This window comes from Blastomonas sp. RAC04 (genome assembly GCF_001713435.1).
In the GTDB taxonomy this organism is placed as follows: Bacteria; Pseudomonadota; Alphaproteobacteria; order Sphingomonadales; family Sphingomonadaceae; genus Blastomonas; species Blastomonas fulva.
This window is the reverse complement of the sequence record NZ_CP016460.1, coordinates 1,805,504-1,920,846: the sequence shown is the minus strand read 5'-3', so window position 1 is coordinate 1,920,846 and position 115,343 is coordinate 1,805,504. Positions and strand designations below refer to the sequence as shown.

The 115,343-nt window shown below is 63.8% G+C and carries 99 protein-coding genes and 1 tRNA gene (2 of these 100 running past the window's edge); 53 read left to right on the top strand and 47 right to left on the bottom strand.

The window, feature by feature from the left end; genetic code table 11:
* The 4 genes from BSY18_RS09935 to BSY18_RS09915 all read left to right on the top strand — a co-directional run.
* Positions 1–251, top strand: partial view of a DUF11 domain-containing protein gene (locus tag BSY18_RS09935; RefSeq protein WP_069050496.1) — the 3' portion only. Its footprint begins 7,435 nt before the window's first position; the window shows 251 of its 7,686 coding nt (coding positions 7,436–7,686); its start codon lies off the left edge, out of view; the stop codon is at positions 249–251.
* Positions 252–829: 578 nt separating this feature from the next.
* On the top strand, positions 830–3,328 hold the full coding sequence (locus BSY18_RS09925) for a DUF7933 domain-containing protein (protein ID WP_442856576.1): 2,499 nt from the start codon (positions 830–832) through the stop codon (positions 3,326–3,328).
* A 25-nt stretch (positions 3,329–3,353) separates the two neighbouring features.
* Complete coding sequence (locus BSY18_RS09920) at positions 3,354–3,836, top strand: hypothetical protein (RefSeq protein WP_069050493.1); 483 nt, start codon at positions 3,354–3,356, stop codon at positions 3,834–3,836.
* Positions 3,837–3,871: 35 nt separating this feature from the next.
* Positions 3,872–4,720, top strand: a complete 849-nt coding sequence (locus BSY18_RS09915) for a DsbA family protein (protein WP_083231410.1) — start codon at positions 3,872–3,874, stop codon at positions 4,718–4,720.
* Between the two features lie 429 nt (positions 4,721–5,149).
* On the opposite strand, the gene BSY18_RS20635 is transcribed toward BSY18_RS09915, so the two are convergent.
* A complete protein-coding gene (locus tag BSY18_RS20635) occupies positions 5,150–5,764 on the bottom strand; it encodes a tyrosine-type recombinase/integrase (protein WP_083231635.1) in 615 nt (204 codons plus the stop codon).
* 139 nt (positions 5,765–5,903) lie between these two features.
* Between BSY18_RS20635 and BSY18_RS09910 the strand changes: the two genes are divergently transcribed.
* The 4 genes from BSY18_RS09910 to BSY18_RS09895 all read left to right on the top strand — a co-directional run bounded on the left by BSY18_RS09910 (position 5,904) and on the right by BSY18_RS09895 (position 8,521).
* Positions 5,904–7,271 (top strand): EAL domain-containing protein, encoded by a 1,368-nt coding sequence (locus BSY18_RS09910; protein WP_083231409.1) that lies wholly within the window; start codon positions 5,904–5,906, stop codon positions 7,269–7,271.
* A gap of 110 nt (positions 7,272–7,381) precedes the next feature.
* Positions 7,382–7,561 carry a hypothetical protein gene (locus tag BSY18_RS09905; protein ID WP_069050490.1) on the top strand — a complete coding sequence of 60 codons (180 nt, stop codon included), beginning with the start codon at positions 7,382–7,384 and terminating at the stop codon, positions 7,559–7,561.
* A gap of 295 nt (positions 7,562–7,856) precedes the next feature.
* A complete protein-coding gene (locus tag BSY18_RS09900; protein WP_150126254.1) occupies positions 7,857–8,285 on the top strand; it encodes a hypothetical protein in 429 nt (142 codons plus the stop codon).
* Between the two features lie 35 nt (positions 8,286–8,320).
* A complete protein-coding gene (locus BSY18_RS09895) occupies positions 8,321–8,521 on the top strand; it encodes a hypothetical protein (RefSeq protein ID WP_069050488.1) in 201 nt (66 codons plus the stop codon).
* A 73-nt stretch (positions 8,522–8,594) separates the two neighbouring features.
* On the opposite strand, the gene BSY18_RS09890 is transcribed toward BSY18_RS09895, so the two are convergent.
* From BSY18_RS09890 to ppc, 3 genes are all read right to left on the bottom strand, one after another.
* Complete coding sequence (locus tag BSY18_RS09890; RefSeq protein WP_069050487.1) at positions 8,595–10,373, bottom strand: IlvD/Edd family dehydratase; 1,779 nt, start codon at positions 10,371–10,373, stop codon at positions 8,595–8,597.
* 104 nt (positions 10,374–10,477) lie between these two features.
* The gene (locus BSY18_RS09885) at positions 10,478–11,950 is read right to left on the bottom strand and encodes a UxaA family hydrolase (RefSeq protein ID WP_069050486.1); all 1,473 of its coding nucleotides are present in this window, start codon (positions 11,948–11,950) and stop codon (positions 10,478–10,480) included.
* Between the two features lie 129 nt (positions 11,951–12,079).
* Positions 12,080–14,782, bottom strand: coding sequence for a phosphoenolpyruvate carboxylase (gene ppc, locus BSY18_RS09880; protein ID WP_069050485.1), 2,703 nt, complete (start codon positions 14,780–14,782; stop codon positions 12,080–12,082).
* A gap of 154 nt (positions 14,783–14,936) precedes the next feature.
* On the opposite strand from ppc, the gene BSY18_RS09875 reads away from it, so the two are divergent.
* Positions 14,937–16,448 (top strand): alkaline phosphatase, encoded by a 1,512-nt coding sequence (locus BSY18_RS09875; RefSeq protein ID WP_069050484.1) that lies wholly within the window; start codon positions 14,937–14,939, stop codon positions 16,446–16,448.
* Here BSY18_RS09875 and BSY18_RS09870 read toward each other — a convergent pair.
* The gene (locus tag BSY18_RS09870) at positions 16,445–17,086 is read right to left on the bottom strand and encodes an AAA family ATPase (protein ID WP_069050483.1); all 642 of its coding nucleotides are present in this window, start codon (positions 17,084–17,086) and stop codon (positions 16,445–16,447) included. The two genes, BSY18_RS09875 and BSY18_RS09870, sit on opposite strands and share 4 nt — an antisense overlap.
* The gene (locus tag BSY18_RS09865) at positions 17,083–18,708 is read right to left on the bottom strand and encodes an amidase (protein WP_069050482.1); all 1,626 of its coding nucleotides are present in this window, start codon (positions 18,706–18,708) and stop codon (positions 17,083–17,085) included. Before BSY18_RS09865 ends, BSY18_RS09870 begins: the two co-directional genes overlap by 4 nt.
* Positions 18,709–18,809: 101 nt before the next feature.
* Between BSY18_RS09865 and BSY18_RS09860 the strand changes: the two genes are divergently transcribed.
* Complete coding sequence (locus BSY18_RS09860; protein WP_069051847.1) at positions 18,810–18,974, top strand: DUF2256 domain-containing protein; 165 nt, start codon at positions 18,810–18,812, stop codon at positions 18,972–18,974.
* Between the two features lie 3 nt (positions 18,975–18,977).
* Here the strand turns inward: BSY18_RS09860 and BSY18_RS09855 are convergent, their stop codons facing one another.
* From BSY18_RS09855 to BSY18_RS09840, 4 genes are read right to left on the bottom strand one after another with little or no spacing between them, the layout of a single operon-like run.
* Positions 18,978–19,850, bottom strand: a complete 873-nt coding sequence (locus BSY18_RS09855) for an HpcH/HpaI aldolase/citrate lyase family protein (RefSeq protein ID WP_069050481.1) — start codon at positions 19,848–19,850, stop codon at positions 18,978–18,980.
* Between the two features lie 21 nt (positions 19,851–19,871).
* On the bottom strand, positions 19,872–21,932 hold the full coding sequence (locus BSY18_RS09850; RefSeq protein ID WP_171900209.1) for a CHASE2 domain-containing protein: 2,061 nt from the start codon (positions 21,930–21,932) through the stop codon (positions 19,872–19,874).
* Complete coding sequence (locus BSY18_RS09845) at positions 21,916–22,890, bottom strand: MBL fold metallo-hydrolase (RefSeq protein ID WP_069050479.1); 975 nt, start codon at positions 22,888–22,890, stop codon at positions 21,916–21,918. Before BSY18_RS09845 ends, BSY18_RS09850 begins: the two co-directional genes overlap by 17 nt.
* A 57-nt stretch (positions 22,891–22,947) precedes the next feature.
* Entirely contained in the window at positions 22,948–23,283 is a 336-nt protein-coding gene (locus BSY18_RS09840) for an STAS domain-containing protein (RefSeq protein ID WP_069051846.1), read from the bottom strand.
* Positions 23,284–23,420: 137 nt separating this feature from the next.
* Between BSY18_RS09840 and BSY18_RS09835 the strand changes: the two genes are divergently transcribed.
* Positions 23,421–24,665, top strand: coding sequence for a Coenzyme F420 hydrogenase/dehydrogenase, beta subunit C-terminal domain (locus BSY18_RS09835; protein ID WP_069050478.1), 1,245 nt, complete (start codon positions 23,421–23,423; stop codon positions 24,663–24,665).
* A gap of 110 nt (positions 24,666–24,775) precedes the next feature.
* Here BSY18_RS09835 and BSY18_RS09830 read toward each other — a convergent pair whose 3' ends face one another.
* Entirely contained in the window at positions 24,776–25,453 is a 678-nt protein-coding gene (locus BSY18_RS09830) for a spermidine synthase (RefSeq protein WP_069050477.1), read from the bottom strand.
* 15 nt (positions 25,454–25,468) lie between these two features.
* Positions 25,469–25,801, bottom strand: coding sequence for a DUF6481 family protein (locus BSY18_RS09825; RefSeq protein ID WP_054136215.1), 333 nt, complete (start codon positions 25,799–25,801; stop codon positions 25,469–25,471).
* Positions 25,802–26,083: 282 nt separating this feature from the next.
* On the opposite strand from BSY18_RS09825, the gene BSY18_RS09820 reads away from it, so the two are divergent.
* The 4 genes from BSY18_RS09820 (at position 26,084) to BSY18_RS09805 (ending at position 32,549) form a co-directional block, all read left to right on the top strand.
* Positions 26,084–26,353 carry a GlsB/YeaQ/YmgE family stress response membrane protein gene (locus BSY18_RS09820; RefSeq protein WP_054136216.1) on the top strand — a complete coding sequence of 90 codons (270 nt, stop codon included), beginning with the start codon at positions 26,084–26,086 and terminating at the stop codon, positions 26,351–26,353.
* A 328-nt stretch (positions 26,354–26,681) separates the two neighbouring features.
* Positions 26,682–27,905: an efflux RND transporter periplasmic adaptor subunit gene (locus tag BSY18_RS09815; RefSeq protein WP_069050476.1), complete on the top strand. Its 1,224-nt coding sequence runs from the start codon at positions 26,682–26,684 to the stop codon at positions 27,903–27,905.
* A 188-nt stretch (positions 27,906–28,093) separates the two neighbouring features.
* On the top strand, positions 28,094–31,276 hold the full coding sequence (locus tag BSY18_RS09810) for an efflux RND transporter permease subunit (protein ID WP_069050475.1): 3,183 nt from the start codon (positions 28,094–28,096) through the stop codon (positions 31,274–31,276).
* Between the two features lie 16 nt (positions 31,277–31,292).
* A complete protein-coding gene (locus BSY18_RS09805) occupies positions 31,293–32,549 on the top strand; it encodes a DUF445 domain-containing protein (RefSeq protein ID WP_069050474.1) in 1,257 nt (418 codons plus the stop codon).
* A gap of 161 nt (positions 32,550–32,710) precedes the next feature.
* Here BSY18_RS09805 and BSY18_RS09800 read toward each other — a convergent pair whose 3' ends face one another.
* The gene (locus tag BSY18_RS09800; protein WP_069051845.1) at positions 32,711–34,111 is read right to left on the bottom strand and encodes a protein adenylyltransferase SelO family protein; all 1,401 of its coding nucleotides are present in this window, start codon (positions 34,109–34,111) and stop codon (positions 32,711–32,713) included.
* Between the two features lie 37 nt (positions 34,112–34,148).
* On the opposite strand from BSY18_RS09800, the gene BSY18_RS09795 reads away from it, so the two are divergent.
* Together BSY18_RS09795 and BSY18_RS09790 are read left to right on the top strand one after the other, a co-directional pair.
* On the top strand, positions 34,149–35,051 hold the full coding sequence (locus BSY18_RS09795) for an alpha/beta fold hydrolase (RefSeq protein WP_069050473.1): 903 nt from the start codon (positions 34,149–34,151) through the stop codon (positions 35,049–35,051).
* Between the two features lie 20 nt (positions 35,052–35,071).
* Complete coding sequence (locus tag BSY18_RS09790; protein ID WP_069050472.1) at positions 35,072–36,235, top strand: glycosyltransferase family 4 protein; 1,164 nt, start codon at positions 35,072–35,074, stop codon at positions 36,233–36,235.
* A gap of 651 nt (positions 36,236–36,886) precedes the next feature.
* On the opposite strand, the gene BSY18_RS21340 is transcribed toward BSY18_RS09790, so the two are convergent.
* Positions 36,887–37,489 carry a hypothetical protein gene (locus BSY18_RS21340; protein ID WP_216094723.1) on the bottom strand — a complete coding sequence of 201 codons (603 nt, stop codon included), beginning with the start codon at positions 37,487–37,489 and terminating at the stop codon, positions 36,887–36,889.
* 26 nt (positions 37,490–37,515) lie between these two features.
* Positions 37,516–37,740, bottom strand: a complete 225-nt coding sequence (locus BSY18_RS20625; RefSeq protein WP_083231407.1) for a DUF2188 domain-containing protein — start codon at positions 37,738–37,740, stop codon at positions 37,516–37,518.
* A gap of 232 nt (positions 37,741–37,972) precedes the next feature.
* On the opposite strand from BSY18_RS20625, the gene BSY18_RS20950 reads away from it, so the two are divergent.
* Positions 37,973–39,340 carry a hypothetical protein gene (locus tag BSY18_RS20950; RefSeq protein WP_150126253.1) on the top strand — a complete coding sequence of 456 codons (1,368 nt, stop codon included), beginning with the start codon at positions 37,973–37,975 and terminating at the stop codon, positions 39,338–39,340.
* Between the two features lie 6 nt (positions 39,341–39,346).
* Here BSY18_RS20950 and BSY18_RS09780 read toward each other — a convergent pair whose 3' ends face one another.
* The gene (locus tag BSY18_RS09780) at positions 39,347–40,444 is read right to left on the bottom strand and encodes a succinylglutamate desuccinylase/aspartoacylase family protein (RefSeq protein WP_069050470.1); all 1,098 of its coding nucleotides are present in this window, start codon (positions 40,442–40,444) and stop codon (positions 39,347–39,349) included.
* Positions 40,445–40,742: 298 nt separating this feature from the next.
* Here BSY18_RS09780 and rpsM point away from each other — a divergent pair, with 298 nt between their 5' ends.
* The 7 genes from rpsM to BSY18_RS09745 all read left to right on the top strand — a co-directional run bounded on the left by rpsM (position 40,743) and on the right by BSY18_RS09745 (position 47,061).
* Positions 40,743–41,111, top strand: coding sequence for a 30S ribosomal protein S13 (gene rpsM, locus BSY18_RS09775; protein ID WP_054136223.1), 369 nt, complete (start codon positions 40,743–40,745; stop codon positions 41,109–41,111).
* Between the two features lie 91 nt (positions 41,112–41,202).
* Positions 41,203–41,592, top strand: a complete 390-nt coding sequence (gene rpsK / locus BSY18_RS09770; protein ID WP_017671843.1) for a 30S ribosomal protein S11 — start codon at positions 41,203–41,205, stop codon at positions 41,590–41,592.
* A 109-nt stretch (positions 41,593–41,701) separates the two neighbouring features.
* Entirely contained in the window at positions 41,702–42,754 is a 1,053-nt protein-coding gene (locus tag BSY18_RS09765) for a DNA-directed RNA polymerase subunit alpha (RefSeq protein ID WP_054136224.1), read from the top strand.
* A gap of 120 nt (positions 42,755–42,874) precedes the next feature.
* A complete protein-coding gene (gene rplQ, locus BSY18_RS09760) occupies positions 42,875–43,297 on the top strand; it encodes a 50S ribosomal protein L17 (protein ID WP_054136225.1) in 423 nt (140 codons plus the stop codon).
* Positions 43,298–43,437: 140 nt separating this feature from the next.
* Positions 43,438–45,534 (top strand): prolyl oligopeptidase family serine peptidase, encoded by a 2,097-nt coding sequence (locus tag BSY18_RS09755; RefSeq protein WP_236823501.1) that lies wholly within the window; start codon positions 43,438–43,440, stop codon positions 45,532–45,534.
* A 335-nt stretch (positions 45,535–45,869) separates the two neighbouring features.
* The gene (locus BSY18_RS09750) at positions 45,870–46,244 is read left to right on the top strand and encodes a hypothetical protein (RefSeq protein WP_150126252.1); all 375 of its coding nucleotides are present in this window, start codon (positions 45,870–45,872) and stop codon (positions 46,242–46,244) included.
* 124 nt (positions 46,245–46,368) lie between these two features.
* Entirely contained in the window at positions 46,369–47,061 is a 693-nt protein-coding gene (locus BSY18_RS09745) for a hypothetical protein (protein ID WP_069050468.1), read from the top strand.
* A 146-nt stretch (positions 47,062–47,207) separates the two neighbouring features.
* On the opposite strand, the gene BSY18_RS09740 is transcribed toward BSY18_RS09745, so the two are convergent.
* Together BSY18_RS09740 and BSY18_RS09735 are read right to left on the bottom strand one after the other, a co-directional pair.
* The gene (locus BSY18_RS09740) at positions 47,208–47,846 is read right to left on the bottom strand and encodes a trimeric intracellular cation channel family protein (RefSeq protein ID WP_069050467.1); all 639 of its coding nucleotides are present in this window, start codon (positions 47,844–47,846) and stop codon (positions 47,208–47,210) included.
* Positions 47,847–47,918: 72 nt separating this feature from the next.
* A complete protein-coding gene (locus tag BSY18_RS09735) occupies positions 47,919–48,380 on the bottom strand; it encodes an Lrp/AsnC family transcriptional regulator (protein WP_069050466.1) in 462 nt (153 codons plus the stop codon).
* A 133-nt stretch (positions 48,381–48,513) separates the two neighbouring features.
* Between BSY18_RS09735 and phhA the strand changes: the two genes are divergently transcribed.
* Positions 48,514–49,458, top strand: a complete 945-nt coding sequence (gene phhA, locus BSY18_RS09730; protein WP_171900207.1) for a phenylalanine 4-monooxygenase — start codon at positions 48,514–48,516, stop codon at positions 49,456–49,458.
* 52 nt (positions 49,459–49,510) lie between these two features.
* Here phhA and BSY18_RS09725 read toward each other — a convergent pair whose 3' ends face one another.
* Positions 49,511–50,152: a fasciclin domain-containing protein gene (locus BSY18_RS09725; protein ID WP_171900206.1), complete on the bottom strand. Its 642-nt coding sequence runs from the start codon at positions 50,150–50,152 to the stop codon at positions 49,511–49,513.
* A 212-nt stretch (positions 50,153–50,364) separates the two neighbouring features.
* Between BSY18_RS09725 and BSY18_RS09720 the strand changes: the two genes are divergently transcribed.
* Complete coding sequence (locus tag BSY18_RS09720; RefSeq protein ID WP_069050465.1) at positions 50,365–51,489, top strand: epoxide hydrolase family protein; 1,125 nt, start codon at positions 50,365–50,367, stop codon at positions 51,487–51,489.
* A gap of 54 nt (positions 51,490–51,543) precedes the next feature.
* Here the strand turns inward: BSY18_RS09720 and BSY18_RS09715 are convergent, their stop codons facing one another.
* The 4 genes from BSY18_RS09715 to BSY18_RS09700 are packed head-to-tail and all read right to left on the bottom strand — an operon-like array spanning position 51,544 to position 53,423.
* Positions 51,544–52,509 (bottom strand): TraB/GumN family protein, encoded by a 966-nt coding sequence (locus BSY18_RS09715; protein ID WP_069050464.1) that lies wholly within the window; start codon positions 52,507–52,509, stop codon positions 51,544–51,546.
* A 54-nt stretch (positions 52,510–52,563) separates the two neighbouring features.
* Positions 52,564–52,983 carry a hypothetical protein gene (locus BSY18_RS09710; RefSeq protein ID WP_069050463.1) on the bottom strand — a complete coding sequence of 140 codons (420 nt, stop codon included), beginning with the start codon at positions 52,981–52,983 and terminating at the stop codon, positions 52,564–52,566.
* Entirely contained in the window at positions 52,976–53,188 is a 213-nt protein-coding gene (locus BSY18_RS09705; protein ID WP_069051842.1) for a helix-turn-helix transcriptional regulator, read from the bottom strand. Before BSY18_RS09705 ends, BSY18_RS09710 begins: the two co-directional genes overlap by 8 nt.
* A gap of 43 nt (positions 53,189–53,231) precedes the next feature.
* A complete protein-coding gene (locus BSY18_RS09700) occupies positions 53,232–53,423 on the bottom strand; it encodes a hypothetical protein (protein ID WP_069050462.1) in 192 nt (63 codons plus the stop codon).
* A gap of 199 nt (positions 53,424–53,622) precedes the next feature.
* On the opposite strand from BSY18_RS09700, the gene BSY18_RS09695 reads away from it, so the two are divergent.
* From BSY18_RS09695 to BSY18_RS09650, 10 genes are all read left to right on the top strand, one after another.
* On the top strand, positions 53,623–55,731 hold the full coding sequence (locus BSY18_RS09695; RefSeq protein WP_069050461.1) for a molybdopterin oxidoreductase family protein: 2,109 nt from the start codon (positions 53,623–53,625) through the stop codon (positions 55,729–55,731).
* A 274-nt stretch (positions 55,732–56,005) separates the two neighbouring features.
* Positions 56,006–56,845 (top strand): glycine--tRNA ligase subunit alpha, encoded by an 840-nt coding sequence (locus tag BSY18_RS09690; protein WP_069050460.1) that lies wholly within the window; start codon positions 56,006–56,008, stop codon positions 56,843–56,845.
* A complete protein-coding gene (gene glyS, locus BSY18_RS09685) occupies positions 56,842–59,163 on the top strand; it encodes a glycine--tRNA ligase subunit beta (RefSeq protein ID WP_069051841.1) in 2,322 nt (773 codons plus the stop codon). The genes BSY18_RS09690 and glyS overlap by 4 nt, the downstream gene beginning before the upstream one ends.
* 46 nt (positions 59,164–59,209) lie before the next feature.
* Positions 59,210–61,873: a pyruvate, phosphate dikinase gene (gene ppdK / locus BSY18_RS09680; RefSeq protein ID WP_069050459.1), complete on the top strand. Its 2,664-nt coding sequence runs from the start codon at positions 59,210–59,212 to the stop codon at positions 61,871–61,873.
* A gap of 118 nt (positions 61,874–61,991) precedes the next feature.
* Positions 61,992–62,570 (top strand): DUF1214 domain-containing protein, encoded by a 579-nt coding sequence (locus BSY18_RS09675; protein WP_069050458.1) that lies wholly within the window; start codon positions 61,992–61,994, stop codon positions 62,568–62,570.
* Complete coding sequence (locus tag BSY18_RS09670) at positions 62,567–63,094, top strand: DUF1254 domain-containing protein (protein WP_069050457.1); 528 nt, start codon at positions 62,567–62,569, stop codon at positions 63,092–63,094. Before BSY18_RS09675 ends, BSY18_RS09670 begins: the two co-directional genes overlap by 4 nt.
* A gap of 207 nt (positions 63,095–63,301) precedes the next feature.
* Complete coding sequence (locus BSY18_RS09665; protein WP_054136239.1) at positions 63,302–64,516, top strand: acyl-CoA dehydrogenase family protein; 1,215 nt, start codon at positions 63,302–63,304, stop codon at positions 64,514–64,516.
* 3 nt (positions 64,517–64,519) lie between these two features.
* Positions 64,520–65,665, top strand: coding sequence for an acyl-CoA dehydrogenase family protein (locus BSY18_RS09660; protein WP_069050456.1), 1,146 nt, complete (start codon positions 64,520–64,522; stop codon positions 65,663–65,665).
* A 20-nt stretch (positions 65,666–65,685) separates the two neighbouring features.
* The gene (locus BSY18_RS09655) at positions 65,686–66,444 is read left to right on the top strand and encodes a crotonase/enoyl-CoA hydratase family protein (RefSeq protein ID WP_069050455.1); all 759 of its coding nucleotides are present in this window, start codon (positions 65,686–65,688) and stop codon (positions 66,442–66,444) included.
* An 84-nt stretch (positions 66,445–66,528) separates the two neighbouring features.
* Positions 66,529–67,944 (top strand): hypothetical protein, encoded by a 1,416-nt coding sequence (locus tag BSY18_RS09650; RefSeq protein ID WP_069050454.1) that lies wholly within the window; start codon positions 66,529–66,531, stop codon positions 67,942–67,944.
* A gap of 639 nt (positions 67,945–68,583) precedes the next feature.
* On the opposite strand, the gene BSY18_RS09645 is transcribed toward BSY18_RS09650, so the two are convergent.
* Genes BSY18_RS09645 through BSY18_RS21260 form a run of 3 tightly spaced genes read right to left on the bottom strand, consistent with a single transcriptional unit; the run spans position 68,584 to position 69,529 of the window.
* Entirely contained in the window at positions 68,584–68,829 is a 246-nt protein-coding gene (locus BSY18_RS09645) for a helix-turn-helix domain-containing protein (protein ID WP_069050453.1), read from the bottom strand.
* Positions 68,829–69,365 carry a DUF2975 domain-containing protein gene (locus tag BSY18_RS09640; RefSeq protein WP_069050452.1) on the bottom strand — a complete coding sequence of 179 codons (537 nt, stop codon included), beginning with the start codon at positions 69,363–69,365 and terminating at the stop codon, positions 68,829–68,831. The genes BSY18_RS09645 and BSY18_RS09640 overlap by 1 nt, the downstream gene beginning before the upstream one ends.
* 26 nt (positions 69,366–69,391) lie before the next feature.
* Positions 69,392–69,529 carry a hypothetical protein gene (locus tag BSY18_RS21260; RefSeq protein WP_171900205.1) on the bottom strand — a complete coding sequence of 46 codons (138 nt, stop codon included), beginning with the start codon at positions 69,527–69,529 and terminating at the stop codon, positions 69,392–69,394.
* A 436-nt stretch (positions 69,530–69,965) separates the two neighbouring features.
* Between BSY18_RS21260 and typA the strand changes: the two genes are divergently transcribed.
* Complete coding sequence (gene typA / locus BSY18_RS09635) at positions 69,966–71,801, top strand: translational GTPase TypA (protein ID WP_054134519.1); 1,836 nt, start codon at positions 69,966–69,968, stop codon at positions 71,799–71,801.
* Positions 71,802–71,884: 83 nt separating this feature from the next.
* Here typA and BSY18_RS09630 read toward each other — a convergent pair whose 3' ends face one another.
* Positions 71,885–76,603 carry an NAD-glutamate dehydrogenase gene (locus tag BSY18_RS09630; RefSeq protein WP_083231405.1) on the bottom strand — a complete coding sequence of 1,573 codons (4,719 nt, stop codon included), beginning with the start codon at positions 76,601–76,603 and terminating at the stop codon, positions 71,885–71,887.
* A gap of 182 nt (positions 76,604–76,785) precedes the next feature.
* The gene (locus BSY18_RS09625) at positions 76,786–78,213 is read right to left on the bottom strand and encodes a PAS domain-containing protein (RefSeq protein ID WP_069050451.1); all 1,428 of its coding nucleotides are present in this window, start codon (positions 78,211–78,213) and stop codon (positions 76,786–76,788) included.
* A gap of 244 nt (positions 78,214–78,457) precedes the next feature.
* Here BSY18_RS09625 and BSY18_RS09620 point away from each other — a divergent pair.
* The 4 genes from BSY18_RS09620 to BSY18_RS09605 all read left to right on the top strand — a co-directional run bounded on the left by BSY18_RS09620 (position 78,458) and on the right by BSY18_RS09605 (position 82,504).
* A tRNA-Thr gene (locus tag BSY18_RS09620) sits at positions 78,458–78,533 on the top strand.
* Positions 78,534–78,866: 333 nt separating this feature from the next.
* Positions 78,867–79,370: a tyrosine-type recombinase/integrase gene (locus BSY18_RS09615; RefSeq protein WP_069050450.1), complete on the top strand. Its 504-nt coding sequence runs from the start codon at positions 78,867–78,869 to the stop codon at positions 79,368–79,370.
* Between the two features lie 281 nt (positions 79,371–79,651).
* Complete coding sequence (locus BSY18_RS09610) at positions 79,652–82,033, top strand: xanthine dehydrogenase family protein molybdopterin-binding subunit (RefSeq protein WP_083231403.1); 2,382 nt, start codon at positions 79,652–79,654, stop codon at positions 82,031–82,033.
* Between the two features lie 15 nt (positions 82,034–82,048).
* Positions 82,049–82,504 carry a (2Fe-2S)-binding protein gene (locus tag BSY18_RS09605; RefSeq protein ID WP_069050449.1) on the top strand — a complete coding sequence of 152 codons (456 nt, stop codon included), beginning with the start codon at positions 82,049–82,051 and terminating at the stop codon, positions 82,502–82,504.
* A gap of 299 nt (positions 82,505–82,803) precedes the next feature.
* Here the strand turns inward: BSY18_RS09605 and BSY18_RS09600 are convergent, their stop codons facing one another.
* The 6 genes from BSY18_RS09600 to BSY18_RS09575 all read right to left on the bottom strand — a co-directional run bounded on the left by BSY18_RS09600 (position 82,804) and on the right by BSY18_RS09575 (position 90,108).
* Entirely contained in the window at positions 82,804–83,181 is a 378-nt protein-coding gene (locus BSY18_RS09600; protein ID WP_069050448.1) for a hypothetical protein, read from the bottom strand.
* Positions 83,175–84,251: a TonB-dependent receptor gene (locus BSY18_RS09595; RefSeq protein WP_171900204.1), complete on the bottom strand. Its 1,077-nt coding sequence runs from the start codon at positions 84,249–84,251 to the stop codon at positions 83,175–83,177. Before BSY18_RS09595 ends, BSY18_RS09600 begins: the two co-directional genes overlap by 7 nt.
* A gap of 295 nt (positions 84,252–84,546) precedes the next feature.
* The gene (locus BSY18_RS09590; protein ID WP_236823514.1) at positions 84,547–85,872 is read right to left on the bottom strand and encodes a DUF3526 domain-containing protein; all 1,326 of its coding nucleotides are present in this window, start codon (positions 85,870–85,872) and stop codon (positions 84,547–84,549) included.
* Positions 85,873–85,906: 34 nt separating this feature from the next.
* Positions 85,907–87,316, bottom strand: coding sequence for a DUF3526 domain-containing protein (locus BSY18_RS09585; protein ID WP_069050445.1), 1,410 nt, complete (start codon positions 87,314–87,316; stop codon positions 85,907–85,909).
* Positions 87,313–88,041, bottom strand: a complete 729-nt coding sequence (locus BSY18_RS09580; RefSeq protein WP_216094722.1) for an ABC transporter ATP-binding protein — start codon at positions 88,039–88,041, stop codon at positions 87,313–87,315. The genes BSY18_RS09585 and BSY18_RS09580 overlap by 4 nt, the downstream gene beginning before the upstream one ends.
* Positions 88,042–88,056: 15 nt before the next feature.
* Complete coding sequence (locus BSY18_RS09575) at positions 88,057–90,108, bottom strand: TonB-dependent siderophore receptor (RefSeq protein WP_171900202.1); 2,052 nt, start codon at positions 90,106–90,108, stop codon at positions 88,057–88,059.
* Between the two features lie 72 nt (positions 90,109–90,180).
* On the opposite strand from BSY18_RS09575, the gene BSY18_RS09570 reads away from it, so the two are divergent.
* Complete coding sequence (locus BSY18_RS09570; RefSeq protein ID WP_069050443.1) at positions 90,181–91,185, top strand: PepSY-associated TM helix domain-containing protein; 1,005 nt, start codon at positions 90,181–90,183, stop codon at positions 91,183–91,185.
* 390 nt (positions 91,186–91,575) lie between these two features.
* Here the strand turns inward: BSY18_RS09570 and BSY18_RS09565 are convergent, their stop codons facing one another.
* A complete protein-coding gene (locus tag BSY18_RS09565) occupies positions 91,576–92,613 on the bottom strand; it encodes an AraC family transcriptional regulator (RefSeq protein WP_069050442.1) in 1,038 nt (345 codons plus the stop codon).
* Positions 92,614–92,736: 123 nt separating this feature from the next.
* Between BSY18_RS09565 and BSY18_RS09560 the strand changes: the two genes are divergently transcribed.
* The 7 genes from BSY18_RS09560 to BSY18_RS09530 all read left to right on the top strand — a co-directional run bounded on the left by BSY18_RS09560 (position 92,737) and on the right by BSY18_RS09530 (position 100,993).
* A complete protein-coding gene (locus BSY18_RS09560) occupies positions 92,737–93,714 on the top strand; it encodes a quinone oxidoreductase family protein (protein ID WP_069050441.1) in 978 nt (325 codons plus the stop codon).
* Between the two features lie 14 nt (positions 93,715–93,728).
* A complete protein-coding gene (locus BSY18_RS09555) occupies positions 93,729–94,577 on the top strand; it encodes a TauD/TfdA dioxygenase family protein (RefSeq protein ID WP_069050440.1) in 849 nt (282 codons plus the stop codon).
* 36 nt (positions 94,578–94,613) lie between these two features.
* Complete coding sequence (locus tag BSY18_RS09550; RefSeq protein WP_069050439.1) at positions 94,614–95,678, top strand: 3-keto-5-aminohexanoate cleavage protein; 1,065 nt, start codon at positions 94,614–94,616, stop codon at positions 95,676–95,678.
* Positions 95,675–96,229: an RBBP9/YdeN family alpha/beta hydrolase gene (locus tag BSY18_RS09545; protein WP_069050438.1), complete on the top strand. Its 555-nt coding sequence runs from the start codon at positions 95,675–95,677 to the stop codon at positions 96,227–96,229. Before BSY18_RS09550 ends, BSY18_RS09545 begins: the two co-directional genes overlap by 4 nt.
* 22 nt (positions 96,230–96,251) lie before the next feature.
* Positions 96,252–97,544, top strand: coding sequence for an MFS transporter (locus BSY18_RS09540; RefSeq protein ID WP_069050437.1), 1,293 nt, complete (start codon positions 96,252–96,254; stop codon positions 97,542–97,544).
* Positions 97,545–97,548: 4 nt separating this feature from the next.
* Positions 97,549–98,544: a YeiH family protein gene (locus BSY18_RS09535; protein ID WP_150126250.1), complete on the top strand. Its 996-nt coding sequence runs from the start codon at positions 97,549–97,551 to the stop codon at positions 98,542–98,544.
* A gap of 121 nt (positions 98,545–98,665) precedes the next feature.
* Positions 98,666–100,993, top strand: coding sequence for a TonB-dependent receptor (locus BSY18_RS09530; RefSeq protein ID WP_069050435.1), 2,328 nt, complete (start codon positions 98,666–98,668; stop codon positions 100,991–100,993).
* A gap of 573 nt (positions 100,994–101,566) precedes the next feature.
* On the opposite strand, the gene BSY18_RS09525 is transcribed toward BSY18_RS09530, so the two are convergent.
* The 3 genes from BSY18_RS09525 to BSY18_RS09515 form a co-directional block, all read right to left on the bottom strand.
* Complete coding sequence (locus BSY18_RS09525; protein ID WP_054136617.1) at positions 101,567–101,770, bottom strand: helix-turn-helix transcriptional regulator; 204 nt, start codon at positions 101,768–101,770, stop codon at positions 101,567–101,569.
* A gap of 605 nt (positions 101,771–102,375) precedes the next feature.
* Positions 102,376–103,440: a mechanosensitive ion channel family protein gene (locus BSY18_RS09520; RefSeq protein WP_069050434.1), complete on the bottom strand. Its 1,065-nt coding sequence runs from the start codon at positions 103,438–103,440 to the stop codon at positions 102,376–102,378.
* A 78-nt stretch (positions 103,441–103,518) separates the two neighbouring features.
* Positions 103,519–103,836 carry a hypothetical protein gene (locus BSY18_RS09515; RefSeq protein WP_069050433.1) on the bottom strand — a complete coding sequence of 106 codons (318 nt, stop codon included), beginning with the start codon at positions 103,834–103,836 and terminating at the stop codon, positions 103,519–103,521.
* Between the two features lie 123 nt (positions 103,837–103,959).
* Here BSY18_RS09515 and BSY18_RS09510 point away from each other — a divergent pair, with 123 nt between their 5' ends.
* Positions 103,960–104,217 (top strand): hypothetical protein, encoded by a 258-nt coding sequence (locus tag BSY18_RS09510; protein ID WP_069050432.1) that lies wholly within the window; start codon positions 103,960–103,962, stop codon positions 104,215–104,217.
* 82 nt (positions 104,218–104,299) lie between these two features.
* Here BSY18_RS09510 and BSY18_RS09505 read toward each other — a convergent pair whose 3' ends face one another.
* From BSY18_RS09505 to BSY18_RS09465, 9 genes are all read right to left on the bottom strand, one after another.
* A complete protein-coding gene (locus tag BSY18_RS09505; RefSeq protein WP_069050431.1) occupies positions 104,300–104,971 on the bottom strand; it encodes a DUF4142 domain-containing protein in 672 nt (223 codons plus the stop codon).
* A 63-nt stretch (positions 104,972–105,034) separates the two neighbouring features.
* On the bottom strand, positions 105,035–105,493 hold the full coding sequence (locus tag BSY18_RS20945) for a response regulator (protein ID WP_150126249.1): 459 nt from the start codon (positions 105,491–105,493) through the stop codon (positions 105,035–105,037).
* 35 nt (positions 105,494–105,528) lie between these two features.
* Positions 105,529–106,338 carry a glycosyltransferase family 2 protein gene (locus BSY18_RS09495; RefSeq protein ID WP_171900201.1) on the bottom strand — a complete coding sequence of 270 codons (810 nt, stop codon included), beginning with the start codon at positions 106,336–106,338 and terminating at the stop codon, positions 105,529–105,531.
* Positions 106,335–106,922, bottom strand: a complete 588-nt coding sequence (locus BSY18_RS09490; RefSeq protein WP_069050428.1) for a class I SAM-dependent DNA methyltransferase — start codon at positions 106,920–106,922, stop codon at positions 106,335–106,337. Before BSY18_RS09490 ends, BSY18_RS09495 begins: the two co-directional genes overlap by 4 nt.
* 1 nt (position 106,923) lies before the next feature.
* Entirely contained in the window at positions 106,924–107,628 is a 705-nt protein-coding gene (locus BSY18_RS09485) for a PIG-L deacetylase family protein (protein ID WP_083231401.1), read from the bottom strand.
* Positions 107,601–108,728 (bottom strand): acyl-CoA dehydrogenase family protein, encoded by a 1,128-nt coding sequence (locus BSY18_RS09480; RefSeq protein ID WP_069050427.1) that lies wholly within the window; start codon positions 108,726–108,728, stop codon positions 107,601–107,603. Before BSY18_RS09480 ends, BSY18_RS09485 begins: the two co-directional genes overlap by 28 nt.
* Positions 108,725–109,762, bottom strand: coding sequence for a glycosyltransferase (locus tag BSY18_RS09475; protein ID WP_069050426.1), 1,038 nt, complete (start codon positions 109,760–109,762; stop codon positions 108,725–108,727). Before BSY18_RS09475 ends, BSY18_RS09480 begins: the two co-directional genes overlap by 4 nt.
* Positions 109,759–110,691 carry a glycosyltransferase gene (locus tag BSY18_RS09470; RefSeq protein ID WP_069050425.1) on the bottom strand — a complete coding sequence of 311 codons (933 nt, stop codon included), beginning with the start codon at positions 110,689–110,691 and terminating at the stop codon, positions 109,759–109,761. Before BSY18_RS09470 ends, BSY18_RS09475 begins: the two co-directional genes overlap by 4 nt.
* Positions 110,684–111,820: a glycosyltransferase gene (locus BSY18_RS09465; RefSeq protein WP_083231400.1), complete on the bottom strand. Its 1,137-nt coding sequence runs from the start codon at positions 111,818–111,820 to the stop codon at positions 110,684–110,686. The genes BSY18_RS09470 and BSY18_RS09465 overlap by 8 nt, the downstream gene beginning before the upstream one ends.
* A gap of 474 nt (positions 111,821–112,294) precedes the next feature.
* Here BSY18_RS09465 and BSY18_RS09460 point away from each other — a divergent pair, with 474 nt between their 5' ends.
* Both BSY18_RS09460 and BSY18_RS09455 read left to right on the top strand, forming a co-directional pair.
* Positions 112,295–114,334, top strand: coding sequence for a TonB-dependent receptor (locus BSY18_RS09460; protein ID WP_171900200.1), 2,040 nt, complete (start codon positions 112,295–112,297; stop codon positions 114,332–114,334).
* Positions 114,315–115,343, top strand: the 5' portion of a protein-coding gene (locus BSY18_RS09455) for a PepSY-associated TM helix domain-containing protein (RefSeq protein WP_083231398.1). 204 nt of this gene lie beyond the right edge of the window; only the first 1,029 of its 1,233 coding nucleotides appear in the window; the start codon lies at positions 114,315–114,317; its stop codon lies off the right edge, out of view. The genes BSY18_RS09460 and BSY18_RS09455 overlap by 20 nt, the downstream gene beginning before the upstream one ends.

Below are 115,343 nucleotides of genomic sequence, written 5' to 3'. Positions count from 1 at the left end.
CCACGCTGCGCGAAGATCGACCCGAGCTGCTCGAGGCGCTGGCCTCGCGGATAAAGGCCGATCCGCGCGTGTCGGTGGAGCTACGCATCATGCCAGAGGCTGACAGGGAGACAGCCGTGGCGAGGGGCGAGGCGATCCTTGCGTATCTGGGCGAGAGCGGTGCCGATCCGGCACGGATTCGTATGGGGCAGCCGGATGTGAGGTGGGCTGCAGTCGATACTGTAGAAATTGTGATCGGCTTGAAAGCGTGAGCAGAATTTGGACTGCTGCCAAGAAGGCGGCTCACCTTGTGGTTTGCACTGTAGCGGTCGCCGCGTGGCTGCGGGCGCTCGTTGCGTTGCTTGCGACTTTCGGCACGATATTGTTTGCTGCGGCTCCGGCGAACTCGCAAACTTTTACAGTTACATTCAATCAGAACAACTACACTACAAGCTCTCCGTATAGCTTCAATATTGTCCAGAACAATCCTATCCAATGCACATATACAGGCTCAGCATTGACGGGTTCCAATCAAGAAGCGCAGGTTGAGTACAGGTTTGGTAATGTAACTGGTCCGACATCAGGCGCATTTCTGGGAAGCTTTACTGGATTTACATATCAGGTAAACAGTAACAGAAACCAAGGGTTTGCCTCAGTATCTTACAATCCATTCCAAGCTGCTCTCGGAAATTCGACGGGTGGCATTGGATTCAATTTCTTGTTTCAGGGGACAAGTGTTAGAGATCATACGATTCCAGCTGGCGCCTTGAATCGAAGCTTCAGCGGAACTACGCCATCCTACGCACTTTGGTTTAATGGTGGTCCTGCCCCAATTCCAGCCACTAGAAGAATGATTTACTTTAACAATACAACCCCTGATCAAGATATAACTTGCATCGATGCGGTAACCGGTGCGACTCCGACCGGAATTTTTACTAATGTTGGGCCGGTTTTTATCGCGCCGCGCCCAACCGCCGCCGTATCTTTTTTGCCCTCTTCAGTTGCGTCTGGCGCAACCACGACGTTGACCTACAACTTAGGTAACACGACTGGCTATCCCATGACCTTCACCAGCGCGTTCAGCAACACGCTGCCCGCAGGAATGACGATAGTTGGCGCGTCACCGGGAGGCACTTGCACCGGCGTCACAGCCACGACTGGATCAAACACCGTCGCGATGGCCAACGGTACACAAATTCCAAATGGCGGCTGTACAATCACTGTCTCGGTGGCGAGTTCAGCTGTTGGGACGCGCACAGTCAGCGTGCCTGCGGGGGCGTTCGCCGTTGATGGGGGACTGACCAACGCAGCTACCTCTGCCAATCTCACAGTCACGCCGTCGCCAACGCTATCGGTCTCCAAGTCCCTCCCCAGTGCGCGCGCGAGTGCAGCGGACCAGTTCGACCTGGCAATCCGCACCGGGTCGGCCAGCGGCGCCGTGGTCGCCAGCGGCACCACCAGCGGCAGCGGGACGACCGCGACGGGCGGGACTGGCACCTTCACCGGCGTCTCCGGCACGGCATACACGATTACGGAGGCGATGGCGTCGGGCAGTGGCTCTGTGCTTGGCCAATATGCCAGCACGATCACCTGCACCGACAGCGCCGGGGTCACCGCGGGCTTGCCGAGTAACGCCGTCTTCAATCAGGCGACAGGCTACACCACGCCCGCCCTGGTTGCGAACGCACAGCTCTCCTGCACCATTGCCAACACGCCCAGGGCACCGACGCTGTCATTGAGCAAGACGCTGACCACTAATCGGGTTGTCAGTGCCGATCAGTTCACCGTGGCCTTGCGTACAGGCGGGGTTAACGGGACGGTGGTCAATTCGACCGCCACCAGCACGACCTCGGGAACCGGCAGCACGGTGTCAGGTGGCACCACCGGGACTTTCGTAGCAACGGCGGGCACCACCTATACCTTGACCGAAGCCGGGTCGGGCCCGCTGGTCCTTGGGCGGTATCAGGGGTCGTTGACCTGCACCGACAGCAATGGCTTGCAAACCGGCCTGCCAGTTGGTGCACCGTTCAATCCGGCCACAGGCTTTGCAATCACACCGATCGCCGGGGCTGCAATCAATTGTGTTCTATCCAATGCAAATGCCCCAGCCACACTGACGCTTATCAAGACATTGCCGAGCGGTCGATCCGCAGAAAGCGACCAGTTTGAACTGTCAATTCGGACCGGCAATGCCGCAAACGGCCCGATCGCTGCCAGCAGCACGACCGCCGGTTCCGGTTCGACAGTCACGAATGGGACGGTCACAATCACGGCCGTGGTCGGCACGAACTACACGGTCACCGAGGCGATGGCTCCTGGCAGCGGATCAACGCTCGGACAGTACAACAGCACGATTACCTGTGTGGACACCAATGGTCTTACCTTCGGATTGCCGGGAACAATCCCGTTCAATCCCGCAACCGGTTTGACCCTGCCAACTGGCACGAGCACCGCCCTTCAGTGCACCATCGCCAACACGCCGCGAACCGCCTCGCTTGAATTCCGAAAGGCGCTTTCAACGCCGCGCGTCGCCAATTCCAACCAGTTTCTCATGTCGATCCACACCGGCAGCCTCACCGGGCCGACTGTCGACGATGACACGACAGCGGGGTCCGGGGCGAGCGTCGGGAGCGGCAACCCGCAGGTTTCCAGCGCTGCTCCTGGCACAACCTACTATCTGCGCGAGCGACCTTCGGGGACGACCAATCTGGCGCAATATGTGGGCACGCTCACCTGTACCGATGCCAATGGCTTCCAGACCGGATTGCCGACCGGTGTCCCTTACGACCCCGCTGTCGGTGCGCAGATTACCGTGGTTGCGGGGGCCTCGTTGACCTGTACCGTCACCAACGCGGCGCGGGCGCCGACGATCTCGCTCACCAAGTCTGTTCCTGTCGGACGCCGTAGTGCCACGGACCAGTTCGACCTTGCGATCCGCACCGGCGGCGTGGGCGGGAGCCAGGTAGCAAGCGGCACCACCACCGGAACCGGCACCACCGCAACCGGCGGAACGGGTGTCTTTACCGGCGCAGCGGGAACCGCCTACACGCTGACCGAGGCGATGTCGACGGGCAGCGCTTCGATGCTATCCCAGTATACCAGCATGATTACCTGCTCGGACGCGACTGGCGTCCAGACCGGCCTCCCCAGCGCCGCTCCCTTCAACCCGGCGCTGGGTCTGACCATCACGCCGGTCGCTGGTGCGGCGATTTCCTGCGTCATCGACAACCTACCGCTTCCATCCCCGACCCTCACAAAGGCCTTCAGCGTCCCGCGCATCGCCATTGGCGACACGGCGAACCTCGTTTTCACGGTCACGAATTCGGCAGGTGCCCACCTTTCGCATTGAGCCAGAGACATCGCTGGCACTCGAGATGGCAGGCTTCATCATCGAGAGGCGGCTCAAACGCATGGGGTGGAGTTCGGGTGAGCCTGCCGATTTTGTCGGTGTTTCGATTGAAGATACGTTCGCTGCCGAGCCAGGCGATAGCGGGGTTGCGTCCGTGATTGCAGAGCTTGACGCTGCAGATATTGATAAATTCAAGACTGCGCTGATTGAAGTTATTGAAGACATTTCTGTGTCATCTATTTCGCAGGATGAAAGAAATTTTGCAAAGCGAAAAATGATGATGCAGCAGGTTTTGAATGCCCTGAACAAATCCGTCGTTGCAGATGATCTACTGTCTGCGTTGGATTTCCCTGATTTGTTTAGGCGTTACACTGAGCGACACGAGTCGGTGAATTCCATGTCATCTGAATTCGTCAGTGCATCCGTCAGGAAGCATATGGCGCCCCAGGATTCGAGGGATCTGCAGATAATCCCCGAGCCCGTGGTTCAAGGGCCGGTGCCCAACTGAGCGCCTGGGCAGGCTGGAGCGAGGGCGCCAGGTCAATGCGCGGTGTATTCCGCGCTTCCATGGCGGGTCTCGTGCCGAAGAAGATTCTCAAGGAGAGGAGCTACGCGATGAACTTCTATAAAATTGGCCGCCTCGTGCTGCTAGTAGGTGCAGGTTCGCTTGCTTTCATCGCTCAAGCGCAGACATTTACGGTTGTCTATCCGCAGAGTCCGGATTCTTCCGGGCTGCGCGCTATCGTGCAAGACGCGGTCCGTGAGTTGCTGCAAAAGGAGCCGGAGCTCGTGGCAAATGCCTTGCGCGCCGATCAAGCCAAGCAGGAACAGCAGGCGAAGGATGCCCAGGCAGCTTCGGCTCAGGCGGCCGTGCAGGCGGCGGCGCGGGCAAAGATCGATCCCAAGGTTCCAGCGATCGGCCCTGCTGATGGCAAGACTGTGGTCGAGTTTTTCGACTACAATTGCGGGTACTGCAAAACCTTCGCTGCCCAAACGGTCGTCGGCGTGCAGGCGGCGCGTAAGGACGTGCGCTGGGCGTTTGTTTACACGCCCATCCTTGGCGCCGGTTCAAAGCGGCTGGCGGAGTTTGCGGCGGCTGCCCAGTTGCAGGGGCATTTTGAGGCCGCGCACGACTACCTTCTTGGGCTCAAGCAGACGTTCGCATCGTCCGAAGCGGCTGATGGCATTCGCGAAGAGCTCATTGTCGCTGCCAGCCTGGACAGGGAACAGTTCGAAAAAGCACTGCAAAGTGGCGAGGCGCGGGCGATCGTAGATCACCACATGGCTTATGCCACACAAGCTCGTATCAGTGGAACGCCGGTGCTGGTAACCGGCACAACCTACGTCCCGGGTTTCGTGCCTCCGGAGATATTGTTGCAGCACATCGGCTGAAGTCAGCCAGTGGATTAGCCACCCGGCGGCGCCGACGCCGACCAAGCACGGCAGGTCCGGGCACTGGTCAAAGATGGCAGCGGCACTCACCGAGGCATCGGTACCGATATCCATCCTTGCAACGCAGCAAACACATCCGCCGACTTGCCGCTTGGTGGGTCGTGGCTGCCGTGGGCCTCTGCCTCGCAGAAATGTGTCGCATACAGTGAGAAAACGTAGTACCGCACTCATGTCAGGGTTGAAGACATTCATCGCCTGACCGAACAAAATCGCGGAAAATATAATTATAGAATAATAACTTACGTCACCTGATGATGAAACATTTTACCTAGTTCTGTTGCCTCTGACAAGCATTCTAGCATAATTTGCAATTTTTTACACCTGATTTATGCGCAAGGCGGGTGATGCTTGATTATGAATGCGCGTCATTCAGGCTGCTTTGTCGATCGACGCATCAGCAAGCTTGAGCGCTGAATTGCGCCACATGCGCTGCGCGATCGAGCGCTCTTCAGGCCCCACTGCGCTAGCATAAATGGCTGTTGTCCGCATGTCTGCATGACCCAGCCATCGCTGGACCATATTGAGCGGGACCTGTGACTGTATGGCAGCCACACCGAAACAGTGGCGCAAGCCCTTTGGCATTGCATGTATGCCGTTAAGACCAGCAGCTTCCATGACTTTACGAATACGGCGATACGCAGTGACACGCGTGAATGGCCATAGCTTGGGCGCCTGCTTTCCCTGGCCCACATGACCACCAAGGTCGTGGACACGGAACAGTAAGTCAATCAGGTCTGCCTGAACCGGCACAGTGCGATAGACGCCAGTCCTTCGTTTCTTTAGGCATTCGATAACTATCGTTTTCGTCTCTTTATCGATACTGTCGGATGTTAGGGAAAGAGCTTCAGATATACGACATCCTGTTGCCGATATCACCCAACATAGTGTCATTGTTGTGCTGTCGAACTTTGATGCGGTATCCAGAAACGCTTTTCGTTCTGAGCTCGTCAGATATTTTCTTTGACCGTTCTGCCCATAGATCATGTGTTGCATTTCAATTCTTCCCTATGCCAATATCTTTAGTTTAAGCAGACGGATCGCGTAAACCGCAATCACCCAAAGGTGTAACAGAACTAGGTATTTCGTTGCCCTCTTGGAGAATCACTCCGAGCGGAGGGGCAGCATGGGTATCGAATGGTCAGCGCCGCGTGGATCGATGCCTGACGGTGCTTGGCACGCTGTCGCGTGCCCCCGTCTTCGGGCTGAAAGCGATCTTTCGCAGGACCTCGCGCAAGGGGAGGCATTCGCGTTACGCATCGGGAATCTGCAGGCGATCGCTTCTGTCTACGGTGGTGACTTTGCAGACAGTGTGTCCAGCCAGGTCCTTGCGTCTTTGCAGGTCTTCATCGCCAGCGATCCACATGTCTTCGGGAAGATCTGTTCCCGTGCCACCGGTGTGTTTGATCTCATGCTGGCAGCAAGAGACAGCACTGACGGTGTCAGCCGGGCCCAGTGTCGCCAAAAGGTTGCGATCTGGTGCTCGGCAATAGGGCGTCGTGCCTTGGCGTTCGGCGCCCGGAGTGTCCATGTTCTGGCGTCTGCCTTGACGGCTGGCTCGATGGCCGGGGATCAGGGCGTGCCGGGCGAATGCCTGCTTGCCCAAGCGCATGCTCGCCTGGAATGTGCACAGATTTGCGCCATGGCCCGGCTGGACGGCTTTGATGGCTACCAACGCGACATGGCGATCGTTGCGGAATTGTACGAGCAGTTGAACCGCGACCAGTTGCAGTTTGCCTGGAAACCTGTCCGCCACCTGGAGAACGATACGTCGCTGTACTACCGCGGTATGCTCAGTGCCCTGCAGGCGGACGGCGGGGCGGGGGAGTGGGATGTGTCGCGCAAGGCGATGCATCGGTTGGGGCTGACAGCGGCTTTCGATCAGCATGCGCTGCTGCAGGCGATCGATCTTCTGGCTGGCTCTGAAGTTGGCCCTATTGCAGTGGCGGTGGCTGCGTCATCCTTTCAGTCGTTGTGCTGGTGGGAACCGGTGCTCGCGCGATTGAGGGCGTGCCGCTCGTTGGGGCGGCGACTGTTCATCGCGATCGACGGCACCTGTGCATTCGTATCGGTAAGCGCTGCCGCTGCCTTGGCGGATGAACTTCGCGCACTTGGATGTGTGATCGTTTTTGAGCGTATGGGCAACGACAATGGCTCCATTGCCTCTCTGCTGGCGCTGCGGCCCGATGTCATCACAATCGAGGCGATGTTTCTCCGGCTGACATTGGAGAGTGCCCGCGATCTAGATCTGTTGAGGCATCTGCTGGGGGTGGCAATGGCCATTGCCCCTGTGGTCGTGCTGGAGGGAGTGGACACTCGTGCGCTGGCCAAGAACGCGATTGTTGTAGGCGGTCTATGGGGCGCTGGTGAGCATGTTGGGGCCGCCCGCTGGATCTTACCTAGGTGCCCTGCGACAGGCGCAGCATGGCATGTCAATGTTGATCATTTCAGGCGTCAGCTCGCGCTTCCCCGCTATGTCGGCGAGAGGGCCTGAACATGCGAGCGCCACCCAACCCACTTGATTTGCGGATGCAGCTCCCAGATGCTGTTGGAAGAATATGCCCTCCGGTCAATGTGCCGGACGGCCCTGTTGAGGCGCCTGCGATGGACGCTCATCGGACGACGTGCTTCGATCCGCGCCAGCAACATGGGCTCTCGGCGGAAGCCTCACAATGGCTGGATCTCGACGACGGTACAGATTTCTTCAGGGGCCTGGTAATTTTTGCCCCGGTTGGCGTTCTCTTCTGGGTCGGCCTGTGGGCGATCTGGCGAGCCATCCCGTGATGGCGACCCACACAGTTCCTTGTTTTTTCCGGTTAGGCTCCGTCGGGTCGCACTACGGAGCGCGGTCCCTAGACCGCGGCGGCAGGGGGGCGTTTCCTTCCCCTATACCAGGAGCCACCTCCTGCCGCTCTTCATTGATCTCGACCTGCCATGCTGCCGGCATCAGGCGACCGCCGAACGCCACACGCTTTGGTCGTCGACAGGCGTGTGGTTCGCGGCGACTGCGCGCGCGTTTGGGTCTGGTTCAGACCTTATCTGCGATTTGCCACGTCTCCCATGAGGTTGAGAACCTGTCGTGAGAATGCCCACCGGTTCACAATGCGCCGGCTCGGCGATTGATGAGCAGGCAAGATTGCCGGGCAACGATGTCTCGAGTCTGGCGCATATGCTTGCCTATTCAAATTCCAGCCCGGAACGGTTCGAAGAACTCATTCGCAATGCGTTGGCCGCTAACGGTGAGCGACGCTCCAGCGAAGTACAGGTGGAGCAGTTTGAGGCGCTGACGCTCGCATTGCACAAGGAGCTGGATGCGCTGCGCCGAGATCAGGATGCAGTGCTCCCAGGGATAGGTCATGCGATGTCATTGTTCCGGAGCGAAGCGCGGCTTTTTCAGATCGGATTTATCATCGGCACCAGGCGGACATTGGTTGTTCTCGCCGCTGTCGCCGTGTTGCAGATCGTTAATCTGCTGTTATCGGCTTGGATCGTGCGCAATGTTATCTAATCGAACTGCCTTTTGCAGGAATTTATCAGGCATAATTGAAGAACGATGTTCCCGCAGACATCGGCTTCGCGCTCAAGGTCACCAACCCCACGCCATATCATGTCACCGTGGCCCGCCTGCCTACGAACGGCGAAGAGATCACCCCAGTTGAACGGTTTGCCAAGTCGTTGAGCGGCGCAGGTAACATCAGGTTTGAGTTGGTCGACCGTTTTTGCGATCACCGTCTGCAGCCCTAGGGCTGCGGTCGCCTTGGAGTGATTGGGTGCTGGAGGCATCCTGCTGTACGCCGACTTCCGCAGCACGCGCATGTCAGTGGTTGTGCCTTGGTGTTTTGTGCGAGGTGCCACGATATTTGATCGCCATTTCCAGCACGCCGCCATCGGCGAGCTGGCTGGTCTTCTCTCGGTACAGCTCCTCCCATGGGGTGTTGCTGGGCGGGATCGGCGGGGAGGGGAGGTGCTGCTTGCGCCGGGCGATCTCGGCTTCGTCGACCAGTGCGTCGCAGCGCCCGGTGTTGAGATCGACGCGGATCATATCGCCGGTCTGCAGCCACGACAGCCCGCCGCCTGCCGCACTCTCGGGCGAGGCGTTGAGGATCGAGGGGCTGTCGGACGTGCCCGACTGGCGACCGTCGCCCAGCGTCGGAAGGCTCATGATGCCCTGCTGGATCAGGCCGTCGGGCGGCTGCATGTTGACGACTTCGGCGGATCCCGGCCAGCCGAGCACGCCTGCGCCGCGGATCACCAGCACGCAATCGGCATCGATGCCCAGCGCGGGATCATTGATGCGATGGTGATAGTCGTCCGATCCATCGAACACGATCGCCCGACCTTCGAAGATGTTCTCCGCACCGGGGCGCGAGAGATAACGGTTGCGGAAGTCCTCGCCGATGACGCTGGTCTTCATGATCGCAAAATCGAACAGGTTGCCGCGCAGCACCAGAAAGCCAGCGCGCTCCATCAGCGGCGTATCATAGGCGCGGATCACCTCGCGGTTGCGGCTTTGTCGGCCCGCAAGGTTGTCGGCCAGGCTCTGGCCGGTGATCGTCAGCGCATCGCCATAGATCACGCCCGCCGCCAGCAGTTCGCACAGGACAGCGGGGACGCCGCCTGCGCGGTGGAAATGCTCGCCGAGGAAGCGGCCTGCGGGCTGCATGTCGACCAGCAGCGGCAGCTCATAAGCCTGCATCCAGTCCTGCGCGGTAACCTCGATGCCGGCATGGCGCGCCATCGCGACGATATGCGGCTGCGCGTTGGACGAACCGCCGATCGCGGTGACCGCAGCGATGGCGTTGCGGAACGCGGCCTCGGTGAGGATCTGCGAGGGGCGCAGGTCTTCATAGGCGATCTCGACCGCACGCCTGCCGGTCTCGTACGCCATCTGCCCGCGCTCGCGATAGGGCGCGGGGATCGCTGCGCAGCCGGGCAGCGAAAGGCCCAGCACCTCGGCCACCGCATTCATCGTCGAAGCGGTGCCCATGGTGTTGCAATGCCCGGCAGACGGCGCGCTGTCGGTGGCGCGCGCCAGGAACTCGGCCTCGTCGATCTCGCCTGCGGCCAGCTTGCGGCGGCTGCGCCAGATCACCGTGCCCGATCCGACCAGCTCGCCCTCGTGCCAGCCGTCGAGCATCGGTCCGCCCGACAGCACGATCGCGGGAATATCGACGGTAGAGGCGGCCATCACCTGCGCAGGCGTGGTCTTGTCGCAGCCCGTGGTCAGCACCACCGCATCGATGGGATAGCCGTTGAGGATCTCGACCAGCCCCAGATAGGCCAGGTTGCGGTCGAGCGCGGCGGTGGGGCGGCGGCAGTTCTCGAAGATCGGGTGCAGCGGGAACTCCATCGGAATGCCGCCGGCATCGCGGATGCCCTCGCGCACCCGCCGCGCCAGATCGAGATGGATGCGGTTGCACGGCGAGAGGTCGGAGCCAGACTGCGCGATGCCGATGATCGGCCTGCCGGACATCAGCTCGGCAGGGGTCAGGCCATAGTTCATGAACCGCTCGAGATAGAGCGCGGCCATGTCGCTCCTGCCCGGCGCAGCGAACCATTCGCGCGACCGGAACGGTCGTTTTGGCTGTCTGTCCATGCCTTCAAACTCTCCAGTGACGTGTCGGTTATCCCGGTCGCACCGCGCCGACATCGCTTCATGATTGCGCTACCATGCACCGCGCGAGGGGCGTTGCACAAGCCCTATAGCGTCACGCCGCGCTTCCAGATCGCGATCGTGCGCTGGCCCTGCTTCTCGGCAGCGGTCCGCGCGCCGCTGGCGATGGCAAGCAGCGTGGCGAGGAACTGGCGGTCGGCGGCTTCGGGGTCTTCCAGCGCGATCGAGGCATCGAAATCGATCCAGTGCGGCTTCGCGGCGGCGAGCGCGGCGTTCGAGGCGATCTTGACGGTGGGGACTGGAAAGCCGAGCGGCGTGCCGCGTCCGGTGGTGAACAGCACCATAGTGCATCCCGCCGCTGCGAGCGCAGTGGAGGAGACCGCGTCGTTGCCCGGTGCTTCGAGCAGCGCGAGCCCACCCGGCGGAGCTGCCTCGCCATAATCCACGACATGCACCAGCGGCGCCTGTCCCGCCTTCTGCACCGCACCCAGCGACTTTTCCTCCAGCGTGGTAATGCCGCCTGCGATGTTGCCGGGCGAGGGGTTTTCCGAAACCGGCAGCCCCTGATCGAGGAAATAGCGCTTGAAGCGGTTGACCAACGCGGCGCCTGCCTCGAATGTCTGGCGGTCGATGGCGCGCGACAGCAGCGCGTGTTCGGCGCCGAAGATCTCGGGAATTTCGGTAAGCACAGGCGTGCCGCCCGCCGCCGCGAGCCGGTCCGCGAAACGGCCGAGCAGCGGGTTGGCGGTGAGCCCCGACAGGCCGTCGGACCCGCCGCATTTGAGCCCGACGGTGAGCGCCGACAGCGGGCAGGGCTCGCGACGCGCGGCTGCCGCCTGGTCGACCAGCTCGTCAATCAGCGCGGCGGCCGCGTCGAGCTCGTTGCCCACCGCCTGCGATGTCAGCATCCGCACCTTGCCGCGCGCGGCTTCGGGCACGCTGGCGATCAGCGCGTCGAGCTGGTTGGATTCGCAGCCCAGCCCCAGCAGCAGGACGCCCGCCGCATTGGGGTTGGCGGCGAGCCCGGCCAGCGCGGCGCGCGTCCCGCCGAGGTCATCGCCCAGCTGCGAGCAGCCGTGCGGGTGGGTAAAGGCGTGGATGCCGTCAACCCGGCCTGCATGGCGCGCGCCGGCATCGCGCGCGACCTGCTCGGCGGTGACCGCCACGCAGCCCACCGTCGGCAGGATCCAGATCTCGTTGCGGGTGGCAAACCTGCCATCAGCGCGGTGGTAGCCCTGCCAGGTCGCGGGGTCGCTGGCCCGGGTTCCTGCGGTGGTCGAGGCGCCGGGCATATAGGCGATCTCGCCATCCAGCGCGGTGACCAGATTGTGGCTGTGGACATGATCGCCCGGCGCGATGGCGGAGGTCGCAACGCCGATGGGCTGGCCGTATTTGGTGACAACCTCGCCCGCGCGGTGCGCACGCAGCGCGAACTTGTGACCGCGCGGAATGGCGGCGCCCGTCGTGATGCCCAGCGCAGGCTCGCCCGCGGCGAGATCGCGCAAGGCCACGCCCACCCCGTCAGCGGCATGGATATGGAGTGATGATAGCGTTATCATCTAACCCGAATGCCAGAGGCGACAGAACGATGCAAGCGGACTTCCCTCAATCCAATGGGCCGGTCTTCGCGCCAGTCTGGCGCAAGCCGTCCATTATTGCGAGCCCCTTGGCGCAGAGCCGCGCGAGCCTCAGCCGCTGTTGCGCAGCGCGGTGGCAATTGCGTTGATCGACAGCTGGATGCCCTCGGGAATACGCTCGTCGGCCTCGCCCGCGCGGTGGCGCTTGATCAGCTCTATCTGCAGCAGGTTGAGCGGCTCGATATAGGGCAGCCGCAGCCGGATCGAGGCATCTAGCGCGGGATTGTCCGCGAGCAGTCGCGACTGACCGGTGATGCTCAGCAGATTGTCGTGCGCTGCGTTCCAGCCCGATGTGATCGCGCCGAAGACCTGCTCGCGCAGCTTTTCGTCGGGGACCAGCCCGGCATAATGGCGCGCAATCCCCATGTCGGACTTGGCCAGCACCATCTCCATATTGCCGAGTAGCGCCTGGAAAAACGGCCAGCCCTGCGCCATCGCGGTGAGCAGGCCCTTGTCGGTATGCCCCTGCAGCGCCTGGCCGACCCCATACCATCCCGGCAGCATGATCCGCGCCTGCGCCCAGCTGAACACCCAGGGTATAGCGCGCAGATCCTCGATCCGCTGGCTCTTGGAGCGGCTTGCCGGACGCGAGCCGATCTTGAGCCCGGCGATCTCGGTGATCGGGGTGGCGGCGCGGAAGAACTGGTTGAACCCCTCGGTGCCGTAGACGAGCTCGCGATAGCTGCGGAAGGCATCGCGCGAGATCATGTCCATCGCGGCGGCAAAGCGCGCCTCATCGGCTTCGCTCAGATCATCATGGTCGAGCGTCGCGATCAGGGCGGCCGAGGTTATCGCCTCGAGGTTGAGCTCGGCGCTTTCGACCGTGCCGTATTTCGCGGCGATGACCTCGCCCTGTTCGGTGATGCGGATGCGGCCCTGCACCGTGCCCTTGGGCTGCGCGCGGATCGCGGCAAAGCTCGATCCGCCACCGCGCCCGACCGCACCGCCGCGGCCGTGGAACAATTGCATCGCGATCCCGGTATCGGCGAACACCTTGGCGAGTGCGCGACTGGCGTGGTTGAGGCTCCAGGTCGAGGTGAGATAGCCGCCGTCCTTGTTGCTATCCGAATAGCCGACCATCACCTCCTGATAGCCGCGCGCCTTCACCAGGCCTGCGATTTCGGGAAGCGCGAAATAAGCGCGCATCACCTGCGGTGCGGCTTCGAGATCGCTGATCGTCTCGAACAAGGGCACCGCCATGATAGCAGCCTGCGGGGCGGCCCCGGCATCGCCGCCGGGGCGGTAGAGCCCGGCTTCCTTGAGCAGCAGGTTGACCTCGAGCATATCGGACACGCTTTCGGCCTTGCTGATGTTGTACGCGGTGATCGCCTGCGGCCCGTAATCGACATGCGCCTGGGCGGCGGCCTCGACGATCGCGATCTCCTTGGCGGTCTCCTCGCTGTAATCGTGCCAGCGGTTGATCAGCAGGCGGCCATGGCCGAGCTCGGCGCGCAGCAACGCGACGCGGGCCGCCTCGTCCAGCGCGGCGTAATCGGCGCACACGCCTGCGACCTTGAGCAGCTCTGCCACCACGCGCTCGTGGACGTCGCTGTTCTGCCTGAGGTCGAGCGTGGCGAGGTGGAAGCCGAAGATTTCAACCGCGCGGATCAGCCGTCCCAGCGCGCCGCCACTCGCCAGGATTCCCGCGCCATCGCTGGCAAGCCCGTTGGCGAGCACCGCCAGATCGTGCCGCAGCTCGGCGGGGCTGGCATAGGCCTCGCCCGAGAGCATCGAGGGGCGCGGCGGCTGCTTGCCGGTGAGGCGGATATGCGTGGCGCACAGCCGCGCATAGATTCCTGCAAGCGCGCGGCGATAAGGTTCGTCGGCGCGGCTGGGCGAGGTGTCGCCGCTGGCTTCCGCCAGCGCCAGCACCGCATCGGGGGTGTTCGAAAGCCCGGTGGCGATCGAAAGGTCCTGGCCGAGCGCGTGGACGCCGTCGAGATAATGCACCAGCGCGGTCTCGCACTGCCGCCCCAGCGCATGGCGCAGCGCATCGGCGGTGACGAACGGGTTGCCGTCGCGGTCGCCGCCGATCCAGCTGCCCAGCCGCAGGAACGCGGGCGGGCGGTGGCCCAGCACGCGCTCCCAGCGGGCATAGAGCATCGGCAGCGCGGGGAGGAACACGTCCTGCATGTAGGCGCGGGCATTCTCCACTTCGTCGGCGACGAACAGCCGGTCGCGGCGCAGCGGACGGGTCTGCCACAGCAGAGCGATCTGGCGGTGCAGCGCCTCGTCGATCCGGTCGCCGCTGGGGGTGTGGTAGAGCCCCGCATCCTTCATCTTCATCAGATCGGCAACGCGGTTCTTGTGGTCGATCATCGACTTGCGCCGCACTTCGGTGGGGTGCGCGGTGAGCACCGGAACGATCAGGCTGTGCTCGAGCAGGTCGGTGATCGCGGCATCGCCGATGCCATGTTCGCGCAGCCGCTCGACCGCTTCTGCCAAGGTTGCACCGGTCTCCTGCGCCATGCCCTGCCGGTCCTCGGCGAGATTGGCGAGCATAGAAAACAGCATGAATCCGCGCACAAAGGCGAGCGTGTCGTCGAGATTGAGCGAATCGAGACCGGTGTCGATGCCATCGGCGCCGGCAACGCCGCGGTGCCGGTCGACGCTGGCCGAGCGGATGTACTCGGTCTGGCGGAACAGCTTCTCGCCGCCATAGGCGCGGATGACGTCGCCCAGGATCCGGCCAAGATAGCGGATATCGGGGTTCTGGCTGATGGGGGCGGGCGGGGTGGTATCTATGTCTGCCATGGCCCAATGCTGCGCTGCAAAAATCCCTGGGTCAAGGGTGCGCGTGCCTCGCCTGCAATCGATTGCACGCGTCGAGCAGGCCGCATCGGTCAAATGTCTCGAATTTGTCACCCGATCATGACAGAGCAGCCGGGCCTTTGAAGGAGTGCTTTTGATGAACCGTCCGCTTGCCGCCTTGCTGTGCCTTGCCGCTCTTTGGGCTGAGCCGGGCTTCGCCCAGCACAACGCGCCCGAGGCGGTTGCGCCCGACAAGGAGCGCGGCGAGCAGACCGCCGCCGATTACGCCGCGCAGGGCCGCGCGCAGCTCGAGGCGCGGCTGGCGGCGCCGGTCAACCAGGGCAAGGCGAAGAACCTCATCATCTTCATAGGCGATGGCATGGGGGTCAGCACGCTGACGGCTGCGCGCATCTGGCAGGGGCAGAAGGCAGGCCGCGATGGCGAATCGACCGAGACCGCGATCGACGCGATGCCCTATTCGGCGCTGATCAAGACCTACAGCCATGATTTCCAGGTTGCCGATTCGGCGGCGACCGCGTCCGCCATCGTCACCGGCATCAAGACCCGTTCAGGCATGCTCTCGGTTACCCCGGTTGCGCAGCGCGGCAGGTGCGAGACCGCCAGCGGGCAGGACGTGCCGACGCTGTTCGAGCAGGCAGGCGCTGCGGGCAAGCAGCTGGGGCTGATCTCCACCGCGCGAATCACCCACGCAACGCCCGCGTCCGCTTATTCGCACAGCGTCGACCGCAACTGGGAAAGCAACAGCGAACTGCCCGCAGGCGCAACGTGTCACGACATCGCGCGCCAGCTGGTCGAATGGTCGCAGTCGAGCCAGCTCAAGCTGGTGCTGGGCGGTGGGCGCACGGCATTCTACCCCAAGGACCAGAGCGATCCGGAATACGCCGACAAGAAGGGCAACCGCACCGATGGTCGCAACCTGGTGGCGGAGTGGAAGAAGAAACATCCCAAGGGCCAGTACATCTGGAACGCAGCGCAGTTCGGCGCGCTTGATGCCAACGCCGATGCGCCGGTGCTGGGCCTGTTCGAGCCCAGCCACATGCAGTTCGAGGCCGATCGTGCCAGCGACAAGGCAGGCGAGCCTTCGCTGGCCGAGATGACCGCGCTGGCGATCACCCGGCTGGGCTCTGCGGACAAGGGCTATGTGCTGATGATCGAGGGCGGCCGCATCGACCACGCGCATCACGGCGGCAACGCCCACCGCGCGCTCGATGATACCGTCGCGTTCGAGGCGGCGATCGCCAGGGCGCTCGAGATGGTCGATCTCGAGGACACATTGGTGCTGGTCACCGCCGATCACAGCCATGTCTTCACCATCGCGGGCTATCCGCCGCGCGGCACCTCGATCTTCGGGCTTGCCAGCGTCACCGAGGATGGCGAGCCGGTCAACGCCAAGGATGGCAAGCCTTACACCACGCTGGGTTACGCCAATGGCCCCGGCGCCAAGGTCGCTGGCCCGCGCAACGATCCTTCGCAGGAGGACACCGAGGCGCTGAACTATCAGCAGCAGGCCACCGTGCCGACCTCGGGCGAAACGCATGGCGGGGAGGATGTCGTGCTGAAAGCCGCCGGTCCCAGCGCGCACCTTTTCCACGGCACGCTGGAACAGCACAGCATCTATCACATCGCGAAGCATATCCTGGGTTTTTAAATGCCGGGCGATCCGACGGGCTGATGGTTGGCAAGCCAGTCTTCGGCCCAATCCAGAAATGCACGATGGCAGGGAGCCCCAAGCGCGGCCTGCGCAAACGGGAAATCTTCAGCCGGTGCAAGACGGCAATCGAGCACGGATACCAGTCCCGGAAAAGCCGAATTCATTGCTTCGAACCATAGCGCCAGATTCTGCGCCATGGTTGCATATTTGCCGGCCTTTTCCTGCGCTCTGGCCGCGCTGCGACCGCTTTGCAGTGATCGGGCGCGTTCCCTTTGTATGCGGACGGCCTCCGGAACGTGCAAAAGCACAAACTGGTCAGGCAGGCCCCAAGAGGCTGCGTTGTCCCGGAAAAAACGCACCGCATATCGCCAGTTTTGGCCGACGCGATCCGGATACAGCCAACCGAACCAGATCGGCTGGAGGCAGTCGCCATCAAGCACGGCGTCGGCAGTCTGCGCGGCACGCGCCATGGCATAGCGGTCAAGTTGACGGCGCAGATACCAGGTCGGCGCTTCTTCTTTCGGTCTGCGCCAGAGCTCGTTGACTTCGGCAATCCGGGTCGCACCTTTCGCGACGAGCGCATTGGCAAGGAAGGATTTGCCGGTTGCGGGAGCGCCTTCCAATGTCAGGATCATTTAGCGATCGGATCCGCCACCGCATCTGCGCGCTGGGAATAGCCAGGCGCGACGCGGGCCTTGCTCGCCTGTTCGAAGGCATAGCCCGCCTTGACGACATCATGGTCCTGCCACTGGCCGCCGATGATCGACAGGCCGACGGGCAGTCCTGCGACATAGCCCATCGGCACGGTGATGTGCGGATAGCCGGCGACGGCGGGCAGCTGGCTCTGGCTGGGGCCGCTGCTGTGATCGCCGTTGACCAGATCGCTCACCCAGGCGGGCGCGTTGCTGGGGCCGATGAGGAAGCGCACGTCATGCGTTTTCAGGAGCTTGTCGATGCCTTCTGGGCCCGCCAGCCGCTTCGATTTGGCCAACGCCTCGCGATATTCGGGATCGTCGAGACCCTTCTGGCTCTCGGCCAGATCGAACAGCCCCTGGTCGAACCAGGCGAGCTCGATCACCGCGTTTGCGGCGTTGTAGGCGATGATGTCCTTGAGCGTGCGCGCTTTGACCGTGGTGGGGGTGCTGGCGAGATAGGCGTTGAGGTCCGCTTTGAGCTCGGCCATCAGCACCTTGAACTCGGCTTCGCCAAGGCCATCGAGCCCGGTGCGGCTGTCCTCGATCTCGACCAGCTCGGCGCCTGCGGCGGCGAACCAGTCGAGCGCGCCTGCAAACACCGCCTGCACCCGGGCGTTGCTGCCAGTGCGATCCTTGAGCACCCCGATGCGCACGCCCTGAAGATAGCCGGGGGACAGTCCGGCGGCATAATCGGTCTTGCGCGCATCGGCTTGCGCCGTGGCCGGGTCAGCCGGATCGCTTCCCGCCAGCGCGGTCAGCACCAGCGCGGCATCGGTGACGCTGCGCGCCATCGGCCCAGCGGTATCCTGGCTGTGGCTGATCGGGATGACGTGCGTGCGCGAGACGAGGCCCAGCGTCGGCTTGAACCCGACCAGCCCGTTGATCGACGAGGGGCAGATAATAGACCCGTCGGTCTCGGTGCCGATCGTCGCCGCCGCCAGGCTTGCCGCTGCCGCAGCACCACTGCCCGAGGACGAGCCACAGCTGTTGCGATCGAGCGCATAGGGGTTCTTCACCAGCCCGCCGACGCTCGACCAGCCGCTGACCGAATTGTCCGAACGGATGTTGGCCCATTGCGACAGGTTGGTCTTGCCAAGGATGATCGCACCTGCCGCGCGCAACCGAGCCACCAGCGGCGCATCGCGCTCGGTGACATTGGCGAGCAGCGCGGTCGATCCGGCGGTGGTGGGGACCGGGCCCTTCGCCTCGATATTGTCCTTGATCAGGATCGGGATGCCGTGGAGAGGACCGCGCAAGGTTCCAGCCTTGCGTTCGGCATCGCGCAGGCGCGCTTCCTCGATCGCGCCGGGCATGATTGCGATGACGCTGTTGAGCTGAAGGCCGATCCAGTCCACAGCCTGAATGCGATCGAAATAGGATTGGACTAGCTGCTCGCTGGTTGCCGTCCCAGTGGCCAGCATCGCGGAGAGTTCGACAATCGACTTTTCTTCCACCAATCCACCCACCCGTTGCACCGGCGGAAGCATTGCTTCGGCGGATGCAGGGATGGGGCAAAGGAGGGTAGGGGTGAGGGCGGCAAGCGCCAAGGCAAGGGTTCGCATGACGCCCACGATAGCGCGGCGTTTCCGTCCGGCAAGATGGGCGCAGGCGATTTGTTGTGCGTCCTCTGGCCAAGCCGCCCGCCAGCGACCATATCGCGCGCATGCCCGAGAAACGCTACACCAAGTCGAACCTACCCGAAAAGATCTGCGCGGCGTGCGGGCGACCTTTTGCGTGGCGCAAGAAATGGGAGCGCGACTGGGACAATGTGAAGACCTGTTCGGAGCGCTGCAAGGGTGACTTGAGGCGCAAGAACCGCGGGGGCTGAGCGTCAGCCCTGCGCGGCGATCTGCCGTGCGATCGCGACCGTCTGCCGCGCCTGCTCGAGGTGCAGCAGTTCGACCATCCGGCCATCGACCCTTATCGCGCCCTTGCCCGCATTCTCGGGCAGATCGAACGCCGCAATCACCGCCTGCGCGCGCGCCAGTTCGTCTGCGCTCGGCGAGAACACCGCGTTGCACGGGCCGATCTGGTCGGGATGGATCAGCGTCTTGCCGTCGAAGCCGAACAGCAGCCCCTGATCAGCCTCGGCGGAGAAGACATCGAGATCGCGGAACTCGTTGCACACCCCATCGAGGATCGCGACGTTGTGCGCGCGCGCCGCCGCCACCGCGAGCGACAGGATCGGCAGGAACGGCGTGCGCTCGGGCGTCAGCTTCGCCCGCATTTCCTTGGCGAGATCGTTGACCCCCATCACGAACAGCGACAGCCGGGTGCCTGCCGACAAGGCCGCCAGCGCATCGAGATGCGGAACGACAGCGCAGGTCTCGATCATCGCCCACAGTTGCAGCCGCGACGGCGCATCGGCGAGCGCGGCGTTGCATGCGGTGATGTCGGTCGGGCGGCAAACCTTGGGGATCAGCACCGCGTCGATCTGCGCGTGGGCGACGGCGGCAAGATCATCCTTGCCCCAGGGGGTATCGAGCGCGTTGATCCGGATCGCAAGCTCACGGTTGCCGAAACCGCCTTCTGCCGCTGCCGCGATCGCGGCGTCTCGCGCGTCCGCCTTGGCCTCGGGGGCGACCGCATCCTCCAGATCGAGGATGATCACATCGGCGGCAAGGCTGCGCGCCTTGGCAAGCGCGCGGGGGTTGGAGGCGGGCATGTACAGCGCGCTGCGCCGCGGGCGGACGGTGTCGGTCATGGCGGTTGTCCTGGCTGAAGGTCAGGCCGGATTAGCACCCAGATAGCGGAAGGCAACCACGGTGAGATCGTCGCTGGGGTCGGTGCCCTGTTCGAAGGCGCGCACCGCGTCGCACATGGTCGCGACCATCGCCGCCGCGCTCGACTGGTCGGCGATCAGCGCGTCGCGGGTGCGCTGGGTGCCGAACAATTGCTCGTCGCGGTTCTGCGCCTCGGTCACGCCATCGGTGATCAGCACCAGAGCCTCGCCGGGGAGCAGGGTGAGATGCTCGGCGGGCCAGGGATAGTCCATGATGCAGAAGGGCGGGCCGCCTTCCAGTGCCTCCTCGATCACCTCGCCAGAGGTGATGATCCGCAGCGGATTGTCGTGCCCGGCATTGACCATCTCGACCCGGCCCGTCGCCAGATCGATCAGGCACAGCAGCATGGTGAGCCCCAGCGCATCGCCGCTGTCGCGCATCAGCTCGGTGTTGAGCATCGCGGCGGTATCGGCAAGGTCGCCCGGGCTTCGCAGCATCACGCTGCGCGAAAGGGCTTTGGACAGCGCCATGAACAAGGCGGCGGGAACCCCCTTGCCGGTGACATCGGCGATCAGGATCATCACCCGGTCGGCATCCAGCGCGATGATGTCGTAGAAATCGCCGCCCACTGACTTGGCGGCTTCCAGCTGCGCGGCGATATCGATGCGCGGATCGAGCCTGGCCAGTGCGGTGCGATCGGGCAGCATGCCCAGCTGGATCGCGCGCGCGGCGTCGAGCTCGCCCTCGGTGCGGTTCTGCGCATCGCGCAGCACCGCGCGCTCGCGCCGGGCCTCGCTGAACAGCGCGCCGAACACCGCAAGTGCCGCGCCGCTGCCCAGCAACAGCGGGCGGACCGGATCGAACAGCGTGTCGGCAAAGCGGAACAGCAGCCAGCTCGCCAGCGGCAGCACGACCAGCGCAGCAGCGAGCACGCCCCAGGTCATCCGCCCGCGGGTCTGGCGTGCGGCGAGCAGCAGGATGATCGCCAGCAGCGCGCCGCTGATCCATTCCGCCGCCTGGCTCCACACCGGCCGCACCAGCCAGCCGCCCCGCCGGATCGCGTCGGCCGCCTGCGCCTGTACCAGCACGCCGAACATCTCAGAGCCCAAAGGCGTCGCGACGATGTCCGGCGACCCCTCCGCGGTCAGCGAGACGATCACGGTCTTGCCGCGCAGCTGGTCGAGGTCGAAATCCTCAGACAGGATCTCGATCGCCGAATAGACATGATCTTGCGGTATCTCGGCAAAATGCAGTCGCATCCGACCGGACTCGTCGATCGGGATGGTCCGGTCGCCAATCTGCGCTGAGCCCGGGGTGAGAGTGATCTGCGGATCGGTGCCGGTCTGCTGCTCGAGCGCCACTCGTGCGAGCTCCAGCGCCAGGCCGGGCACCAGCGCCTCGCCGGTACGCTGCACCAGCGGCACGCCGCGCACCCGGCCATCGCTGTCGGGCTTGCCGTTGAGCAGCCCGAAGCCCGGTGCGCGCTGTTCGAGCGTATCGAGATTGCGCTGCACCAGCGGATAGCGGGGCAGGGCGGCAGGCGGCTTTCCGGTGATGGTCGCCCATTGGGTGAGATCGGCAGGGTTTGCCCCGCCCAGGCTCACCCCAGCGCGGCCCAGAACCACAGGCGCGGTGCTGATCGCATCGGCAAACTCGTCGTCCATGCTGCCCAGCCGGCTCAGCCAGGCCTCGGTCGCGGGGCTGTCGGGGGGATAGAGCCTGGAAAAGCGGCTGGGGCTGACCGCATCGGGCTCGGCAAAGATGATGTCATAGCCGATCGCGCTGGCGCCGCCCTCGGCCAGCCGCTGCGTCAGCGTCGCGAACACCCTGCGCGGCCAGGGCCAGCTGCCGATGACCTCGAGGCTTTCATCGCCGATTGCCACCACGCGCACATCGCTTTGCGACAGGTCGCGCGGCGACAGCCATTGCCAGCCATCGAACACGGTGTTCTGTTCGCGCGGGCTGAGCGCGATGCTGAGCAGGGCCGCGGCGGCAAAGCCCGCCAGCGCCGCCAGCCACAAGGTGCGCGAAGGGAGCGCGGCCGCGCTAGAGGGCGACTTCAAGGCCGTCATAGGCGCACAGCACCTCCAGCGGAGCATGCTCGCGGGTCAGTTCCTCGTAACGGATGCTTTCGCCATGCATCCGCGCGATGTCTGCATCCGAATAGACCGGTTCGTGGTGAAACAGTGCCAGCCGCTTGGCGCGCGCGCCGTGGCACAGGTCGATCGCGACGATGTTGCTGGAATGACCCCAGTCCTCCTTCATCGAGACGCTGTCGGCGAGCGAGTACATCGTGTCGCAGATCACCAGGTCGGCGTTGCCGAAGAACGCCTCGACATCGGCTTCGCCGTGCATCTTCTCCATCTTGTGCTCGCTGTCGGTGCTGAACACCGCGACCTTTCCGGCGGCATCGGTGAAGCGATAGCCAAAGCTGCTGTGCGAATGATGCTGCTCCATCAGTTCCACCTGCACAGCGCCGATCTGATAGACCTCGCCGGGCTTGAGCGTGCGGAACTCGATCTTGGCGCGCAGCCAGTCGAACGCCACGGGGAAGGAGATTTCCTCCTGCTGGCGCCGCAGCGCCGTCTCGGCATCGTCATGGCCCGAATGGATGATGATATGCGCATTGGGGTCGAATGCTGGCACGAAGAACGGGAAGCCCATGATATGGTCCCAGTGCAGATGCGACATGAAGAAATGATAGACCCGCGCATGCCCCCCCGCACAGCGGCGCATCGCATCGAGCCCGAAGCCGCGCAGACCGCTGCCCATGTCGCAGATGATATAGGGGTCGCCCGCCGCTGCATCGCCCGCCTCGATCTCGACACAGGTGGTAGCGCCGCCAAATGTGCCGCCGGTGGCGAAGTCGAGCTCGTTGCGGGTGAAGGCGCGTGCTTCGTCGAGATCGGCAAAGCTGCGGCCCGATGCCGCGAGCAGCGCGCTGGCCACCTTTTCCTGCACGATCGACGCGGTTGCGGCGACAGGCAGAGACCCGCGCGTTCCCCAGAACCGGACCAGCATCCAAACCCCCCTCAAGTTCACAATTCCGCCGGTGCGGCCCCCCGCTGGCGTTTCGGCCTATAGAGCATCCTCGATCGTATCGGTGACGGCAAACAGCTTGTCGTACCGGCTGATCGCCAGGATTTCGCGCATCACCGTGTTGGGCCGCGCCAGCGCCATTGCGACGCCTGCGGTGTCCGCCTGGCGCTTGGCCAGCGTCAGCGCGCGCAGACCGCGCGACGACATATAGTCCAGGCCGGCAAAATCGACGATCAGCTTGCGACTGGGCGACTCGGCGGCGAGGCTGACGCTGCTCGCCAGATGATCGGTGAAAGCCTGTGCTGTTGCCTCGTCGACCCGGCCATCCGGGCTCGCGACGATGCATCCCTGCCGCTCGGTGCTGGACCACTGCATGTCTTCTGCCTTTCGCATGTCCCACAAAGCGTAGCGACAAATTAACCTCGTGGGAAGTTGCCCTGAACGTAGCCGAAGCGTCGATGCGAAACGGGACAATTTGCCGTCCGGCCTCGCACCGGCTAGTGTCAATCTCGATGGACACTTCCCGACCGACCAACCCGCATATCACGACGGTGGATTTTGCCCCCGCGGCCCCGCGCAGCCTGTGCACCGATTGCGGAATATCGCGCACCAGCGACCCCAAGGCGTGCGGGCGCGCGTGCCAGTTCATCCAGCCCGATTACCCGAAGCTAGAACGCCAAGTGCATGGCCGCGCGCGCGACGCTGCCAAGGGGGACGAACTGTTCTTCGGCCCCTATCGCCGCATGGTGCAGGCAGAGCTGGTGCCGTCTTCGCCCGGCGCGCAATGGACGGGGATCACCACGCGAATCGGCGCGCGGCTGCTCGAAACCGGCGCGGTCGATGCGGTGCTCGCCGTCGGCCCGCATCCGGACGATCGCTGGCGGCCGCTGCCGATGCTGGTCACCCGGGCCGAGGACATGGCAGAGGTGCGCGGCATGCGGATGGGCTATGCGCCGCTGCTCGCTTTGCTCGAGCCGGCGCGCGCGGCGGGGCACCGGCGGATCGCGGTGGTGGGGATTGCGTGCCAGATCCACGCATTGCGCGCGCTCGAGGCGGAATTAGGGTTCGAGCGGATCTACGTCATCGGCACGCCATGTTCGGACAACACCACCACCGAGAATTTCCACACGTTCCTGGGGCTGCTCTCCGACCGGCCAGAGACGGTCAGCTATCTGGAGTTCCGCGCCGATTATCACGTCGAATTGCGCTTCGACGATGGGGCAACCCGTGAAATTCCGTTCCTGCAGCTGCCGATATCGGACCTGCCGGGCGATTTCTTCCCGCTCACCTGCCGCACCTGTGTCGACTATACCAATGTGCTCGCCGACATCACGGTCGGCTATATGGCGGGGCGCGGCAAGCAGTGGCTGCTGGTGCGCAACGAACGCGGCGAGGAGCTGGTGCGCCTGCTGGGCGACGAACTGCGCACCGCCGAACTCACCAGCGCGGGCAAAAGGGCAGGTCCGGTCAAGGGGTTTCTGACCAACACCGAGCTTGCAGCAGGCGGGCTGCCGCTGCGGCGGATGCCAAAGATGCTGCGCAAGGTCTTCGGCTGGCTGATGCCACGGGTAGGCCCGCGCGGCACCGAGTTTGCCCGCGCCAGGCTCGAGATGAAAGCGGTCGAGACCGTGCTCCACCTGCGCCGCGCGGCTCGGCCCAAGATGAAGACGATGATTCCCGATCACGTCTGGGCGCTGGTCAAGCCTTATGGGATCGAGCCCGAACCCGGGGAACGGCGCGAGCCAAGTGACACCTGACGCTATAGAATGATCGTCACCCCCGCGAACGCGGGGGGCCCGCTTCTTCGCCACCGTCGCGCCCAAGCAGGATTCGTTCGCGGGAATGACGGGGTTGGGCGGCGCTGTGATCAGTCGCGGCGAACCGCGATCCAGACGGTGTGGCGTGCGCCGCGGCCTGACTTGGTCGCGCGAACGGTTTCTTCTGACGCATCGAAGCCCGCCTTGCGCAGCCTCGAAGTAAACTGCGGGTCGGGGCCGCTCGACCACACCGCGAGCACCCCGCCGGGGCGAAGCGCAGCGCGCGCCTCGGCCAGGCCCGCCAGCGTATAGAGCGCGTCGTTGCCTTCGCGCGACAGGCCGTCGGGGCCGTTGTCGACATCGAGCAGGATCGCGTCATATTGCGCAGGGCCCTTGCGGATCAGCGCGCCGACATCGGTCACGCAGACCTGAACCTGCGCGCTGTCCAGCGTGCCCTGGTGCAGGTGCGCCATCGGGCCGCGGGCCCAGTCGACGATCTCGGGGACCAACTCCGCCACGCTGATCGCCGCCTGCGGGCCGAACGCGGCCAGCGCCGCGCGCAGGGTGAAGCCCATTCCCAGCCCGCCGATCAGCACACGCGGCTTTGCGACATCCGCCAGCCGGGCGTGTGCCAGCGTCGCGAGCGCCTCTTCGGAGCCGCTCAACCGGCTGTTCATCAGCTCGTTGGCGCCGAGCATGATCGAGAATTCGGCGCCCCGGCGGATCAGCCGCAAGGGATCGCCGCCGCCGGGGACGTCAGCGGTGGCGAGGAGTTCGCGCGGGACCATCGGTAGAGCCTGAGGTTATTTGCGCTTCTTGCGCGCGGCATAACGTGCGTCGCGCTTGAGCTTCTTTTCCGCCTCGGTCTCGACTTCCTGCAGCGCCGCGTTTTCGGCCTCGGCTTCGGCAGCGGCGATCCTGGCTTCGGCATCGAGCTTGGCCTGCTCGCGCTCGGCGAGCTTTTCGGCGCGCTTGGCGGCTTGCGCGGCTTCCTTGGCGGCCTGCGCGGCGAGGCGCTGCGCAACCACTTCAGGATCGGGCGCAGGCTTGGCTTTCAGCTTGTCGAGCGCAGCCTGACGCGCTTTTTGCGCGAGTGCCTGACGTTCCTGAAAGCCCGGATCCTTGTAGCCTGCCATGATATCTCAATTCTTCATTCTGGTTCGGGAAGGTGCCGTGCACGAACGACCCGATATGCCGCGCAGACCATCTGCGCGGATCGTTGATCGCTCGGCCTTAGTGCAGCCACCTGCAGAACGCAAAGAATCAAGCAGCTTGCCGATCAGTTGCGGCTGCCCAGCGCGCCGAAAGAATAGCGATGTGGCAATAACCCATCGCGCCTTGGAACCACTTCGTCGCTCTCCCGTAATCCACCCCAAGATGCCCGATCGCTGGCATCGTTTGACACACGGGAGATTGAAATGGGTTTGATTCTGGCATTGATCATGGGCGGCATCATGGGCTGGCTCGCAAGCAAGGTTATGAACCGCGACGCGCAGATGGGCATTTTCTGGAATGTCGTCGTCGGCTGTGTGGGTTCGGTGCTGGGTCACTTCCTGCTTGCAGGTCTGCTGGGCGGTCGCGGCCTGCGCAATGGCGCGTTCGACCCGCTGACGCTGCTCACCGCGTTCATCGGCGCAGTCATTCTGCTGGCGATCGTGAACCTGGTCCAGCGCGGTCGCGCTCGGTAACAGCATTCCGGCTCGACAATTACTGTCGAGAACTGACGTGAGGACAGGGAGCAGAGGGCGGACAGGCCTTCTGCTCCCTTTCTGTTGTGTCCGCTGTGCCACAACAATTGCCATGGTCGCTGTCACGTCATAAGGAGCAGCCCGCGTGCGCCGCATTATGGCTTGCACGCGGTGACTTAATTGGATAACACACTGCTATGCAACCTGGGCGGCCGTCGAAGCGGCAGTTCGGGATCAACGCCACCGGCCAAGGTCAGTCCGGTCCTCGCAGATGCGGGGACGCGCTGTCTGCATCCGGCCGGGAGGCGAGGTTTGGACGGATCTGGCAATGAATTACGAGAGCAGCTTTGGCGGGGATGCCATCACCGCGCGCAGCGAAGATATTTACGGATCCGACGTGGATCTGGAAGCGAAGAAGAAGCGCCGCAATACCATCATCGGTGTGGTCATCGCCATCGCGCTGCTGATTGCTGCAGGCGTCTATTTCTTTGGCGGCGACAAGGATGCAGCGGCCGGTGAAGGCGCGCAGGCAGGTGCTGGCGGCACCGACTCGCAGGCGCCCGCCGTCACCGTGATTGTTCCCGGCTCCGGCTCGGTCGAGCGCGTGATCAACGCGACCGGCACGCTCGCCGCGCGCCGCGAAATGCCGATTGGCATCGCGGGCGAGGGCGGCCAGGTCATCCGTGTGCTGGTCCAGCCCGGCGACTGGGTGAAGACCGGCCAGGTCCTGGCGATCATCGACCAGGACGTCCAGACCCAGCAGGCACGCTCGCTCGCCGCTCAAATCCAGGTCAACCAGGCCGATGCGGTGCTGGCGCAGAACGAACTCGACCGCGCGCTGCAGCTGGTCGATCGCGGGTTCATTTCCAAGGCGGATGTCGACCGCCGCCGCGCGACCCGTGATGCGGCCAACGCGCGCGTCGAGATCGCCCGTGCGCAGCTGCGCGAGGCGCAGGCGCGCAACGGCCGTCTCAACATCCGTGCCCCCGAATCGGGCCTGGTGCTCGAGCGCAATGTCGAGCCCGGCCAGGTGGTCGGCGCAGGCACGGGCGTCCTTTTCCGCATGGCCGCACGCGGCGAGATGGAACTTCGCGCGCAGATGAGCGAAGCCGATCTGGCCAATCTGAGCGTTGGCGTCCGCGCCGAGGTGCGCCCGGTGGGTGCCGGCCGTACCTTTACCGGCCAGGTCTGGCAGCTCGCACCCGTCATCAACGAAACCTCGCGCCAGGGAATCGCGCGGATCGCGCTTGGCTATGACAAGGCGCTTCGCCCTGGCGGTTTTGCCAGCGCAGCGGTGATCAGCGGATCGTCGCAATCGCCGGTGCTGCCCGAATCAGCGGTGCTCAGCGACGACAAGGGCAGCTATGTCTATGTCGTGGGCAAGGACAACAAGGTCGAGCGGCGCAACGTGACCACCGGAACGGTGACCCCGCGCGGCATCGCCATCGCTTCGGGAATTACCGGCAAGGAGCGCGTCGTGCTCTACGCTGGCGGGTTCCTGAACCCCGGCGAGACGGTGCGGCCGCAGATGCAGGGCGCCAAGGCCGGTTGATCGGCAGGGCCGGAGGCGTTTGCACCCCGTGCCATTGACGGTCGTCGAACCGCGACAGGCGTTGGTCGAGCAGGCTCTGCAGTTGATCGGTCTGGGGACGGCATTGCTTGCATGGCCCGTGCATCTGGCCGTATTGACACGACGTAACTGAAAGCAGGCCGGATTTCCGGCGGGTTGAGGATTAAGCGATGAACTTCCGGAACATATCGGCCTGGTCGATCCGCAACCCCATCATCCCGCTCGTCTTTTTCACGGGCCTGCTGTTCGCGGGCATCCTCAGCTTCATGCGGATGGATGTCGTCAACCAGCCGGACATCGATTTCCCTGCAGTCCAGATCAGCATCTCGCAGCCCGGTGCTGCGCCCACCGAGATCGAGAACCAGATCACCCAGCGCATCGAAGCTGCGGTGCGCTCGATCAACGGCGTCAAGAACATCAGCTCAACCGCGAGCGAAGGCAGCTCGAGCACCTTTGTCGAGTTCGAGATCGGCACCGACACCATCGAGGCGGTGAACGAGGTCAAGAATTCGGTCGACCAGATTCGCGGCAGCCTGCCCGAAGGCATTCTCGAGCCTTCGGTGACCAAGGTGGATGCCACCGGCGAGCCGATCGCCTATTTCGCGGTCGAAGCCGATGACATGACCATCGAGCAGCTCAGCTGGTTCGTCGATGACACCGTGACCAAGCGGCTGCTGGCGATCGACGGCATGGCTGAGGTCGACCGTTTTGGCGGGGTCGACCGCGAAATCCGGGTGGTGCTCGATCCCGCGCGGATGCAGGCCCTGGGCGTGACCGCGAGCGTCGTCAACAATGCGTTGCGTCAGATCAACGTCGATGCCGCAGGCGGTCGCGCCGATGTCGGCGGCACCAAGCAGTCGCTGCGCGTGCTGGGCAATGCCGACACAGCGTTCGAGCTGTCGCAGATGCAGGTGCCGCTGGGCGGCGGCCGCACGATCAAGCTGACCGATGTCGCCACCGTAACCGACGGCTTTGGCGAGCCGACCTCGATCAGCAAGGTACGCAACAAGGAGGTCGTCAACTTCGCGATGACCCGGTCCAAGGGCGCTTCCGATGTCACCGTCTATGACGAGGCGGTCAAGGCGATGGACGAACTCAAGGCGCAGAACCCCGGGGTGCGGTTCATCCGGCTGGGCTCGAGCGTCGATTACACCAAGGGCCAATATGAAAGTTCTATCGCATCGATGATCGAGGGCGCGGTGCTCGCGGTGGTCGTGGTGTTCTTCTTCCTGCGCGACTGGCGCGCGACGATCATCTCGGCGATCGCGATTCCGTTGTCGGCGATCCCGACCTTCTGGTTCATGGATCTGCTGGGCTTCAACCTCAACTTCCTCTCGCTGCTCGCGCTGGGGCTGGTGGCGGGCGTGCTGGTCGATGACGCGATCGTGGAGATCGAGAATATCGTCCGGCATATGCGCATGGGCAAATCGGCCTATCAGGCGTCGATCGATGCTGCCGACGAGATCGGCCTGGCAGTGGTCGCGACCTCGTTCTGCATCGTCGCGGTGTTCCTGCCGGTGGGTCTGATGCCCGGCATTTCGGGCCAGTTCTTCAAGAACTTCGGCATCACCGTCGTCGTCTCGGTGCTGATGAGCCTTGCCGTTGCGCGCATGATCACGCCGATGGTGGCGGCTTATTTCCTAGAGGCCAAGGGCCACGCCGCGCATGGCGAAGGCAAGCTGATGGACCGCTATATGCGGCTGCTCGACTGGTCGCTCGATAAGAGCCGCGCGCAGGCCTTTCGCGGCGAAAAGCCCAGCTTCGGCCGCAAGCTCGTCTCGATGTTCCTGGACCACCGGATGTGGATGATGGGGGTTGGCCTGCTGGCATTCCTCATCACCATCGTGCTGTTCGCCAGCACCCCGGCGCAGTTCCAGCCGACGACCGACGAGGACAACAGCCGCATCCAGATCGAGATGGTGCCGGGCACCACGCTCGAGCAGACCGAGGTCGTCGCCGACAAGGTGGCCGCGATCATGTACCAGCAGCCCGAGGTGGAACTCGCGCTGATCCGCATCCGCGAAGGCAATGGCACGATTTTCGTGACGCTGAAGAAGGAGCGCGAGAAGACCTCGATCGAGTTCGAGCGCAATCTCGCCAAGACGCTGCAAAGCATCCCCGATGCTCGGGTGACCTTCGCCTCGCAATCGGGCGGCGGCGGCACCAACCGCGACATTTCGGTCATGCTGACCGGCTCCAATCCCGATCAGCTTTACGCCACGGCTGGCACGCTGGTCGAGCAGATGAAGGGGCTCAAGCAGGTCACCGGCCCGCGCGTCAACGCAGACATGCGCCGTCCGGAAATCATCATCAAGCCGCGCGCCGACCTGGCTGCCCAGCTGGGCATCACCACCGCAGCGCTCAGCCAGGCGATCCGTATCGCGACCCTGGGCGAGATCGAGCAGAATGCGGCGAAATTCTCGCTGTCTGATCGCCAGATTCAGATTCGCGTCGTGCTGCCCAAGGAATCGCGAAACGATTTCAACACCATCCAGAACCTGCCGGTGCAGACCGCAGCGGGCGGATCGGTGCCGCTCAGCCGTGTGGCGGACATCTCGTTCGGCTCCGGCCCGACCACCATCCAGCGCTACAACCAGGAACGCCGCGTGTTCATCGGGGTGGATCTGGCGCCGGGCGTGGTCACCGGTGAGGCGATGACCGCCATCAACAACCTGCCGATCATGAAGAACCTGCCGACGGGCGTGGGCAACAAGCCCTTTGGCGAACAGGAATGGCAGGCAGAGCTTGCGATCAACTTCGTGATTGCGCTGGTCTCGGGTGTGCTGCTGGTGTTCGCGGTGCTGGTGCTGCTCTACAAGCGGCTGATGTCGCCCTTGGTCAATATGGGCTCGCTGGCGCTCGCGCCTCTGGGCGGTATCTTCCTGATCTGGGTGCTTGGCCAACCGCTTTCGATGCCGGTGTTGATCGGGGTGCTGATGCTGCTGGGGATCGTGTCCAAGAACTCGATCCTGCTTATCGACTTTGCCATCGAGGAAATGCAGCGCGGGGTGCCCAAGCTCGAGGCGATCCTCGAGGCCGGGCACAAGCGTGCGCAGCCGATCGTGATGACCACGGTCGCGATGACCGCAGGGATGGTGCCCACCGCCTTGTCGCTTTCGGGCGACGGGGCCTGGCGCGCGCCGATGGGCATTGTGGTGATCGGCGGGCTGATCGTCTCTACGCTGCTGACCCTGATCATCGTGCCTGCGGGCTTCAGCCTGGCCGATGGCGTCGAAAAGCGCGTCGGACCGTGGCTGCGCACCAAGTTCCTCACCTATAAGCCCGGAGACAATGCCGATGACGAGGCGCTGATGGCGGGTGGTCGCCCGCACGGGATCCAGCCTGCGGAGTGAGCGGCGGGCGTCGGTCATGACAGCCAGCGTCTTGCCAAGAAGCGCTGACCCGGCATGGCGCATCCGCGCCATCGCCACCGGTATGCTCGTGGTGATGGCAGGCGTGTTCCTCGCCACCCACTGGGCCGAAGGGCATGTCGATGCGCGCTGGGGCTATGTCCGTGCCTTTGCCGAGGCGGCGATGGTCGGCGGGCTGGCCGACTGGTTTGCGGTCACCGCGCTGTTCCGCCATCCGCTCGGCCTGCCAATCCCGCACACCGCGATCATCCCGCGCAACAAGGACCGCATCGGCGACACTATGGCGCAGTTTCTGCGCAGCAATTTCCTGACGCCTCTGGTGGTCGCGCGGCGGATGCGCAGCATGAATGTTGCGGGCGCTGCCGGGCGGTTCCTCGTCCAACCCACCGGCGGCGAGGGACGGCTGCGGCTGGGCGCATCGAACATGATCGCCGACGTGCTCGAATCCCTCGATCAGGACCGGCTCGGCGGCAACGCCAAGGAGGCGCTGAGGGTCCAGCTCGACAAGCTCGATGTCGCGCCGCTGCTCGGCCAGATCCTGAGCGCGGCGATCGCCGACAACCGCCACCTGCCGCTGATGGACGGCATCATCAAATGGACCCAGCGCACGCTGTTCGCCAATGAAGAGCTGCTGCGCGACATGGTGCGCAGCCGTGCCAATTCGATCATGCGCTGGACCGGGCTCGACGAGCGGCTCGCCACCGGCATCGTCGACGGCCTTCACAATCTGCTGTTCGACATGGCCGAGGACACCAATCACCCGCTGCGCCACAAGGTCGAAGAGGGGTTGGAGACGATGGCGTACCGGCTGCTCAACGATCCCGAAATGCAGGGCAAGGTCGCCGACATCAAGACCGAGATGCTGGCCAACCCGGCGATGGCGCGCTGGCTCGACGGGCTTTGGGAGCGCAGCCGCACCGCGCTGATCCGCGCCGCGCGCAACCCCGACCACGCGCTCTCGGGCCAGTTCGGCGACGGCCTGCGCCAGATCGGCGAGGCGCTGCAGACCGATGCGCGGATGCAGATGCAGATCAACCGCTTCGCCCGGCGCACCTTGGTGGGCATTTCCAACCGCTATGGCGACCAGATCGTCCGGCTGGTGTCCGAAACCGTGCACCGCTGGGATGCGCGCACGATCACCGACCGGGTCGAGACTGCTGTGGGCAAGGACCTCCAGTTCATCCGCATCAACGGCACTCTGGTCGGCGGGCTGGTGGGGCTGACGATCCACGCTGCGATGGTGTGGTTGGGTTAGCGTAGAACAAGGTCCGCTTGTATTGTCCGTCACCCTGAACTTGTTTCAGGGCCCATTTCTCCCCACGCGGCTTCGGTTGTTGGGGCACGATGGGTCCTGAAACAAGTTCAGGATGACGGTTGAAGAGCGGCTGCGCTCTTTAGTAGGGCCGGAGAAGATTTTCAGCCCTTCAGCGCATCCCCCATCGCCCTGACCGCATCGACCTTGGCAAACAGCGGCCCCCAGTCGTCGCGCTCGGCGATGGCGGCCCAAATGCTCTCGACCTCGTCGATGAGCATCGATTGCGGCGCCGCACCCTGCCAATAGGCGTGGGTCCGAGCCCGCACCGGCGCATAACCCGCCTTGATCGCACCGAATGCCGCCCACAGTGCCTCGCCCTCGGTACCGACCAGTTCCGCCGGGCATTCGGGCGTCGCATCGCCCATCCACGCGAAGAAGAACGCGTCGATGCTGACGCCGCCCTGCATCATCACTGCCTCGGCGGCGGCGACCAGATGGCGGTCGGCCTCGACCCCCTGGCTCGCGACCCCCAGCCGCCAGCAAAAGCGCCGCACCAGCGCCTGCTGGTAGAGCGGCCCGAAGCGTTCGAGCGCGGCGATCAGCGGCGGGGCCTCGCTGATCAGCCGCAGCGCAACCGCGAGCTGGCCGAGGTTCCAGTGGATCGCCTCGGGCTGGCGGGCAAAGGCATACAGCCCCGAATGGTCGAAATAGGCCGCGGTGAACCCCGGCTGCCAGGTCGGCGCGAACCGCCAGGGGCCGTAATCGAAGCTTTCGCCGGTGATATTCATATTGTCGGTGTTGAGCACGCCGTGGACAAAGCCTGCGACCATATAGCTCGCCGCCAGATCGGCCATCCGCTCGACCGCAAGGGTCAGCAGCAGCGCCGCGTCATTGTCGCCGGTGCGGCCATCGTAGAGCGTATCGAGCGCATAGCGCACGACGCGCCGCATCTTGTCGGCATCGTCCTCGTACGCGATCCGCTGGAAGGTGCCGAAGCGGATATGGCTGTGGCTCAACCGCACCAGCACCGCTGAGCGGGTGGGCGAGGGCTCGTCGCCGCGCCACAGCTCCTCGCCGGTCTCGATCACCGAGAAGGTCTTGGAGGTGTGTACCCCCAAAGCCTCGAGCATCTCGGTCGCCAGGATCTCGCGCACCGCGCCTTTGAGCGTCAGCCGCCCGTCGCCATCGCGGCTGAACGGGGTCTGCCCCGTTCCCTTGGTCCCCAGGTCGAGCAACCGCCCGGCATCATCGCGGACCTGCGCGAACAGGAACCCGCGTCCGTCGCCGATCTGCGGGTTATAATTGCGGAACTGGTGGCCGTGATAGGCGAGCGCCAGCGGCTGTGGCAGGTTGCCGGGCAGGGGATCGAACCGCCCGAAGTGCCGCGCCCAGGCCGCATCGTCGAGCCCGTCCAGCCCCACCGTCGCGGCATGCCGGTCGTTGCGGAAGCGCAGCAGCGTCTGCGGGAAATCCGCCGCCTTGACCGGATGGGCGATGGCATCGGCTATGGAAAGGATCGCCGGATCGGCGCGGGTGGAAGCGGCTTGCGGTTCTGATGTCATCCAGCGATAGTGGGGTTCAAACGGAGCCCGCGCAACCATGACCAAGCCCGATATACCCTATAGCGACGGTTTCTGGTGGTCGAACGACGGCCTGCGCCTCCATTTTCGCGATTATCCCGCACGACCGGAAAACGCGCACCGCCCGCCGGTGATCTGCATCCCCGGGCTCACCCGCAATGCGCGCGATTTCGAGCAGGTCGCCACGCGACTGGCGGGCGACTGGCGGGTGATCTGCGTCGATCTGCGCGGGCGCGGCGACAGCGCTTATGCCAAGGACCCGATGAGCTATGTGCCGCTGACCTATGTGCAGGACATGGAGGCGCTGCTGCAGGAGCAGAAGATCGAGCGCTTCGTTGCGATCGGCACCTCGCTGGGCGGCCTCATCACCATGCTGCTCGCCTCGACCCGTCCGGGGCGCGTGGTGGGCGCGCTGCTCAATGATGTCGGCCCGCAGATCGAGCCGGCAGGGCTTGCGCGGATCCGCGATTATGTCGGCCAGGGACGTTCGTTCCCCACCTGGATGCACGCGGCGCGTGCGCTGTCCGAAGTGCAGGGCGCGGTGTTTCCGGGCAACAGCGTCAGCGACTGGCTGGATATGGCCAAGAAGGCGATGAAGGTCGGGCCGGGCGGGCGCATCGTCTATGATTACGACATGAAGATCGCCGAGCCCTTTGCGGTGCCTGGCGGCGAGGCGGGGGTCGATCTGTGGCCGACGCTGGCGGGGCTGGCCCCGGTGCCGGTGCTGATCGTGCGCGGCGCGATGTCCGATCTGTTCAGCGTGGATACCGCGCAGCGGATGCTGGGCGTGCTGCCGCAGGGGCGTCTGCTCACGGTCGCGAACAAGGGCCATGCGCCCTCGCTCGAGGAGCCCGAGGTCGCAGCGGCGATCGCCACCTTGCTCGGCGAGGTCGATGCCATGGCGCTTGCGACCCCGGCCTGAGCGGCTATAGCCCCGCGCTTATGAAGCCTCCCATCAAACCCGCGTTCAACCCGGCGCGCATCCTGCACCTGCACAGCACGTTCGATCTGGGCGGCAAGGAGGCGCGCGCGGTTCGGCTGATGAATTATTTCGGCGGCGCGGCGCACCACACCATCCTGACCGCGGTGCCTGGGGCGCTGGGCGCGCGCGCCGCGATCGCGCCGGGCATCCGCGCCGATTTCCCGACCGACGCGCCCTCGCTGGCGGGCAAGCCCAGCATCGCGCGCTACCGGGTGTTCGTCGAGTATTTCAAGCAGTTCGACCTGATCTGCAGCTACAACTGGGGCGCGATGGATGGCGTGATGGCGCGCACCATCTTTGCCGGCACCACGCCGCTGCCGCCGGTGATCCATCACGAGGATGGGTTCAACGAGGACGAGGCGGTGCGGCTCAAGCGCAAGCGCAACTGGTTCCGCATGGTGGCCCTCGCGCGCACCGAGGCTTTGGTGGTGCCCTCCTACACGCTCGAACGCATCGCGCTCGATGTGTGGAAGCAGCCCGACAGCCGGGTGCGGCGCATCCCCAACGGCATCGATATCGCAGCCTATGCCAGGCGGCCGCAGCGCGGCGCGCTGCCCGGCTTCCAGCGCCGTGATGGCGAGATCGTCATCGGCACGCTTGCAGGCTTACGCGCGGTCAAGAACCTGCCGCGGCTGGTGCGCGCGGTCGCCGCGCTCGATGTGCCGGTGCGGCTGGTGATCGTGGGCGAGGGGCCCGAGCGCGCGGCGATCGAGGCCGAGGCCGCGCGCGTCGGGCTCACTGACCGGCTGCTGATGCCGGGCTTCCTCAAGAACCCCGCGCGCTATATCGGGCTGTTCGATATCTTCGCTCTGTCCTCGGACAGCGAGCAGCAGCCGATCTCGGTGATGGAGGCGATGGCGGCGGGCCTGCCGGTGGCCGCGCCGATGGTGGGCGATGTCGCGCACATGGTCGCGCCCGACAACGCGATCCTGCTGGGCGAGCCCGGCAGCGAAGCGGGGCTGATCGACAATCTGCAACGCCTTGCCAGCGACCCCGCGCTGCGCGCTGCGCTGGGCGCCGCCAACCGGGCGAAGGCCGAGGCCGAGTTCGACGAGCGCAAGATGATCGAACGCTACGCCTCGCTCTACGGCCGCGCGATGGGGCGGCCCGAGTTCGGGCGGTGAGGGGGCGCTCCCGCACCCACCCCCGCTCAGCCTGAGCCAAAGCCCCGCGCCCCTACATCCGCTCAGCCTGAGCCTGTCGAAGGCCCCGCACCCACGCCAGCCTAACATCCCCGTCACCCCCGCGAAGGCGGGGCCCCCGCTTCTGCTCGAACGTCGGCGCAACAGCGGGATTCCCGCCTTCGCGGGAATGACGGAAGAGGGGAGGAGGACATGAGGGCAAGGGCCAAACCCTTGTTGGATTTGCGCGCGCACCCCTCCCGTTCCTGAAAACACACGCAAGCGCGCGCAGGGCGGCGGGCCGGGAACGGTCCGGTCGAAACCGGATGCGTGCGGCGGACTGGCGGGTGATCTGGTGCTAAGCCTCATCCCGCCAAGGGCTGATGGTCCTTCCATCTTGCGCTTTCGGTGGCTCCCGGCCGAGACCGGTGTGCGGCGAGGAAGGAAATCCAAAGCTGCCGCACAGCTGACCGTCTGCCGCCTGGGTTCGGCTTGTCCAATGGGGTTCCGGCTCTCGCGAAAAGCCCACCCACCAGCCCCAACCCGCCGCCCCCGGATGATCCCCGGAAAGCACATGCCTTGAGTCCGCACCGGGCAGATTTGGTACGGAAGCGGGAAGTGTTTAACCTATTTGGTTGAATCTGTCAATCGGTACTAGATCGGACGACCGGCATCAACCCAATGGCGCATGGCCGAGATCAACTGAATGGTCGGATAATCGCGAATATCGTCCTCTGATGCTCCTTGCGCAAGTTCGCGTTCCCAATGCCATTCCTGGAAGGCGGCATAATCGCCCTGTATCTTGGACGCGCCGATATTGACGGCCCCGGCATGGTGGACAAGCCAATTGCGGACGATCCTGATGACTACAGCGAACTCGCCGCCATGGGCCTGGATGTCCCAGCCTGCTATGTCGGACAGACCCTTCTGGTAGTCGTAGCGATCGTGCTCAAGGATCAGGATCGACTTGTCCGTCAGCGGGGCGGGGCCAAAGCGTGCGCAGCCATGGTCCAGGCCGAGTTCGAACGGCATGTTCAGCCGGGCATATTCATCGGCAGCGGTGGATTTGCAGCGGCTAAGGTCATGGATACCATAGCGCGAGCCCCGTATCAGCTCGACGATCCGGTCCAGCCGGTTGGCGGCGTTGTTAGCGTTTTCGGGCGCGATACGCGGATAGAAATCCAGATCGGTAATGCAGAACGCAATGGCCTCCAGCAGCGGCGCAAAATCATCGTCGAACGGGCAGTTGACGAACACCGATCTTTCAAACGGCGGGGCGGCGATCATCCCTTGGGTGGATGAGGATCGTTGCCGTACGAATTGCGCTCCCGAATGCGCCCGTCGCGCCCGTGGATATAAAGTTCTGTGCGCTGGTTGCGGGCAAGCGTGGTCGCAGCAGCAATGGCTTCCTGTTGGGTCGCATGGTTGCTGCTGGCACGGGACGACCCGGCCTTCCTGACACTCCACCCCCGCTCAGAGGGCACCACATGCTGACCTTGCTTTGACATGGCAGACTCCACTGTTCCATCAACATAGTGTTGCGATTCATTGTTGGGAAGGCTCACGTGTAGGGGATTCGTCCAAACTGGATCTATTGGGATATGCTTTCGGAGGCGCGCATTTTGCAATGACATGCATGAAGAAAATGATGACAATTAGGGAAAGCCAGGAAAACTATCTGTCAGACTCACGCTTGCCCTGTTAGAGCACTTCTGTATTCTTACACGTAGGGAGTTGAATATGGGGCAGCTACCAGATTTCTTGCAATCCGGGGAAGCAGCACGGCTTTTTCCGGTTCTTGCGGATACGTCAAAAGAAGGCCGAACCCTTTCAATTTTTTTGGCTTGTCTTGAAAACGTTAATGAGTTTGGACGTTCGATGCTAGGAAGCGTGGGACTCAAGCTTGGTTCGCGGGCCCGCATCGATACCTTCACTGAGGTTGTTTTCAAGAAAGGTGTTTCAGATTCAAAGCACCGTCCTGACGGACTGATCAAGGTTAGCACCGGCAAATCGACCTGGACTGCTCTCGTAGAAGCTAAAGTTGGCACCGCAGAGCTAACCAACAATCAAATTGAAGCATATTTGGGTATAGCTAAATCTAACGCAATTGATGCAGTTATCACGGTTTCAAATCAGTTTACAGCTTTGCCAACTCACCACCCACTAAGTGTCAGCTCACTCCTAACACGCAAAGTTTCCTTATTTCATTGGTCATGGGGATATGTGATCACTCAGGCGCAGCTACTTCGTGAGCTTGGTGAAGTAGATGATCGTGAGCAACTCATTCTCCTGTCTGAGCTGCAGAGATTTTTGCTTCACCCCAGTTCAGGAGTCAAAGAGTTCGACCAGATGCCGGCAGCATGGTCTGATCTATGTGCAAACATTGCTGCGGGAGGTACGGCTAGCGCTAAAAATCCGATCTGTCACGACGTGGTTGGGTCATGGCATCAGGCACTTGATCGTCTCACAGGTGTTTTGAGCCGGCAGATCGGCAATCATGTCAAATTAGTTATGAGCAAATCTGATGCTATCGACCCTACGCAGCGTCAAAAAACAGCGCTCGCCGAGCTTGTCTCTGGGAATTGTGTTCAAAGCGAGGTGCTGATCCCAGACGCAGCAGCCCCAGTTCAAATTTGTGCGGATTTTGGCAAGCGTGCCCTTAGCTTTCACATGCGTCTGAAGGCTCCCGCAGACCGGAAGTCTACAAAGGCTCGCCTGTCCTGGCTGACACGGCAACTGTCTGACACAGACAATAACGACCTTCATGTCCGTCTGTTCTGGCCGGGCCGTTCGCCCACAACTCAGTATCCTTTGAAAGCTCTGCTGGCTGATCCCGACATTGCAATTTTGGATCGGCCTGGGATGGTGGTGCATAGCTTTGAGATTTTGCTGGTTCGCGATCTCGGGGCAAAATTTGCTCAAAGGAAGATTATCGTTACCGAATTGCTGAACTCGGCAAGCGCGTTTTATGATCTGGTAGGAGCCAAAGTTTCTGCCTGGCAACCGAAACCGCCGAAAATTTCGGAAGGTAAACGTGAACCTGCCTCGGTCAGCACAGAAGCGATGCGGGACCAGGTGGAGCGGGAGGCGCTTGATCGATCAGGCTAGCCCCCCTCAAATCAACTCATCCTCATCCAGCAACCTATCGTTCAACAGCGCCTCGGTGATCTGATCCACCCGCTCCTCGACATCGCCGAAGCGCATGACCTCGGCGATGTGCACGAGCGCATCCCCTTGGTTGACCACGGGCAGCACCGCGTGGCCGATGATGATGCCGTCGATGGGGGCGCGGAATTCCTGGGCGTCGTCGCCGAAGATGCCAGCGACGCGGCCGATGACTTCGCCCTTCTTCACCGCGTCGCCCGATTTCTGCTGGAGCATGCACAGGCCCCCGCGCGGGGCGCGGACCCAGATGGCGCGGCGGGAGCGGGCGGGGATGGTGACCTGCGTGGCTTCGGGGTGCGGCTGGATCATCTTGAGGTGCGCCATCACGTTGAGTACGCCGTTGACCCCGCAGCGCACTGACAACTCGTCGAAGCGCAAAGCCTCGCCGGCCTCCATCAGCAGCATGTCGACGCCTTCGCCGCGCGCGATGTCGCGCAAGGATCCGGGGCGCAAGGGGCTCTCGATCACCGCATGCGCGCCGAACAGCATTGCGAGCTCGCGCAAATTCTCGTTGTCGGGCGCGATGCGGATCTGCGGCAGGTTGTAGCGGTGGACCGCGGCCGAGTGGATGTCGATGCCAAGCGTACAGTGGCAGATCACCTCCTTGAGGAACTTGGCGGCGAGCTGGGCCGCGAGCGATCCCCTGGCGCTGCCGGGGAAGGAGCGGTTGAGATCGCGCCGGTCGGGCAGATAGCGGCTGTGCGCCTGGAAACCGAAGATGTTGACCACCGGCAGGAACAGCACCGTGCCCGCCATGCTGGCGGCATCGAGCTTGGCCAGCAGCCGCTGGATCACTGCGGTGCCGATGATCTCGTCGCCATGGATCGCGGCGGAGACGAAGATGCACGGGCCGGGGCGCGCGCCGTGGAGCACGCGGACATACAGGCTGGCGGGAAGCCCGGTTGCGGTGTTGCTGACGGGGATGGCGATGGTCGCGCTGGCACCGGCATCGATCACCGTGCCCGCAATGGTGAAAGGCTGCGCGCTGGCTCCGGTGTCGGGGGCTGCGGGCAGGGCGCCATCGGCGGTGTTCAGGCTGTCGGTCATCGGGCCCCCCGGCTGGCCCGTTGTCCTGCGTCTGGCTTGCGCGCCGGGCCGGGTGAGAGTATGACGCGATGCTGTCGGCAGGCGCAATACCATTCGTCGCGCAGACCCATGCTTTTGTCTTGTCCCGCGCTTGACAGCCCGGGCGACTCCGCTTATGCGCGGCACTCATTTTCATTAAGCGGCTTAAAAACAGGCAGCGCATCTTAAAATGCGTGTGGCCTGTGTTTTGCGCTTTATGGTCGTGAAGCGTTGAGATGGGGTGCGGCTGACGCACCCTGTGGAGCAGGAGAAGTATTAAGTGGCACGTATCGCCGGGGTCAACATCCCTACCAACAAGCGCGTTATCATTGCGCTGACCTACATTCATGGAATCGGGCGCACCAAGGCGCTGGAAATCGCCGACAAGCTGGGTATCGATCACGCCCGTCGCGTTCAGGACCTGAGCGACGCCGAAGTGCTGCAGATCCGCGAAACCATCGATGCCGATCACACCGTGGAAGGTGACCTTCGTCGCCAGACCGCGATGAACATCAAGCGTCTGATGGATCTGGCCTGCTATCGCGGCCTGCGTCATCGCAAGGGCCTTCCGGTCCGCGGCCAGCGCACGCACACCAATGCGCGCACCCGCAAGGGCAAGGCCAAGCCGATCGCCGGCAAGAAGAAATAAGGACGCCGGGGCGCTTCATGCGTCCCGCCCTTGTTTTTCTTTCCCCAGCTTTATGGCCTGATATCAGGCCTTTATTCCAGGATAACGAACTATGGCACGCGAACCGCAAAGGCTCAAAAAGCGCGAGCGCAAGAATATCTCGTCTGGTGTTGCTCACGTCAACGCCAGCTTCAACAACACCATGATCACCATCACCGATGCTCAGGGCAACACGATCAGCTGGTCGTCTGCCGGCATGATGGGCTTCAAGGGCAGCCGCAAGTCGACCCCGTACGCTGCGCAGGTCTGTGCAGAAGACGCGGGCAAGAAGGCCGCCGAACATGGCGTCCGCACGCTGGAAGTCGAAGTCAAGGGCCCGGGTTCGGGTCGTGAATCTGCGCTTCGGGCCTTGCAGGCCGTGGGCTTCACCATCACATCTATCCGCGATGTGACGCCGATCCCCCATAACGGGGTTCGTCCGTCCAAGCGGCGCCGCGTCTGACACCCAGGCTGTCTATGGGGGTGGCGGACGCGCCATCCTTTGCAATTTCCGGCCGGGGTTCCCAAGCGCGTTACCAGCGTCGCCCTCGCCCAACACTCAGGGGAAGTCCATGACTGTCAACATCAAGAACTGGCAGGAACTGAAGAAGCCGAACGGTCTTGAAATCAAGACCGGCGGTGATCCCAAGCGCAAGGCTACCTTTGTCGCAGAGCCGCTGGAGCGGGGCTTTGGCCTGACGCTCGGCAACGCGCTGCGTCGCGTGCTGCTGTCGTCGCTCCAGGGCGCGGCCATCACCTCGATCAAGATCGAAAACGCGCTGCACGAGTTTTCCTCGCTCGCCGGCGTGCGCGAAGACGTGACCGATATCGTCCTCAACATCAAGCAGATCGCGCTGAAGATGGAAGGCGAAGGCCCCAAGCGGCTTCAGCTTTCCGCCACCGGCCCTGCTCAGGTGAAGGCCGGCGACATCGCCGTGTCTGGCGATATCGAGGTGATGAACAAGGATCTGGTGATCTGCCATCTTGATGACGGTGCGACGCTGAACATCGAACTGACCTGCGACACCGGCAAGGGCTATGTCCCTGCCGTGGCCAACCGTCCGGTCGATGCACCGATCGGCCTGATCCCGGTGGACTCGCTGTTCTCGCCGATCCGTCAGGTGTCGTACAAGGTGGAAAACACCCGCGTCGGCCAGGAGCTGGACTATGACCGCCTGTCGCTGACCATGGAAACCGACGGCACCGTCGCTCCGGAAGACGCTTTGGCCTATGCTGCGCGCATCCTTCAGGACCAGCTGCAGCTGTTCGTCCACTTCGAAGACAGCCTGACCCAGGCGAGCTCGGGCTCGGTCAGCCAGGCTGCACCCGAAGAAGGCGATGCCAACCAGATCAACCGCTACCTCCTCAAGAAGGTGGACGAGCTGGAACTGTCGGTCCGCAGCGCAAACTGCCTCAAGAACGACAACATCATCTATATCGGCGATCTGGTCCAGAAGACCGAAGCCGAGATGCTGCGCACCCCGAACTTCGGCCGCAAGTCCTTGAACGAAATCAAGGAAGTGCTCTCGAGCATGGGTCTTCGCCTCGGCATGGACATCCCCGGATGGCCGCCCGAGAACATCGAAGAAATGGCCAAGAAGCTCGAGCAGGAACTGCTGGGTTAATAGTTCAATCCTCCCCCGGCTTGCCGGGGGAGGATGTATAAGATCGGCATCGGCGGTGGCCGTTAACACCGCCTGGACCGGGGTACCTCAAACGGCCCCCTTACGAACGGAGTACTGAAAATGCGTCACGGAATTGGCAAGCGCAAGCTGCAGCGGACCAGCTCGCACCGTATCGCGATGCTGCGCAACATGGCAGCCTCGCTGATCAAGCACGAGCAGATCACCACCACCCTTCCCAAGGCACGCGAGCTGCGTCCCTATGTCGAAAAGCTGATCACGCTGGCCAAGCGCGGCGGTCTTTCGAACCGTCGTCTGGCGATGGCTCGCCTGATGGACGAAACCCAGCTCGCCAAATTGTTCGATACGCTGGCACCGCGTTATGCCGACCGCGAGGGTGGCTACACCCGCGTGCTGAAGGCCGGTTTCCGCGCCTCGGACGCTGCCCCGATGGGCATCATCGAGCTCGTCGATCGTGACTTCAGCGCCAAGGGCCAGGACTCCGGTCCGGTCATGAGCGACGAAGACGAGTACGAAGGCGCGTAATCGTTTCATCCTATACCGGATTGCCAAACAGGCCGCGAATGTCCACATTCGCGGCCTGTTTTCGTTTGTTCAATCAACACCATAGGGGATCGCCAATGCGCACTCGCGCCACTCTTGCCGCTTTGCTGGGGACCGCAGCCATGACACTTTCCGGACCGTTGATCGCGCAGGAAGCGCCCTTGTCATATCCGGCCACCGAAACCGTGGACACGGTCGAGGAACAGTTCGGCGTCAAGGTGGCCGATCCCTATCGCTGGCTGGAAAACGATGTCCGGGTCGATCCCAAGGTCGCCGCGTGGGTGGAATCGCAGAACAAGGTCACCGACGCCTATCTTGAGACGTTGCCCGGCCGCGCCGCGCTCGCCACCCGCATGCGCGCTTTGTACGATTATGCGCGCACCGGCGTGCCCGAGGTCGCGGGTAACCGCTATTTCTTCACGCGCAATTCGGGGCTGCAGAACCAGGCGGTGCTGTACGTGAAAGATGGCGCGAACGGCGCCGAGCGGGTGCTGATCGATCCCAACGGCTGGGCCAAGGACGGTGCCACCGCGCTTGATGCCTGGGTGCCCAGCGAGGACGGCAGCAAGCTGATCTATTCGATCCAGGATGGCGGCAGCGACTGGCGCACGGTCAAGATCCTCGATGTCGCCACCGGCAAGCCGCTGGATGACGAGGTCAAATGGGTCAAGTTCTCCGCGCTCGAATGGGACAAGGCGGGCAAGGGATTCTATTATTCGCGCTTCCCCGAGCCCGACAAGGAGGGCGAGTTCCAGTCGCTCAACACCAACCAGGAAATCCGCTATCACGCGATCGGGACGCCGCAGAGTGCCGATCCGCTGATCTATGCGACGCCGCAGGAGCCCCAGCTCAATCACAGCGCGCAGGTCTCCGACGATGGCAGCTTCCTGCTGGTCACCTCGTCCTCGGGCACCGATGAGCGCTATCGCCTCACCATGATCGATCTGGACGGCACCAAGGCATCCACGTCGCAGCGCGTGATCGTGCCCGAGCTGGTCAACGACTGGCAGATGATCGGCATGGCCGGGGACCGGATCTATTTCGTCACCAACAAGGATGCGCCGCGGCTGCGCATCGTCTCGATGGCGCGCAACGGCAATGAAGCCAGCATCGAGACGGTGGTGCCCGAAGGCGAGGCGGTGATCGCAGGCGCCTCGGTGGTCGGTGGCAAGCTGGTCGCAAACTATCTGCAGGATGCGCGCAACGTCGTGAAGCTGTTCGATTTGGCGGGCAAGCCGATGGGCGAGCTGCCGCTGCCGGGGATCGGTTCGGTCGGCGGCTTCGATGGCGATCTGGATTCGAAGGAAACCTTCTTCGCCTATTCGAGCTTCAACCGCCCGACGACGATCTATCGCTATGACCTGACATCGGGACAGGTCTCGCCCTGGGCCGAGCCCAAGCTGGCGTTCAACCCCGACGATTATGCCGTCGAGCAGCGCTTCTATGCCAGCAAGGACGGTACCAAGGTGCCGATGTTCATCGTCCGCAAGAAGACCGTCACCGGCCCCGCGCCGACTTTGCTCTATGGCTATGGCGGCTTCAACATCTCGGTGCTGCCCGGCTTCTCGCCGACGCGGCTGGCGTGGCTCGAGCAGGGTGGCGTCTATGCCCAGGCGAGCCTGCGCGGCGGCGGCGAATACGGCAAGGCATGGCACGATGCCGGACGGCTCGCCAACAAGCAGAACGTGTTCGACGACTTCATCGCGGCGGGCGAGTATCTGATCAAGCAAGGCGTAACCGGCAAGGACCAGCTGGCCATCGAAGGCCGCTCGAACGGCGGGCTGCTGGTGGGCGCTGTGGTCAACCAGCGGCCCGATCTGTTCAGCGCGGCGCATGCGGCGGTGGGCGTGATGGACATGCTGCGCTTCGACCGCTTCACCGCCGGGCGCTATTGGGTCGATGATTATGGCTATCCGAACAAGGAGGCCGACTTCAGGACGCTTCTGACCTATTCGCCCTATCACACGATCCGCAAAGCCGATTATCCTGCGGTGATGGTCTCGACCGCCGACACCGACGACCGCGTGGTGCCCGGCCACAGCTTCAAGTACACCGCTCGCCTGCAGGCGACGCAGGCCGGAGACAAGCCGCACCTGATCCGCATCGAAACGCGCGCCGGCCATGGCTCGGGCAAGCCCACCGACAAGATCATCGAGGAATTCTCCGACATCTACGCCTTCCTCGCGCACTTCACCGGGCTGAAGATCGCAGGCGAGTAAGGCGATCTCTCCCCTTCCGCTTGCGGGAGGGGCAGGTCCGGCTTGCCGGACCGGGGTGGGCCTGAAATTTGCGACACTACAGTCCCACCCCGGCCTCGGCTGGGCCTCGTCCCCCCCCCCCCCCGCAGGCGGGAGGGGAGAGGTGCACTCCGTCAGCGTTCCCGATCGACGGGGAAGGGCTGCCTGAACTCTGCAGCCAATCCATTCATCTACAGCCCCGCAAATCTGAACAGTTCCTGTCAGCGCAGTTCAGGCTCTTCACAGCGGCGAATCGGTAATCCTGCATTCGTCCCGCACGGCACAGGGCCTCGCGGGGAGGAATGAAGGATCGAAACATGGCAAAGGCAAAGGGTGTGATTGGCGCGGCGCTGCTCGGTGCGGCTGCCATGGTTGCAGCAGCGATGCCGGCGCAGGCCCAGTGGGGCGGCGGCTGGCAGGGCGGTGGGCGCTGGGGCGGCGGTGGCGACCGCGCGGTGAACCAGTGCGTGCGCGCCGCAGAGTTCGAGGCGCGTCGTTTCGGCCGCTTCGCTCAGGTCACCCAGGTTCGCGACATTGACCGCACCCGCTTCGGGCTGCGCGTCGAGGGCCGCATCGTGGTCGATGGCAACGGGCGCTGGCGCGGCGGATCGGATCGCGGTCGCTTTACCTGCTTCGTGGATCGGGGCCGGGTGGTGGATGTGCGCCTCAGAGGACTCGGCAACTTTCGCTGAGGTCGCGCATGCCCATCAGGCTCCCAGGCGGTTCAGCGTGGCGACAGGCTGGACCGCCTAAACAATCGGTTGAACTTGGGTACAGCGCGGTGCGCCTTGGCCATGGATGTGAAAGGCAATTGATATGCTGAAAGCTTTGACAGGCCTGGGTGCAGCGGGCGCGATGATGGTGACGGGCTTGGCACCCGCAATGGCGGCGCCGGTTTCCACCAGTTCCGGCGCTGGCGGGTATTCCGCGCTCGCCGATCTTGCATGGGACCAGCGCGACGAGCAGGCTGGCCAGTGGCGCGGCGGCTGGGGCAATCGTGGCTGGGGCAATCGTGGCTGGCGTGGTCGCAACCGCGGCATCGATGGCGGCGATATTCTCGCAGGTGCGCTGATCCTCGGCGGGATCGCGGCGATCGCGAGCGCGGCGACCAACAGCAGCCGCAACCGCAACGGTCCCAATGATCGCTACAGCTACAACGACGATGTCCGCTCCGCCTCGACCCAGTGCGGTGCGGCGGCAGCGGCGCAGTCGGGCTTCGGCGCCCGGGTCGAGCGGATCGACAATGTCGTGCGCGACGGCAATGGCTGGCGTGTCGAGGGTCTGGTCGGATCGCGCAACACCGGCGTCGACAGCTTTACCTGCGGCATCAGCTATGGCCGCATTGACTATGTTCGCTTCAACCGTGCCAACGGCGCATGGGGCGCTGGCGATGTCGGCGCGGACAGTCAGGTGTTCGGCGATGCCGGCGACCCGGCCTATGTCCCGCCCCAGGGCGGCGACGATGATTTTGCCTATCGCAACGATGCGGACCCGTACCCGCCCGAATAAGCGATTGCTCTACCGGACGGGTCGGCCTCCATCAGGCCTTTCCGTCCGGCTTCAACCCCTGCGGCGCGCTTTGCCCCTTCGCGCGCCGCAGGGGTAACACCACAAGCGCATTCGCAGCGCGAAGGGACGTACAGAGCGCTTTGCGATCAACCGTTGCCGCGATAGGCGGGCAGCGCGATGTTGTAGCGGATCGCAAGGCCGCGCAGCACGAAGCCCGCCACCGCACCGATGATCGCGGCATATTCCGTGTCCAGCCCTGTGAGCCGCAGCCCGACATACAGGCCCGATGCCAAGGCTGCAGCGGTGACGTAGAGCTCGGGCCGCAGGATGATCGAGGGTTCGCCCGCCAGCACATCGCGGATGATCCCGCCGACGCACGCGGTGATCACCCCCATCATGACCGCAGGCAGCGGGTCGACCCCGAACTGCATCGCCTTGGCCGCGCCGAACACGCCATAGGCACCCAGCCCCACCGCATCGAACCAGTCGAGCATCCGCCCGTGCCACCAATGCTGCGGGGTGATCCACAACAAAGCGGACACCGCCAGCACCACCACCAGCACGCCCGAATTGACGATCCAGAACACCGGCGCGCCGATCAGCAGATCGCGCACCGTGCCGCCGCCGACCCCGGTGACCAGCGCGAAAAAGGTGAAGGTGACGAAGGTCTGCCGCTTTGCCGCCGCAGCCAGCGCGCCCGAGGCGGCGAACACCGCGATTCCGAACAGGTCGAGCGCACCCAATATGGTGCCGAGGTCGATGACAGGGGGCAAAGGGGTAGCCATGGCGAGGGGCTGTAGAGGATCGGCGCGCGGATTTCACCAGCGATTGTGCGCGCGGGCAATCGCGCGCGCCCGCTAGACCGGAAGCCCCGACTGCGGCTTGGCCTCTTTGAGCACGAAGCTGGTGCTGATCGACTTGATCCCCGCGATCGGGCGCAGCCGCTTGTTGGCGAAATCGGCGTAGCTGTCGAGATCCTGGCTGACGACGGTGAGGATATAGTCCGCGCCGCCGGTGACCTGGTGGCAGGCGATGACCTCGTCCAGCCCCGCCACCGCGTCCTCGAACGCACGGGTCAGCGCGTCGTTATGGTCGGCGATTTCGACGCTCACATAAGCGAGCACGCCCAGCCCCAGGGCTCGGCGGCTGAGCCGTGCGGAATAGCCGCGGATCACGCCGTCCGCCTCCAGCCTGCGCACCCGCCGCCAGCACGGCGAGGCCGACATGCCCACGGTTTCGGCGAGCTCCGCATTGGTGATGCGGCCATTGTCCTGCAACGCGCGCAGGATACGGATATCTTCCGGTTCCAGTTCGGTCATCGGCAGGATGTACCTTGATGGAGGCTAAAAGGGAAGGATTATCCCGATCAGGGCGCTGTGGGGCAAGAAATCGAAAGGATTTTTCGTGCAGCCCATGCTATATCGGCGCTCAAGCCATCACAGGGGACGATGCATGGAAAGCCTGCTCATCCGGCCCGACGCGGTCGACTTCTCCACCATTCCGCAGGTGCCCGAAGGCACCTGTGTCGCACCGCTGCAGCGGCCTGCGCATCTGGGCGAAGATTGGCTCGAACCGCAGCAGCGGGTCTACACTGCGGAGGAGCATGGCATCTGGGATGATCTGTTCGCGCAACAGATGGACGTGCTGCCCGGCCGCGCGGCGAGCAGCTTCATCGCGGGGCTGAAGCGGCTCGATCTGGGGCGCGGCGGCGTTCCCGATTTCGGTGCACTCAGCGAGGAACTGCAGCCGATCACCGGCTGGTCGGTGGTGCCGGTGCCGATGCTGATCCCCGATCATGTGTTTTTCTATCACCTCGCCAACCGGCGCTTCCCGGCGGGCAACTTCATCCGCACCCGCGCGCAGTTCGATTATATCTCCGAGCCCGACGTGTTCCACGACGTGTTCGGCCATGTGCCGATGCTGACTGACCCGGTCTATGCTGATTACATGCAGGAATATGGCCGCGCGGGCTGGAAGGCGCTGGCGTACAACCGCCTGAAGGCGCTTTCGGCGCTGTACTGGTACACGGTCGAATTCGGGCTGATCCGCGAGGCCGAGGGTATCCGGGCCTATGGCGCAGGCATCCTGTCAGGGCCGCTCGAGGCAAAATTCTCGGTGGAAGGGCAATCGCCCAACCGCGTGCATCTCGAAGTCGACCGGGTGATGCGCACCGATTATGTCATCTCGGACATGCAGCCGACCTATTTCGTGATCGACAGTTTCGAGGAACTCTACCGCAAGACCGTCGAGCGCAATTTCGACGATCTGTATCGCGGGCTCAACCCGGGCTTCACATACTCCAACCAGGCGGTGCTGGGCGGCGACAAGGTCTATCACCTGGGCAGCCAGGAATACGCCAATCGGGGCGGGCAGGGGTCTGGCGCCAAGCCGGTGTGACGGGATGTGCTCCGGGCGGGCGGCATCGCTGCCGACCGCCCGGAACCGGTCATCAGGCCTTGGGCATCAGCACGCCGTCGATGACGTGGATCACGCCGTTCGACTGCGGGACATCCGCCTGGGTGACGATCGCGGTGCTGCCGCCTTCGCCGGTCAGCACGACATTGGTGCCATCCATCTTGGCGGTGAGCTTTTCACCCTGCACGGTGGTCAGCGTCGCGGTGCCGTTGCCATCGGTGATCGCCTTGGCAAGATCGGCAGCGGTCATGCGGCCCGACACCACGTGATAGGTCAGGATGCCCGACAGCTTGGCCTTGTTTTCAGGCTTCAGAAGCGTGTCGACGGTGCCGGCAGGCAGCTTCTCGAACGCGGTGTTCACCGGAGCGAAGACCGTGAACGGTCCGGTACCGGCAAGCGTATCGACCAGGCCTGCAGCCTTGACTGCAGCGACGAGCGTGCTGTGGATCGGCGATTCCGAAGCGTTTTCGACGATGTTGCGGGTCGGCAGCATTTCCGCGCCGCCGACCATGACAGTGCCGGTTGCATTCATGCCGTTGGCTGCGGGGCCGTCGGTGGCCATCGGTGCGTCAGCCGGGACGGTGACGTCGGATTCGGTGGTGACGTTTTCCGATCCGCAGGCGCCGAGGATCAGGGCTGAGGCCGCCACGAAGGACGAAAGAAAAGCGGTTTTCATTGAAGTATCTCCTTGTGCGTCGGCCATTATCTTTTCCACATCACGCCTTTGCTGATGCGTTGATGGGTCGTCATGACGAATGCCATGACATGGCCGTGCGACAAACGAACGGTGCTGAAGGGTTATTGTTTCCCTTGGCACGAAAGATATGTCGGCATTTGCCGCATCCGAGGCGTTTGCCAGCACACATTTCATCGGATAGGTTTCGCCCCATGACCAAGCCACGTCCGTTCCACATCGATATCCCCCAGGGCCAGCTCGACGATCTGAGGCAGCGCATTCTGGCGGCGCGCTGGCCCGAAAAGGAGACGGTGGACGACTGGGATCAGGGCATCCCGCTGGCCGTGGTGCAGGATTATGCAGCCTATTGGGCGGACGGCTATGATTGGCGCGCCTGCGAGGCGGCGCTCAACGCCTATCCGCAATTTCTGATCGAACTCGACGGCGTCGACATCCATTTCCTCCATATCCGCTCAGCCCATGAGGGCGCGCGGCCGCTGATCATGACGCATGGCTGGCCGGGATCGGTGATGGAATTCATGGAGGTGATCGAGCCGCTGACCAACCCGGCGGACCCGGCGGACGCGTTCCACCTTGTCATCCCCTCGCTTCCCGGCTTCGGCTTTTCGGGCAAGCCCACCGAGACGGGCTGGTCGATCACCAAGATCGCCAAGGTGTGGAACGACCTGATGCTGGCTTTGGGTTATGAGCGCTATTTCGCGCAGGGCGGCGACTGGGGATCCGGGGTAACGCTGGAGATCGCGCGGCAAAATCTGGGCGCGTGCGCAGGCGTGCATTCGAACATGGTGCTGGCGCTGCCTGACCCTGCGACGATGGCGGAGCTGAGCGATCTGGAAAAGCGCGCGGCGGCGCGGATGCAATATTATCAGGAGAAGGAAAGCGGCTATTCGGCGATCCAGAAGACGCGGCCGCAGACCATCGGCTATGCGCTCGCCGATTCCGCGGTGGGCCAGATGGCCTGGATCCTCGAGAAATTCCGCAACTGGTCGGATTGCGACGACACGTTTTCGGGCTTCAGCCGCGATGCGTTGCTCGACACGATCACCTTGTACTGGCTGACCAACTCGGCGGCCTCCTCGGCGCGGCTCTACTGGCACAGCTTCTCGAACATGGGGTTCGACCCGGTCAGCGTGGCGATGGGCGGGACAATCTTCCCCAAGGAGCTGTTCCAGACCTCGCGCCGCTGGGCGGAAAAGCGCTTCAGCAACATCATCTACTGGAACGAGGTCGATCACGGCGGACATTTTGCCGCGCTTGAGGTGCCGCAGATCTTCGTGGAAGAAGTCCGCGCCTGCTTCCGCAACGCTGCGCTCTGACAACACCCGAACCCCGCCAGCACTGGGCTGACGGGGTCCTTCGATCCTCAGATGTTACTTCGAAATGCGGGTACTGGTAATGCCCTGCTTTTCCAGGATCGCCTGCACGCTGTCCTTGCCGACCAGATGCGCCGCGCCGACCGCGATGAACACGGTGCCGGGCTGTTCCATCCGCGTCTTGATCCAGTTGGCCCAGTTGGTGTTGCGGTCGGTCAGCAGCGCGTCGTACAGCCCCGGATAGCTCTCGAAGCCTTCGTTGAGCAGCGTGTCAAGCCGGGTCAGATCGCCCTTGCCCCAGGCGTCGACCATCGTGTCGATCTGGGTGGTGACCTCGGGGACGCCATCGAGCGTCACGTCGAGGAACGCGATCTGCTCCTTGGTCGCGAGCGAATTGAAGATGCCCAGCTGCTGCTCGATCGTCTCGAGCTGGCCGACCGGCTTGGCCTGCGCCTTGGCGGCGTTGGACAGCACCTTTTCGGCACCGCTGTTGGGGTCATAGCCCTGCATCAGCAGCGGCACGGTGGTCAGCGTCACCGCAGCGAACCACGGCTTGTAGCCGTCGAGCGATGCCGCCGGAATTTTGAGCGTGCCCAGCGCGGATTCGTATTTGGCGAGCACCGGGGCATCGAGCAGGCTGCGCAGCGTGGTACCGGCCGGGTTGGTCGCCATCTTCGACAGGATCGTGGGCATGATCGACGGGTCCTCGGGCTCGGTGACTTCAAGCACCAGCTCGTCCGATCCGTCGAAAGCGGCCTTGATGTCGTCCTTCAGCCAGTTGAGCCCCGGGCGCAGCACATGCACCGTGCCGAACAGATAGATGGTGGTGTCCTTGTCACGCACGATCCACATCGCAGGGTTCACGTCCTGCGTCGCAGGCGCGGTGGTGGGGGCGGCGCCCAGCACCTCGGCGACGCTTGTCTGATCGCGCGCCAGCAGCGGCTGGCTGGCAAAGCCGAGCGCGGTAACCCCGGCAAGCGCGAGCGTGGCGGCGGTGGTTCGCAGTGTTCTGGTGATGGTCATGATGGGAAGTATCCTTTGATCGTGTTGGGGGAGGGGAATGAAAAAAAAGGTCTGTCAGCGCAGCTTGTACCAGGCATAGGCGATTGCGCTGGCGGCGAACCCTGCCAGGAACAGCCAAAGCGCGTCGGGTTCGGGCACGATACCGCCCTTCCACAGGATGAACCATGTCGGATAGCCGATGAGCATGACATTGCCGGCGACGACCGTGGTTTTGATGTGAATGGTCCTTTCCAGCTCGTCCGAGACCTGCATCAGCTTCCACGAGCCGATGGTGGTGGCAACGACGAACAGGATGGCGCTGGCCACCGCGAGCCAGGGCGGAATGCTGTTGGCGGAAAGCAGGTCTGCCTTCTCGTCCTCGAAAAAGCCGACCAGAAAGCCCGACAACAGCCCGATGCAGAACAAAGTGCCCACCACCAGGTTGACCCGGTGCTTGCGCTCCCGCGCACGCGCCTGCCAGTCTGTTTCAGCCATGATCGCCTCCGTTGAACTCGTCATCGAAAATCTCCTCGATTGGCATTTCGAACAGCCGCGCGATCCGGAAGGCGAGCGGCAATGAGGGGTCATATTTTCCGGTCTCGATCGCGTTGACCGCCTGGCGCGAGACATCCAGTCGCGCGCCGAGTTCGGCCTGGCTCCAGTCACGCTCGGCGCGCAGCACCTTCAGCCGGTTCTTCATGTCGTCCATCCGTGGGTCATCCTCTCGCCTCCCCGCCGCCCGATCACGCCAGCACCAGAAAGACCGGAGCGAGCAACACCGCCGCACCGCCTGAAGCGGGCGAGGGGACATCGGGGGCATCGCCGCTGATCCACGCGCACAACAGCCCGGTCAGCAGCGCCGATCCCAGCCCCGCGACCCACAAGGGCGGGCGGCGGACGGTGCGGGCGTCGAGCGCGGGGCGGAACATGGTCATCGGGAAGTCCTGTCATTGTCCACTGACCAAATGTCAGCTTACCCTGACTTTATGTCGTGATTCGCTGACCATGTCAAGTGACCCTGACTTAGTGGCAGTGACGCATGACATCCGCTACGGAAAGTGGCGGATTTCGGTGGCTGGTCAGCCCCCGCCTGCGCTGATAGCCTGTCGGCCAACGACAACGGGAGAGACAGCCATGGCGGACGAATCGGCCACCAGCATTCACGCGCGCACCTGCCATCTGTGCGAGGCCAATTGCGGCGTGCTGGTCGAGGTGCAGGGGCGCACCGTCGTCTCGATCCGCGGCAATCCCGATCATGTGCTCAGCCGCGGCCATATCTGCCCCAAGGCGACCGCGCTCGCGGATCTGCAGGACGACCCAGACCGGCTGCGCCGTCCGGTCAAGCGCGTGGGCGACAGCTGGCAGGAGATCGGCTGGGATACCGCCTTTGCCGAGATCGGTGCGCGGATGGCCGAGGTGATGGCAGGCGGCGGACAGCCCGCGATGTACATGGGCAACCCCAATGCCCACAATTACGCCACAGGCACGCAGACCGGCGTTCTGCGCAAGGCGATGAAGCTGCGCACGCTGTATTCGGCTTCGACGCTCGACCAGATCCCGCACCAGTTGATCCAGATGTGGATGTACGGCCACAACGCGCTGTTCCCGATCCCCGATGTCGATCGCACCCGGTTCATGCTGATCATCGGCGGCAACCCGCTTGCCAGCAACGGCAGCGTGTGGACCGTCCCCGATGTGAAGAAGCGGCTTAGGTCAGTGCAGAAGCGCGGCGGGCAGGTGGTGGTTATCGATCCGCGCCGCACCGAGACCGCCAAGATCGCCGACGCGCACCATTTCATCCGCCCCGGCACCGACACCGCCTTGCTGCTCGCCCTGCTCAAGGCGCTCGACGAGGCGGGGCTGGTCAAGCCCGGCAGGCTCGAGCCGATGCTCGACGAGGGCTGGGCAAGCGCCTGGGAGGCTATCCGCGGCTTCGATGTCGCGCGCCTCGCTGCGCATTGCGGCATTGCCGTGCCGGTGATCCGCGATCTGGCAGCGACCCTGGGCAGTGGCGATCCGGCCATCGTCTATGGCCGCATGGGGGTTTCGGTCACCGAGGCGGGGACGCTCAACCTGTGGCTGATCCAGCTGCTCAACATCGCGACCGGCAACCTCGACCGCGAGGGCGGGGTGATGTTCTCGTCCCCCGTGGTCGATCTGGTGGCGGGCGCTGGCCCCGGGACCTACGACCGCTTCCGCTCGCGGATCGCCGACCGGCCCGAGGTGATCAGCGAATTTCCTAGCGCGCTGCTGCCGCAGGAGATTGCGACCCCGGGCGACGGGCAGATCAAGGCTCTGGTGGTGCTCTCGGGCAATCCGGTGCTTTCGGCGCCCGGCGCGTGGGGCGAGGCGCTGCCGCTGCTCGACCTGATGGTGTCGGTGGACATGTACGTGACCGCCACCAGCGCGCACGCGCACTACATTCTGCCGCCTTGCGGTCCGCTCGAAAAGGATCACTATCCGCTGTTGCTCGGCCCGATCGCGATCCGCAATTATGCCGATTACTCGGCTGCGACGCTGCCGATGGAGGAAGGAGCCAAAGCGGACTGGGAGATCGTCGCCGAGATGGCGCGCGCGATTCTGCACGCCCGCGGCGAGGCGGTGTCCAACATCGTGCCGCCGCGCACCGTTCTCGCCTCGATGCTCGCGCGATCGGATTACGACGTGACACTCGAGGAGCTCGAGGCGAACCCCAATGGCAGGGACTTCGGCCCACACGTCCAGCGGCTGCCTGAGCGCCTGCAGACACCAGACAAGCGCATCGCCTGCGCGCCGGCATTGTGCCTGGAGGCACTTGAACAGTGGCGCACGGCGCTTGCCGACACCCCGGCGGACTCCCTGCTGCTGATCGGGCGGCGGCATGTGCGCAACAACAACAGCTGGCTGCACAATTCGCCAAGGCTGGCCAAGGGGCCCGATCGCTGCACGGCGATGATCCACCCCGATGATGCTATGGCGCATGGCGTTACCGATGGCGATCTGGTGCGGATCACCAGCCGCGTCGGATCGGTCGAGGTTGCCGCCGAGATCAGCGAGGATGTGATGCCGGGGGTGATCTCGATCCCGCACGGTTTCGGGCATGACAAGCCGGGGACGCGGCTTTCGGTCGCGGGTCGGCGCCCCGGCGTGTCGCTCAACGACCTCACCGACCCGCAGGCAATGGACCCGATTTCGGGCAATGCGGTGCTCAATGGCACTCCGGTGACGCTGGAGCGGGTGCGGGAGGCGGTGGCGGCGGAGTAGCTCCCGCCGCGATTTTCCGGTCCCCCGCGAAGGCGGGGGCCCATCTCCCGGTAGGCGCGACATCGACGGGGCAGGAGATGGGCCCCTGCCTGCGCAGGGGACCCGAAGAAGTGGGAAGACCTGCGATCACCCAAGCAAAACTTGGCCCCCGCACACCAAGCCTGAATCACCTGCGACTTGACCCCAGCGCCTCCATCGGCCAAAGCGCGGCGCAATCATTGTGCACTTGCGAAGGCCCGGACTTTTGAGCGAGCAAAGCCTCTCATTCCAGGACATGATCCTGACCCTGCACAGCTTCTGGAGCCGTCATGGCTGCCTGATATTGCAGCCTTATGACATGCCCATGGGCGCAGGGACGTTCCACACCGCGACCACTTTGCGCGCGCTGGGTCCCGATCCGTGGAACGCGGCGTTCGTCCAGCCCTGCCGCCGCCCGACCGATGGCCGCTATGGCGAGAACCCCAACCGGCTGCAGCATTATTACCAGTATCAGGTGATCCTCAAGCCCTCGCCCGGCGACATCCAGCAGCTCTATCTCGACAGCCTGACCGCGATCGGCGTCGATCCGCTGCTGCACGACATCCGCTTTGTCGAGGACGACTGGGAAAGCCCGACGCTCGGCGCCTGGGGGCTGGGCTGGGAGGTCTGGTGCGACGGCATGGAGGTGACGCAGTTCACCTATTTCCAGCAGATGGGCGGCTTCGACTGCAAGCCTGTCGCGGGCGAGCTGACCTACGGGCTCGAGCGGCTGGCGATGTACATCCAGGGCAAGGACAGCGTCTACGACCTCGATTTCAACGGTAACGGTGTCACCTATGGCGACGTGTTCCTCGAGAACGAACGCCAAATGAGCGCGTGGAATTTCGAGGTGGCGAACACCGAGAGCCTGTTCGACGCGTTTCGCAAGGCAGTCGCCGAATGCGAGAACTGCTTGGAGGCCAAGCTGCCGATCCCGGCCTATGAGCAGGCGATCCAGGCGAGCCATGTCTTCAACCTGCTGCAGGCGCGCGGGGTGATCTCGGTCGCCGAACGCCAGGCCTATATGGGCCGCGTGCGCGATCTCGCGAAGGGCAGCTGCCAGGCGTGGATGGAGAAGAACGGGTGGGCGGCGTGACCGATTTCCTGCTCGAACTGCTCTCCGAGGAAATCCCCGCGCGGATGCAGGGCAAGGCGCGCGCTGATCTTGAGAAGCTGTTTGCCGAACAGCTTTCCGCTGCTGGCCTCAAGGCTCAGAGCCTGCAGACCTTCTCCACCCCGCGCCGCCTCGCGCTGATCGCGCGCGGGCTTCCGGAGACGACCGAGGCCGTATCCGAAGAACTCAAGGGCCCGCCCGCCGATGCGCCCGATGCCGCGGTCGATGGCTTCCTGCGCAAGGCCGGGCTGACCCGCGACGCGCTCGAGACCCGCGACGTCAAGGGCCGCGCGACGCTCTTCGCGGTGATCGAAAAGCCTGGCCGCGCCACCGCCGATGTGCTGGCCGACGCGATCCCCGCGATCATCCGCGCCTTCCCCTGGCCCAAGTCGATGCGCTGGGGCACCGCGAGCCAGACCACGGAATCGCTGCGCTGGGTGCGCCCGCTGCAGGGCATCATCGCGCTGCTCGGCGGCTATGTCGTGCCGTGCGAGGTCGATGGGCTGGTCGCGGGCGACAGCACGGTCGGCCACCGCTTCCACCACCAAGGCGCGGTGACGATCTCGGGTGTCGAGGATTACGCCAGCGCGCTGCGCGCCGCGCACGTGATCGTCGATCATGACGAGCGCGCCGCCATCATCCGCGACGGCGCGGCCAAGGCAGCGTCGGACGCTGGCTTCGTGCTGGTCGAGGATGAAGGGCTGGTGGTCGAGAACGCCGGGCTCACCGAATGGCCGGTGCCGCTGCTGGGCCGTTATGACCCGGCGTTTCTTGAGGTCCCGCCTGAAGTCATCCAGCTAACCACCCGGATCAACCAGAAATATTTCGTCGTGCGCGATACGGCGGGGGCGTTGGCACCGGCCTTCGTCTGCACTGCGAACATCTCGGCGCACGATGGCGGCAAGGCGATCGTCGCGGGCAACGAGAAGGTGCTCGCAGCGCGGCTCTCCGATGCGCGGTTCTTCTGGGAACTCGACCAGAAGAAGACGCTCGAGCAGCATGCTGAGAAGCTGCAGAACATCGTGTTCCACGAAAAGCTGGGCACCGTCGCCGACAAGGTCGAGCGCGTCGCCAAGCTCGCGCGCTGGTTGTGCGAAGAGGGCATCGTCAAGGGCGACGCGGCGCTCGCCGAACAGGCCGCACGCCTGTGCAAGGCCGATCTGGTTACCGAGATGGTCGGCGAATTCCCCGAACTTCAGGGGCTTATGGGCGGTTATTACGCGGCTAGGCAAGGTCTCGACCCCCAGGTCGCCGCCGCCATCCGCGACCATTACAAGCCGGTCGGGCAGGGCGATGACGTACCGACTGCGCCGGTGACGGTGGCGGTGTCGCTGGCGGATAAGCTGGACAGCCTTGCCTGCTTTTTCTGCGTTGGTGAAAAACCTACGGGATCGAAAGACCCATTTGCTCTTCGCCGCTCGGCTATAGGCATCCTGCAATTAGTGCTCGACAATGATGTCCGTGTGGCACTGACGCAAATGCTTCTGGCTGCATCTTTCGAGTGGTACAAGCATGAGCATCAACGCCAAGGTCGGCAATTGTTCGCAGATGTGTATTTCGGCTTAGAGCAAGCTCAAGGAGCTAAGCCGAACCTTGATGAAGTGGAGCGTATTGCAACTGAGCGCTCGCCGGCTAAAGATGAAATTCGCGAGCAGGCATTCGGTGCTGTTAGAGGCCTTCTCGACTTCTTCGCCGACCGCCTGAAGGTCCAGCAGCGCGAGGCCGGGGTCCGGCACGACCTGATCGACGCGGTGTTTGCGCTGGGCGGCGAGGACGATCTCGTCCGGTTGCTCGCGCGCGTTCATGCGTTGCAGGCGTTTGTCGAGACGGGCGAGGGGGGCAATCTGCTCGCCGGGTACAAGCGCGCGGCGAATATCCTCAAGAAAGAGGGACGAGGCGATGCGAGCGCGACGGTCCACACGCCGGAAACCGGTGGCGGCATTGCGCAGACCGGTGAGGAAGATCCGCTGTCGATGGTCGAGGATCCGGGGGTCGCGCTGGCCGTTGCGGAAATGGCGCAGCCCGGCTCCGGGCTGCCCTATGATCCCGAACCGGCGGAGATCGCGCTGATCGAAGCGCTCGATAAAGCCGAGCCGCTCGCCGCGCTCGCAATCCATGGCGAGGATTTCGAAGGCGCGATGGCGGCGCTCGCGGTGCTGCGCGCACCGATCGATGCGTTCTTTGACGACGTGACCGTCAACGATGCCGACCCCGACAAGCGCACCGCGCGGCTGGGGCTGCTGGCGCGGTTCCGCGCTGCGGTTCACCGGGTTGCCGATTTTTCGAAGATCGAGGGATAATCTCGACACCCTTCACCAACATTCAAGACGGACAGGCAGTATTGCGATGACCAAATATGTGTACCGGTTCGGTGGCGGCGCCAATGATGGTGGCGCGGGTGACAAGTTCCTGCTGGGCGGCAAGGGGGCCAATCTGGATGGCATGGCGTCGATCGGCCTTCCGGTGCCCCCCGGCTTCACCATCAGCACCGAAATGTGCACGCGCTATTATCAGGATGGCGAGGTGTTCCCCGACAGCCTGAAGGCCGAGGTCGCAGAAGGACTCAGGCATATCGAGGCGATCACGGGCAAGAATTTCGGCGATGCGGCCGATCCGCTTCTGGTCTCGGTTCGCTCGGGCGCGCGCGTGTCAATGCCCGGGATGATGGACACCGTGCTCAACCTGGGCCTCAACGATGCCACCGTCGAGGGGCTGGCGCAGGTTTCGGGCGACGAGCGCTTCGCGTGGGACAGCTACCGCCGCTTCGTCCAGATGTATTCGGACGTGGTGCTCGGCCTCGACCATGATGCGTTCGAGGAAGCGCTCGAGATCATGAAGGAAGACAACGGATTCTTCAGCGATACCGAGATGGAAGCCAAGCACTGGAAGGCGCTGGTGGCCGAATATATGGCGCTGGTGCAGGACCAGTGGGGCAAGCCGTTCCCGCAGGATGTGCACGACCAGTTGTGGGGCGCGGTCGCCGCAGTGTTCGGATCGTGGCAGTCGGAACGCGCCAAGGTCTATCGCCGCCTCAACGACATCCCCGCCGAATGGGGCACCGCGGTCAATGTGCAGGCGATGGTGTTCGGCAACATGGGCGACACCTCGGCGACGGGCGTAGCGTTCACCCGCAACCCCTCGACCGGCGAGAACCTCTATTACGGCGAGTTCCTGATCAACGCGCAGGGCGAGGACGTGGTCGCAGGCATCCGCACGCCGCAGTACCTGACCCGCCAGGCGCGCGAGGAAGCCAATGCCAAGCCGCAGAGCATGGAAGAGGCGATGCCCGAAACCTATGCCGAGCTGGCGCGGGTGTTCGATATCCTCGAAAAGCACTATCGCGACATGCAGGACATCGAGTTTACGGTCGAGCGCGGCAAATTGTGGATGCTGCAGACCCGCTCGGGCAAGCGCACCGCCAAGGCGGCGCTGCGGATCGCCGTGGACATGGCCAATGAAGGCCTGATCACTGAGGAAGAGGCGATCGCGCGCGTCGATCCGATGGCGCTCGACCAGTTGCTCCACCCCTCGCTCGATCCCGATGCGGTGCGTGACGTTCTGACCAAGGGCCTGCCTGCGTCTCCGGGCGCGGCGAGCGGGCTGATCGTGTTCGATGCCGACACCGCCGAGCGTCGCAACGAGATGGGCGATTCGGTGATTCTGGTCCGCATCGAGACCAGCCCAGAGGACATCCATGGCATGCACGCGGCGCGCGGCATCCTGACCGCACGCGGCGGGATGACCAGCCACGCTGCCGTGGTCGCACGCGGCATGGGGCGCCCCTGCGTCTCGGGCGCGGGCAGCCTCTCGATCGACAACAAGGAGCGCGTGCTGCGCATCGGCAAGCGCGAGCTGCGCGAGGGCGACACCATCACCATCGACGGCACCACCGGCGAGGTGATGATGGGCTCGGTTCCCACCGTGCAGCCCGAACTGGTCGGCGATTTCGGCGTGCTGATGGGCTGGGCCGACAAGGTCCGCCGCCTCAAGGTGCGCACCAATGCCGAGACACCCGAGGATTGCCGCGTGGCGCGCGATTTCGGTGCCGAGGGCATCGGCCTGTGCCGCACCGAGCACATGTTCTTCGAGGCGAGCCGCATTACCAATGTCCGCCAGATGATCCTCGCCGAGGACGAAGCGGGCCGGCGGGCCGCGCTGGAGAAGCTGCTGCCCGAACAGCGCGCCGACTTCCACAGCATCTTCGAGGTGATGGCGGGGCTGCCTGTCACCATCCGTTTGCTCGACCCGCCGCTGCACGAGTTCCTGCCGCACAGCGAGAGCGAGTTTGCCGAAGTCGCACAGGCTGCAGGCGTCGGCGTCGAGGTGCTCAAGCGCCGTGCCAACGAGCTGCACGAGTTCAATCCCATGCTCGGCCATCGCGGCTGCCGCCTGGGCGTGACGTACCCTGAAATCTACGAGATGCAGGCCCGCGCAATCTTCGAGGCGGCGTGCGATGTCGCTGCCGAAAGCGGCGCGGCACCGATTCCCGAGGTGATGATTCCGCTGGTCGCCACCCGGCGCGAGCTCGAGCTGATGAAGAAGGTAGTCGATGTCGCCGCCGAGTTGGTGTTCGCCGAAAAGGGCCGCCGGATCGAATATCTGGTCGGCACGATGATCGAGCTGCCGCGCGCGGCGCTGATGGCCGACGAGATCGCCGAGGTGGGCGAGTTCTTCAGCTTCGGCACCAATGACCTCACGCAGACCACGCTGGGCGTCAGCCGCGACGATGCGGGACGGTTCCTCACGCAATATGTCGACAAGGGCATTTTCGCGCGCGATCCGTTCGTCAGCCTCGATATCGAGGGCGTCGGCCAGCTGATCGAGATCGCAGTGCAGAAGGGCCGCAAGACGCGCCCCGACATCAAACTGGGCATCTGCGGCGAGCATGGCGGCGATCCTGCCAGCATCGCGTTCTGCGAGACCACCGGCCTCGATTATGTCAGCGCCTCGCCCTATCGCGTGCCGATCGCAAGGTTGGCTGCGGCACAGGCGGCGCTGAAGAAGGCCTGATTCTCTCTCCCCTCCCGCTTGCGGGAGGGCGAGCGACGTCATGCCGCCGCGTCGCGTCTAATCCTCTTGCGTTACGCCTCGATCTTCCGGCATAGGCTGTGCCAAAACAGGAGGGGTCATGCACGCTGGGGTTCGCTATGGATTGCTGCTGGTTGCCGGGCTGGCGCTCGGGACGGGCGCAGCGGTGGTGCAGTTGCGTCAGAGCTTTGCCTCGCTGGGCATCGAAAACGGACCCTGGCGCACCGCCGCCAAGGTCGGTACCAAGGACGCGAGCGTCGCCACCCGCGCCACGGTGGCTTTGCGTGGCCTGCTGGCGCTGCCCGAGCGCGAGGCGATCTATTTCAACGCGGACGAGGATAGCGCCGGGCGCAAGCTCAGCGGCAAGTGCAGCTATCGCGTGTCCGGTGGCGCGATGGATGCGCGCTGGTGGAGCCTGACGCTGTATGACGCCAAGGGCTACCTCATCCCCAACAGGGCGAGCGTGTATTCGCTGGGCAGCGCCGCGCTTGCGCCTGTGGAAGCGTCGAACTGGCAGGTCGATATCGCCCGCACCCGCCGGGGCACGCACTGGATCGCGATGCCCGACGACCGGCCGTTCGAGCTCACGCTGCGCGCCTATCACCCATCGCCAAAGCTGCTGGCCGCGCGGGGCAGCGTGACGCTGCCGCGAATCGAGCGCAGGGAGTGCCGGACATGAGCCGCTGGATCGGACCGCTGATCGTCGCCGTCCTGGCTGCGCTGGCAGCCTGGTACACCACCCTGGCCGCCGCCCCGATGGTGATCATGGACCGCGCCTGGGAGCAGCTGGCGGCGCAATCGGGCTTCAACCGCATGGCGCATGGCCCGCTGGTCACCGCCGAAAGCCAGACCATCGTGCGGCCCAGCCCGGACCTTGCCTATTCGGTGTGTGCGTTCGATCTGACCCAGGCGCCGCTCCGCGTGCATGCGCACCCCGTGCCCGGCCATTACTGGTCGCTTACCGTGTTCGACAGCGAGACCAACGTCGCGTTCGTCGAAAGCGATCGCGACAGCAAGGGCGCGCCGGTGGAGGTCATCCTGGCGACCGCCGACCAGACGGTACCGTCCGGGGTGCGCAATGTGACCATGCCGGGCGCCAAGGGGGTGGCGCTGCTGCGCGTGCTGCTCAACGACCGCGCGGAATTCGACGCGGTGACTGGCTATCGCAAGCAATCCTATTGCCAACCTTTGAAGCAGCCCTGAACCCCGTCATTCCCGCGAACGAGAGAATCCCGCTTCTGCGCGATCGCGGCAAAACAGCGCCACCCGCGCGCGCGCGGGGGTGACGGTTCGAGATAGTCATGGCCCCTAGACAAGCGTCGCGCGGGCTTGCATACCTGTTTTAACCGGACGATTAAACGAGCGCGAATCCAGCCGCGCCGCATCGTCCGCTCATGCAGGAGAGAGAAGATGTCATCCCGCCCGACGCCAGCCGAACTGGCCGATTACGAAGCCCAGGCCGACGCCTGGTTCCGCGAGAACACCCCCAAGGACCCAGGCTTCATGCTGCCTTTGACCTTCATGGAGGTCAGCACCGACCAGCAGTTCGATTTCCTGTGCGCCTGGCAGCGCAAGGTGTACGAGGCGGGCTATCTCGGCGCGAGCTGGCCTGTCGAATATGGCGGCGGCGGACTGCACCCCGATTTCCAGCGCATCGCCACCAAGGTGATGAAGAAGTACGATGGCCCGATCATGCTCAACGCGATCGGCATCGGCTGGGCAGGGCCGCTGATCATGGACATCGGCAGCGAGGAAGAGAAAAAGAAATACATCAAGGGGATGCTCAACGCAGAGGATATCTGGTGTCAGGGTTTCTCCGAGCCCGAAAACGGCTCAGATCTCGGCAATGCGCAGCTCAAGGCAGTGCGAGACGGTGATGAGTATGTGCTCAACGGCTCGAAGATCTGGACCTCTCTGGGCGACCGCGCCAAGTACATGATCCTGCTCGCGCGCACCTCGAACGAGGGGCCGAACAAGTATGCGGGGCTCAGCTTCTTTCTCTCGCCGATGCACGCACCGGGGATCGAGACGCGGCGGATCAAGAAGCTCACCGGCGAGTACGGCTTCGTCCAGTGCTTCTTCACCGATGCCCGCATCCCCGCCGAATGCCTGATGGGCAACGAGGGCGATGGCTGGCAGATTGCGATGAAGACGCTGGAATACGAACGCGGCGCCAAGGTGAATCTGGCGGGCGGATACTTCCTGAAAGAGCTCGACGCGATGGGCGTGGTCGAGCTTGCGCGGCAGTCGCAGCGCGGCGGCAAGCCCCTGCTCGACGATCCGGTGATGAAGGACCGGATGGTCGATTTCATGATGGATATCCAGGCGCTCAATCTCAACAACCAGCGCCGCCGCATGGGGCCATTGGTGCAGGACCGCCCGATGGGGCTTGCGCTGATGAACAAGCTCGCGCGCACCGAGATGATCCGCGAGCTCACCGAGTTCTCGCTAAGCTTCCAGGGCACGCGCGGCGGCTATTATGTCGATGATCCGTGCGCGGTCGACAACGGCTACTGGCACCGCAGCTACTTGAACAGCTTCTCCGCCACGATCGGCGGCGGCACCTCCGAGATCCAGCGCAACATCATCGCCGAGCATGTACTCGGCCTGCCGAAGGGGCGCTAAACCATGGCTTTCAGTGAAGGAAATCTCGCCGACCATCTCGGCGCGCTGAGCTACAGCGAAGAGCAGATCGAGCTGATGGATGTCGCGACCAATTTCTGTCGCGACAGGTCGCCGATCGACAAGGTGCGCAAGCTGATCGAGGATGAGCATGGCTATGATCCTGCGGTGTGGCAGGAGATTGTCGATCTCGGCTGGCTGGGCATCGCGGTGCCCGAGGCGCAGGGCGGGGTTGGCCTGTCGATGGCCGAGGTCGCGCCGATCGCAGAGCAGATGGGGCGGCGGTTGCTCGCAACACCGTTTGCGACCTGCACAATCGCCGCGCAGGCGCTGCTGGCAGCAGGCGACGAGGCGCAGTGCGCTGAGTGGCTGCCGCGCATCGTTGCAGGCGAAGTCGCGACTTTGGCGCTCACCGAGCCGCATGGCGACTGGAACCTCGGCCATGTCGAGGCGACCGCCAAGGCGAGCGGCGACGGCTATGTCCTCTCGGGCACCAAGCAGTTCGTGGTCTATGCCCAGCACGCCGCCTTGGTGATCGCATCGGTGACGATCGATGGCGCGGTGCGGCTGGCGCTGATCGAGCGTTCGGCGATCCCCGACAGTGCCTTGCGCCGCGAGATCATCATCGACGAGACCAAGCGCAGCTACGAGCTCACCCTTGACGGGATCACCATCCCTGCGTCCGCGCTGCTCGATGCCGGACGCTCGGGCACGGCGCTGACGCAGATCGAGCTGGCGAGCGCTTTGCTGCAGGCCGCCGAGATGTGCGGCGGGACGCAGAGCGCGATCGATTACACGATCGAGTATCTGAAAACCCGCAAGCAGTTCGGAAAATTGATCGGCGAATATCAGGCGCTCAAGCACCCGATCACCAACGCCTATGTCGGCTATGAAAAGGCGCGCTCGCACATGCTCAGCGCGGCGCACAATTTCGGCCAGCAGGGCGTGGGCGAGATCGCGGTGCGCATGGCCAAGGCGTCCGCCGACAAGGCCTACAGCTTCGCCGCCGACCGCGCGGTGCAGTTCCACGGCGGCTTCGGCTTCACGCACGATTGCGACGCAGGGCTCTACCGCCGCAGCGCGATCTGGCACGCCAGCCAGTATGGCGACGCCGCCTGGCACCGGGCCAAGCTGGCCGATCTTCTGTTCTGACCCTTCACAAGGAATTCGATATGTCTGAAGTGCAAACCCTCGCGGACGATGGCGTCCTCATCATCACGATCAACCGGCCCGAAGCCAAGAATGCGGTCAACCGCGCGGTGGCCGAAGGCATGGCGGCGGCGCTGGAAGAGCTCGACAGCAACGACGCCCTGCGGGTCGGCATCATCAAGGGAGCAGGAGGCACCTTCTGTTCGGGAATGGACCTCAAGGCCTTCCTCACCGGTGAGCTTCCGATGGTCAAGGGCAAGGGCTTTTGCGGTTTCGTCGAAGCGCCGCCCAGGAAGCCGCTGATCGCCGCAGTCGATGGCTATGCGCTCGCGGGCGGCATGGAGGTCGCGCTGACCTGCGACCTGATCGTGGCCAACAGCAAGGCGCAATTCGGCATCCCCGAGACCAAGCGCGGCCTTGCAGCGGCTGCCGGCGGCCTGATGCGGCTGCCGCGTCAGGTGCCGCCGCGGATCGCGATGGAATTGGCGCTCACCGGCGATTTCATCTCGGCGCAGCGCGCGTACGAGATCGGCTTCGTCAACCGCGTGGTCGAAGGCCCCGCGATCGATGGCGCGCTCGAACTCGCGCACAAGATCAGCGCCAATGGCCCGCTCGCGGTGCGCGTGTCCAAGCAGGTGATCGTCGAATCGCGCGGCTGGAGCGACGAGGAAATGTGGGGCAAGCAGCAGGAGCTCGTCGGCCAGGTCATGGTGTCGCAGGATGCCCGCGAGGGCGCGGCAGCGTTCGCGCAGAAGCGTGCGCCGAACTGGACCGGCAAGTAACGCCGCACAATCGCTGCATATTGCATTTGGCGGTGATTGGCGCACAAGGCGGGCAGGGTCGCGCCTGACTGGAGTCGTGCATCGATGATGCTCCTGCCCGCCCTGCTGCTGACCACCGTAACCCCTCCGCCTTGCCCGGACCGCACGATCAATGCGGCCGACCTTTGCCAGAACCGCGAGATTGCGGCGCGCTGGGCCGATGTCGAGACGGCGATGCGCGCCTGGCAAAAGGTGGATCCGCGCAAGGCGACCATCGCCGAGCGCCGCGACGAGGCGCTGGCCGATCTGCGCCGGGGGTTCGAATATTCGCCCGACGATAGCCCGCAACAGGCCAATGCGGATGTGATCATCGAGAGCCTGGGCTATGTGAAGGCCGAGATCGACGGGCTGACCCAGATCGCCTCGTCGATCCGCACTCCGGCGAGCTTCGGGCCCGGGCTGGCCAGGGACTGCCTGGTCGGCGCGGTGGTCAACTGCGTGGTCGAATCCGCCGGGTTTCTCAACGCGGGCGAAGAGGGCAAGGCGCGCGCGATCGCATGGCAATATGTCAGCGGGCTGGACGCCGGCGGCGGCATACCGCTGCACATGACCATCGCCTGGGATGTGAGCGGCGCGAAACCGGCACTGATCGGCTACACCAGCACCGAGGGCGAGGCCGAGCCGCCGCGGCTGGTCGACAATGGCGAGGACATCATCCTGCATTTCCCTGCGCGCACCGCCGGAACGGGCGAGGGCAATGCCGACAGCCTGTTCCTGTATCGCACCGGCGCGTGGGTCAATATCGGCATGAACAGCTGGAAGACCGAGCTTCGCACCCGCCTGCCCGAGGGCATGGGGCTGTGGAAGGGGGTGGACTACGACTATTACGGCCTCAGCAGCTATTTCCCGATCTGGCGCGACAGCGACGCCAATTGCTGCGCCACCGGCGGCAACGCCTATGCGGTGTTCAAGATCGTCGATGACCGGCTGAAGATCGACACGCTCGATTTCACTCCAGATGCCGCGGTGCAGGTCAAGCCGCTGTCGTGCCCGATCCTCAAGGCCAGCTATCGCTCGCCCTGGCCGACGCGGTTCACGCTGCACTTCGAAAAGCCCGCTTTGCCCCCCAGCGCGCAGTCGGACATGGTCGCGGTGATCGAGCAGACCGACGAGGACGACAAGCTGATCTTCCGCAGGTATTTCAGCTTTGCGGGCTCCAACGGCTTCGGTTCGACGACCTTGATCCCGGTCGATGGCCTGGGCGATGCGCAGAACCCGCCGCAGATGCTGCCCGAGGCAGAGGGCGAGGAATCGCTCTATTTCCACGCCTTCATCGGCGAACCGAACGGGATGAAATACGTCTCCACCCCGCCGCTGCCGGGCAGCCCCGCACCGCTGGGCGTGTTCATGCCCGATCTGGCGCGCTCGCTGTGGTACGACGGCATTGCAGACCCCAAAGGCGGCCCGCCGATCCGCGTCGAGATGCCGCGCGACATGTGGATGGGGGAGTGTGCGGAGTAGGGGGGAGCGACGTCCGCTAATGGATAAGGAATGTGTCGGCGCTTATGGCGGGAACTGGGTGGGAAGCAGTCAACACAATCACTATTCGCGTGTTTCGATCACATGAAGCGTGAACACTGATCCATACACATCCACAGAGCAACCCCAAGTCCGAGCCGCGCCCGACACTGCCACCGGCTTCATTCGCATCAAATCTCCATAAGCAGGCTTAAGTTCGGGAAACATCGCCGAAATCGGTTCGAGCAAGAATCCAGTGTAGTTGCTACGCCTATCTTGGAACACTTTCGTGCTCTCTTTGTGAGACATTATGTATGTATAAAGGGGCATCGATTGCCTCACCCTTGGTGTCATTATTGTGCGACGAAGATACTGGTTTGATCTTGGTCCGCAATGGGGTCGTTTGCAGACCGGCAGATTTTTTCCTGAGCGGTTGAAAAGCCGCCACCGCATCCGCTCAGCCTGAGCTTGTCGAAGGCCCCGCTATGCGGCCAGCGTGGGCGAGGCTCCCTTGACTTCGCGGGCTGATGCCCGGGGCCCAGGGATGAGTGGAGGCGGAGTCAGCCGCACTCTTCTCTCCCCCCCCGCCTGCGGGAGGGGAGAGGAGTTGCGCTGTTTGTTCCGGCTCATCCCCCCACGCATTCACTGCGGCTGCTCGTCATCATAGGCCAGCAGATCACCGGGCTGGCACTCCAGCTCGCGGCAGATCGCGGCGAGGGTGGAGAAGCGGATCGCCTTGGCCTTTCCGGTCTTGAGGATCGAGAGATTGGCAAGGGTGAGCCCCACCCGCTCGGCGAGCTCGGTCAGGGTCATGCGGCGGGCATAAAGCAGGTCGTCGAGCTTGACCATGATCCGGGTCCCTTCGGTGTCATCGGTAATGGGCGGCATCACACGGTCCCTTCGAGATCGTTGCGCATCGCTGCGCCCTGGCGGAACACACGGGCGAGGATGAACAGGGTGATGGCCAGAATGATGCCTCCCAGATCGAACGCGCCTTTCATCGATCCGCCATTTTCCCCCACGAGCCGCGCGATGTGAAGGCCCAGCGCGGCGAGCGGGATCGCAGCAATATTCATGGCCAGTACCATCCATGCCATCTGGGTCAGGCGGTCGGCGTTGACGGGGACGAACGGGTCGCCTTCGCCCACGCTGCGCACGATGCCCTGCATCGCCCGGAAGAAGCGCCAGAAAAGATAGAGCAAGGCTGCGACCCCTGCGAGAAGTCCGCAAATCAGAGCCTTGGTCTCTGTCGACAGCGGATTGAGCTGCGGAGCCTCGACGAACTCGGCGCCGAACAGGATCACGCCGGGAATGCAGATGGTGACGATGATCCCGGCAAAGGCGGTGATCCCGAGGATGAGCCAGATGAGAAGTGTCGCAACCGCAAGCAGCGGGTCCTTGGTGCGGGTGTCAGAAATGGTCATGATAGCGTCCGTTCACACACAGAGGGTCAGGCGAGAATGATCATGGCGAGCGTCGCCGGCGCGGCGGCCTGGGCGGCGGGCACGGTATAGATCGCGCCGATCGAGCCGAAGGTGAGAGCCAGGGCGGCGAAGGCGGCGAGCATGGTGCTGAAGGTGTGGGTCATATCGTTCTCCTTGAAGCGAGACATTGGTAATCGATAAAGAACGTCTATCCGCGAATCGATTTATCGTCAATCAATAATATCGAAAAACGATATTTCGATCTGATGCCACTGTCTCGGCAGGAGCGATGACGGCCTATATGCTGATACGTCTTTGGAAGAGTTCGCAGGCGTCGTTCTCTCCCCTCCCGCATGCGGGAGAGGAGAGAACAGCTTGCTGAGCCGGGGTGGGCCTGTATCAGCTAGCGACTGTTCAGGCCCACCCCGGCCTTCGGCCACCCCTCCCGCATGCGGGAGGGGAGAGCGGTCACGCTGTCTCTCGCCGCACCACCCCCCACGCGCTAGTTGTTGCGCCGCAGCAAGGCATCAGCTATGGGCGCGGCGAGAGTGGCGTGCCGGACGGCGTGCCCCGGCAATCCCCTGACACAGGCTTTCTTTCATGTCCCTTCGCAATATCGCCATCATCGCGCACGTCGATCATGGCAAGACCACCCTTGTTGACCAGCTTTTCCGCCAGTCCGGCACCTTCCGCGACAACCAGCGCGTCGAAGAACGCGCGATGGATTCGAACGATCTCGAAAAAGAGCGCGGCATCACCATTCTGGCCAAGTGCACCTCGATCGAATGGGACGACCAGCAGGGCAACCTGACCCGCGTCAATATCGTCGACACCCCGGGCCACGCCGACTTCGGCGGCGAAGTGGAACGCATCCTCTCGATGGTCGATGGCGTGATCCTGCTCGTCGACGCTGCCGAAGGCGCGATGCCGCAGACCAAGTTCGTCACCGGCAAGGCGCTGGCTCTGGGCCTCAAGCCGATCGTCGTCGTCAACAAGATCGACCGTCCCGATGGCCGCCCGCAGGAAGTGCTCGACGAAGTGTTCGACCTGTTCGTCAGCCTCGAAGCCAATGACGAGCAGCTCGATTTCCCCGTGCTCTTCGCCTCGGGCCGCAACGGCTATTGCGGCGATACACCCGAAGTGCGCGAAGGCACGCTGGAGCCGCTGTTCAAGAAGATCGTCGAGCATGTTCCCGCACCGTCGGCCGACCCCGATGGTCCGTTCAAGTTCCTCGTCACCTTGCTCGACCGCGACAACTTCCTTGGCCGTATCCTCACCGGTCTGGTGTTCTCGGGTTCGGTCAAGACCAACCAGCAGATCCACGCGCTCGATCCCGATGGCAACATCGTCGAGACCGGCCGTGCATCCAAGATCATGGCGTTCCGCGGTCTTGAGCGCGTTCCCGTCGACGTCGCCAATGCCGGCGACATCATCTCGATCGCGGGCCTGACCACCGCGACCGTCGCCAACACCATCTGCGAGCCGACCGTGACCGAGCCGCTGCACGCGCAGCCGATCGATCCGCCGACGCTGTCGATGCGCTTTGCGGTGAACGACAGCCCGTTTGCGGGCCGCGAGGGCACCAAGGTGACCAGCCGCATGATCCGCGACCGCCTGATGCGCGAAGCCGAATCGAACGTCGCGATCAAGATCACCGAATCGGCGGACAAGGACAGCTTCGAGGTTGCCGGTCGCGGCGAACTGCAGCTGGGCGTGCTCATCGAGACGATGCGCCGCGAAGGCTTCGAGCTCGGCATCTCGCGTCCGCGCGTGCTGTTCGGCGAAGACGAAAGCGGTTCGCGCACCGAGCCTTACGAGACCGTCGTCATCGACGTGGATGACGAGCATTCGGGCACGGTCGTCGAGAAGATGGCGCAGCGCAAGGCCGAGATGACCGACATGCGTCCCTCGGGCGGCGGCAAGACCCGCATCACCTTCAGCGCACCCTCGCGCGGCCTGATCGGCTATCACGGCGAGTTCCTGTCGGACACCCGCGGCACCGGCATCATGAACCGGCTGTTCGAAAAGTATGGTCCCTACAAGGGCCAGATCACCGGTCGCCAGCTCGGCGTGCTGATCTCGAACGGCACCGGCGACACCGTGGGCTATGCGCTCAACGCGCTCGAAGAGCGCGGCGTGCTGTTCCTCGGATCGGGCGTGCCGGTCTATGAAGGCATGATCATCGGCGAGAACGCCAAGCCCGATGACCTTGAAGTCAACCCGATGAAGTCGAAGCAGCTGACGAACTTCCGTTCGACCGGCAAGGACGACGCCATCCGCCTCACCCCGCCGCGCATGATGAGCCTGGAACAGGCCATCGCGTACATCGACGACGATGAAATGGTGGAAGTGACCCCCAAGAACATCCGTCTGCGCAAGCGCTTCCTCGATCCGAACGAGCGCAAGAAGCAGAGCCGGAAGAAGGAAGCCGCGTAAGCTTCTTCCTCGGCGCAAAAACAAAAAAGGGCCGGTGCAGCGATGCACCGGTTTTTTTTTTCTGGCTGCATGAGCCTCGCCCCTTACCGCGCGAGCAATATCCGCGCCTGGCTGGCGATCTGAGCCAGCATGGCGACGCTGGGGGCGGCGTCCATGCGGGCGCGGTCGACCAGGGTGCGGAACTGCTTGATGCGGGGCAGGTTGGCCTCGGTCCAGCCTGCGACATAATCCTGCGGATCGCTGCCCTTGGCGCGCTGGAGGAAATCGAGCCGCATCTGCTGGAAATCGCGCGCGAGGCCCGAGACCAGCAGCCGCTCCCACGGATCGCTGGGCGACATGCGCGCGGCGGTCATCTGCGTCCAGTCGAGCCCCAACGTCGCGCCCAGATCGGCAAAGGCCTGGGTGAGCAGCATCGGGTCGGTGGCGCTGGTGCTGGCCAGATTGGCAAGCCCCGCCGCGCCGTCCAGCCCGGTCAGCCGCACGATGTGCGCGGCGTGGACGGAGGATGCGCCCTGGCCAACCAGATCCTGAGCCTGACGCGCCGCCTGCAGCCGCGCCTCGGCATTGAGCAGATTGTCCATCTGCGCGATCAGCGCATCCACCCCGGGCTTGAGCGCGGCGACGATCGCGCCGGGCATCAGGCCGTCGGCGCTGGCGCGCAGCACATCGGCGATGTGCACGCGCACGATGTTGGCGGTGGCATCGAACAGCATCAGGCGAACCTGCTCGTCCATCTCGGCATGGTCGAACTCGGCCCAGATCGCAGGCAGCGCGAACAGCCGTTCGGCCGCGATGAAGGCGCAGGCGACATCGCCCAGCGTGCAGCCTTCCTCCTCGGCTAGCTCGAACGGGTGGATCAGCCCCAGCCGGTTGATCATGCGGTTGGCCAGCTTGGTGGCGATGATCTCGCCGCGCAGCTGGTGCTGCATCAGCACATCGCCATAGGCCTCGCGCATCTGCGGCGGGAAGGCGGCAAGCAGCTCGGGCCGCATCGTGGGATCATCGGCGAGCGGAATGCGCTCGATTGCGTCCTGCAGCGTCAGCTTGGCAGTGGAGAGCACGACGGCGAGCTCGGGCCGGGTGAGGCCATGGCCCTCCTGCGCGCGGCGCTTGAGCGTGGCATTGTCGGCCAGCCCCTCGACCTTGCGGTCGAGCCGGCCGTGTTCCTCGAAATGCTCGATCAGCCGGATATACGAGGGCAGGGCCTTGACCCCGGCACGCTCGGCGATGGAGAGACCCAGCGCCTGCAGCCGGTTGTCCTCGAGCACCAGCATCGAGACATCGTCGGTCATCGAGGCGAGCAGCGCGTTGCGCGAAGGCTCGTCGAGCAGCCCGGCGCGCATGACAGCAGCGAGGCCGATCTTGATGTTGACCTCGTTGTCCGAGCAATCGACGCCCGCGGAATTGTCGATGAAATCGGTGTTGATCCGTCCGCCCAGCATCGAGAAGGCGATGCGCGCGGCCTGGGTGACGCCAAGGTTGGCGCCTTCGCCGACAACCTTGCAGCGCAACTGCTCGGCGTTGATGCGAAGCTGATCGTTGGAGGGATCGCCGACGTCGATGTTGTTCTCTGACGCGGCCTTGATGTAGGTGCCGATGCCGCCGAACCACAGCAGATCGACCTCGGCGCGCAGGATCGCGGAGATCAGCGCGGCCGGTTCGATCTCGTCGCCCTCGAGCCCCAGCATCGCCTTGACCTCGGCGGTCAGCGGGATCGATTTCATCGCACGCGGGAAGACGCCGCCGCCCTTGGAGATCAATGCCTTTTCGTAATCGTCCCAGCTCGACCGGGGCAGGGCGAACATCCGCTGGCGCTCGGCCCAGCTTGCGGCTGTGTCGGGGTCGGGATCGAGGAAGATGTGGCGATGGTCGAACGCTGCGACCAGTTTGATCGATTTCGACAGCAGCATGCCGTTGCCGAACACGTCGCCCGACATGTCGCCGCAGCCTGCGACGCGCACCGGATCGGACTGCACATCGACGCCCATTTCGGCAAAGTGGCGCTGGACCGAGACCCAGCCACCCTTGGCGGTGATGCCCATCGCCTTGTGGTCATAGCCCTGGCTTCCGCCCGAGGCGAACGCATCGCCCAGCCAGAAGTCGAACTCGGCAGCGATGCCGTTGGCGGTGTCGGAGAAGGTCGCGGTGCCCTTGTCGGCGGCGACCACGAAATACGGGTCCTCGCCATCATGCACCACGACCTGCGCCGGGTGCACCACCTTGCCGTCGACGATGTTGTCGGTGATCGACAGCAATGTGCGGATGAAGGTCTTGTAGGCGTCCTTGCCGCCGTTGAGCCAGCCTTCGCGGTCGGTCGCGGGATCGGGGAGCTGCTTGGGGAAGAAGCCGCCCTTGGCACCGGTCGGCACGATCACCGCGTTCTTGACGCGCTGTGCCTTCATCAGGCCGAGTACCTCGGTGCGGAAGTCGTCGCGCCGGTCGGACCAGCGCAGCCCGCCACGCGCCACGGGGCCGGCGCGCAGATGGATGCCCTCGACCTGAGGCGAATAGACGAACATCTCGCGCCAGGGCAGGGGCGCGGGCAGGCCCGGGACCTTGGCACTGTCGATCTTCATCACCATCGCCAGGCTTGCGGCAGGCGCAAAGGCATTGGTGCGCAGGATCGCCATCACCAGCGCGCGCACCATGCGCAGCAGCCGGTCGTCGTCGATCGCGGAGACCTGGGTCAGCCCGCTAGTGATCGCGGCGAGGTTCGCCTGGGTTGCCGCCTCGCGGTCCCCGGTGAACGCCGGATCGTGCCGCGCGATGAACAGCGCGATCAGCGCATGCGCGATGTCGGGCGCATCATGCAGCGCATCGACCACGGTGCCAATGCCATAGGGCAGCCCCGCCTGGCGCAGATAGCGATACCAGGCGCGTAGCCAGATCACCGCGCGCTGCTCGAGCCCGGTGGCGGCGATCAGCCGGTTGAACGGATCGTTCTCCGCCTTGCCTTCGAGCGTTCCCGAAATCGCCGCCTCGATCGCGCCCGCGCGCAGCATCAGCGATTCGGCATCGCCGGTTCCGCGCAGGTTCAGCAGGAAATCGTGGATATGGCCGCTATCGTCCGCGCCCAGCGCGGTGGGCACCTCTTCCAGCACGTCGAAGCCGAAATTCTCCAGCGCGGGCACGGTCTGCGACAGCGGAATCGCGCCGGTGAGGCTGTATAGCTTGAGCCGCAGATGCTGCGCAGCATCGTCGGCGCGGCGGTACAGGCGCGCTCCGTGGCGCTCCGGGCTGTCCAGATCGCGCAGCCGGACGATGTCGAGCGCGGCCTCCTTGGGTCCGCAATCGCTGCGATAGGCCATTGGGAACTGCGGTGCATAGCGGCTGGCGAGCGCTGCGGCGCGGCTGTCCTCGCCCAGCGCGATCAGCGCTTCCTCGACCGAAGGTTCCCAGCCGCGCACCATCGCGCGCAGCGCCGAATCGAGCGCGGCGTCATCGACCGCGGCGGCCCCATCGCGCATGTCGATGACATAGCGGATCAGCGCGATCTCGCCGTCCTCAAGCGAGATCGACCAGCTCAGCGTCTTGCCGCCCGATGCTTCGAGCACCATCCGCTCGATCGCCTCGCGGCGGCCGGTGGAGACCTCGTCGCGCGGCAGCCAGGCGAACACGAACAGGTGGCGCCTGAGCGAGGATTGCACCGTCACCAGCTTGGAGCGGGGGCGGTCGGCGAGCGACATCGCGGTGAGCGCGACGCGCTCCAGGTTTTCGAGGCTGAACGCGATCAGCAGGTCGTGCGGCAGCGCGGTGAGCGCATGCGACAGCGCCTTGCCGGCATGGCCGTTGGGTGAAAAGCCGAACTTGTCCATCAACAGCTTGAGATGCGCGCGCAGCACGGGGACGCGCTCGGGCGCGGCGGCAAGCGCGGCGCTGGTCCAGATGCCGCCATGCACCGACAAAGCGGCGACGCGGCCATCCTCCCAGATCGGAAGGATGACGAGGTCCAGCGGCGCGCGGCGGTGCACGGTGGAGATGAAGTTGGACTTGATGATCAGCGGCGCGGCCTTGCCGCTTTCGAACCAGGCAAAGGCCTGATCGAACGAATGCGCCGCGAGCAGCGGCTGGTCGTTGATCCGCGCGATGCCGAGCGGCGCCTCGGCGCTGCCATCGCGGCGATAGCGCAGATGCGCCAGCTGGGTCATGTTGCGGTCGAGGAACCAGCGCAGCAGCGCCGCGCCCTCGCCATCGGCCATCGCGGCGGCATCGGCGGCCATCGCCGCCTGCAGCATCGGCCAGTCGGTCACCGCCGCGCGGACGTCCGCCATCGCGCCCATAAGCGCGGTTTCCAGCGCCTTGCGCTGCCGGGCATCGGCGCGCTCGACTTCAAGATAGACCACCGATTCGCGGCGTTCGCCCGGAGCCTCGTCGGTATAGATTTCGCTGAGCAGCCCATCGGCATCGCGGCGCAGCGCGACCACGGGGTGGATCACCCGGTCGATTGCCAGGCCGAAGCGCGAGATCGCCGCGGCAATCGAATCGACCAGAAACGGCATGTCGTCGTTGATGATCGCCAGCCGCATGTGGCGGTGGCCGGTCTGGCCGGGTATCGATTCGATCGTCAGCACGGTGTCGGAAGACGGGCGACGGGACATCGCGCGCAGCGCGAAATCGGCCGCCTCGCTGCACGCCGCGTCGTCAAATCCCTCATTCTCTCCGGGCAGCGCGCCCTTGAGGAATGCGTCGGCCAGCACCGCGCGCAATCTGGCGTGCTGCTGGGGATCGATCAGGGGGGTGGCATTGGAAGATACGCTGGAGCCCGCGTCCGCACCGGACGCTGCAATCGGGGTTTCGGCCATGTGTTCCTCGTGCCCGCGTGCGCGCTGTATTGCCGCATCTCTGCCGGGTCTGCTGCCTGCGGCTTATGCGCCAATCAACGCTGGTTCTCAAGCGCACAGCACGGGGGGACGGGCAAATGCGCGTAATTTTCTTTCGGTCAGTCGATTAAATGTTGCGGCGCCTGCATGGCGAGCTCGCGCGCTTATCGGGCGACGCGGCGCATCACCTTGTCGGCCAGCGGGTCGTCCTCGCCCACCATCCCGACGATGCCAAGCGCGCCGGCCTCGTCGCGCCGAGCCACCAGCACAACGAACTCCGCATCGCCGATATCCAGCGCGGCGAGCGGCGTCGGCGCACTGGTGCGCAGCCGCTGGCGGGTTTCCAGCTTGCGGCCGGCATCGCCTGTGCCGTCGTCCTTGGCGCGGCGCGCCTTGCGTTCCTGCTGCACGATCGCCTTGAGACCGCCGGGCTGCTGCGCCAGCATCTCGGCAAGGCCGCCGCGCGGAATATCGCGGCGCATCGCATGGCTGAGCACGCAGGCATATTCGGCCAGCCGCGTCTTGTCGTACTGCGCACCGAAGACCAGCTTGACCAGCGGCGTCATCGGCGCGCGCGCCTGGGCGGAAAGGCCGCTTTCGCTGAGCAGTTCGGCATAATCGTCCGGACGACCGCGCGCGGCGATGGCAAAGTCATAGGCACGGCCGATCGCGGCATATAGCGAGCTGCGCGAGCGTTCCTCGGTGGCCAGCGCCGCCTCGACATGCGCGCGGGCATAGTCCAGCAGATCGGCAAGCGCCGCATCGCCGCCGGGCATGTCGACCGCGGGGAAGGCATTGGCGATCTGCGCATCTGCCGAGCCGCCAAAGCCGACCTCGGCCAGGCCATCGTCCAGATCGGCAAACAGCGTGTAGCCATCGAGCGGCAGCGGCTCTTCGAACGCGCCCAGGTCCAGTTCGCCCGGGGCGAGGCTCTGCGCGGGATCGTCCTCCCACACCGGCAGCGCGGGCTTGCGCGGCGCCTGCTTGACCGCTTCGTCGATCTGCAGGATCAGCTCTTCGGTCAGCGTCTTGTCTGCCAGTTCCTTCCAGTTGATCACGCCATAGACAAAGTCGATGCTGTCATCGTCGGTGGAAAAGGGCAGCAGGATGCCGCGGTACATGATCGTCGAGCCACGATCGTTGATATATTCCGCCTCGAACCCGATCGGCGCCTGGTTGGCCAGGATCTGCATGTAATGATCGGTGATTCGCGACAGCAGCGAGCGGCCGGGGACCTCGTCGAGATAGGCGACGGCATCGTCGAGATTGCACTCGTCACGCAGCGCCTTGCCGATGAACGGGATGGCGGGATTTTCGATTCCGGAAGTGAAATCGAGCAGCACGCTGTTGGGACCGAAGTCCTCGATATTCTCCGGATCAAGATCCTCGATCGACGGAAATACGCGGTTTCCCAGCAGCTTGGCCCAATAGTTATAGGCACGCACATGCATGCGCCGCTCATCGCTGCCAAAGGACTGGGGCGGGTCCATCAGCGCTTCGTCATCGGTTTCGGCGGCTGCCGACGCAGACAGTGCGTCGTCTGCGTCGTCATGGCCGTTCATGCCATCGCGATATCCGCGCAGAGTATCCATTGATCGGTCCCAACCAGTTTTTCAGACCTGCAATGTGCCGCAAGGGAGTAAAGCTAGGGTTAACCGCGCGGTCACATTTCGCGCAACCTGCCGCCAGACCGCGCTCAGCCCGCAGCAGTACCGGCGCTGTCGCGCAGAGGCCATCCAAGACGGCCGGGAATGCAGCTGCGAACGCGGCTTGCATCCGGCCCAAGCTGCTGTTAACGGCACACCCGCACACCGGCCGGCACCCGCCGAGCCCAGCGCCGCTTTAGCTCAGTTGGTAGAGCACATCATTCGTAATGATGGGGTCACGTGTTCGAGTCACGTAAGCGGCACCACCACCCCTTCCCAAAGCGTCCCAAAACGTTGATTTTCTGAGGGTTTCGAGCTATTTTGTTCGCGACTGGAATCTCGCTTTGTTCCAAATTTTCCCCCAGATTTCGTTAATTTGGCGGCACAATTGGGGGCATTGCGACAGGAAAAAGCGGGGTACCCCCAAATGTCTCTCAAAGCCGCAGAAATCAGAGGGTTTCAGCCGATTGATACCGTCTACCGTAAGTCCGACGACAAAGGCCTCTATCTTGAGATTCGGTCGAACGGTTCGAAGCACTGGTTCGTGAAATACAGGTTCACGGATCCGAAAGAGGTTGTCGCTTGGAAGCTGGCCTGAGGTGTCGCTAACCGACGCACGCGAACGCCGTGACGATGTCCGCAAAATGATCAGGGCAGGCGACGATCCGCTGCATTCCCGCAAAATGGAGATGATCAGGGCGCGCCTGTCGGCTGACGCCAGCTTTCAGTCATTTGCAGCGGACCTGATTGCAGTTCGGTTTGTTGCCAGCCAAAAGGCTGAGGTCACCATCGAGAAAGCACGCTGGCATCTATCGCATTTGACGCCAACCATCGGTCCTCGTCCTATCGACGCGGTTGAGCCCGCAGAGCTGTTGGCTGTGCTCAAAAAGATCGAAAAGGCGGGCAAGCGTGAAACGGCGGTACGTACCAAGGCCTTCGCCAGCCGCGTTTTTCGGCACGGTGTCGCGATGGCATTATGCAAGCATGATCCGGCAGCAATGCCTGGTGGTGCACTGGCCACGCCAAGTGTCACGCATCGTGCCGCGCTGCTTGAGCCTCATCCCGCTTTCGGGGCAGCGCACCAGCTATGCTCTGACCGATGACTGGTAGAGAATGCGAATGGCAGCTTTTGGCAAGGTGAGGCGAGGTCGGGCCGGTCGCCAACGCCGCATTCTCCCGCCCTGCGCTTCAGGTCCTTGCGACAGGTGTCCACCGACCCGACCTGACCGTGCATTCGCAGGCAAGGTCATTCATCGATGCCGATCAACCTGAAGCGAGTGTTATGGTGCGATATCTGACCAAGCACTGTTGCCATCTGGCTTTGCGTCGATCAACATCATCTGGCCGGACGCGACGTTGCGATTTGGCTGAAGGAAGAACGCCGATGTTGATGCGCGATCTCGGTATCATTCCTGCCCAACAGACGGGCGGTGCGAGTGATGAGTCCAGCCCCTATGTCAATCTGAGCCGCCGCGCCTTTGTTGGCGGGACGGGGCTTTTCGTCCTCGGGGTGGCGCTGGCAGGATGCTCGAGCTATGTCGAGCCCAAGATCGACGCGGGCGCCTTCGATCTGCCCGATGCCGGGCCCAGCCCGCTGACCGAAGTGAATGGCGGCGACGCCACGCCGGCGCTCTGGATCGCGATCGACAAGGATGGTGCGGTCAAGATCACCTGCCACCGTTCGGAGATGGGTCAGCAGGTCTGGACCTCGATGGCGCAGATCGTGGCCGATGAGCTCGAGGCCGACTGGGCCAATGTCGAGATCGTTCAGGCCGAAGGGCACGAGCGCTATGGCGACCAGAACACCGATGGTTCGCGCTCGGTGCGTTTCAATTTCCACCGGTTGCGGGTCGCTGGAGCCGCCATGCGGCAGATGCTGGTCGCTGCCGCCGCGCTCTACTGGAAACTGCCGCAGGATCAGTGCTCGGCCAAGGGCGGTCTGGTCAGCAATACGCAGAACAGCGACACTTTGTCCTATGGCAATCTGGCCGAACTGGCCGGGCGGCTCGAGATACCCGCCGAGGCCGACATCAAGCTCAAGACCCCCAAGGAATGGCGCTACATCAACAGCGAAATTCCCTCGCTGACGGTGCCGCGCATCGTCACGGGGCAGAGCACCTACGGGATCGATGTTCAGCGTCCGGGTATGGTCCATGCGGTGGTCGCCCGGCCGCCGCAGCTGTTCGGCAGGGTCGGCAGCGTCGACGACACGAAAGCGCGCGCGGTCGCAGGTGTGCTGAGCACCGTGCGCCTGCCCGATGCCAAGCCGCCAGCCGAGTTCCAGGCACTGGGCGGCGTGGCGGTGGTCGCGCGCGATACCTGGGCCGCAATTGAAGGACGCCGCGCGCTGGAGATCGCATGGCAGGACGGACCCAATGCCGGCTATGATTCGGAAAGCTATGCCAGGCAGTTGCTGGCCACGGCACGCAGCAGCGGCAAGGTGCGCCGCGCGCGCGGCGATGTGGCGGCAGCGCTCGCTTCGGCGAAAACAAGGGTCGCGGCGGAATATTACGCGCCGCACCTCAACCAGTCGCCGATGGAGCCGCCGAGCGCGACCGCAGAGTGGGACGGCGATCGGCTCGAATGCTGGGCCTGCGTGCAGGATCCGCAAGGCACGCGCGAGACGCTCGCCAAGGCGCTGGGGATCGACAAGGAGAACATCAAGGTCACACCGACCTGGCTGGGCGGGGCCTTCGGGCGCAAGTCGAAGCCCGATTTCGTGATAGAGGCGGCATTGATCGCGCGCGAGGTCGGCAAGCCGGTCAAGGTAACCTGGACACGCGAAGATGATGTGCAGCATGGCTATTATCACTCGGTCAGCGCGCAATATTGTGAGGCCGGGCTCGACATGGACGGCACATGCACCGCGTGGCTGCATCGCACGGTCTTTCCGCCGATCAGCTCGACCTTCGACAATGCGGTGAACGAGCCGAGCGACGGCGAGTTGAGCATGGGTGCGACGGATGTGCCGTTCGCCATGCCCAACCTGCAGGTCGAATCGGGCGATGCCAAGGCCCATGTCCGCATCGGCTGGCTGCGCTCGGTCGCCAACATCTACCACGCCTTTGCGGTGCAGAGCTTCGCTGCCGAACTCGCTTATGCTGCCGGGCGCGATCAGAAGGACTATCTGCTCGAGCTGATCGGCCCGGCGCGCAAGCTGGACCCGGGCAACGAAGGCGCCGAATACGGCAATTACGGTGGCTCGCTCGAGGATTATCCGATCGATACCGGTCGCTTGCGGCACGTCGCGGAAAAGGCTGCGGCCATGGCCAAATGGGGACGCAAACTGCCCAAAGGCCGGGGCCTGGGGATTGCGGTTCACCGCTCGTTTTTAACCTATGTCGCCACGGTGATCGAAGTGGCGGTGGGCGCTGACGGCACGATCCGCATTCCGGGCGTGTGGCTTGCAGTGGATGCGGGAACCGTGATCAACCCCCGCCATGTGCGCGCACAGATGGAAGGCGGCACCATCTATGGGCTGTCGAACGCACTCTACGGTGCGATTACCGCGAATAACGGTGCGATTGTTGAGGACAATTTTCCAAGCTGGCGGCTGATGCGGATGGGCGAGGCACCGCGGGAGTTCAAGGTGGAGATCATCGCGTCAAACGCGCCCCCCGGCGGGGTCGGTGAACCCCCAACGCCGCCAGCTGCGCCTGCGCTCGCCAATGCGATATTCGCCGCGACCGGACACCGGCTGCGCACGCTGCCGTTCATCGGGGCAGACGGCAGCAAGCTCATCATGCCCGCACGGCCGACCGCGTAGGACAAGGAGGCAAGCATGGCCATTACCCTGAAGATCAACGGCAAATCCGTAACCGTCGATGCTGCGCCGGGCACGCCGCTGTTGTGGGTGCTGCGCGACCACCTGCAGATGACCGGCACCAAGTTCGGTTGCGGGGTCGCACAATGCGGAGCCTGCACCGTGCATGTCGACGGTCAACCGACCCGCGCCTGCATCACCCCGCATGATTCGCTCGACGGCGCCAAGATCACGACGATCGAGGGCGTTGAAGGCGGCGCAGTCGATGCCATTCGCAAGGCATGGATTGCCAATGATGTGCCCCAGTGCGGCTATTGCCAGTCCGGCCAGATCATGGCGGCGACCGCTCTGCTGCGGGACAATCCGACCCCGGATGACGCTGCCATCGACGAGGCAATGAGCGGCAATCTGTGTCGTTGCGCGACCTATATGAGCATCCGGCGCGCCATCAAGGAAGCCGCGTCCATGGCCTGATTGCTGCAGCCAGTTATCGCTTCGGTGTCGATGTCTGAATGGCGGGTTCCAGACACGAGGTGTTGGAAAGCTGCCGTTGCATCTGCCACTTAGCAGTTGGCGGCTCTCGACCCAGTCTCGGTCGTTCCCGATCGTTCGCGATGACGTCTGCTACAGCCAAAAGCCGCCATACGGCTTTCACGACCGCATATTGTCCACGCTCATGGCTCGAACTGAGTGGATTAGCGAATGTCCGCAATGCAGAGGTCGGAAGCTAGTTTGATATCTGCGCTGGCTGTCTGGGACGCGAGAGACAAAACTCAAAAATCCGCCGACAGCGACAGGCTGAATCTGCGCGAGGGGATAAACTGGAAACCACCGCCGCCTGTGACGTTCCACCCGAAGGTGTTGGTCAGGTTTGCAATCTGCGCGCGCACCTCGGCGGGGCTGCGCCCCAGCTTGAAGCGGTGGCGCGTGCCCAGATCGATAGTCGCCCGCTCGGGAATGAACAGGCTGTTGTCGATCCGCGCCGCTCGGTCACCGGTGTAGTTGATACCCAGATCGACCGACAGAGCATCCAGGGCGGGTGGCTGATAATCGACCCTGAGGTCGAGGGTCGTGCCCACGCGGCCCAGCGGGCGTTCGCCCAAGCGGCCTTGCTCGACCGCCTCGCCGGTAACGCGGGGGCGCATCAGCATTGCACCTGCAACCACGTTAAGGCCTGGCAGGGGCTTGGCGGTGAGCGAAATCTCCGCCCCCTATGCTTCACATCGCCCAGCACCCGGAAGACATTGTCGGCGTCGAGCTCGAAATAGGGACGGCGCACGTCGAACAGACCTGCGATCAGCTTGACGTCCTTCGTCAGCGTCCAGCGCACCCCCGCCTCGACCTGCCGGGTGCGCAGCGCGGGCAGGGACAGGTTGGCGTTGGCGGCAAAGGATGGCGCGGTACCGCTTTCCTCGAGCCCGCGGGTGGTGGCGGCGTAAAGCACAATGCCATCCATCGCGGTCAGCACCGCCGAGGCATTCCAGAGGATTGGGCTGTCGGCGTTGGCGGTGGGCGCAAGGCCGGGCGCGCGCACCTTCTTGCGGTATCGGGTCTTCTGCAGACCGAAATTGATCTCTCTCAGGCCCTGCCACTGCATTTCATAGCCGAGCGCGCCGGTCTCCTGGCGTATCTCGTCGCGGGTGAGCGCGCCAAAAGCCACATCCGGCTCAGGCACCGAATCTGCGACATCGATCGCGCCAGGGCCAAGGCTGCGAAAGGCAAAGCCGCCCAGATCATCGTCCACGCGGCGAAAGCGCGCCGAGGCCAGCAGGTGGTGGCAGCGCGGGCCCTCGGTAAACTCTCGCTCGACAAGCAGTTCACCCGAATAGGATTGCGACACCTGATCGCGCCCCAACAGCACCTGCCGCTCTGTCCTGCCATGGGCGTCTGTTCTCGCGAAGAGGTTTGCCCCGAACTGGTCGATGGTGAAGCGAGAGGAGAACAGGCCCAGCCCGATTTGCCACGGCCCGCGATCGACCTTCGCCATGGCGCCGAAATTCTGCGGATGTCCCGCCCAGTCGGCCCAGTCCTGCCCGCAGAAGCGGTTGCGGGCGATGCGGCGGGGGAGGAAGGCGCCGGAAGTGAAGATCACCGGAGTCGTCTCCTCGTCGAAATAGTCGTAGCGGCTGAAGAAGCCTGTCACCTCCACGCCCTTGGCAGGCCGCCAGCGCGCGATGCCGCCATAGCGCACGAACCAGAAATCGGCTCCGTCGGGGTACACGAGTTCCTCCACCCCTGCGCCGCGAAGGCGGAGAAGCCGCGCACATTGCCGCCGTTGTAGAGCCCGATCGTCTCATCCCCGACGCTGGTGCCGAAGGCGTCCGAGGCCTGAGTGATGACGTTCTCTTCCGAGCGGTTGACCAGCGCAATGTTGGCGCCGACGTCACGCTCCCGAGCGGTTGTCGCATCCGCTTGCTCCGAGGCGGGCGGATTGCTGCCTTGCGCCGCTGCCGGACGGAGCGGGGCCAGCAGAAGCGCTGATGCCAGCAGCGCCGCGCTTCGCAATGGCGCCGTCGTCACGCGAGCTTGAGGCGCGCGAAGCGCCGACCTGCCAGAAGCATCAGACCGGTGGCAAGCGCGGCAAGGGTCGCCATCGCACCCCAGGGCATCACGCGCACGGGCGACCAGGCGAAACGCGGCATCTCCTCGGCGTCTGCGGCCCCGATGATGGCGCCGCGCTCCACGAACTCGCCGCCGAACCGGCGCAGCGCGGTGCGGTATTGCTCGCTTGCGGTACGAAAGCCCTGCCCCCCGGCAGCATCGGTTCCGGCAGCCTCTTCCAGCGCGTGCTTGGCCACCAGCGCGGGCGAGGCCCACGACAGCGCCTCGGCGAAGCGCTGCTGGGCGGTGAGCTGCTCGGTGAAGCGCCGGTCAATCGGGGCAGTCGCCGCCTCGACCTTCTGCGCCACCTCCCAGGTCTTGCGGATCGAGGCAAGGCGGCCTTCGAATTCGCCCGATGCGATCTCCGGGTGATCGTTCTCGTAGGCCTCGGTCGAGGCGATCTCGGCGGCGCGGGCGGCGGCGATCTGCTCGAAGCGTGATGGCGGCGGGTAGCTGGCCTGCACGATGGCCGAAAACGCTGCGGGCAGCACCAGCGTGACGAGCGCCCACAGCGCGACCAGCGTGAAGGCTGCGGTCTCGGCGCCGATGTCGAAAGAGTTGATCCACGCCCCGCACGCGGCCCACAGCAGCAGGAACAGGACCGCCACCAGCAGCCATACACTCGCCGCCTGCCAGCGACCTGCCACATCCGGCCCGCTCGGCAGTTGCACGAGCACCGCCGCCGCGATCATCAGCAGCACCAGCGCAAGGCGCGGGAGAATGCGAGCGATCACCAGACGCACCGGATCGCCAGCCTGCGCCACGATCAGGCGGGCCATGCCGCTGTCGCGGTCGGCAGCGAACAGGCTGTAAAGCAGGCCGATCAGCACCAGCGGCGCAAGCACCACCACCACGAAACCGAGGTCGATCCCGCCGCGCACCAGCAGCTCCGGGTTCTCGAGCCCGCTGCGCTGGAACAGCGTGTCGCGGCCGGTGCGCATGGTGACCGTGGCGGTATAGGGATCGAGCGCCGCGCGCCCGACGCTCAGTTCGGGAAGCAGGGGAAGCGGAGCAATTAGCACCTGGCGCAGGCGATAGGGCGTGAGGATCGCCTCCTCGGGGGGCAGTTCGGCATCGGCCAACCGCTCGCGCAATTGTTCGGCCGCCTCGCTCTGACGGAGTTGGGCGGCGGCCCGACCGTCGATCTGGCCCTGCATCAGCGCCGCGCCGGACAGGCAGGCCAGCGCCAGCGCGCCCGCAAGAACTGCTAACAGGGCCAGCGCCGCGCGGTCGCGTAGCATCACGCGGAGCTCAAGCGCGATCATCCCGAGCACCCTATTGCCCCGCACCGTTGAGCCGCTGTGCCGAACGCAGCACTAGAACCATCGCCCCTGCCAGCCAGACCAGCAGGATCAGCGCCTCGCGCCACAGTCCGGCAAGCGTCTCGCCCAGCGACGGCGGGACGAAGGCAAAGTCCTCGACCTCGGACCACAGCTGCGGATCAGCGAGATAATCGAAGTCTGCACCAGCGCCGTTGCGGATCAGATCGGTGTTGAGCTGCGTCACCACCGCCCGGCGGCGGCTTTCGGCCTGTTCCTGAAAGGCGATCTGATGCGGCATGTCGGTGCCGCTCAGCGCCATGGAGATGTTCTGCAGGGCGGGCAGCGGGGAGACAAGACTTGCCCAGCGCAGCACCGCACGCTGGGCATCGTAGACGGCGAAGAGCGCGCGGAACTTCTCGTCATAGACCTGGTTGCCGAGCCGCTCGTCCTCCTCGAGCTGGAGACCGCCGAAGCTGACCGGCAGGTCCTCGATCCGGCTGCCCCCGTATTGCGCCATCATCTTGGCCGCAAAGGTGTCCATCCCCTCGGCGAAGGGGCTGGGATAGGCCGCCTTGGCCGCAGCGACATCGGCCCAGAACTGCTCGCCGGTGGGTGCCGGGGCGGCGTAGTCGGCAAGAGAAGCGGCGGCGCGCGGGGTCAGCACGATAGCGAAGAGCCACAGCCCCGCGAGCATCATCAGCGCCTGCCCCGAGGAGCGCGCGTGCAGCGACACCGTCACAGCGATCGCCGCCACGATCGCCAGGAAAGCGCCATAGGCTATGAGCCATACGGCCAGCCGTGCCGGATCGATGGGCCCCGCACCCGCGGCGGCGATCACCCCGACGAGGCTGATCACGCCGCCCAGCGCCAGCGTCACCGCGCCGACCGAGGCGAGCTTGGCCCTGACAAGGTTTGCCGCGCCCACCCCGCTCGCCAGCATCAGCCGCAGCGTTCCCCGCTCCCGCTCGCGCGCGACGCAGCTGGCGGCGATGACGGCGACGAGCAGCGGCATAAGCATCTGCAGCACCCAGGCGAGGCTGAAGTCCCCGCTCGGCAGGATCACGGTCTGATCGTCGACCGGCCGGGCGACCGCCGGGTTGCGGTTGTGCGCCTCCATCCACACCGCGCTGCCCGAAAAGGCCGCGATACCGGGATCGAGCACCGCCTGTGCGGTGAGCGGCTTGAACGCCCATTTCGAGAAATGCGCCGCACTGTGGGGATTGCGTGCGCCCTGTCCTTCCCAGGTGGCGCGATCGGCGGCGATGGTGGCGGCGCGGTCCGCTTCATGGGCGTTGATTCGGGCATAAGCGGTCAATAGCGCGGTGACGGCCAGCGCAAGCACCAGCAATGCCATGACAACGACCCGCCGATCACGGCGCAGCTCGCGCAGGTCCTTGGTGAGGATCGCGGCGGTGATGCTCATGCCGCGCGCTCTGCCATGTGGGTGAGGTAAATCGCCTCCAGTTCGCCGGCAGAAAGGGTTGCCGGGTCGATCGTGGCCAGTAGCTGCCCGTGGCGCATGATCCCGATTCGGGTGGCGACATCCTTCGCGCGGAAGATGTCGTGGGTGGAGATCAGCAGCGCCGTGCCGCCCGCAGCGGTCTCGCGCAGCACCGCGACCAGATCATTGGCGGCTGCCGGATCAAGGCCTGACAGCGGCTCGTCGAGCAGGATCGCTTTGGCCCGTTTCATTAGTGCAATCGCAAGGCCCAGCTTCTGGCGCATGCCCTTGGAATAGGTGCCCGCAGGACGATCGATAGCGCCATCGGGGAACCGCAGCCTTGAAAGGATCGCATCCCGCGCGGCACGATCGACCCGCTCGCCAGCCAGCTGCGCGAAGAAATCCAGGTTCTCCGCCCCGGTCAGTGTTGGATAGAGCGCAACGACCTCCGCCACATAGCCAAGCTTCTTGCGTGCTGCAGAAAGATTGCGGGCGACCTCGACACCGTCCACCAGCGCCGCTCCGGCGGATGGTTCCAAAAAGCCGAGGAAGAGGTTGATCGTGGTGGTCTTGCCAGCGCCGTTCGCTCCGAGCAGGCACACAGTCTCGCCCGCCGCGACCTGAAGGTCGAGCCGATCGAGCGCCACAGCCTCGCCAAACTGCTTGGTGAGACCGACCGCTTCGAGCACCTGAGGCTGCGTCGTCATGCTGCCCTCGTCTTCTCAGAATCCTGCGCGCAGGGTCAGTTGGACCTGACGGCGCTCTCCAAAGAATACCGCGCGGAAATCGCCGCCGGTGAAATAGGTCTCGTCAAACAGGTTCTTCACATTGAGCGCGGCTTCGAACGGGCCGAAATCGTGACGCACCGCTGCGTCGAACACGGTGAAGGCGGGGAGGATGTCGAGCGCATCATTGGCCCGGCGCTCGCCGACATGGCGCACCCCAATGCTGCCTTCACTTCTTGTCAGTCCCACGGCATCGCCCAGCAGCGTCAGGAACATGCTTGCCGAGTTTTTGGGGACATTGAGCGAGGTCAGGCCGACATCACCATTGTTGCTAGCCCGCACCTTGGCATCGAGATAGGTATAGCCCGCCTGCACAATCAGCGCCTCGCCGATCCGTCCACTGAGCTCGATCTCCGCCCCCTTGTGCCGCTGCGCGCCGATCAGCACGCTGAAGCCGGGATTGGCGGGATCGCCATTGACGATGTTGGTCTGGTCGATCTGGAAGATCGCCGCCTGCGCCGACAGCCGCTTATCGGAAGATTGCCAGCGCAGACCAGCTTCGATCTGCTCGCCCTGCGAGGGCGGCGGAGTTTGCCCATTGGTGAGCGGATCGAACCCGAACTGTGGCTCGAAAGATTGGCTATAGCTAAGGTAGGGCGAAAACCCGGCGTCGCTGACATACATCACCGCCGCGTTGAAGCTGGTATCGCTGTCGTCCTGCGTGCGGGTGGTTCCGGCGAGCACATCGGTGCTGCTGGTGTCCGAGTCCGACTGGCGCACCCCAGCGACCACGATAAACCGCTCTGCGACCTTCGCCCGATATTGGGCGTAAAGGCCAACCTGCTTCAAGGCGACGTCAGCCGAGAAGAACGGCCCCAACTGCACAGGAGCGATGCCATAGACAGGCGCGTTGGGGTTGATCGGCGCCAGGCCGAACAGCTCGCCCGAATTGCGATCGGTGAAGTCCTGATAGTCGATACCGATCATCACCCGGTGTTCGATGTTGCCGGTGCCAAACACAGCTTCAAGCTGGTTGTCGGTCGAGAGCATCTTGCGATCGCCGATGTATTCGAACCCACGGCGGGTAATGCTTGTCGGTGTTGAGCCCCCGCGCGGCGCCTGAACGATCGGGCCTTCAATGCTGAGATCGCTGTATCTGAGGCGCGAGCGGAACTGGATCGCGTCGCTGAACCGGTGCGAGAACTGGTAACCGATCTGGACCTGTTCCGACGTCAGCCGATCAAGATCGGGCTCGCCCAGAAACAGCGAACGCCGGATCGGCCCGGCGGCGCTCGGCTGCAAGGTGCCCAACAGAGGCACGCCGATGGTGCGGTCGTAATCATCGCGCTGATAGAGCGCGAGCAGCGTCAGCTTGGTCGCATCGCTCGGCTGCCATGTGACGCTGGGCGCCACGAAGATCCGCTCGGCCCCGACGAAGTCCTGCGTGTCCCCGCGCGAGGCGTAGACAATCGGCGCGCGCGCAGACAACGTGCCGCTTTCGTTAAGCGCCCCGCCAATATCGGCAGTGAGGCGATAAAAGTCGTCGGTACCGATGGTCGCGGTGAAATCGGCGACCCGCTCAGGCGAAGCGACGCGGCTCGTCATGTTGACCACACCGCCCGGCGCGATCTGTCCGAACAGCACGGATGCCGGCCCCTTCACAACCTCGATCGAGGCGAGCCCGCCCGGCTCCTGCTGCTGAAGGTAGCTCGGATCAAGCCGCAGACCATCGCGGAACTGATAACGCGATTGATTGAAGCCTCGTACAAGGAATTCATCGAAACCCGAGCGCCCGGCAAGTTCGGCTTGCACCGAAGGCACGTAACGCAGGATTTCCTCGACGCTGGTGGCGTTCTGGCGCTCGAACGCGTCTTGCATAATGACGGTGATGTTCTGCGGAGTCTCGGCCAGCGGAACGTCGAGCTTGGCGATCGCAGTGGCGGTAACGACAATGTCGGCCGCATTGTCTTGATCTGCTTTGCTGCCTTCCTGAGCTTGCAGCGCCGTCGGCACCGCAGAGATAACCGCAGCCAAAATGATTATCTTCACGTCTTTCATTGACCCCCTGCGCTTCCTGACAATGCCAATTGATATGTTACACCATTACATTTAGCAACGCTTATGTTCAAAATTCTGCTGACCCATCGATGGCTTTCACTTGTGCTGGGGCTGCCGATGGCTCTCGTCGCATTGACTGGTATGCCACTGGCTCTGTGGGAAGAGGCCGATGCCATTTTCGCACCAAACTTCTATCCGTCCACGCCTGCAAGCGCGAAGGGCGTCGCCGATCGCGCCATCTCCGTGGTCAAAGCCCGGCACCCCGGCATAGCGCTGGATTTCATCTATTTTCCGCGCGCCTCCTCTGCGATGCACGTCGGCGGAACGACCAGTTCTGGCGAGCAGATCGAGGTGGCGGTTGACGGATCTGGCCAGCTGATCCTTGGCACGCGAAGCCACAGCGCCAGCACGATCGGCCAGATCCATGCATTCCACTCCGAATTCTTCGCGGGCGATGCCGGGCGATGGCTCATGCTCGCATTGGCATGGGTGCTGTTCGTCTCAACCGCCACGGGGGTGTGGATGTGGCTGGTGCAGCGGCGGCTTGGGCGAGCCTCGCTGGAAATGATCCGCACCCCGAGCAGAGCCAAAGTGCTTCACAACGTAATTGGCATCTGGTCATCCGGGCTGTTGCTTACGATGGCTCTGACGACGATCGTGCTGACCTGGCCGGACCAACCGGGAACGCTAGCGCATGTTCATACCCGCCACTCACCGACTGCACCGATGGCAGGGAGGATAGCCCATGCCGTCGAAATTCACGCTGGCACGATGAAGCTCCGCAGCATTTCGCTTCGTGCCCCACCTGACGCGCCGGCTCGCGCAATTGTCGAAAACTCAGCCGGGATCATGCGCATCATGATGGTCGACATCGAAGGAGGGGCCGTCATCGCCGAGCGGCCGCTGGCGGTGACCTCGACCGATGCATTTGCGCGAGGATTGCATGGCGGGTCTGCCTTTGGGCATGCAGGGCGTTGGTTCATGGCTGGCGCGAGCCTCTTACCCATAACATTGTTCTTGACCGGCCTTTCGATGTTCACGCGAAGGAGGTGCCGAAAGCGACGATGAAAACCGATCCATCGCATGCGACACACCAGACCCATTCCGCAGTGACCAGATGGGGGTCGCTTGCTGAACGGCAGCAATTGGGAAGCGCTCCCGCAAAAAGCCGCCAATCGGGAGGCGATCACCACAGTGTCGGCTTTTGGTGAAGTCGGGCATCTTCAAGGCGGTTTAGAAAGGGCAGAAATGTCCCACGAACGGGCATTCGCATTCGGCAGCAGTCGACCCAGACCCAGTCGTACACGACAGCCACGATGAATGTCCGGTTCTGCCAAAAGGGGCCGTTTGGGGCGGCGCTAAGCGACGAGTTGGTTCTGTGCTCCAATTTCATGTCATCAGGCCGACTGCCGACCAGAAGCTTTAAAGCAGATATCACTGAACACATCACCTGGTTAATCAATGACGGTGCCCTGGCACGTCATCATTCCTTTCGCGGTGAGTTGCGCGCGCCTGACGCGGGGGCATTCCGAAGGTGTTCGTGTGCCAGCGTGTGAATGCACCGATCGAGCCATAACCGAGCATCTCGGCGACGTCGGTGATCCTCATCCTGTGGTTCGCCAGATATTGAACCGCAAGCTGCATGCGCGCGCTATTCAGAAGCAGGCTGAAGCTGGTCTGTTCAGCATCAAGCAGCCGCTGCAACGTGCGAACCGTCAGCCCCATGGCTGCCGCGCAGCCGTGGATGGTGGCGCGGCCGGAGGGCAGCAGCAGCTGGATCAGTTGACTGACGTCTTGCGTCGCTGACCGGCTTGCAGGACTCATCACCGCGTCAAGCAACTGCCGCGCGTGCGCTGCAAGCTGATCATCGGCCTTCAGATTAGGTCGATCGAGATCAGCGGCAGCAATAACGATGCCGTTGAATTCCGAGTTGAACTGCGGCCGGCAATTGAACACGCGGAGGAACACCGCACTCTCGGACGTCCGAGGTGAATCGTGCGATAAACAGACAGTAAGCGGTGCCCATAAATCACCAAGAACGCTCCGGCACAATCGGGCGAGCACGCCGAGCGCGAGATTGGTGGACTGGCGAGATGGCTCAGGGCGACGTAACTGAAAATCCTCGCGCAGGATCACGTCGCTCCCATGCTCGTCACAGTGCAGCACCAACGTCGAATTGATCCGCGAGCGGAACTCCTGAAGCGTATGTAATGCGGTTCGAAGCGTGGACTGGTGCGCGATCAGCAGGCTTGTGGCCCCCAGGTTGGCGAGCGAACGGCATTCCGCCATTCGCAGGCCGAGCGTGAGGCAACCCGTCTCGGCGGCGCTGCGCTCCAGCAGCCGGATCGCTGCCTGGACGGGGATCAGCCTTTCCGGGTTCACGAGAAGGTCGCCGGTGAGCCCCTGCTCGCGCAGCAATGGGCGTGGATCGACCGCGAAACCTGCCATTGTTTCGAGATACCCGGTCAACGCTGCGACCCGGACAAGCTCCGCCATGCCTCTGCTCTCCCATCGCGCCAGCTGACGTGGCGTCGAATGTGAAAACAATGTCACCAAATGTGAAAAATGCCAACCCGAAACGCCCTACCGCTCAGGCTAACAACAATGGGAGAGGATGCTATGGCTCAGGCCGTCCGCTTTTACGAGACTGGAGGTCCAGAGGTCTTGCGCCTGGAGGATGTCGCGGTCGGCGATCCCGGTCCGGGCGAGGTGCGCATTCGCCATGCAGCGGTAGGCTGCAACTTTGCCGACACCTATTTCCGCTCCGGCTATTATCCTGTGCAGCCACCATGCGGCATCGGTGTCGAAGGCGCGGGCACGATTGTCGCGGTGGGCGAAGGCGTGACGGCTTTCGCCAAAGGTGACAGGGTCGCCTACAACGGCAGCCCATTAGGTGCGTACAGCACTGAACGGGTGATGCCCGCCGCTCCGCTGTTCAAGCTGCCTGGCGGGATTTCCTTCGAGACGGCGGCAGCCTCGACGATGCGCGGGCTGTCTGCAACCTATTGGCTGACCAAGGCCAATCCGATGATGAAGCCGGGCGACACCATCCTGCTCCACGCCGCTGCGGGCGGCGTTGGGCTGCTCGCCGTGCAACTCGCCAAGCTGCTTGGCCTGCGGGTGATCGGGACCGTCTCGAACGAAGCGAAGGCCGAAGCCGCTCGCGCAGCCGGATGCGACGACATCATTTTCTACCGTCGAGAGGATGTTGCCGAGCGGGTCAAGGCGCTGACCGACGGTGCGGGCGTAACCACCGTGTTCGATAGCGTGGGCAAGGATACGTTCGATGGGTCTCTGAAATCCCTGAAGCGGCGCGGGATGCTGGTTGCCTGCGGCACCGCGTCTGGTCCGTTTCCCCCGGTCGATGCCTTTCAGCTGATGCTGCAAGGTTCGGTCTATTTCACGCGCCCCGCCTTTGCAGATTATTATGCCGATCCGATCGAACGCGCCGAACTGGCCAGCCTCTGGTTCGACCATCTCTCGGCAGGCCGGATCAGGGTCGAAATTGGCCAGCGGTACCGCCTTGAACAGTGCGTTGACGCCCACCGCGATCTTGAAGCGGGCCGCACGATCGGCTCGTCGATCTTCGTGATTTGACCGGAGGCAGGCCCATGCGCATTGAAAAGCTCACCACCCATATCGGTGCCGAACTGATCGACATCAGCCTTGCGGATGCGGCGCGCGACGATGGGTTGTTTGCCGAAATTCGGGCTGCACTGCTGGAACACAAAGTGCTGTTCCTGCGCAATCAGGACGTTGATCGGTCGGACCATGTTGCCTTCGCTGAGCGTTTCGGGTCGCTTGAAGACCATCCGGTGGCCGGGAGCGATCCCGATTACCCTGGTCTGGTCAGGATCTACAAGGACGAGAATTCGCCACCTGACTACTACGAAAACGCCTGGCACTGCGACGCGACGTGGCGCGATGCCCCCCCCATGGGGTGCGTGCTGCGTTGCGTCGCTTGTCCGCCGGTGGGTGGCGACACGATGTGGGCAAATATGGCGAAAGCCTATGCCGACCTGCCCGAACATGTGAAACAGACCATCGCGCCCCTTAAAGCGCGCCATTCGATCGAGGCCTCTTTCGGTGCCCGCATGAGCGAGGTGGATCGGCACGCGCTGAAAGCCCGCTTCCCCGATGCAGAACACCCGGTGGTGCGCACGCATCCCGAAACGGGTGAAAAAGTTCTGTTCGTGAACGGATTCACGACTCACTTCACCAATTATCATACGGCTGACAACGTGCGTTACGGGCAGGACCACGCCCCTGGTGGCGCCTACCTGCTGCAATATCTGATCGGCCGCGCCGCCATTCCCGAATATCAGGTGCGCTGGCGCTGGCAGCCAGGCTCGGTCGCCATCTGGGACAACCGTTCCACCCAGCACTACGCCGTAATGGATTACGCCCCGACCGTGCGGCGCATGGAACGCGCAGGGATCATCGGCGACCGACCCTATTGAACTTGACCGGAAAACAGCCTCCCAAGGAGATACGCGATGCAATTCCTCGACGATAGCCTGCTGCCTCAGAACCAGGACAAGCTGGTGATCACCGTTGCACCTTATGGCCCCGAATGGGCGCCGGAGGACTTTCCCGAAGACATCCCGGTAACGATGGAAGAGCAGGTCCAGAAGGCCGTGGATTGCTATAATGCGGGTGCCACCGTGCTGCACCTCCATTGCCGTGAGCTCGATGGTCATGGTTCCAAGCGTCTTTCGATGTTCAACGAGATGATCGACCATATCCGCTCGCGTGTGCCGGAGATGATCATCCAGGTCGGCGGGTCGATTTCCTTCGCGCCGGAAGGCGAGGAGGATGGTGCCGAGGCCAAATGGCTTTCCGACGAGGTTCGCCACATGCTGGCCGAGCTGACGCCCGCCCCAGAGCAGGTCACCATCGCGGTCAACACCACGCAGATGAACATCATGGACCTGATGGATGAAGCGGAATACGGGCAGACCACGCTCGCCAATCCGGCGCTGTATCAGGCCTATCGCGAGATGGTCGTGCCGGCCGGTCCCCAATGGGTCGAAGAACATCTGCGTCGCCTGACGGGTGCAGGCATCCAGCCGCACTTTCAGCTGACCTGTATGCCCGATATGGAAACGGTCGAGCGCCTCATTCGCCGAGGTCACTACAAGGGCCCGCTCAACCTCACCTGGGTTGGTATCGGCGGCGGTTTCGACGGCCCGAACCCTGCCAACTTCATGGAATTCATCCGCCGCGCACCTGATGGCTCGACAGTGACGCTTGAGAGCGTGATGGGCAATGTGCTGCCGATCAACACGATTGCCATCGCGCTGGGCATGCATACCCGCTGCGGGATCGAGGACACGATCTACGATCCGCACGGCAACAAGATGGGCTCGGTCGCGCAGATCGAGCAGCTGGTGCGGATCAGCCGCGAGTTGGGCCGGGAAGTCGCCAACGGCGACGAGGCCCGCGCCATCTACAAGATCGGCACGCAATACAATTCGACCGAGGAAACGCTGGCGCGTCTCGGCATGGCACCCAATCGCGAGCGCGGTCAGCTGGCCATTCCGATCCGCGAGGTGGCATGACCGTCACCGTCCTTTTCGTGCCGGGTCTGCGCGATCATGTTGCCGATCACTGGCAGACTCATGCCGCAAATGCCCTGCCCGGATCGATCACGGTCGAGCCGATCCAGCAGGACCGGCTGAGCCTTGCCGCGCGGGTCAACGCGCTTGACGCGGCACTGCATGCGATCTCGGGGGAGGTCGCGCTTGCCGCGCACAGCGCCGGCTGCCTGATGGTCGCGGCCTGGGCGGCTCATCCGACCCGCCCAATCAGGGGTGCGTTGCTCGCTACACCGGCGGATGTCGAGAGCCCGTTGCCCGAAGGCTATCCAACGCTTGATGAACTGTCCGCCAATGGCTGGTGCCCGATCGCACGCAAGCTCTTGCCCTTTCCCTCGATTGTTGCCGCCAGCCATGATGATCCGCTGGCCAGCTTCGAACGGGTCTCTGGGCTCGCAATAGACTGGGGGGGCGAGCTGTTCGACGCTGGCAACGTGGGCCACCTCAACCCGCCTTCGGGTTTCGGCAAGTGGCGAGAAGCCTTGCCATTGATCAACCGGCTCGCGGCGCGCTAACCCGCCGCCTGGAGACAAACGCATGGCTGGTCCGATCAATCTCGATGCCCATGCAGAAGGGCCGGCAAGAGCAACGGTCTATAGCTGGATCGTGTTCGCGCTCACCTTCGGGCTGTTGATTTCGGACTATATGGCCCGGCAGGTTCTCAATGCGGTGTTTCCGCTGCTCAAGGCGGAATGGCAGTTGAGCGATGCACAACTTGGCCTACTCTCCGGCATCGTGGCGGTGATGGTCGGGCTGCTTACGTTCCCGCTCTCGTTGGCAGCCGACCGGTGGGGGCGCGCGCGGAGCCTTGCGCTGATGGCGATCGTCTGGAGCCTTGCGACATTGTTCTGCGCAAGGGCCGCGAACTTCGAGCAAATGCTATTGGGTCGTGCTCTGGTCGGCGTCGGTGAAGCGGCCTACGGGTCGGTTGGCATCGCCGTCGTGATCAGCGTATTTCCGCAGCGCCTGCGGGCGACGTTGGCAGCTGCCTTCATGGCAGGCGGCCTGTTCGGACAAGTGCTTGGAGTAGCGGTTGGCGGGACCGTCGCGGCCAGCCATGGCTGGCGCTCAGCCTTCATGCTGATCGGGCTGGTAGGGCTGGTACTCGGCGTGCTTTACCCGATGCTGGTGCGAGAGACGCGCGTGCGGCTACTGGCAGGGTTGGGGCAGGTCGATGACGGATCATCCGATTCCAAGGCTGCGGCGCCACTCAAAGCTCTGGTCGCCAGCCGCTCGGTTCGCCTCGCCTATCTCGGCAGCGGATTGCAGCTCTTCGCTGCCGGGGCCATGCCCGCATGGCTGCCAAGCTTCCTGAACCGCAATTACGGGTTTGCATTGGACCGCGCCGGGCAGGTGGCCGCGCTGCTGTTGCTGGCCTGTGGGACGGGAATGATCGTGTGCGGGATGCTGAGCGATCGCCTTTCGCGCGACCGACCCGAACACAAGATCAATCTCGCGATCGGCTATTGCATCGGCACGGCCGCGTGTTTGACAGTCGCTTTTTCGCTGACGCCGGGCACGGCGCAACTCTTCCTGATTGCCTGCGCGATGTTCTTGGTGGCCGGCACGGTGGGCCCCACGGGTGCGATGGTGGCCAATCTTACTCCGCTCGCCATTCACGGATCAGCTTTTGCGACCCTGACACTGGCGAACAATCTCATTGGCCTTGCCCCCGGACCGATCCTCACTGGCAGACTTGCAGATGTGATAGGCCTGGCATCGGCATTTCGCTTCCTGCCTCTACCCTGCATCGCCGCAGGGATCGTCTTCGCCTTGATGCGCCGCAGCTATCTGGCTGATCTGGAACGACGCCAGGCGCTCTCGGCCTGATCACGTGACACAGTTTTTCGAACGCGCCAGCACGCTGGCCCCCGGGGTTGCAGTTTCACTGGTGTTGGCCCTGGCGGCTACGTTCCTGTCGGAGCATTACGCGGCCCCTGTGATGCTATTCGCCCTGCTTTTGGGATTGGGGTTCAACTTTCTCGTCGACATTGGCAAGACGCGGCCGGGGATCGAATTCTCCGCCAGGGCGCTGCTGCGGATCGGAATTGCTTTGCTTGGATTGCGCATTGGTGCGAGTCAGATTGCCGCGCTGGGGTGGCAGCCTGTGCTCATGGTTGTCCTGCTGGTCGCAGCGTTGATCGTCGGGTCGATCGTGCTGGCGCGGGCGATGGGCTTCAATCCTCTGTTTGGCTTTCTATCCGGCGGGGCAACTGCCATCTGCGGCGCCTCCGCTGCGATGGCGATCGCCGCATCGCTGCCCGCGCACGAACGCAAGGACCAGGCGATGCTGTTCACCGTCATCGTGGTGTCAGTGCTATCGACCGTTGCGATGATCGCATACCCGCTTGTGGCTGACCTTGCAGGCCTTACCGATCGGCAAGCCGGGATCTTCCTTGGCGCGACCATCCACGATGTGGCCCAGGTCGTCGGCGCTGGGTATGCGATCTCGCCCGAGGCAGGCGATACGGCGGTGATCGTCAAGCTGGTGCGGGTCGCCATGCTGCTTCCTGTCATCATGGTGGCAGGACAGATCACCCGGCACGACGCAACGGCAGGGTCGGAAAGACCACCGTTGTTGCCATGGTTCGTCGTGGCTTTTGCGATACTGGTCATCGTCAACAGCCTGCTGGCGTTGCCTTCTGCCGTCACTGCCGGAGCAGGCGAACTCTCGCGCTGGTGCCTCGTGATCAGCCTGGCAGCTATCGGCATGAAGACACGTCCGGGTGATCTCGTGAAGGTGGGGATCAAGCCTGTTGTTCTTATGCTTGTCCAAACGGTGCTCCTGGCGGGTATCACCATGGCGGTCATCAAATTGGGTTGGCTGTGACACGAATTGCAAAATTGCTGTCACCAAATGTGAAATATCGGACCGGATCACGCACTATCACCAATCCCAATAAACGAGAGGATGGGAGACTGAAATGGGCCTAGGACACCTTCGCCGGTGCGTGAGCGCGCTTGCGATCATCGCGGCATCTGCAACCGCCGCACATGCCCAGGAGAGTGCCGCGCAAGACGGCGCTGCGATTGATGGCGAGATCATCGTGACTGCACAGAAGCGCGCCGAAAACGTGCAGGACGTGCCGATCTCAATCGTCGCCATCAGCGGGGAAGGCCTTGCACAGGCGAACGTCCTCACCGTGCTGGACCTTGGGCAGGTCGCACCCAACTTCCAGTCGGTGCGCTCCTCAAACACCGGATCGACACGGCTTGGCATTCGCGGCGTGGGATCGCTTGCCAATACCCTGATCGAGCCCAGCGTGGCCGTCTTCATGGACGGAGTCTATGTGCCCCGCTCCGGCTCGATCCTCGGTGCTTTTCTCGACATCGAAAGCGTGGAAGTGCTGCGCGGCCCACAGGGCACGTTGTTCGGGCGCAATGCCAGCGTTGGCGCACTATCCCTGCGCGCTGCCAAGCCGAAGGACGAGTTCAGCGGGGAGGTGTCTGCGGAATTCGGTTCCTTCGATCGCTACCGCATCCAGGGGCATGTGAACGTCCCGTTGACCGACAATGTCGCCATGCGCCTTGCCGGCATGGCCCAATGGTTCGATGGGCCATGGTTCAACCGGCTCGATGGCAAGAACTACGGGGGCTCCGACGACGTCTCGCTGCGGGGCACCATCAGGGCCGACCTTGGCAATTTCGAATGGATCGTGCGCGGGGATTACACCCGCCTCAAAGGCGATGGGGTCGCCAATTTCGATTTTGACCCCGCGTCGGTCAGCCCGGCACGTCTGGACTTCATCCGCGCCGCCTTCAACGGCGGTCCCGACACCAACCTGCGCGACAGGGTGATGAACCAGTTCATCGCGCAGGGACTGGTTGACGAGAACTGGGGCATCGCGAGCGAGGAATCGCTCGACCTTGGTGGCAGCACCTTGCGGATGATCAACAGCTACCGTGTATGGACCAATGACCAGCTCGACGGCGACATCATCTACTTCCCTGTCAGCCTTGCCTCGCGGCGGAGCCTGTTCGATTCGAAAAGTCACAACCACGAGTTGCAGTTCATCTCGCCAGAAAAGGAATGGTTTGGCGGCGCGTTCGACATGGTGGCCGGTCTCTATTATTTCGAGGAGGATTTCGGTCTCGGCGAACAGCTCAATCTCGGCACAAGCTTCTGTGGCGTTCTGGTTCCCGCAGGTCCTGGGCGAACCGCTTGCAGCAGCTTCGTGGCGAACACCGGCGGCATCGCCGCGACCGATCAGGACGTGTTCCAGAACGTCAAGAGCTTCGCAATCTACGGCCAGGGTAACGTCCATCTCAGCGACAAGTTGACGCTGACGCTCGGCGGCCGCTGGACGAAGGACCGCAAGCGGGGAACCTACGCTCAGGCTTCCAGTCCCTTTACCCAGACGCTGCGCGCCACCGAACGTCTGACGTTCCCCGGCATCAACGAAGACCGCTTCACCTACCGCGCCAGCCTGAACTACATGCCGACCGATGACGTGCTGCTGTTTGCGAATATCTCGACCGGTTACAAATCGGGTGGATACAATTCCGGTGGTGGCACGCCGTCGCTTTCGGTGGTCGATGCCAATGGCAACCTTGTTTCGACCCGCCGCCTCTTCGACCGCGAGACCGTGACCAACTACGAGATTGGCGCAAAGACCAGCTGGTTTGACCGCCTGTTGACCGCCAATGCCACGCTGTTCCGCATGGATATTGACGGCTTTCAGGACCGCGCCTTTGATGGCGTAAGCTTCATTGTCCGCAATGCCGGAGCCTTGCGCCAGCAGGGGCTTGAACTGGATCTCAGGCTCGCGCCCAGCAGGGATTTCTCGATTTCCGGTTCGGTCGCCTATCTCGACTCCGAGTTTACCGATTTTGCCAACGCCTCCAACCTTCCGGGCCTCCCCGGAACACAGGTGCTAAACGGCAAGCCCAACACATTCTCACCCAAATGGTCGGGCAATGTGGCGGTCGATTGGGGCACGGACATAGGGTCGAGCGGCATGCGGCTGAACGTGAACAGCAACCTGTTCTTCACATCCAGCCAGTTTGTCGGCACCGTGAACGATGCCAACCCGCAATCGCGCGCGCCTGGCTATGCGCTGTTAGGCGGACGGATTTCGCTCGACGGCCCGGATGGACGTTGGACAGTCGCACTGTTTGCACGCAATCTGCTCGACAAGGCATACCGGCCGCTGTCGGTCTATCAGCCGCTGGGCGGGGCGCTGGGTCTCAGCAACACGGTGTTTCCGGGAAGTACGGCCAATCGCGTGATGGCCGGCGAGCCCCGAGCCTTCGGTGTATCGGCAACCTTGCGATTCTAGGCCGCGCACCGTGCCGACATTTCTGTTTGCGCGGAACATCTTGCCGCGGGCCCGCAGCACAAAGAGCAGGACGTCCGCTCCCGCCAACTGGCATGAATGGACGTCCTGCAACCAATGATGTCGTTTGGGCTCGTTCATTGTGCTCAGTGAAGCGCCGGAACCGAATATCGCAAGCCGGTTTCATCAAGCATTCGCTTGTCCGCATCATTTCTCGTCTCCTTATACGGGAGGAAAAGCTGAGAGCCTACTTCCCGTTCAGGCCCGATGACCGTCACTCTGGGTGCCAGCTTGACAACCGAATGATGTCGGCTTCCAGTAAAGCCGGCCGTTTGAGACGGCGCTGAGGGACGGCAGGAATGTCCCAAACCCGCCACCCATGGTGAAAGGCAACTATGTCCGCTTCCAGGCAATCGGCGGGCAAACTGCAATGACCGCTATGGGCGCAAAGCTGACTGGCGGCTTACCGATCCGACTGCCATTTGCAATGCTTCGACGTGCGATATGGACTGCGCCCGCCCCCTCGGTGGAGACAAGCCTCACGTTGCAGCACTGGCTTCAGCCAACTTGGCCCGCTCAATCGCCGACCTTATAAAACATCGAGTTGCGCAGCCACTCCTCAAGAGTCGATTCCCGCCATCCGCAGGATCGCTCTGCGATCTTGATCTGCTTCGGGAACGTCCCCGCCTGGTTCTTGCGGTAGAGCGTCGCGCGAGAAAGCCCGGTGCGATCGAGCACGGTGTTGAGCCTCAGGAACCTGTCGGGTGGATGGGATGCCATGGCCATTGTCTCCATCCTGTGATGTGATCTGCCCCTGCCTGCGGCACAGATTGGCGATGTGCCGCTGCGCGTCAATCGAGCCTCCTACGGTGATTTCGCAAGCAATGGGGCAGGGGAGCGCTGCGGGCATGCCGCCGGGAATGGCGGCGTAAGCAGATTATTTCTGCTCACGGCATCTCACTATGCTTCTGCATTCAGCAGCGCATCTTGGTCGCCGCTTTGCGGCGGCGCTTGCCCCGCTCGGGCGGGACACCGGGGTTCGTTAATCGCCTCTAGCCACGCCAGGCCAGCCCGCAACCCGCGTTGCCGGTCCTACACTCCGTGGCTGAGCAACGCCCACCCAGCAGAAACCCAGGCGCAAACGACGCTGCGTCGTACCGCAAGCCGCAACGCCGATTATTCCGCTTTCTCCAAGAGCCTGATCACACAGGCCGACGCGTGCGACGGTCAACGGGTAACACTAATCCGGGCAGCGATGTCCGGCCGGTGAATATTCCGCTTCGGCGCATGTCTCGTGCAAGTCGCTCTCCGTGACAATAGGGATTTCCTATCCTAGTGTCTCCCGTCCTCGGAGGCGCAAGCTGTGAGCGCGCGGCCCCTTTTTTCTAATGGTCCACAGCCCCATCTTGTGTTTCGAATTGCAGCCGGTTGCGGTTGAGCGAGCCTGGCGCTTCGTGCGCGATATGGCGCAGCACCGCCTCGCGCACGTCGCACCGCATGTCGAACAGCTCTGATCCATTGCGCCCGCTCATCAGTACGCGAAGTTGCAGCACCTGCGCGGTCATGTCGGTCACTTGCAGCACTGCGACGCGCTGGTCCCACAGCCGGTGGCTGCGCACCTGTGCCACCGCGAAGCTGCGGATGCTCTCGACATCGGCGGTATGATCGACATAGAGCATTACGGTGCCCAACAGGTGGCTGGTCTCGCGTGTCCAATTCTCGATCGTGTCCTCCAGCAGCTTGGACACCGGGATCACCAGCCGCCGGTCGTCCCAGATCTTCAGCACGACATAGGTCAGCGTGATCTTCTCGACCCGTCCCCATTCGCCCTGATAGACCACCACGTCGTCGATGCGAACCGGCTCGGTAAACGCAAGCTGGATTCCGGCGACGAGGTTCTTGAGCAAGGGCTGCGCTGCGACGCCAAAGGCAAGGCCCGCAATGCCCGCCGATGCCACCAGCGCGACGCCGATCTCGCGCACCGCAGGGATCTTGAGCAGCAACAGGCCCAGGCTGACAATGACCACCACGATCGTCGCGATCCGCGCGAGGATGTCGGCCCGGGTCCGCCTGCGCCGTGCGGTCAGGTTGTTTGCGGCGGAAAGGTCTGATCGGGAACTGACGTATCCGTGGAGGAACCGGATGATGGCGATGACAAGCCAGCCCCACAGCAGCGGCAGGATGATCCGCACGGCACCCACGACAAGCGTCGCATATTGAGGATGGTCGGGCAGCACCTCATCCACCGATAGCAGCGCGAGGCTAACCATGATCCAGCGCAACGGATGATAGATGCACATTGTCATCGCATCATCCTGTCCCTTGCGGGTGCGCCACGCGATGCGCCGGAACACGAACACCAAAGCGAGATGGGCCAGCAGCGCTGCAGCCACCAAGGTCGCCATCAGCACCGGGGTTCGGGCAATCGTCCAAATTTCCGTGGTATCCATAAGCAGCCTCAACGCCTGCCGATGGCAGGGGTTTCATGGCCGTGCGGCGTCAGCTTGGCGAAACGTCGAGGAACTTCATCACCGCAAGGCCCCCATCAGCGCAGGTGTGGCAGAGCCGTGCTCGATCCGGCGGCTGGCCTGGGGTATGATATCGGCCATCACGACGAACAGCATTGCGCCTGCCGAGAACCCCAGCGCCCAGGGTAGGGCGGCAGTCGACAGCTGGACGATGGCGACGCCTACCAACCCGCCAAGCGGTTCGATCAGCCCGGTCGCCAGCGCGCCTAGCAGCACCGCACCGATGACCATCGCTGCAGCGACCGGCTTGGATGACCCCGTCGACTGCGCGCGCTCGATGCCGGGGATGATCAGCGGAAAGAATGCCGAGGCAATCATCAGATGTCGCCAGCGGTGTGGCACGGCTCGTTCCAAAGCCTATGTTAGGGATCGCCCGATTGTCCGGCGCTAACCTTGCGGTCTCTCCCCCAAGTCTCACCACCCGCCCCACAGGAGACCGCAATGTCTGACAATCCCAAGATTCCCGCCAATGATGACGACGCTATGCAGAACCAGACCGGCAAGGGCGGCGGAGGCGAGTCCGGCGGTGGTGCCTATCCCAATCCCCATACCGGCAAGGAAGAGCGCGGTGGCAACCCCGGGGACTTTCAGGGTGGGCAGAGTGAGAACCGCTATTTTGGATCCGATGCCGCATCGGGCAACTCTGCCAAGGGTGCCAAGCGCGACAGGTTGGCATCGGACGAGGACACCGGGGAGTAACGCCTGGACCCTGCAATCCGCTCACGCAAAAAAATGGCGACCCGAAGGCCGCCAGTGAGATGAAGCTGGTTGGTTTTTCACGTCATTGACCGCCCGACGTGGTTGCAGCAGCGCCTTGACCAGTCGCAGCGCCCGTGTCGATCGCGTCGGTCGCGGCGCTTCCCGTCATAGAGTTGACCTGGTCGTGGTGCTTGCGGATGACCGGAACCACTGTTCGCGCGAAAGCCTTGAGATCCGCATTGTCGCCATTGGCGCCATAGCCTTCGTGCAGTGCCAGCGCTTTGCGATGCGCCATCATCTGCTGGTTCTGATATTCACGGTCAAACGCCGCGCCGCTGGCCGACTTGAGGCGATCAATCATGCCCTGATGCTCCGCGTCGAGCCGCGAAGGAGGAGTCGCAGCGGGCGACATCTTGGCCATGACCGCCTTCATGTCCTGCGATGACTTGGTATGGTCGTCGATCATCATCTGGCCAAATGCCCGGGTCTGCTCCGACTGGGCCTTCTGCACGGCCAGCTTGCCGGCTTCGATTTCATATTTGTCGGAGATTGCGACCCGATTGACATAAATGCCAGCTGGCACATTTTCGGGCATCATCGCCCCGTCCGGTCCGATGGTACCATCTGAGGTATCGGTGACCATCTCATCACCGGCCATGGTGGCATCTGCCTGAGCCTTATCGGCCTGCTGGCTGTCGGGTGTATCGCACGCCGTTGACAACAGAGCCGCCGTCAGAATTGCAATGGTACGCATTGTCCTATCCTCTCGACTGTAAGTTGAGGATTAGGCGATACGGCCCCTTGGTCTGGTACGAACTTACATAGGCAAGTGCGGTGCCAGCGAAGACGTGGGAGAGGACAATCCAGAAGCTTCCTGCCGCGCCTGATCGATCAGGTCGATCATCGCGGCAAAGCCCTGCTGGCAGACTGGTTTTTCAAAGCGCGGCACACCTGCAAACTCGCTGCGGACCGGCTGATCGTCGTATCCGGTGCAGAACAGGAACGGCACGCCGTCCTGCGAGAGGCAACGCGCCATGGGAAACACGGCGGTCCCGCGCAAATTGATGTCGAGGATGACAAAATCGATCCTTCCGCAGCTTTTGTACAGCGACAGCGCGATCGGGAGTGTCGTTGCAGGGCCATTCTCAGCAGGCAGCCAGTAGGAAGCGCTGTGTTGCCAACGAGCAATCTGGATTGCAGCATCCTTTTCAAAGAGTGTGCGTCCCAAACTGATCGCATGGGTCCACGTGACGTGAAAACTTCGCTTGCGCTTCACAGATTACTCGAGCGTTGGATACTTTGGTAACGATACTAGTGCTCTGCGGGCTTCTGCAGCACTGTCAGTGACATGCGTTCGATTGCGATCAGGCCCATCTCCTCGAACTGCTGCAACCAGCCTGCCATCGGCCAGAAGCCCCAGCGCGCCCGAAAGAGTTGGGCGTTGCGCACGATGTCACCAAAATGCTGGAGCGGCGGATCAGGGCTGGGATGGTACTGGTGGAAGGCGCCGGGGCCTCCCATGAACAGAAGCGGCAGCCCTGCTGCAGTGGCGCGAAAACCGAAGTCGGTGTCTTCGCCGCCATAGCCCAGATAGGCTTGGTCAAACCCCCCTAACGCGTCGAACCGCTTGCGGCGAATGCCGAACGCCAGCGACCAGAACAGCCCGGGATTTTCTTCGGCGCGCAAGCCCTTTTCGGGAAAGTTGCGAACGGCATGCGGCTTGCCCCGGGCTGCGAGATCCTTCTCGTCCCAGCTCCCGCGCGCATCTTCCGGACCAAGATAGAGTATTTCGGCGCAGATCAGCGCGTCGGCCTGCTTCAAGGCCTCATCCATGGTTCCGATCAACGAAGCCGTCGGAATGCAATCGACATCGAGAAACAGCAGGTTCTCGAAGCTAGCATGCCGCGCAGCCAGATTGCGCGCTTCGGCAAGCGGCAGGTGTTCGGCGGCCAGCCTTTTCACGTGGCAGGGAAAGTCAGTATCGAGCTGCTCGATCGGCGGCTCGCTCGCCATATCAACCACAATGAGCTCGCCCGGAGGTTCGATGCTGCGACGCAATCCTTCGACCAGTTGGGCCAGATGCCCGGCGCGGTTGCGCACGATCGTGAGAACCGAGATCATGCGCCCATCCGCCAGAGATCGAGACGATATTCCGGCTGGCGATCAGCGTGAAGAAGCATGATACGCTCGGCGAGCATCGCTTGCAGCTTCTGCACGGCGCCGTCGCCCGATTGCGGATAGTCGGTATCGCCGGTCCAATGTACAAGCAGCAGTTCGCCCCCGGCAACCACAGCGCCTGCGATCCAATCGGCGGCGCGCTGCAGATCGCCATCGTCCCAATAATAGGCCACTTCGGAGAGCAGCAACAGATCGAACGCCTTGTCTGCAGGGGCCTGCCGGGGAAACTCGATCCGCTCAAAGGTCACCTGGGGCAGGCTGCTGCAGCGTGCGCGCGCCGTGTCCAGCGCGGTTTGGCTGACATCAATCGCCAAGAGCCGACCGCAATACGGCGCCAGCTTGGCGGTCAGCACGCCGTTGGCGCAGCCAACCTCCAGCGCGCGGTCGAAACGGCGATCGCCCAGCGCCGCCAGTGTTCGCGCGTATTTTGCCTGCTCATAGGCCCTGGTCTCGAAGCCCCAGGGATCGGGCGTTTCGCGAAACATTTGCTCGAAATATTCGGCATCGAGGCTGGTCTGGTGTCGCATGTCAGTCTCCGGTGCAATACAGGATGTCGGTGGTCGGCATTCGCCTGAAGGCGCGCGGCAACCGGAATCCGGGGCCCCGCGATGCGCTAATCTGGCTGCGATGCGCGGCCAACGCCCAGCGGCGAAGCCCAGCCGACATCGGTTGGGTACGGAGCAGGGTGCTGCCACGAGGCAAGGGCCGCTCACCCCAGACGATGTACTCTGCAATACGCAATGGGCGGCGGCTGGCATCGCGTACGGCATAGGCCAGCCGTGCAGCGGCCGCGTGATCGCAATGCGGCTCATGCCTTGCGGTCACTGCGATCGCATCCACCCGCTGCGCCGCGCACAGCGCCACCAGTCTACGGCAAGTGCGATCGAACAATACGTTACCCGGATGCGAAGGCGATGCGTCGCGCCAGTCGAGGTGCAGCGTCTCCACCGGTTCGCCGGCCAGCCGGCGCAATGCCAGCGCCGCTTCGCGCTTGCGGGTAATGATCAACCCGCGACCTGCGCTTGCTGGGTGCGAGCCCGAGCCATCGGTGAGATAGGCAATCCCTGCCAGACGCTTTTCGCGCGCGGTCTGGTGGATCAGGGCGCCCGCACCCAATGTCTCGTCATCAGGATGAGGCGCGATCACCAGCCAGCGAAGAGATCGCCAGGGCCGGGCCGACAGGCTGGTGGCGCGCAGCAGTCCGCTCACCACAGCCGGTCTGCCGGGCCCCATGGGTCACGCTCCAGCCATGCCTGTGCCGCGCAATCGCGCGCATAATCGGGGCCCGCTTGGCGCAGATACAGGCTGAGATCGCGGCTGATCTTGTCAATCCGCGTGCCATCCAACGCGCTGTAAGTGCCGGTGATGCGCGCTGCGGCCTCGATCATGTCCAGCCCTGCGCGCTCCACGATCCCGCGCGTCATCTGCGCAAATGCCGGACCATCGGGATCTTGCGACGCGGCGCGCAGCGCGCATTCGCGGACCCACAGATAGGCGGTGCGGGCGGCGGCAACAGCATCGGCGAACCGCGCACGCTGCACCGGGTCCTCGCGTGCGGCAGGGCGCATCGCCTTGCGGATCTCGGTCAGCAACCCCTCAATTCCGCCCAGCTGGACCGCGGTGAACCGCCACGCGCCAGCCGTGAACCGTGGGTCGCGGTGATAATCGCCGCCTTCACCCAGGCAATCCTCCGGCGCTATGGCAAGGCCGTCCAGCGCATAGCTGCCACTCCCGGTGGCGCGCATCCCGCGCACACGCCATTGCGACAGATCGGCGCGTTCGGGGTCGTCGGCGCGCACAATCACCAGCTGTGCGTCTCCATCCGGGCGGCGGGCCGTGATCAGGGCATGGGAATTGCCGCCCGCGCCGGTAGCGAACGACTTGGCGCCTTCGAGCACATAGCCGCTTTGCGTCTCGAGAATCGCGACCCCGGGGGGTGGCTCGGTGGCCCACACGCCGTAGATCGCACCGGCGCCCAGGGCCCCCTTGAGCGCATGCAGCTGCACCGTCGAGCCATACCAGCCGAACAGCAGCATGGCGTTGACATGCCCCTCGTAAAGCCTGCCGACGCTGAGGTCAGCGCGACCGATGATCCTCAGGACATCGAGCATCGCCAGATGGCGCTGATCGTCATCGCGGAAAGGCTGGCCGCCGCTGGCCACCGGTGCGAAGGTGCGGTGCAGCCCCGCCCGCACGATCTGCGCAATACTGTCGGCAGGATAGACTGGCGCTGCATCATAGCGCGCGCCGAGCTCCGCCAGATTTCCGGCAATGCCCATCGCTGCGGCGACGCAATCGGGGCCTGTCGGGACGGACGCGCTGGCCAAGGTCATGCTGCCAGCTCCCGTGCGACCCATGTGGCGGCTTGCGCCTCAAGCCAGCGGGCAAGCCGCGTCGCCGCCTGCGGATCGCGCAGCGCGCGGCGTCCTGCCGGGTCCAGCGCTCGCGCCGCGGAAAGAGCTGCAGGCCATTCGTGCGCGTCCGGCCAGGCCGGGCGGACGATGGCAGCGCCCATGCGCTGCAGCCCCGAGGCGGTGGCATTCTGTTCGCCGAAAGGTCGCGTCTCGGGGATGCAGACGAAGGGGCGATCGGCGGCCATGACCAGGCCGACGACCCCGTCGCCTGCTGCGCCGACCACCACCGAAGCCTTCGCTACCTCGTCGGCCATTGTGTCGCTCCAGCCGGCGAACACCAGGTTGCCCGGGCAATCGGATGGTGCCGACAGGTTTCCGACAACCCTCCATGTGTGGTCCGAGCAGGCGCGGGCGGCGTCGGCGATCGCCGCAGCCGTCAGCGATGTCCCGCCTTCGCCCATGATCACCAGCACGGTTTCACGGGGAACGCCCGGCGCAGCGCGGGCAGGGCTGAGCCCCGGCGCATAAAAGGTCTTGGCCCGGACCCAGTCGGGCGTGGCGGGATCCTCCATGGCCTGCGCAAAGGGCGCGATCAGCGCCTGCGCGCTGCGAAACGCTTCAAGATGCGCAGGATCGCTGCGCTTGCCGTTCAAACGCACATAAAGCACGGGAACCGAGGCCAGCCGCGCCAGCATCGCCACTTCGATCGACACGTCGACGATCATCAGCAATGGACGGGCCTGCTCGATCCATTGGGTGATGCGGGCGACGCGGCTGCGGATGCCAACATGGTCGAGCGGGGCGTAATGCAATGTATTGGGGCGATTGGCGGCCTGATCCCGGCCATCGAAACCGTCGCCGAGCCGGTCATCTGCAAGCACGATGCCCTCTGCGTCGATCTGGCTGCCGAGCAGGGTCACAGGCAAGGATGTCGCCTCGCGGATCACCCGCGCGCGGGACAGGTGCCCGGCCCCGTGATGATGGACGTAATAGCCGATCGGGCGCGGGGTCATGCCATCACCGCCAGCGGCATATCGTGCGGCATCGGTGGCAGCATGGCCTCGTCGCGCACCATGTCGGCGGGGCTCGCCGAGCGCGCGCGCATCCCGCGTCGCCATTCGGCGCGGGCACGCCAGTGGTCGAAATCGGGCATCAGCAAAGGGGTGTCGGCTCCGACGTCGATCAGGCGCGCCATGTCAGCCGCCATGCCGCCTGCCGCGCGACCATCGCATCGGGGCGAGACATAGGCCCAGACATCGGACGGATGCGCGATCCGCGCGCCACGCGCCAGCGCTGCCATCACCAGCCCACGATCCTCGCCGCTGGCGATCCGGGGCACCCCGCCCGATGCGCGATAGGCCGCAAGCGTGATCGCCAGGCTGGCGCCGGTGTGGTCGCCGTGCCGCGGCGGCATGTCCCAGGCTATCGGGTCGATTGCATCCTCGATCGCGCGCACCTGTTCCCAGTAGCGATCAAACGCCCGCCGCAGCATCGCGGCATGCGCGGGCAATGGTTCGTCGGGATCGACGACGATGCGACCGCCCACCAGATCGACGCCGCGTGCGATGCCCGCCGCGATAGCCGACAGCCAGTGAGAGGGGGGCCGAACATCGGCATCGGTGCTGACGAGGATGGCATGGTCATTGTTGGCGAGCAATTGGGCACCGCGGTCCATCGCAAGCCTTCGCGCCGACCCCGCATGGGCCTCGCCCGGCGCGAAGTGGATGTCGGTCAGATCGATCCTCAGCCGTCCAGCATAGTTGGCCCGGCAGCGGTCGATCACCTCAAGGCTGGCGTCGGTCGTGTTATTGACGACAATGGCAACCGGGATGGGCCCGGGAAAATCCTGGGCTGCGAGGGCCTTCAGCAGCACTGGCAGGCGGTCTGCCTCGTTGCGCGCAGGCACGCACACGCACAGCGGGGCGGCACCCGGATCACCCACGGATCATGGCCGGAGTTTGGGTGTCCATGGATTGTACCGGATAGGGTTCGCGCGCGGTGGGCACGGTTTGTGCGCGCATCCGGCGGATCATGTGCGCATAGATCGCTTCATAGCCATCGATCATCTTTTCGGCATCGCAGATCGCAATGGCCCTGGCGCGGCAGGCCCGCCGGTCAAGCTGCATCGCGGTCAGCGTAGCCAGCGCGAGAGAGCCTGAATCGCCGGGCGTTGCCAATACGCCGGAACGTGAATCGACAATCTCTGGGATGGCGCCGCGCGCAAACGCGGCAACGGGCACGCCGCATGCTAATGCCTCAGCCACTACGAGGCCATAGGGCTCATCCCACATGGGTGAGCACAGGAATGCGCGAGCCCCGCCAATGACGTTGGCCAGATCAGCATGCGCCATATGCCCTTCGTACCGAGCATGGACCCCCAACCGAGGCTGGATTTCGGCGCGGAAATAGGCCTCGTCATGCGCAGGCCCGGCGATCCGCAGTGGCAGTCCCACATGCCGGGCGGCATCCATCGCCAGATGCAGGCCTTTTTCCGGGACGATCCGCCCGTACCAGACCAGATAGGGGTCGGCATCGGCAAAAGGCCGAAATGCGAACTTGTTGAGATCGATACCGTTGGCGATCACCGCATCAAGGCCGCGGACGTGCGCCCATTGCCGTGCGATCGAATGCGACACGCCGACCAGCGCATGGTTCGTCGTATCGCTCAGCCGGACACCGCTTTCCAGCCAGCAGAACGGCGGCGTATGCAGCGTCGTGACCATTGGCATCGGCAGCGCATCTGCCATCGAAACCGGCAGATAATGCAGGGAATTGTTCTGGATGATATCGAAGTCGCGCGTACGAAGACTGTTCATAAGCGAGAGATAGGCATGGTGCTCGCGGAAGAAGGCAATGTCGCTGGCTTCTGACAGACCGACTTCGGCGATCGCGGTCTCTGAGCATATCGCCTCGAGGCCAAGATCAGGATCGGACCTTACGGTGGCGAAGAGGGTGACATCGTGCCCGCGCTGCCGCAGCATTCTTGCCAGTTGGAACGTGTGCGTTTCCAGACCCCCGGCAAAAGGTTCGGCGATCGGGTGCTTCAGATGGGAAATGATACCGATACGCAACCTTGAAGACTCCCGAAATTGACATCCTGGACCCGGGACAATCGCGGTATTGGCACGCGTGATTGCCATTGGCGGTCACGCGTCAACGCGCTGAGGCAAAGAAGGTGGGTCCCGGGATTGCTGGCGCATGTAACCAAGACGATACCTGTGAAGGGGTGATTGGTTGCGTGGCGACAAATGTCAGGGCGTCGTGATCTCGCGGAAGATTGGACAGATGCCTCGATCGCAATTCGTCTGCAGTCGCCAAAGTGCAATTCCAAATTTCAGCATTTCGAGCTTTTTTTGGCGACCTCGAGAATGCTGGCCTTCGAGGTTCACCAAGCCTGCGATCACTTTGCTATTGATAACGCCTTGCAACATCTTTAAGGCCCTCTGCCAGAGGGAGTTGGCATGGGTTCGCTTCTGATTTTTAGTCTTATGGCCGCGACGGCGATGTCCTCAGGTCAGGGTGATGGGCTGGGCGCGGATGCAACCATGCACCAAAGCGATCAGGCCGAGATCGTCGTCACTGCCACCCGCTCGGGCTCGGCTATCGAGCGACTGCCGATTTCCGTTTCGGTGGTGGATGAGGAGACGGTGAACGAGCAGCTGCGCCAGAACCGCAATATCCTGTCCGGCCTGGAGTTCATTGTGCCGGGTTTGAGCGTTCAGGACAGCGAGGTGCGCGGCAGTTGCAGCAGCGCCATTCGTGGCCGCGCAGCCTCGTTCCAGATCAACGGCGTGCCGGTGAACGAAGACCTGCGCCCGGGCTCGTGCACCGGACCTTTCACCATATCGCCGTTCTCGGTCGAGAGGGTCGAGGTGGTTCGCGGTGGCACCGCGCTATATGGTGCAGGAGCGCCCGGCGGGATCATAAACCTGATCACCCGGCGTGCGAAAAGCGAGGCGCTGGAGATCGATGCCACCTTGCAGACCAGCTTCAATACCGAAAGGTCGCGCAACACGTTGACGACCGATCTGTATGCGGGCATCGGCCAGAAGCTCGGTTCATTCGATTATTATGTCGGCGCGGCCTATACCGATGGCGGACGGGCACGCAGCGCCACCGGCCTTCCTGTCTATTCGGCGGCCTATGAAGCGGTCGACCTGTTGGCATCGCTGGGGCTCGATCTTGGCGCGGGCCAGGAGCTGCGATTCACCGGCACGTTCCACAACGAGGATGTCGGCGCTCAATTCTATCCGGACGGCACGATCGACCCGGTCAGCGGTCTGTCGCGGATCGTCGAGGTGGCGCCCCACCCGCAGGTCGGCCAGGGTCGCGACCGCAATGTGACCATGGCCTTGAGCTACCGCCATCCCGATCTGCTGGCGCACGACGTGTCGATCAGCCTGTTCTATCAGGACCAGTCGATCAAGCAGCGCGACAACTTCTTCACCGCTGACTTCGGCGATGATTTCTTCGCCTCCAACCGAGAGAACAGCCGCCTCGGCTTCAGGTCCGCGCTGACGCGAAGCTACCCCATCGGCTCGGGAAGCCTCAAGACCACTTATGGCTTCGATTTCACCCGCAATGATTTTCTGCGATTCAATGTCGATGCCGCCAAAGGCGAGGCGGTGACCGGCTATGTGACGCCCGCCTTCTACCTCAATACCTATGCGCCGTTCGGTCAGGTCGAACTGGGCCTGGGACGCCTGACCTTGAGCGGTGGCTTCCGCCGCGAATGGTACAGCGGCGCCATCGAGCGCGAAGGATTCAACCCTGCCCTGCCGCGCGCTGCCACGCCGGGAGCGTTCGGCAATTCGAGCCTGAACCTTTGGAATGCCGGTGCGGTGTTTGCCGTCGCCGATGCCGTTCAGCTTTATGCGAGCTTCAGTCAGGGCGCCGAACTCACCCAGCTTGGCCGTGCGGCACGTGGCGCGACCGACCCCTCGCTGATCACGGTCGAACCTGCCACCTCCGATCAATACGAGCTTGGCCTCAGGGGTGACATCGGCCCGGTGAATTTCGGCTTGGCGGTCTATCACTCGCGCTCGGCGTCTTCGTCGCAGATCCAGCCCGACCCGAGCTGCGCAGGCGAGACCTTCTGCCCCCTGATCCCGCTGCGCGTGCCGGAACGTTTTCGCGGCTTCGAGGCCAATGCGAGCTGGAAGGCGACCGATACCTTCACCCTGGCAGGCGTCTTCACGCTGCAACGCGGACGGGTGTTCAACGAGGATCTCGGGCGATTCATTGCATACGGCACCGATGTTGCCGTCCCGGTCCGGGTGACAGGCCGCGCGGAATGGCGCCCGGTCGCACCACTCAAACTCAACTTCCAGATGACTCATTATGGCGCGTCGTCCTTCTTCACCCCGACCGAACAAGCAATTGGCTTCGTCGATACCGACGCGGTGACGCTCGCGAGCGGCAGCGTCAGCTATCAGGCAGGACCGGTCGAGTTCTACATTGCTGCCGACAATCTGTTCGACGAACGCTATGTGAGCGTCGCCAACCAGGTGCAGGGACAAGGCGGCTTCACCTTCATGGAAGCACCGGGGCGCAGGGTGACGGTGGGTGTCAGCGGTCGCTTCTGACACCCCGCGCACGGTCCATGGGGACGAGGCGCAGGCGGGGCGCCGCAAGGCCGTACCGCTGTCCTACTGGCTGCACTCGCTTGTCGGCCTCAAGCTCAGCCTGTTCCTGGGATTCGTCTGCCTGACCGGCACGATCGCTACCGTCGCGCATGAGATCGAATGGCTCTACAAGCCCGCTGTGCGCTCGTCCGCGATGCAGCGCGAGGCTGATTGGGGCGCTATGTGGGATGCCGCAAAGGCCGCCCATCCCGATGCAACATTGACCGCGATCGGATCGTACGAACGAAACGACGCGCCCTATTTCGCCAAGTCGGTGTCCGCGACCGACGGCACGGGCCAGGATTTCACGATCTATGTCGATCCCGGCACGTCACGGGTGACCGGCCACGAATATGGCCGCAGCTTTCAGGATGGGATGCGCGCGCTGCATTATTACCTTTTCGCACCCGGCCCCATCCCAATGTACATCGTCACGTCGCTCGGGTTCCTGTTGGTCCTGTCGCTGGTGACCGGACTGATCAGCTACAAGAAATTCTGGCGCGGGTTCTGGCGCATGCCGCGCTGGCATCGCGATCTACGCACCGTGATGGGCGATCTCCACCGCCTCATCGGGCTTTGGTCGGTCTGGTTCTTCGCGGTCATCGGCGTCACTTCGATCTGGTATTTCGTCGAGCACGCCGGGTTGGACCTGAACACCCCGCCACCCTTTGTGAAGCCGATACAACCGGCGACCGACATCACGGGCGACCAGATCAGTCGCTGGACCCGGATCGCCCGGCGCGAAATGCCCGGCCTTGCGATCACGGCGGTCCATCTGCCTTATGGACCCGGCGACCCCGCTATCGTCCAGGGCCAATGGCAGGCCTGGCTGGTACGCGAGCGTACCAATGCCGTCTTTATCGACCCTGCGACCGACGAGATGGTTGGCAAGCGCATCGCGCACGAAATGGGCGTGGGCGAACGCATCGTCCACACGGCCGACCCGCTGCATTTCGGCACCTTTGGTGGC

Coding starts and splice junctions, on each gene's coding strand:
- BSY18_RS09925 (WP_442856576.1), top strand. CDS start 830: ATGATTTACTTTAACAATACAACCCCTGATCAAGATATAACTTGCATC.
- BSY18_RS09920 (WP_069050493.1), top strand. CDS start 3,354: ATGGCAGGCTTCATCATCGAGAGGCGGCTCAAACGCATGGGGTGGAGT.
- BSY18_RS09915 (WP_083231410.1), top strand. CDS start 3,872: ATGCGCGGTGTATTCCGCGCTTCCATGGCGGGTCTCGTGCCGAAGAAG.
- BSY18_RS20635 (WP_083231635.1), bottom strand. CDS start 5,764: ATGATCTATGGGCAGAACGGTCAAAGAAAATATCTGACGAGCTCAGAA.
- BSY18_RS09910 (WP_083231409.1), top strand. CDS start 5,904: ATGGGTATCGAATGGTCAGCGCCGCGTGGATCGATGCCTGACGGTGCT.
- BSY18_RS09905 (WP_069050490.1), top strand. CDS start 7,382: ATGGACGCTCATCGGACGACGTGCTTCGATCCGCGCCAGCAACATGGG.
- BSY18_RS09890 (WP_069050487.1), bottom strand. CDS start 10,373: ATGGACAGACAGCCAAAACGACCGTTCCGGTCGCGCGAATGGTTCGCT.
- BSY18_RS09885 (WP_069050486.1), bottom strand. CDS start 11,950: ATGATAACGCTATCATCACTCCATATCCATGCCGCTGACGGGGTGGGC.
- ppc (WP_069050485.1), bottom strand. CDS start 14,782: ATGGCAGACATAGATACCACCCCGCCCGCCCCCATCAGCCAGAACCCC.
- BSY18_RS09875 (WP_069050484.1), top strand. CDS start 14,937: ATGAACCGTCCGCTTGCCGCCTTGCTGTGCCTTGCCGCTCTTTGGGCT.
- BSY18_RS09870 (WP_069050483.1), bottom strand. CDS start 17,086: ATGATCCTGACATTGGAAGGCGCTCCCGCAACCGGCAAATCCTTCCTT.
- BSY18_RS09865 (WP_069050482.1), bottom strand. CDS start 18,708: ATGCGAACCCTTGCCTTGGCGCTTGCCGCCCTCACCCCTACCCTCCTT.
- BSY18_RS09860 (WP_069051847.1), top strand. CDS start 18,810: ATGCCCGAGAAACGCTACACCAAGTCGAACCTACCCGAAAAGATCTGC.
- BSY18_RS09855 (WP_069050481.1), bottom strand. CDS start 19,850: ATGACCGACACCGTCCGCCCGCGGCGCAGCGCGCTGTACATGCCCGCC.
- BSY18_RS09845 (WP_069050479.1), bottom strand. CDS start 22,890: ATGCTGGTCCGGTTCTGGGGAACGCGCGGGTCTCTGCCTGTCGCCGCA.
- BSY18_RS09840 (WP_069051846.1), bottom strand. CDS start 23,283: ATGCAGTGGTCCAGCACCGAGCGGCAGGGATGCATCGTCGCGAGCCCG.
- BSY18_RS09835 (WP_069050478.1), top strand. CDS start 23,421: ATGGACACTTCCCGACCGACCAACCCGCATATCACGACGGTGGATTTT.
- BSY18_RS09830 (WP_069050477.1), bottom strand. CDS start 25,453: ATGGTCCCGCGCGAACTCCTCGCCACCGCTGACGTCCCCGGCGGCGGC.
- BSY18_RS09825 (WP_054136215.1), bottom strand. CDS start 25,801: ATGGCAGGCTACAAGGATCCGGGCTTTCAGGAACGTCAGGCACTCGCG.
- BSY18_RS09820 (WP_054136216.1), top strand. CDS start 26,084: ATGGGTTTGATTCTGGCATTGATCATGGGCGGCATCATGGGCTGGCTC.
- BSY18_RS09815 (WP_069050476.1), top strand. CDS start 26,682: ATGAATTACGAGAGCAGCTTTGGCGGGGATGCCATCACCGCGCGCAGC.
- BSY18_RS09810 (WP_069050475.1), top strand. CDS start 28,094: ATGAACTTCCGGAACATATCGGCCTGGTCGATCCGCAACCCCATCATC.
- BSY18_RS09805 (WP_069050474.1), top strand. CDS start 31,293: ATGACAGCCAGCGTCTTGCCAAGAAGCGCTGACCCGGCATGGCGCATC.
- BSY18_RS09800 (WP_069051845.1), bottom strand. CDS start 34,111: ATGACATCAGAACCGCAAGCCGCTTCCACCCGCGCCGATCCGGCGATC.
- BSY18_RS09795 (WP_069050473.1), top strand. CDS start 34,149: ATGACCAAGCCCGATATACCCTATAGCGACGGTTTCTGGTGGTCGAAC.
- BSY18_RS09790 (WP_069050472.1), top strand. CDS start 35,072: ATGAAGCCTCCCATCAAACCCGCGTTCAACCCGGCGCGCATCCTGCAC.
- BSY18_RS20625 (WP_083231407.1), bottom strand. CDS start 37,740: ATGTCAAAGCAAGGTCAGCATGTGGTGCCCTCTGAGCGGGGGTGGAGT.
- BSY18_RS20950 (WP_150126253.1), top strand. CDS start 37,973: ATGGGGCAGCTACCAGATTTCTTGCAATCCGGGGAAGCAGCACGGCTT.
- BSY18_RS09780 (WP_069050470.1), bottom strand. CDS start 40,444: ATGACCGACAGCCTGAACACCGCCGATGGCGCCCTGCCCGCAGCCCCC.
- rpsK (WP_017671843.1), top strand. CDS start 41,203: ATGGCACGCGAACCGCAAAGGCTCAAAAAGCGCGAGCGCAAGAATATC.
- BSY18_RS09765 (WP_054136224.1), top strand. CDS start 41,702: ATGACTGTCAACATCAAGAACTGGCAGGAACTGAAGAAGCCGAACGGT.
- rplQ (WP_054136225.1), top strand. CDS start 42,875: ATGCGTCACGGAATTGGCAAGCGCAAGCTGCAGCGGACCAGCTCGCAC.
- BSY18_RS09755 (WP_236823501.1), top strand. CDS start 43,438: ATGACACTTTCCGGACCGTTGATCGCGCAGGAAGCGCCCTTGTCATAT.
- BSY18_RS09750 (WP_150126252.1), top strand. CDS start 45,870: ATGGCAAAGGCAAAGGGTGTGATTGGCGCGGCGCTGCTCGGTGCGGCT.
- BSY18_RS09745 (WP_069050468.1), top strand. CDS start 46,369: ATGCTGAAAGCTTTGACAGGCCTGGGTGCAGCGGGCGCGATGATGGTG.
- BSY18_RS09740 (WP_069050467.1), bottom strand. CDS start 47,846: ATGGCTACCCCTTTGCCCCCTGTCATCGACCTCGGCACCATATTGGGT.
- BSY18_RS09735 (WP_069050466.1), bottom strand. CDS start 48,380: ATGACCGAACTGGAACCGGAAGATATCCGTATCCTGCGCGCGTTGCAG.
- phhA (WP_171900207.1), top strand. CDS start 48,514: ATGGAAAGCCTGCTCATCCGGCCCGACGCGGTCGACTTCTCCACCATT.
- BSY18_RS09725 (WP_171900206.1), bottom strand. CDS start 50,152: ATGAAAACCGCTTTTCTTTCGTCCTTCGTGGCGGCCTCAGCCCTGATC.
- BSY18_RS09720 (WP_069050465.1), top strand. CDS start 50,365: ATGACCAAGCCACGTCCGTTCCACATCGATATCCCCCAGGGCCAGCTC.
- BSY18_RS09715 (WP_069050464.1), bottom strand. CDS start 52,509: ATGACCATCACCAGAACACTGCGAACCACCGCCGCCACGCTCGCGCTT.
- BSY18_RS09710 (WP_069050463.1), bottom strand. CDS start 52,983: ATGGCTGAAACAGACTGGCAGGCGCGTGCGCGGGAGCGCAAGCACCGG.
- BSY18_RS09705 (WP_069051842.1), bottom strand. CDS start 53,188: ATGAAGAACCGGCTGAAGGTGCTGCGCGCCGAGCGTGACTGGAGCCAG.
- BSY18_RS09700 (WP_069050462.1), bottom strand. CDS start 53,423: ATGACCATGTTCCGCCCCGCGCTCGACGCCCGCACCGTCCGCCGCCCG.
- BSY18_RS09695 (WP_069050461.1), top strand. CDS start 53,623: ATGGCGGACGAATCGGCCACCAGCATTCACGCGCGCACCTGCCATCTG.
- BSY18_RS09690 (WP_069050460.1), top strand. CDS start 56,006: ATGATCCTGACCCTGCACAGCTTCTGGAGCCGTCATGGCTGCCTGATA.
- ppdK (WP_069050459.1), top strand. CDS start 59,210: ATGACCAAATATGTGTACCGGTTCGGTGGCGGCGCCAATGATGGTGGC.
- BSY18_RS09675 (WP_069050458.1), top strand. CDS start 61,992: ATGCACGCTGGGGTTCGCTATGGATTGCTGCTGGTTGCCGGGCTGGCG.
- BSY18_RS09670 (WP_069050457.1), top strand. CDS start 62,567: ATGAGCCGCTGGATCGGACCGCTGATCGTCGCCGTCCTGGCTGCGCTG.
- BSY18_RS09665 (WP_054136239.1), top strand. CDS start 63,302: ATGTCATCCCGCCCGACGCCAGCCGAACTGGCCGATTACGAAGCCCAG.
- BSY18_RS09660 (WP_069050456.1), top strand. CDS start 64,520: ATGGCTTTCAGTGAAGGAAATCTCGCCGACCATCTCGGCGCGCTGAGC.
- BSY18_RS09655 (WP_069050455.1), top strand. CDS start 65,686: ATGTCTGAAGTGCAAACCCTCGCGGACGATGGCGTCCTCATCATCACG.
- BSY18_RS09650 (WP_069050454.1), top strand. CDS start 66,529: ATGATGCTCCTGCCCGCCCTGCTGCTGACCACCGTAACCCCTCCGCCT.
- BSY18_RS09645 (WP_069050453.1), bottom strand. CDS start 68,829: ATGCCGCCCATTACCGATGACACCGAAGGGACCCGGATCATGGTCAAG.
- BSY18_RS09640 (WP_069050452.1), bottom strand. CDS start 69,365: ATGACCATTTCTGACACCCGCACCAAGGACCCGCTGCTTGCGGTTGCG.
- BSY18_RS21260 (WP_171900205.1), bottom strand. CDS start 69,529: ATGACCCACACCTTCAGCACCATGCTCGCCGCCTTCGCCGCCCTGGCT.
- typA (WP_054134519.1), top strand. CDS start 69,966: ATGTCCCTTCGCAATATCGCCATCATCGCGCACGTCGATCATGGCAAG.
- BSY18_RS09630 (WP_083231405.1), bottom strand. CDS start 76,603: ATGGCCGAAACCCCGATTGCAGCGTCCGGTGCGGACGCGGGCTCCAGC.
- BSY18_RS09625 (WP_069050451.1), bottom strand. CDS start 78,213: ATGGATACTCTGCGCGGATATCGCGATGGCATGAACGGCCATGACGAC.
- BSY18_RS09610 (WP_083231403.1), top strand. CDS start 79,652: ATGTTGATGCGCGATCTCGGTATCATTCCTGCCCAACAGACGGGCGGT.
- BSY18_RS09605 (WP_069050449.1), top strand. CDS start 82,049: ATGGCCATTACCCTGAAGATCAACGGCAAATCCGTAACCGTCGATGCT.
- BSY18_RS09600 (WP_069050448.1), bottom strand. CDS start 83,181: ATGCTGATGCGCCCCCGCGTTACCGGCGAGGCGGTCGAGCAAGGCCGC.
- BSY18_RS09590 (WP_236823514.1), bottom strand. CDS start 85,872: ATGCTACGCGACCGCGCGGCGCTGGCCCTGTTAGCAGTTCTTGCGGGC.
- BSY18_RS09585 (WP_069050445.1), bottom strand. CDS start 87,316: ATGAGCATCACCGCCGCGATCCTCACCAAGGACCTGCGCGAGCTGCGC.
- BSY18_RS09580 (WP_216094722.1), bottom strand. CDS start 88,041: ATGACGACGCAGCCTCAGGTGCTCGAAGCGGTCGGTCTCACCAAGCAG.
- BSY18_RS09570 (WP_069050443.1), top strand. CDS start 90,181: ATGTTCAAAATTCTGCTGACCCATCGATGGCTTTCACTTGTGCTGGGG.
- BSY18_RS09565 (WP_069050442.1), bottom strand. CDS start 92,613: ATGGCGGAGCTTGTCCGGGTCGCAGCGTTGACCGGGTATCTCGAAACA.
- BSY18_RS09560 (WP_069050441.1), top strand. CDS start 92,737: ATGGCTCAGGCCGTCCGCTTTTACGAGACTGGAGGTCCAGAGGTCTTG.
- BSY18_RS09555 (WP_069050440.1), top strand. CDS start 93,729: ATGCGCATTGAAAAGCTCACCACCCATATCGGTGCCGAACTGATCGAC.
- BSY18_RS09550 (WP_069050439.1), top strand. CDS start 94,614: ATGCAATTCCTCGACGATAGCCTGCTGCCTCAGAACCAGGACAAGCTG.
- BSY18_RS09545 (WP_069050438.1), top strand. CDS start 95,675: ATGACCGTCACCGTCCTTTTCGTGCCGGGTCTGCGCGATCATGTTGCC.
- BSY18_RS09540 (WP_069050437.1), top strand. CDS start 96,252: ATGGCTGGTCCGATCAATCTCGATGCCCATGCAGAAGGGCCGGCAAGA.
- BSY18_RS09525 (WP_054136617.1), bottom strand. CDS start 101,770: ATGGCATCCCATCCACCCGACAGGTTCCTGAGGCTCAACACCGTGCTC.
- BSY18_RS09520 (WP_069050434.1), bottom strand. CDS start 103,440: ATGGATACCACGGAAATTTGGACGATTGCCCGAACCCCGGTGCTGATG.
- BSY18_RS09515 (WP_069050433.1), bottom strand. CDS start 103,836: ATGATTGCCTCGGCATTCTTTCCGCTGATCATCCCCGGCATCGAGCGC.
- BSY18_RS09510 (WP_069050432.1), top strand. CDS start 103,960: ATGTCTGACAATCCCAAGATTCCCGCCAATGATGACGACGCTATGCAG.
- BSY18_RS09505 (WP_069050431.1), bottom strand. CDS start 104,971: ATGCGTACCATTGCAATTCTGACGGCGGCTCTGTTGTCAACGGCGTGC.
- BSY18_RS09495 (WP_171900201.1), bottom strand. CDS start 106,338: ATGATCTCGGTTCTCACGATCGTGCGCAACCGCGCCGGGCATCTGGCC.
- BSY18_RS09490 (WP_069050428.1), bottom strand. CDS start 106,922: ATGCGACACCAGACCAGCCTCGATGCCGAATATTTCGAGCAAATGTTT.
- BSY18_RS09485 (WP_083231401.1), bottom strand. CDS start 107,628: ATGGGGCCCGGCAGACCGGCTGTGGTGAGCGGACTGCTGCGCGCCACC.
- BSY18_RS09480 (WP_069050427.1), bottom strand. CDS start 108,728: ATGACCTTGGCCAGCGCGTCCGTCCCGACAGGCCCCGATTGCGTCGCC.
- BSY18_RS09475 (WP_069050426.1), bottom strand. CDS start 109,762: ATGACCCCGCGCCCGATCGGCTATTACGTCCATCATCACGGGGCCGGG.
- BSY18_RS09460 (WP_171900200.1), top strand. CDS start 112,295: ATGCACCAAAGCGATCAGGCCGAGATCGTCGTCACTGCCACCCGCTCG.